General features: G+C 63.1%; 66 protein-coding genes, 1 tRNA gene and 1 pseudogene. 39 read left to right on the forward strand and 29 right to left on the reverse strand.

The genetic code is table 11. The features are described from left to right. Positions 1 to 118 (forward strand): annotated as a pseudogene (locus tag AC5XE7_RS16935) (IS5/IS1182 family transposase); the annotation flags it as partial. A 179-nt stretch (positions 119 to 297) separates the two neighbouring features. On the opposite strand, the gene AC5XE7_RS16940 reads toward AC5XE7_RS16935, so the two are convergent. Then, entirely contained in the window at positions 298 to 720 is a 423-nt protein-coding gene (locus AC5XE7_RS16940) for a hypothetical protein (RefSeq protein WP_495366937.1), read from the reverse strand. Positions 721 to 1105: 385 nt separating this feature from the next. Continuing rightward, positions 1106 to 2221 carry a hypothetical protein gene (locus tag AC5XE7_RS16945; protein ID WP_495366938.1) on the reverse strand — a complete coding sequence of 372 codons (1116 nt, stop codon included), beginning with the start codon at positions 2219 to 2221 and terminating at the stop codon, positions 1106 to 1108. 322 nt (positions 2222 to 2543) lie between these two features. Here AC5XE7_RS16945 and galE point away from each other — a divergent pair, with 322 nt between their 5' ends. Both galE and AC5XE7_RS16955 read left to right on the forward strand, forming a co-directional pair. Continuing rightward, positions 2544 to 3539 (forward strand): UDP-glucose 4-epimerase GalE, encoded by a 996-nt coding sequence (gene galE / locus AC5XE7_RS16950; protein ID WP_495366939.1) that lies wholly within the window; start codon positions 2544 to 2546, stop codon positions 3537 to 3539. Positions 3540 to 3673: 134 nt separating this feature from the next. Further along, entirely contained in the window at positions 3674 to 5581 is a 1908-nt protein-coding gene (locus tag AC5XE7_RS16955) for a GumC family protein (RefSeq protein WP_495366940.1), read from the forward strand. Between the two features lie 116 nt (positions 5582 to 5697). On the opposite strand, the gene AC5XE7_RS16960 is transcribed toward AC5XE7_RS16955, so the two are convergent. Continuing rightward, a complete protein-coding gene (locus tag AC5XE7_RS16960) occupies positions 5698 to 6525 on the reverse strand; it encodes an FkbM family methyltransferase (protein ID WP_495366941.1) in 828 nt (275 codons plus the stop codon). A gap of 105 nt (positions 6526 to 6630) precedes the next feature. Further along, a complete protein-coding gene (locus AC5XE7_RS16965; protein WP_495366992.1) occupies positions 6631 to 7944 on the reverse strand; it encodes an oligosaccharide flippase family protein in 1314 nt (437 codons plus the stop codon). 358 nt (positions 7945 to 8302) lie between these two features. Here AC5XE7_RS16965 and AC5XE7_RS16970 point away from each other — a divergent pair, with 358 nt between their 5' ends. Both AC5XE7_RS16970 and AC5XE7_RS16975 read left to right on the forward strand, forming a co-directional pair. Beyond that, complete coding sequence (locus AC5XE7_RS16970; protein WP_495366942.1) at positions 8303 to 9790, forward strand: glucosamine inositolphosphorylceramide transferase family protein; 1488 nt, start codon at positions 8303 to 8305, stop codon at positions 9788 to 9790. 2 nt (positions 9791 to 9792) lie between these two features. Next, entirely contained in the window at positions 9793 to 10908 is a 1116-nt protein-coding gene (locus AC5XE7_RS16975) for a glycosyltransferase family 4 protein (protein ID WP_495366943.1), read from the forward strand. A 29-nt stretch (positions 10909 to 10937) separates the two neighbouring features. Here the strand turns inward: AC5XE7_RS16975 and asnB are convergent, their stop codons facing one another. From asnB to AC5XE7_RS17005, 6 genes are all read right to left on the reverse strand, one after another. Further along, positions 10938 to 12818, reverse strand: a complete 1881-nt coding sequence (gene asnB, locus AC5XE7_RS16980; protein ID WP_495366944.1) for an asparagine synthase (glutamine-hydrolyzing) — start codon at positions 12816 to 12818, stop codon at positions 10938 to 10940. An 11-nt stretch (positions 12819 to 12829) separates the two neighbouring features. Beyond that, positions 12830 to 14086 (reverse strand): glycosyltransferase family 4 protein, encoded by a 1257-nt coding sequence (locus AC5XE7_RS16985; RefSeq protein WP_495366945.1) that lies wholly within the window; start codon positions 14084 to 14086, stop codon positions 12830 to 12832. Beyond that, complete coding sequence (locus AC5XE7_RS16990; protein WP_495366946.1) at positions 14067 to 15380, reverse strand: nucleotide sugar dehydrogenase; 1314 nt, start codon at positions 15378 to 15380, stop codon at positions 14067 to 14069. The genes AC5XE7_RS16985 and AC5XE7_RS16990 overlap by 20 nt, the downstream gene beginning before the upstream one ends. Before the next feature lie 90 nt (positions 15381 to 15470). Further along, positions 15471 to 17435 (reverse strand): heparinase II/III family protein, encoded by a 1965-nt coding sequence (locus AC5XE7_RS16995; RefSeq protein WP_495366947.1) that lies wholly within the window; start codon positions 17433 to 17435, stop codon positions 15471 to 15473. A gap of 66 nt (positions 17436 to 17501) precedes the next feature. After that, positions 17502 to 18731 carry a glycosyltransferase gene (locus AC5XE7_RS17000; RefSeq protein ID WP_495366948.1) on the reverse strand — a complete coding sequence of 410 codons (1230 nt, stop codon included), beginning with the start codon at positions 18729 to 18731 and terminating at the stop codon, positions 17502 to 17504. Positions 18732 to 18816: 85 nt separating this feature from the next. Then, positions 18817 to 20169, reverse strand: coding sequence for a GNAT family N-acetyltransferase (locus AC5XE7_RS17005; RefSeq protein WP_495366949.1), 1353 nt, complete (start codon positions 20167 to 20169; stop codon positions 18817 to 18819). 148 nt (positions 20170 to 20317) lie between these two features. On the opposite strand from AC5XE7_RS17005, the gene AC5XE7_RS17010 reads away from it, so the two are divergent. After that, the gene (locus AC5XE7_RS17010) at positions 20318 to 21181 is read left to right on the forward strand and encodes an outer membrane protein (protein WP_495366950.1); all 864 of its coding nucleotides are present in this window, start codon (positions 20318 to 20320) and stop codon (positions 21179 to 21181) included. A 97-nt stretch (positions 21182 to 21278) separates the two neighbouring features. Here AC5XE7_RS17010 and AC5XE7_RS17015 read toward each other — a convergent pair whose 3' ends face one another. Then, on the reverse strand, positions 21279 to 21935 hold the full coding sequence (locus AC5XE7_RS17015) for a FadR/GntR family transcriptional regulator (RefSeq protein ID WP_495917893.1): 657 nt from the start codon (positions 21933 to 21935) through the stop codon (positions 21279 to 21281). A gap of 101 nt (positions 21936 to 22036) precedes the next feature. Between AC5XE7_RS17015 and AC5XE7_RS17020 the strand changes: the two genes are divergently transcribed. The 9 genes from AC5XE7_RS17020 to AC5XE7_RS17060 all read left to right on the forward strand — a co-directional run bounded on the left by AC5XE7_RS17020 (position 22037) and on the right by AC5XE7_RS17060 (position 30752). Beyond that, positions 22037 to 22789: a gamma-glutamyl-gamma-aminobutyrate hydrolase family protein gene (locus tag AC5XE7_RS17020; RefSeq protein ID WP_495366952.1), complete on the forward strand. Its 753-nt coding sequence runs from the start codon at positions 22037 to 22039 to the stop codon at positions 22787 to 22789. Positions 22790 to 22822: 33 nt separating this feature from the next. Beyond that, complete coding sequence (locus tag AC5XE7_RS17025) at positions 22823 to 23665, forward strand: ABC transporter substrate-binding protein (RefSeq protein ID WP_495366953.1); 843 nt, start codon at positions 22823 to 22825, stop codon at positions 23663 to 23665. A gap of 106 nt (positions 23666 to 23771) precedes the next feature. After that, complete coding sequence (locus AC5XE7_RS17030) at positions 23772 to 24842, forward strand: amino acid ABC transporter permease (protein WP_495366954.1); 1071 nt, start codon at positions 23772 to 23774, stop codon at positions 24840 to 24842. Between the two features lie 2 nt (positions 24843 to 24844). After that, positions 24845 to 25588: an amino acid ABC transporter ATP-binding protein gene (locus AC5XE7_RS17035; RefSeq protein ID WP_495366955.1), complete on the forward strand. Its 744-nt coding sequence runs from the start codon at positions 24845 to 24847 to the stop codon at positions 25586 to 25588. 99 nt (positions 25589 to 25687) lie between these two features. Beyond that, the gene (locus tag AC5XE7_RS17040; protein WP_495366956.1) at positions 25688 to 26347 is read left to right on the forward strand and encodes a phosphoribosylanthranilate isomerase; all 660 of its coding nucleotides are present in this window, start codon (positions 25688 to 25690) and stop codon (positions 26345 to 26347) included. A 30-nt stretch (positions 26348 to 26377) separates the two neighbouring features. After that, on the forward strand, positions 26378 to 27598 hold the full coding sequence (trpB, locus tag AC5XE7_RS17045) for a tryptophan synthase subunit beta (protein ID WP_239800488.1): 1221 nt from the start codon (positions 26378 to 26380) through the stop codon (positions 27596 to 27598). Position 27599: 1 nt separating this feature from the next. Then, positions 27600 to 28442, forward strand: a complete 843-nt coding sequence (gene trpA, locus AC5XE7_RS17050) for a tryptophan synthase subunit alpha (protein ID WP_495366957.1) — start codon at positions 27600 to 27602, stop codon at positions 28440 to 28442. Between the two features lie 45 nt (positions 28443 to 28487). Next, a complete protein-coding gene (gene accD, locus AC5XE7_RS17055) occupies positions 28488 to 29411 on the forward strand; it encodes an acetyl-CoA carboxylase, carboxyltransferase subunit beta (RefSeq protein WP_495366958.1) in 924 nt (307 codons plus the stop codon). Positions 29412 to 29420: 9 nt separating this feature from the next. Further along, positions 29421 to 30752, forward strand: coding sequence for a bifunctional folylpolyglutamate synthase/dihydrofolate synthase (locus AC5XE7_RS17060; protein ID WP_495366959.1), 1332 nt, complete (start codon positions 29421 to 29423; stop codon positions 30750 to 30752). A gap of 94 nt (positions 30753 to 30846) precedes the next feature. Here the strand turns inward: AC5XE7_RS17060 and trxA are convergent, their stop codons facing one another. The 8 genes from trxA to AC5XE7_RS17100 form a co-directional block, all read right to left on the reverse strand. Then, positions 30847 to 31170 (reverse strand): thioredoxin, encoded by a 324-nt coding sequence (trxA, locus tag AC5XE7_RS17065; RefSeq protein WP_183827196.1) that lies wholly within the window; start codon positions 31168 to 31170, stop codon positions 30847 to 30849. A gap of 106 nt (positions 31171 to 31276) precedes the next feature. After that, positions 31277 to 34795 (reverse strand): double-strand break repair helicase AddA, encoded by a 3519-nt coding sequence (gene addA / locus AC5XE7_RS17070; RefSeq protein ID WP_495366960.1) that lies wholly within the window; start codon positions 34793 to 34795, stop codon positions 31277 to 31279. Beyond that, a complete protein-coding gene (gene addB, locus AC5XE7_RS17075) occupies positions 34792 to 37917 on the reverse strand; it encodes a double-strand break repair protein AddB (protein ID WP_495366961.1) in 3126 nt (1041 codons plus the stop codon). The genes addA and addB overlap by 4 nt, the downstream gene beginning before the upstream one ends. Beyond that, positions 37914 to 38618 carry a nucleotidyltransferase family protein gene (locus tag AC5XE7_RS17080; RefSeq protein WP_495366962.1) on the reverse strand — a complete coding sequence of 235 codons (705 nt, stop codon included), beginning with the start codon at positions 38616 to 38618 and terminating at the stop codon, positions 37914 to 37916. The genes addB and AC5XE7_RS17080 overlap by 4 nt, the downstream gene beginning before the upstream one ends. Before the next feature lie 17 nt (positions 38619 to 38635). After that, a complete protein-coding gene (gene tsaE / locus AC5XE7_RS17085) occupies positions 38636 to 40147 on the reverse strand; it encodes a tRNA (adenosine(37)-N6)-threonylcarbamoyltransferase complex ATPase subunit type 1 TsaE (RefSeq protein WP_495366963.1) in 1512 nt (503 codons plus the stop codon). A gap of 8 nt (positions 40148 to 40155) precedes the next feature. Continuing rightward, entirely contained in the window at positions 40156 to 42708 is a 2553-nt protein-coding gene (locus AC5XE7_RS17090) for a sensor histidine kinase (RefSeq protein WP_495366964.1), read from the reverse strand. Positions 42709 to 42908: 200 nt separating this feature from the next. Then, positions 42909 to 44309 (reverse strand): adenosylhomocysteinase, encoded by a 1401-nt coding sequence (ahcY, locus tag AC5XE7_RS17095; RefSeq protein WP_495366965.1) that lies wholly within the window; start codon positions 44307 to 44309, stop codon positions 42909 to 42911. Positions 44310 to 44558: 249 nt separating this feature from the next. Continuing rightward, on the reverse strand, positions 44559 to 45020 hold the full coding sequence (locus AC5XE7_RS17100) for a MerR family transcriptional regulator (RefSeq protein ID WP_495366966.1): 462 nt from the start codon (positions 45018 to 45020) through the stop codon (positions 44559 to 44561). A 388-nt stretch (positions 45021 to 45408) separates the two neighbouring features. Between AC5XE7_RS17100 and AC5XE7_RS17105 the strand changes: the two genes are divergently transcribed. The 3 genes from AC5XE7_RS17105 (at position 45409) to AC5XE7_RS17115 (ending at position 51234) form a co-directional block, all read left to right on the forward strand. Further along, positions 45409 to 49158, forward strand: a complete 3750-nt coding sequence (locus AC5XE7_RS17105; RefSeq protein WP_495366967.1) for a peptidoglycan-binding protein — start codon at positions 45409 to 45411, stop codon at positions 49156 to 49158. A 352-nt stretch (positions 49159 to 49510) separates the two neighbouring features. Further along, the gene (locus AC5XE7_RS17110; protein ID WP_183827208.1) at positions 49511 to 50434 is read left to right on the forward strand and encodes a sulfite exporter TauE/SafE family protein; all 924 of its coding nucleotides are present in this window, start codon (positions 49511 to 49513) and stop codon (positions 50432 to 50434) included. Next, positions 50434 to 51234 carry a TIGR02186 family protein gene (locus AC5XE7_RS17115; protein ID WP_495366968.1) on the forward strand — a complete coding sequence of 267 codons (801 nt, stop codon included), beginning with the start codon at positions 50434 to 50436 and terminating at the stop codon, positions 51232 to 51234. Before AC5XE7_RS17110 ends, AC5XE7_RS17115 begins: the two co-directional genes overlap by 1 nt. Before the next feature lie 68 nt (positions 51235 to 51302). Here the strand turns inward: AC5XE7_RS17115 and pdeM are convergent, their stop codons facing one another. Further along, positions 51303 to 52016 (reverse strand): ligase-associated DNA damage response endonuclease PdeM, encoded by a 714-nt coding sequence (gene pdeM / locus AC5XE7_RS17120; protein WP_495366969.1) that lies wholly within the window; start codon positions 52014 to 52016, stop codon positions 51303 to 51305. Continuing rightward, complete coding sequence (locus AC5XE7_RS17125; protein ID WP_495366993.1) at positions 52013 to 54658, reverse strand: ligase-associated DNA damage response DEXH box helicase; 2646 nt, start codon at positions 54656 to 54658, stop codon at positions 52013 to 52015. Before AC5XE7_RS17125 ends, pdeM begins: the two co-directional genes overlap by 4 nt. A 132-nt stretch (positions 54659 to 54790) precedes the next feature. Between AC5XE7_RS17125 and AC5XE7_RS17130 the strand changes: the two genes are divergently transcribed. Next, complete coding sequence (locus AC5XE7_RS17130; RefSeq protein WP_495366970.1) at positions 54791 to 55801, forward strand: ligase-associated DNA damage response exonuclease; 1011 nt, start codon at positions 54791 to 54793, stop codon at positions 55799 to 55801. Positions 55802 to 55806: 5 nt separating this feature from the next. Next, positions 55807 to 57411 (forward strand): cisplatin damage response ATP-dependent DNA ligase, encoded by a 1605-nt coding sequence (locus AC5XE7_RS17135; RefSeq protein WP_495366971.1) that lies wholly within the window; start codon positions 55807 to 55809, stop codon positions 57409 to 57411. 122 nt (positions 57412 to 57533) lie between these two features. Here the strand turns inward: AC5XE7_RS17135 and AC5XE7_RS17140 are convergent, their stop codons facing one another. Beyond that, positions 57534 to 58499 (reverse strand): hypothetical protein, encoded by a 966-nt coding sequence (locus tag AC5XE7_RS17140; RefSeq protein WP_495366972.1) that lies wholly within the window; start codon positions 58497 to 58499, stop codon positions 57534 to 57536. A 316-nt stretch (positions 58500 to 58815) separates the two neighbouring features. On the opposite strand from AC5XE7_RS17140, the gene AC5XE7_RS17145 reads away from it, so the two are divergent. Further along, positions 58816 to 58891, forward strand: a tRNA-Thr gene (locus AC5XE7_RS17145). 175 nt (positions 58892 to 59066) lie between these two features. After that, positions 59067 to 59255, forward strand: a complete 189-nt coding sequence (locus AC5XE7_RS17150; protein ID WP_495366973.1) for a hypothetical protein — start codon at positions 59067 to 59069, stop codon at positions 59253 to 59255. A gap of 48 nt (positions 59256 to 59303) precedes the next feature. Here the strand turns inward: AC5XE7_RS17150 and AC5XE7_RS17155 are convergent, their stop codons facing one another. Further along, the gene (locus AC5XE7_RS17155; RefSeq protein ID WP_495366974.1) at positions 59304 to 59741 is read right to left on the reverse strand and encodes an Lrp/AsnC family transcriptional regulator; all 438 of its coding nucleotides are present in this window, start codon (positions 59739 to 59741) and stop codon (positions 59304 to 59306) included. Between the two features lie 129 nt (positions 59742 to 59870). Between AC5XE7_RS17155 and rocF the strand changes: the two genes are divergently transcribed. Next, entirely contained in the window at positions 59871 to 60788 is a 918-nt protein-coding gene (rocF, locus tag AC5XE7_RS17160; RefSeq protein ID WP_495366975.1) for an arginase, read from the forward strand. Then, positions 60789 to 61847: an ornithine cyclodeaminase gene (gene ocd, locus AC5XE7_RS17165; protein ID WP_495366976.1), complete on the forward strand. Its 1059-nt coding sequence runs from the start codon at positions 60789 to 60791 to the stop codon at positions 61845 to 61847. It abuts the gene before it with no gap. Between the two features lie 104 nt (positions 61848 to 61951). Here ocd and AC5XE7_RS17170 read toward each other — a convergent pair whose 3' ends face one another. After that, entirely contained in the window at positions 61952 to 63361 is a 1410-nt protein-coding gene (locus tag AC5XE7_RS17170; protein ID WP_495366977.1) for an aminotransferase-like domain-containing protein, read from the reverse strand. 106 nt (positions 63362 to 63467) lie between these two features. Between AC5XE7_RS17170 and AC5XE7_RS17175 the strand changes: the two genes are divergently transcribed. After that, positions 63468 to 64331: a DMT family transporter gene (locus tag AC5XE7_RS17175; RefSeq protein WP_495366978.1), complete on the forward strand. Its 864-nt coding sequence runs from the start codon at positions 63468 to 63470 to the stop codon at positions 64329 to 64331. Between the two features lie 74 nt (positions 64332 to 64405). On the opposite strand, the gene AC5XE7_RS17180 is transcribed toward AC5XE7_RS17175, so the two are convergent. Both AC5XE7_RS17180 and AC5XE7_RS17185 read right to left on the reverse strand, forming a co-directional pair. Further along, the gene (locus AC5XE7_RS17180; RefSeq protein WP_239801140.1) at positions 64406 to 64768 is read right to left on the reverse strand and encodes a pseudoazurin; all 363 of its coding nucleotides are present in this window, start codon (positions 64766 to 64768) and stop codon (positions 64406 to 64408) included. A 184-nt stretch (positions 64769 to 64952) separates the two neighbouring features. Then, the gene (locus AC5XE7_RS17185; RefSeq protein WP_495366979.1) at positions 64953 to 65423 is read right to left on the reverse strand and encodes a DUF302 domain-containing protein; all 471 of its coding nucleotides are present in this window, start codon (positions 65421 to 65423) and stop codon (positions 64953 to 64955) included. A 119-nt stretch (positions 65424 to 65542) separates the two neighbouring features. Here AC5XE7_RS17185 and AC5XE7_RS17190 point away from each other — a divergent pair, with 119 nt between their 5' ends. Further along, positions 65543 to 66481, forward strand: coding sequence for an MBL fold metallo-hydrolase (locus tag AC5XE7_RS17190; protein WP_495366980.1), 939 nt, complete (start codon positions 65543 to 65545; stop codon positions 66479 to 66481). A gap of 38 nt (positions 66482 to 66519) precedes the next feature. Here AC5XE7_RS17190 and AC5XE7_RS17195 read toward each other — a convergent pair whose 3' ends face one another. From AC5XE7_RS17195 to AC5XE7_RS17205, 3 genes are all read right to left on the reverse strand, one after another. Further along, positions 66520 to 67614, reverse strand: a complete 1095-nt coding sequence (locus tag AC5XE7_RS17195; protein ID WP_495366981.1) for a YeeE/YedE family protein — start codon at positions 67612 to 67614, stop codon at positions 66520 to 66522. 101 nt (positions 67615 to 67715) lie between these two features. Continuing rightward, positions 67716 to 68069 carry an ArsR/SmtB family transcription factor gene (locus AC5XE7_RS17200; protein ID WP_183827240.1) on the reverse strand — a complete coding sequence of 118 codons (354 nt, stop codon included), beginning with the start codon at positions 68067 to 68069 and terminating at the stop codon, positions 67716 to 67718. Between the two features lie 69 nt (positions 68070 to 68138). Next, on the reverse strand, positions 68139 to 68513 hold the full coding sequence (locus tag AC5XE7_RS17205) for a transcriptional regulator (RefSeq protein WP_495366982.1): 375 nt from the start codon (positions 68511 to 68513) through the stop codon (positions 68139 to 68141). Between the two features lie 107 nt (positions 68514 to 68620). On the opposite strand from AC5XE7_RS17205, the gene AC5XE7_RS17210 reads away from it, so the two are divergent. The 13 genes from AC5XE7_RS17210 (at position 68621) to AC5XE7_RS17270 (ending at position 80722) form a co-directional block, all read left to right on the forward strand. Beyond that, positions 68621 to 69355, forward strand: coding sequence for a cytochrome c biogenesis CcdA family protein (locus tag AC5XE7_RS17210; protein ID WP_495366983.1), 735 nt, complete (start codon positions 68621 to 68623; stop codon positions 69353 to 69355). A gap of 27 nt (positions 69356 to 69382) precedes the next feature. Next, positions 69383 to 69979, forward strand: a complete 597-nt coding sequence (locus AC5XE7_RS17215) for a thioredoxin family protein (RefSeq protein WP_495366984.1) — start codon at positions 69383 to 69385, stop codon at positions 69977 to 69979. Between the two features lie 111 nt (positions 69980 to 70090). Beyond that, positions 70091 to 70552 (forward strand): sulfur oxidation c-type cytochrome SoxX, encoded by a 462-nt coding sequence (soxX, locus tag AC5XE7_RS17220; protein WP_280199451.1) that lies wholly within the window; start codon positions 70091 to 70093, stop codon positions 70550 to 70552. A 17-nt stretch (positions 70553 to 70569) separates the two neighbouring features. After that, complete coding sequence (soxY, locus tag AC5XE7_RS17225) at positions 70570 to 71025, forward strand: thiosulfate oxidation carrier protein SoxY (protein ID WP_280199452.1); 456 nt, start codon at positions 70570 to 70572, stop codon at positions 71023 to 71025. Between the two features lie 43 nt (positions 71026 to 71068). Then, positions 71069 to 71398 carry a thiosulfate oxidation carrier complex protein SoxZ gene (soxZ, locus tag AC5XE7_RS17230; RefSeq protein ID WP_183827257.1) on the forward strand — a complete coding sequence of 110 codons (330 nt, stop codon included), beginning with the start codon at positions 71069 to 71071 and terminating at the stop codon, positions 71396 to 71398. A 47-nt stretch (positions 71399 to 71445) separates the two neighbouring features. Beyond that, positions 71446 to 72306: a sulfur oxidation c-type cytochrome SoxA gene (soxA, locus tag AC5XE7_RS17235; protein WP_495366985.1), complete on the forward strand. Its 861-nt coding sequence runs from the start codon at positions 71446 to 71448 to the stop codon at positions 72304 to 72306. Positions 72307 to 72495: 189 nt separating this feature from the next. Continuing rightward, a complete protein-coding gene (gene soxB, locus AC5XE7_RS17240; protein WP_495366986.1) occupies positions 72496 to 74196 on the forward strand; it encodes a thiosulfohydrolase SoxB in 1701 nt (566 codons plus the stop codon). A gap of 102 nt (positions 74197 to 74298) precedes the next feature. Next, positions 74299 to 75570 carry a sulfite dehydrogenase gene (gene soxC, locus AC5XE7_RS17245; protein ID WP_495366987.1) on the forward strand — a complete coding sequence of 424 codons (1272 nt, stop codon included), beginning with the start codon at positions 74299 to 74301 and terminating at the stop codon, positions 75568 to 75570. Continuing rightward, positions 75554 to 76246 carry a c-type cytochrome gene (locus AC5XE7_RS17250; protein WP_495366988.1) on the forward strand — a complete coding sequence of 231 codons (693 nt, stop codon included), beginning with the start codon at positions 75554 to 75556 and terminating at the stop codon, positions 76244 to 76246. Before soxC ends, AC5XE7_RS17250 begins: the two co-directional genes overlap by 17 nt. A 1136-nt stretch (positions 76247 to 77382) precedes the next feature. After that, positions 77383 to 78255, forward strand: coding sequence for a substrate-binding periplasmic protein (locus AC5XE7_RS17255; protein WP_495366989.1), 873 nt, complete (start codon positions 77383 to 77385; stop codon positions 78253 to 78255). A 161-nt stretch (positions 78256 to 78416) separates the two neighbouring features. After that, a complete protein-coding gene (locus AC5XE7_RS17260; protein WP_183827272.1) occupies positions 78417 to 79070 on the forward strand; it encodes an amino acid ABC transporter permease in 654 nt (217 codons plus the stop codon). Further along, the gene (locus AC5XE7_RS17265) at positions 79067 to 79810 is read left to right on the forward strand and encodes an amino acid ABC transporter ATP-binding protein (protein WP_495366990.1); all 744 of its coding nucleotides are present in this window, start codon (positions 79067 to 79069) and stop codon (positions 79808 to 79810) included. Before AC5XE7_RS17260 ends, AC5XE7_RS17265 begins: the two co-directional genes overlap by 4 nt. A 66-nt stretch (positions 79811 to 79876) precedes the next feature. Continuing rightward, positions 79877 to 80722 carry a fumarylacetoacetate hydrolase family protein gene (locus AC5XE7_RS17270; RefSeq protein WP_495366991.1) on the forward strand — a complete coding sequence of 282 codons (846 nt, stop codon included), beginning with the start codon at positions 79877 to 79879 and terminating at the stop codon, positions 80720 to 80722. Positions 80723 to 80856 lie beyond the last annotated feature (134 nt).

Consider the following 80856-nt stretch of genomic DNA (forward strand, 5'->3'; position numbering starts at 1 on the left):
CGAGAACCTGTTCGCCAAGCTCAAGGACTGGCGCCGCATCGCCACACGCTACGACCGATGCGCTCACACCTTCTTCTCAGCGATATGCATCGCCGCAGCCGTCATCTTCTGGATCTGACCAATGAGTCCTGAGCCTAGAGGGCTATAGCGAAACCGTAGTTATCATCTTCGCCTCTGCGCGCCAGTTTTCCATAGAAACAAGCATTTGCGCGATACCAGTTACGTCCTGTGTGCCTCACGCTGGGCTATCATAGCACTATGTTAGCTGGTCGAACCGTGGGCGGCGAATCCCCCGTCCTAAGCATTGCGTCCCGTGCCCGACGCCCAAAGCATGGCCTTGAACGCAGACGGCTCCTTGGTGGGAGGATCACCAAGATCCGCGCGAATCTCCCAGACCAACAGAGACCAAAGCTTGTCATGACGCTCTTTGGAAAAGTGCTGACTGTTGGACGTTGCAGTTTCGGCAGTGAAAGCGTGAAGTGCCTTCAGGACGCCATTGCTCCCAATCAAGTGAAGATTGTTCACCGCCGTGGCGAATCGCATCTTGGCTTCGGTTGGGGCGGTTTCGCCCACTATGCCACTGGCTGCGGCGAAGAACTCCTCATAGTAGGTGAGCTTCTTGCCTCGCCAGATCGCTTTTCGTTCCTGATGCTTGGTAAGATAGATGGCACCGCCGGACGCGACGATAGCTGCCAAGGCTGAGATGATTGCGGGCCACATACGTTGTAATTCTAAAGGGTTTTTGGCTGTGTGGCGAGTGTCACGAACCACCTCGCCCCGAGCGGCAAGGTGCTGGACTGGAGGAACCCGCTGTGATTTCGGCGAGTTCCGGTCGATCTTTGGTCTGTATTTTATAGGGTTATAGCGTAGATGTAGTTGTCATCTTCACCCGGTTGGGTGCGCCATTTGTTTACAGTAGAATCAAATATTTCGACGGGCATGTTTTGCGCGCATAGTCTCTATGTTGCGCTGAAGCGCCACCGCGAGCCGTCTCGTTTTGTCCAAAGCACTTTGCGTTTATGCAGAAACAGGCGATATGCTTTAAGTTCTTATTCTTAATGTATGCCGCATTCCCAAGGCTGGCTCCTACTTCGGGCGGCAGGCTTCAGGTGAAGCGGCCGCCGATCAGGCGGCTCCATTCTTCGCCGGCCAGTCCGTTCAGAAACGCCTCGCCGTGTGCCATGGCGTTCAGCAGGGCGGGGTCGCGCGAATGGGCAATGGTGGCGGTTGCTGGCAGAAAGGCCGTGCGCCGCGTCAGCATTGCGGCCAGCAGTTCCGGCTGAGTGCGCCCGCGCAGCGCCGCGACGCCACGATTTGCTGCATGTTCGACCAGGCAGTCGATCACCGCGCCGGCCTGCCCGGAGCGGGACATGATCTGGAAGACACGCCCGATGCCGCCTTTCAGGACATGATATGCGAAAGCGCCGACGCTTGCGCCGCTCGCGGTGGTGACGCTGGCCATGACGAACTGGCCCCAGTCCGGCTTGTCGGCGGCATCCGAAAGAATCCTATCCAGAGCGACGGCCGGCCAGTGTGGTTTCAGTGCAAAGTGGGCTGTGATAGGCTCCACCAGTTCCGCAAATTCGGCCCGGTTGATTTCCTGGGTACGCAGCGCGACCGGAGCCATGCCGGTAAGGGCGGTGGCTGTCCAGCGTGCCTCTCCCGCCTTGAGCCTTTTGCGCCAGAAATTGTCTGTTGCGAATGCCAGCGGATTGAAAAGCCGGGCGGGAGAGAAGCGCTGGCCGATCATGCTCATCGCAAATGAGCAGGGGCGGATGATGCGTATCCAGTCGAGGCTGTACTGGGGCAGGGTTATGCCGCGCAACCTTGTCCACATCTGGGTGGATATGTGATTGGCCGTTTCGCTGAACGAGAGGTCCTGCGGCCCGTCCATGAATGCCTTCATGAGGCGGGCGCCTGCCATGGGATCGCGGTTTCCTTCCGCGACCATGAACGAGCTGCATATGGCGGCGCGCAGTTTCCGGTCGTTCCATGCCATCGGCAACACATGCACGCCGATGAACCCCGAAACTTCACCCGCATCCGTGACGTGGACGAGCGAGGTGATGTCATCACCGCAACCGGGCGCGCTCAGGTAGAAACTGCGCATGTAGTCGAGGAGCGAGGCCGGCGCCGGACTGTTCTTGTGGCGCAGAACCTGCTGCAGCATGTTTGCCACGACGGGAAGATCCTGCTCAGTCAATGCACGGATAGTGCTCAATGCCGATCTCCCAAAGCGCCGCGCAACGCAAATTTCCGTTGCGCACGCACCTGTTCCTGCAAGTTCACCCACGTCCTGCGGGGGGCGGAAACTGGCCGGTGTCCTGACATTGATCCCCCAGTCTGCTTTTTCCTGTATTGCCGGCAGCAGGGCTACCAGCAACGGGTAAACGGCTTGTAGCATCTATCGTTAAACAGAGGCTTATCGCTGTTTCCGTCTGTCCGCGGTAAGGACGATTGCAAGGTTTGGGAGCGCGGCCTTTCCAGCATCCGCCGGAACCGATATGAGATGCCACTACAGACAAGAGGATGAGAGCGCTCGCATGACGGTTTTGGTGACGGGTGGTGCTGGCTACATCGGCAGCCATATGGTGTGGGAACTGCTGGATTCCGGCGAAAAGGTCGTCGTCATCGACAATCTGTCGAAGGGTTTCGACTGGGCGGTGGCGCCCGAGGCGCTGCTGGTACAGGGCGATGTCGCCGATTCCGCGCTGGTTGGCGGCCTCATTCGCGAGCACGGCGTGGATTCCGTCATTCACTTCGCCGGATCGATCGTGGTTCCGGAATCCGTGGCGGATCCGCTTGCTTATTACCAGAACAACACCTGCAAGACGCGCACCCTCATCGAAACCGCTGTGCAGGCGGGCGTCGGCAATTTCATCTTTTCCTCGACCGCCGCCGTCTATGGCGATGCTGGCATCGAGCCGGTCAGAGAAGAGGCACGTCTCAACCCTGAATCGCCTTATGGCCGCTCCAAGCTGATGAGCGAATGGATGTTGCGTGACGCGGCCGCTGCGCATGATCTGCGGTTTACGGCGCTGCGCTATTTCAACGTTGCCGGTGCCGACCCGCAGGGGCGCACGGGCCAGTCCACGCCGGGCGCCACGCATCTGATCAAGATTGCCTGCGAAACGGCACTTGGCAAACGCCCCTTCATGCAGGTTTACGGTACGGATTACCCGACAGCCGACGGAACCTGTGTGCGGGACTATATTCATGTCAGCGATCTTGCGCGGGCGCACCGGCTTGCCCTGCAACGGTTGCGGGCGGGCGGAGACAGCATGATCGCCAATTGCGGCTATGGTCACGGCTACTCGGTTCTGGAAGTCATCCAGGCGGTCAGGCGCGCCTTTGGCGGCGATTTCGAATTGCGCAATGGCGATCGCCGTCCCGGCGACGCGGCCTCCGTTGTCGCCAACGCGGATCTGGCGCGCAGCGAACTTGGCTGGGCGCCGCAACATGACGACCTCGGGCAGATCGTTTCCGATGCGCTCTCCTGGGAACGCCGGCTTCAGACCATGAATTCGGTGCGCGGCTGACGATATCGTTCCTGAAAAGGATGACGGGGCATCCGGTGCCTGAAACGCTGACTTAACGTGATTTTAAGTCTGTTTGCGCATAGGTTGTTTACCATCCGGCAAATTGCCGTCATCGCTTTTCGGGGCTCGTGCGCATGGCATCTCTTTCGGGCAACAGACCCGGCAGACAGATCGATTCCACCGTCGATCTCTACGATCTGGGCAGGACGCTCCTGCGCCGGCGCTGGACGATACTCTTTTGCGTGGTGGCTGTGACCGGTCTGGCCTTCGCTGCACTGAGCACGATAGCGCCCCGCTATTCCGCCACGGCGCGCATTCTCATCGATCCGCGCGAGCAGCGCGTGGTGCAGAACGAAATCGTCCAGCAGGGGCTGGGCGGCGATATGGCGCTTGTCGACAGCCAGATCGAGGTGATCACCTCCGAGACCGTGCTTGGCCGCGTCGTGGAAAGCATGAATCTCGCTGACGATCCCCAGTTCGGAGGGCAGCCCGGTGGAGGGCGCACGGCTGCCGACATCGCGATGGAAGGGCTTGCCCGGGCCACCGAGGTGACGCGCCGCGACAACACCTATGTGATCGAGATCAGTGTCACCACCCGGGAGCCGGCCAAGTCCGCGCGCCTCGCCAATGCGATTGCGGCTGCCTATGTAGCCGACCAGATTTCGTCGGCCGCCAATTCCGCACGCGATATCAGCGCTGCCATCCGCAGCCGGCTTGCCGAGCTGCAGAAGCAGCTGAACGATGCCGAGGAAGGGATCGAAACCTTCAAGCGTGAACACAATATTTCGCTCACCGAAGGCCAGACGCTGGGCGATCGCCGGCTGACCGATCTTTCCGCCCGGCAGTCGGAGGCGCTGGCACGCGTCAATGAAGCCAATTCCCGCCTTCAGGTGCTTGAAGAGAGCCTGCGCACCCGTGGGTATGTGGGCGCGACGGTTTCCGATGCCGGCAGTGCCATGGGCGCGTTGCGTACCCGTCTGGCGGATGCAAGGCAGCGGCTTGCCGATCTTCAGAATGTTCTGGGCCCCCGTCATCCACGCGTCACCGCCGCCATCCAGGAGGTGACGCAGGCCGAAACCGCCATTCGCGAAGAAAGCGGCAGGCTGGTGGCAAGCGCGCGTGACGATCAGCGGATTGCAGTCGATGCGCTGAACAAGATCAACGCAGAACTTCAGAGCGCCACCACTGCATCGTTCTCGACCAATCAGGATCTGATCAGGCTGCGCGAGCTTGAACGCGAGGCGCAGTCGATCAGGCTCGTCTACGAATCCTTTCTCGTACGCGCGCAGGAAACAGCGCAGCAGGAAGGCATTGCCGCGCGCACCGCCCGCGTGATCGCGGAAGCGGCAGTGCCAGCCGCTCCCTCGTTCCCACCCCGCATGCCGCTTCTGATCGCCGCCGTCTTGATGGGGCTGTTCACCGGCATACTGATGGCGATCCTGCTCGACTTTTTCGCGGGTCTTCTGGGACGGCGCGCAAACAGCGCAGCGCTGATGCCGAGACCCGGCGCGGAAGTTCAGCTCAACGGCCTCGTTCTGGTGACGACGCTGCATGATCCGGTCACGGCCCGTCAGGGTGCGCTGGACCTTGCGCAGGGAGCCGCATCGCGTGGCCGGCGCACGATCTTCATCGATCTGGCCGAAGACGCACCCAGAACGGTTCCCGGGCTGGCCGACATCGCACTCGGAGAAATCTCCGCTTTCGGTGCGGTAGAAGCCGATCAGGACAGTGGGCTCCATGTCCTCAACATCGGGCGCTCGCGCGCCGTCGAACGTCTTTCCCGTCGTGAGGTTTCCAACGTTATCGAAGCCGTCACAGCCGAATATGACGACGTCGTGGTCAATATCGGTGAACTCGAAACCGAGCACGGCCTGCCTGCCCGAACCGTTGCCGAACTGACCCGCAACGCGGCTCTTGTGGTCAATCCCGGACGCGTCGATGCACGCGAACAGCGCATGGTCGAGGCATTGTCAAATGATGGTGCCGTAACTGTCTCACTGGTGGCACGCGGTGAAGCCAGCCGCTTCGACAAGGTGGCCTGAGCCGGACTTCCGGCTTGATGGTTGCTTAGATATGTGATGCCACGGGGTTCATGCCGTGGCGATCTCGTTCATCCCTGCGAGCAAGCGGACGCTGCTCGCAGCAATGTGCAGATCGTTCACTCGTCGTCGAGCGCGGCATGGGTGTCATACCATCCCGGAAGGCCGATGTTCCCCAGCTTGCCAGCATGCCACAGGAATTTGTGCAGACCGGGAACCCGCATCAGGGGTGACCCGCTGCCAAACAACCGGTACTTCCTGAAAATGGTTCGATAGTCGTCCAGAATTCCTTCGTAGCTGACCCAGCTTTGCCTGACATCGTCGCCAAAGGGACCGGACGAGTCTGCGGGGAACGTGTATGAAAACTGCTCGCCGTTTTTCCGGGCGAACACACCTTGCCTGCCGGGGATGTATTCCTGCTGGACGGCCTTGAAACGGCTGTAGCCCAATGTCCGCAGCCGATCGCATTCTGCGATAACCTCGCCAAGATCTTCCTTCGAGGATTCGATGGAAATGTATTTCGGCCTGTCAGGAAAACTGGCCAGAACCTCCAGCACGTACTGATCCGCACCCTCGATGTCGATCTTCATGTAAAAAGGCATCCCGAATTCGCGAATGACTTCCTCAACATCGATACGTCGCGCGGTAATCTTTTTTGACGTGGCTCCGGCTTTCTCGTTGCGTTCGACCCAGTCCTTGTCGATTGTGCCCCAGACCGAGCGTTCGTTGACAAAGAATGTCAGCGTATCGCCTGCCGAAGCAGGAGCCACAGCGCCTTCCATGATGGTAAGCGTTCCGGTTTCGGTCTGCGCGGAAAAGCGGTTGCGGCATGCCTGAGCCAGTTCCGGGTTTGCTTCGAACGAGACCACCCGGAAGCCTTTTTCCAGATAAAATGCCGTATCTTCGCCCTTGTGCAGCCCGAAATCGAACACCAGATCGCGTTTCAAAAGCTGATCTCCCCGCAAATCAAATTGTTGGCCCATGTTATGAGCACCTATAGGCTCCGGGCTTTACGAATTTCATAAGCATGGCCACTTTTGCCATTCGCTGTTTCAGGATTCTTTGCTCCGCAGCCTTCTGATCGAGAATGCGGCGAACGCAACATAGGCAATGAACGACATCAGCCACGCTATAACGCGGGCGATGACGATGCCTTTCGCGCCCTGATCCTGCAAAAGCCATGTGCCGATGATGAAGGTCGCCGCCCAACCGGCGGTGATGGTGAGACCCGTCCACATATGGCCGGATGAGACGGGAACCTGTCCGAGCGGCAGGGCGCAGGCGATCATTGCCGAGGCGAAGACCACGATCATGAAAACGGGCCAGTCGCGCGCGGGATCGAGCTTGAACACCAGCAGGAACCAGTCGCCGAACAGTATCATCACCGACACGAAGCCTATGGCGATGACAAGGTTGGTGCTGATGCTCATCGCCAGTATGTTGAGGACGCGCCGGCGATTGCCCTCGCCGAAGCCGGTGGACAGCATCGGGATCAGCACCTGCACCACGATCTGCGGGGCAAACAGCAGCAGCGTCTCCAGTTGCATGGCGATGAAATAGAGGCCGACCTGCTCCAGCCCGTCCGGCTTGTTGACCACGATGGTGGTGCAGATCCAGTTCACCGGCTCATACAGGATGCTCGCCAGCAACGCCGGTATGGCGTAGCGCGTGATCATCCGCCATTGCGAGAGCGCCCCCCGGAAGGCGAGCGGGACGCCATGGGCTTTCAGCGCCCGCATCATCGCCGGCATGGTGATGAAGCAGCCGGCGAGATAGGCGCAGCCAAGCGCGATGAATGCGCCGGTCAGGCCATGCAGATAGAGGCCGGCCGGCACCGCCGCTATCATCAGCGCGCCCATGATGATGTTGAGGCGGGCGATCGCTCGGAATTCCTGAAGACCGCTCAGTATGGCCGTCTGGACGCTGTTCAGCGCGCTGACCACGATGATGGGAGCGATGACCCTCAGGTAGAAGCCGAGCTGCGGCTGCCTGAGCAGGCGGTTGGCGATATCGTCTGCGAGGCAGAAGATGACCAGGCCCAGAAGCGCGCTGGTCGCGGCGACCAGAATGAGGGCCATGCCGGCCAGCCGCCCGGCCGTTTCCGGATCGGTCGTGGCATAGGCGGCGACATTGCGGGTCGCCATCAGGCTGACGCCGGTGGCTGCCAGCATGCTCGCCGAAACCAGCGTACCGTAGGTGACGCCGAATTTGCCGACCGCTTCGATGCCGAACCAGTGCGAGATCAGAATGGTCGTGATCATCGGGGTCAGCCGCACGGCCACCGTGCCGAGTACGGACCAGACAAAGCCGAAGCTGAATCTGCGCAGATCGGCCGACTGGCTGATCAGTGTCCGTATTGGGCGCATCAAGATATCTTCCCCGTTTCAGGTCCCCGTGCCAGCTTTCTATCAGCAATTTATGAGGCAGCCGTTATCGGCTGCTTTATTGTCGGCAAAGACGGGTCGGGCCAGAGCGGGCTCATATCTGCCGCAGGCTCGCTACATGCGGGCAGCTTGCCCGTGCTGAGCAGATAAAGGTGGGTTGCGCCGCTCCTGAGCATTAAGCCGGCCTTAGCATTTGAAGCCCATTACTATCGACCGGGGTTGGGAGCATTGGAACAGTCCGGACATTGGCCGGTTCGATGCTTAACAAAAAGGTATTGGAGCATGTTTTTGCGTGTCCAGGAGGGCGTGCGGGGCTCTGAGGGGCGATGATAGTCTTGCTATGAGCACGATTGATGTCTTGGTGCCCGCACAGGCGGTATGTCGTATACATCTGGTGATCGCAGAACGGCTTCGCGAAAAGGGTCACGATGTGACGCTTGTCGGCGTGGACGCGCCAGGCGTGCCGGGCGTGCTCGAGAACATATTGTTTCTGGAGCGCAGGATGCTTTGCATCCGTTCGCACAAGCTGATGGAGCGCATCCGCGATGTGCAGCTTCATCCGGCGCGACCCGAAGCAGGCCTGCGCATCAACCTTTCGGGAAGCGGTGAACAATTCACATCCCCGGTGCTCACGCCTAAATTTGCCGGCTGCAATTCGATCGCTCAGGCGGCCAGGCTCCTGATGATGGGGCGCCTTCCGGACGTGGACATCGTGCTCGACGAGGGCCGGTCTGTCGCCCACGCCGCCCCGATGGTCGATAGCCGCCTTTCTGTCTTCCGCGGAATCAACGACGTGCTTGCGCGGGTGGCAACGCTGATGGTCGATACGGCGCATCGCTATGTTTCCGGCGAACGGCTGGGCTTCGTGCCGCCAGGCGCTCAGGCTGAACCGTCTCCGACGAGTGCCGATATTGTCGGCTCCTACATCCTGTCGATGATGCCGAGGCAGGCGCGTGGCGCGTTCATGCGGATTGGTTTCCACCTGCATCGCTGGAACGTCAGCTACAGGTTCCACAAGGGCAGGCGGGTCGCCGACACCGGTCTTCTGGCCGGAGAGCCATGGATAACCCTGCCCGACGATGGCAAGCGCTTCTATGCCGACCCGTTCCTCTTCGAATGGCAGGGACGCTATTTCATCTTCGTGGAAGACTGCCCCCATGGCAGTGACAAGGCAGTGTTGTCGGTGGCCGAGATATTCGAGGATGGCACGGCGACCGTTCCCAGATGCGTCATCGACGAGCCCTATCACCTTTCCTATCCGCAGGTGTTCTCCCATGACGGCGAGATCTGGATGTTGCCGGAGAGCGGATCCGGAAACAATCTGGTTCTCTACCGGGCCGAGCATTTTCCGGACCGGTGGGTGCGGCACTCCGTGTTGCTGCCCGACTGCGAGATTTTCGACGCCACCTTGCTGAAGCACGGCGGGCGGCTGTGGCTGTTCGCAAGCCAGCGCGACGGCTATGGCAGCGCCTCCGATACGATGGCGGTGTTCCATTCCATCTCCCTGCACGGCCCCTGGATTCCCCATGTCGCAAATCCGGTCAGGATAGATCGCGCCGCAGCCCGGCCCGGAGGACATTTCGTGCAGGTGGGCGACCGGATCGTTCTGCCGCTGCAGGACGGAACGCATGATTACGGCGGGGCGCTTGGTCTGGCCGATCTCGTGGAACTCGACGAAAGCAAGGTGCGCCTGACGCCGCCGGTGCCGGTTCTGTCTTCTGGCAAAAACCCCTATCCGCGGGTTCATACCCTCAACAGCACCGCTCATCTTGAGGCCATCGACTGCATTTCGCCGATGATGCGCAACAGGCTGCGCAGGGCAGGGTGAGCATGCCCGCTGCGATCCGCGTCCTGTGCATCGTGCCGCGCGGCCTGAAGGGGCGCGGCGGCATCGAAACGCTGTTCTCGCATGTCGACGAGGAACTGCGTGCGCATCCTGAACTGGGCCTCGTAATGGAGTTTCTGGCATCACGCGGTGACGCATCCGGCGCGGGCTGGGTGCTGCACTTCCCTTTCGCTTTCCTGCGCTATGTGTGGATGGTAGCGACCCGACGCTACGACATCGTCCACCTCAATGCCGCGACCAATGCTTCGGCGTGGCGCAAATGGATGATGCAGGGCGTAGCACGCCTCTTCGGCGTGGCGACCGTGGTGCATTTCCATGGCTCGGCCTTTCCGAAGCCGGGTGAAAAACAGCCAGGCTGGGTACCGGTTCTGAGGCAGGTTTTCGAGCGTGCGTCGGCCATCATCGTGCTTGGAAACTACTGGCGCGAATTCGTCGCCCGCTTCTATGGCATGCCCGCCTCACGCTTCGATGTGGTCGCCAACGGCGTCGCCGATTTCGCACCGGATGCGCCGCTGCCGCGCAAGGCGGGTGAGCCCGTGCGGCTGCTGTTCGCCGGCAATCTGACCGATGCGAAAGGGGCCGGCGCACTGCTGCAGGCGTTGTCGCTTTTGCCGGCCGACCTGCCCGGCTGGCATATGACCTTTGCGGGCACCGGCGATGTGCAGGGCTTTCGTGATGAGGCTTCAAAGCTTGGCCTGTCGGAGCAGGCTAAATTCAGCGGCTGGATTGCGCGCGATGCGATCCTGCCGCTCTACAGGCAGGCCGACATCGTCGTGCTGCCCTCCCGCAACGAGGTGCTGCCCGTCTGCCTTCTGGAAGGCGCATGCGCGGGCGCAGCACTCGTTGCGACACCGGTGGGCTCCGTGCCGGACGTGCTGCATGAAGGCGAAAACGGCCTGCTGATCCGACCGGACGATCCGGCAAACATCGCCGAAGCGCTGGCACTGCTGATTTCCGATACCGGGCGCAGGGAAACGTTCCGGAAAGCGTCGCGCGCGATCTATAAGGATCGTTTCGGCCTCGAATCGATGGTTGCCGCGCTGAAGGGCGTCTATTCCAAAGCTCTCGAAGGTCGCAAATGGCGATCTTCGGGTGATTAACCCATCTGTTCCGGTTCCGAATCGATCTCTCAGGCGAGCGTCGGGCGGAAGATGCGGAAGAACTGTTCGAGATTGGCGAGCGCCCACAGAACCTTTTCATGGTTCTGCACGCCGCCGGTGTGCTCGGCCATCAGCCGGTCGATTTCGCGCGCTTCGCAGACCTGCCGCACGGTTGAATCGCCGGACTGCAGAAGGTCGCGCATCTGGTCTGCCATGCCGGTGCGGAACCATTGTTCAACCGGCACGCGGAAGCCAACCTTCTTGCGAGTGACGATGGCCTCGGGCAGCATCCGGGATGCCAGCACGCGCAGCACGCGCTTGCCCTTCGGAGCGCCGGTCAGGAACGCATCGGGGAAACGGGCGACGAGTTCGGCCAGCTTCACATCCATGAACGGCATGCGACCTTCTATGGAGCCGGCCATCATCATACGGTCGCCACGTTCCAGCAGATTGTCGGGCAGCCATGAGGTCTGGTCGAAATGCAGCATCCGCTTCAGGAGGCTGGCAGCGCCGGCAGCATCGAAGGGCAGGGAATCGGGCTGGCGCGAAGCCGGTGCTCCCCGGTAGAGCGCTTCCGCCAGATCGGCGTCGCCGCCGCCGAACCATGCCACCATGCGCGCCTGATAATCGCGAATGCCGGCCACGCCCGCCACGGTCTTCACGCGCCTGAGCGAATAGGGCAGGGCGCGCGCGCCGGGGGCGATAATCGCATCATGCAGGAAGCCCGGCATCAGCCGCTGGTATAGGGCCACCCATGGCTCGGCGCGATGCTTCGGATAGCCGCCCAAAAGCTCGTCGGCGCCTTCGCCCGTCAGCACCATCTTGACGCTGTGGCTGGCCATTCTGGACAAAAGCAGCACCGGCAGGTCGGAAGGCTCGGCGACGGGCGCACCGCGCCGTAGCACCGCTTCCTCCCACACGGAGGTGAAGTCGTTCAGGCCGACGGAAAGTTCGTGATGATCGGTGCCGAAGGCTTTGGCGACCTGCGCGGCATAGGGCAGTTCGGAAGAGCCCGGCACATCGAAGCCAACCGAGAAGGTGGAGACCGGCTTGCTCACATGCCGGCTCATCAACGCCACGATCATTGAGGAATCGAGCCCGCCCGACAGATAGGCGCCGAACGGGGCGTCCGAGCGCAGACGCAGTTGCACCGCCTCGTCGAGCTGTGCGGAGAACAGGCGCAGCGCCTCGTCGAAATCGGTGACGTCCGGCGAGGTTCGCGAAAACGGCGTGGTGAAATAGCGCGTCGTGGAGACGGTGTCGCCATCCAGCACCATGAAGGTGCCGGGTTGCACCTTGACAATGCCTTTGAAGAAGGTGGCCGGCCCCGGCACATAGCGATAGCTCAGATATTCGCGCAGCGAATCCCGGTCGAGCCGGTCATCGATGCCCGGAAACCTGCGCAGCGGCTCGATTTCCGAAGCGAAGGCATACACGCCTTCGGCCCGGGCGACGAACAGCGGCTTCTTGCCGAACGGATCGCGGGCCGCGATCAGTCGGCCGCTGTGGCTGTCCCACAGCAGGAAGGCGAACATGCCGTTGAAGCGGGAAAAGCATTCCTCGCCCCAGGCACGCCACGCCTCGATCAGCACTTCCGTGTCGCCCTGCGTGGCGAAGCGATGGCCACGCTCCACGAGTTCCGCGCGCAGCTCGATATAGTTGTAGATCTCGCCATTGTAGACGATCGTGTAGCGACCATCATGGGAGTGCATCGGCTGCGCGCTGCCTTCGATGTCGACAATCGACAGGCGGCGGTGGCCGAGCCCGACCTGCCAGTCGCCATCGGGGCTGCGGGCGGTAAAAGTACCGCGTCCGTCAGGTCCGCGGTGGGCCAGAAGGTCGGTGGCCGTGTTCAGTTCGGCATCGAGCGACAGGCGCGATCTGGCATGAAATCCGAAGATGCCGCACATGGCGCGCGCCTCTACTGTTTGCCGTGGGTTGCCGCGGAACCGTTCACGGCATCCCCGGCGGCAACAGTCTTCCTGCCCGTGAACAAGGCCTCATAGGCCGCCAGCAGCTTGGGAGCTTCGTAATTCCAGGCGAGCTCCTTGCGGACCCGTTCGCGTCCGAACGCGCCCATGGCAGCGCGGCGTTCAGGATCGTCGAGAAGGTCGGCGATCTTGTCACCGAAGTCTGCCGGATCGGTGCAGGTGGCGTAGAGCGAGGCTTCCTGCGCCGAGAACCGCCCCTCGCGCAGATCGTACTGCACGATCGGCTTTCCGAGCGCCATGTATTCCATGATCTTGTTCATGGTCGACTTGTCGTTCATCGCCGTAGGCCGGTCGGGGTTGACGCAGACATCGGAGGTCGAGAGCGCGGAGAACAGTATTTCGTCCGGGCAGCGTCCGGTGAAAGTGACGTAGTCGCCCAGCCCCATCGCCACGCTTTCGGCCCTGATCGCCTCCAGCTCCGGGCCGCCGCCGCAGATGACGAACTGGATGTCGTCGCGCTTGCGCAAATTGACCAGATGGCTGACCGATTCCAGCAGGAGGTCGAGCCCTTCCTGCTTGCCGATGACGCCGACATAACCGACGACGAAGCGGCGGCCGTTGCGCCATTTCGCATCCGGCTCCACCTCGCGCACGCGGTCGAGATTGGGACCGGAGCGCACGATATGCACCTTGTCCGGGTCCATGCCGCCCCGGGTGATGGCGATCTCGCGATAGCTCTCATTGGTGGCAAGCGAGCGGTTGGCGGTGCGGAACGACAGCTTCTCCAGCCACACCATCAGCTTCCAGCCGAAATCGCGGCGGCCGAACTTGGCTTCATAAAGCTCGGGGTTGATGTCGTGGTGATCGAACAGGAATTTCTTGCCGAAAAGCCGGTAGAAGCCGCCGATCAGGAAGATGGTGTCGGGCGGATTGCAGGCGTGGATGACATCGAAGCCGCGCTGCCACAGCACCTTGAGCGACAGCAGGAACTCCCAGAACAGGGCGGCACTGTATTCCACGGCATAGCCCAGCACGCCCTCGGCATCGAGCGGCAGGGAATGGCGGTAGATGTGGACGCCGTCGATCACCTCGTGGGAGGCGGTCGAGCCCTTGCCCTTCGGGCAGATGACCGAGACCTGATAGCCGGCTTTGACAAGCGTGGTTGCCTCCGACCAGACCCGCCGGTCGAAGGGAACAGGCAGGTTCTCGACGATGATGAGGACGCGCCTACCAGTTGATGCCGTCATAAGTCCCCGCAATCGCGTCGGTGTTCGGCAGCCGCGCCATGTCGAGCAGCACCTGGCCGGGCCGCATCTTGTTCACCACCGCCTCATATTCGGGCGAACGGCTGGTGGCGACCAGAATGTCGGCATGCTTAACCACGTCGTCAACCGACGGCACCATGAGCTGGGTGACATGCGGGATGGCATTCATCAGATAGGCCTTGTTGGCGCCGACCAGCTTCGCCAGCGAGACGTTCTGGTCGAAGATGCGGATGTCGCAGCCCTTGCCGAGCAGGCGCTCGATCAGCTCCAGATAGGGGCTTTCGCGCAGGTCGTCGGTGCCGGCCTTGAAGGAGAAGCCGAGGAAGCCGATGTTGCGCTTGCCGTGGCCGAGCACCCATTGCAGCGCGCGTTCGATCTGCTGCTTGTTGGACGGCATCAGCGATTTCAGCAGCGGCGCCTCCACGTCATGCTGAATGGCATAGGCGTTGATGGCGCGCACGTCCTTGGGCAGGCAGGAGCCGCCGAAGGCGAAGCCGGGCAGCAGATAGGCATTGGAGATGTTGAGCTTGGTGTCAGCGAAGAACACCTTCATCAGCTCATGACTGTCGACGCCGGCCGCCTTGCAGATATTGCCGATCTCGTTGCCGAAGGCGACCTTCAGCGCATGCCATGTGTTGTCGGTGTACTTCACCAGTTCCGCCAGCCGTGGCTCGGTGATGATCGTCTGTCCGGGCAGGCCGGCATAGAGGTCCAGCAGGCGCTGGCGGGTCTGTTCGTCGTCGGTGCCGATCACGGTCTTGGCGGGGGTGTTGAAGTCGGCGACCGCCGAGCCTTCACGCATGAATTCGGGATTGGAGGCGACGCCGAAACCGACGCCCAGCTTCTTGCCGGAAGCTTCTTCCAGTGCCGGCACGACGATGTCGGCCAGCGTGCCCGGCAGCACGGTCGAGCGGATCACCACCGAATGATAGCTGTCCTTTGTGGCAAGCACCGCGCCGATCTGGCGGGCGACGGCTTCCACCGCTGAAAGGTCGAGTGAGCCGTTTGGCCGCGAAGGCGTGCCGACGCACAAAAGCGACAGGTCGCTGCCCATGACCGCTTCTTCCGTCGAGGTGGTCGCCTTCAGGCTGCCTGCGGCGACCTTGGCCGCTACCAGTTCGCCAATGTCCTTCTCGATGATCGGGCTCTGGCCCGCATTGACGAGCGTGACCTTGGACTCGCTGACGTCGCAGCCGATGACCTCATGGCCGCGTTCGGCCAGGCAGGCAGCGCAGACTGTTCCGACATATCCCAGTCCGAAAATAGAAACTTTCATTTATGCTCGACCATTTGCCCTGTTTCCGCAAACGTGGCGGAATTACCTGTCCTGCCCATTGGCAACCCATGTACCTGTCACAGGTAAAGGTCACGTTACGGGTGACAGGATTATCGAACAGCGCCACCGCAGCGCCGACGCCGGCGCGCGCACAACAACGGTTGCGGCCTCCTGCAGGATGCCGAAGCCGGGAGAATGAAAACCGCGCCCCGAGACCGCGTCGGCGCGGATGATTTCGATGGCCGCACCTTCCGGCGCGGCGAGCGTGAGTTCATGCCGTCCATTGCGGCTTGCCTGCACCTCACCCTGCGCGGCCGACACGTCGAGGCCCGGCGCGAGCAGGAATGCAATCTCAACCTCTCCGGCAGGTTCGGTTCCGCTCAGGCTGTCGGTGATGTCGAAGCCGGTGACCGTCTCCGTGATCTCGCGGCGATGGATGACCCCGAAGCGCTTTTCATACCCGTCATGGGAGGCCGAGATGGCGAGCGGCAAACTGTCCGCCTCTTTGTCGAGCGTGGCCCGCGCCCGGCGCGGCATCCAGTTGAAGGGGCCGGATGGCTCGCTCTGGCTGACCCCGCCCAGAGTGAGGGTGTTGTGCACCGGCGTCACGCGAAAGCGGCGGCGGTTCTCGCCTTCGGAGTGGTAGAGATAGGTTCCCGCATCGACCAGCATCGGCCGGCCGTCGAGCGACAGCCAGACCGAAAGCGCATCGGCATGGCCATGCGCGGCAAGCGCACCGAACCCCAGCGGGCCATGATCGAAGGTGAAATGCACGCGCCGGCCGGCGATCTCGCCGCGCCGGATGGTGTAGCCGCCTTGCGCGAAGATCGTCGTGCCGTCCGCGGGGACGGGGCCGGGTGGCGGCGCTGCGAAGAGGATGTCGCGCCAGTGCGGATCGCGGATATGCGGTGCAACATCGGGACGTTCGAGGAAGCCGGCGATTGAGGCCGCAATGGAGGCGGCATAGCGCGGCTCGTCGCTGCCATGTGCCATCAGAACGCGGCTCTGGTCGTCGTCGCCGATCAGCGGCACGATGCCGTCATCGTCGAGGAAGGCGCAAAGCGCCTGCGCGGCCTTCGCCAGTCGCTCGCGCACGGCGGGCGAGGCGGCGTCCGCGCCGATGGCAGCGAAGCCGACCAGCAGCATTTCCAGCGTGAAGGCCGAATAGGCGGGCGACTGTTCCTTCCCGATGCCATCCTCATGAAAAAGTGCGAGCGCCCTGTCTTCGAGACGCGCCCGGCCCTGCGCCAGCCATGCCTGCGCCTTCGCATGACCGGGCAGCAGGCGCGCAGCCAGGGCAAGCCCCATCGCCTCGGCGACGAGATGGTTGTTGGCAGAGGAAAACAGCGAGGGAAAACGCGCCAGCCATGTGCCATGCGCGGCCACGAAAGCGGCGAGCTTCTCGCCTGTCGCACTGTCGATCCACGGATCGAGGGCGCTGACGATCACGCTCAATGAAACAAGTCTGTAGCCAGCTTCTATTCCCGAATACCAGTTCACGCCCCGGCCGGGCGGATTGACCTCCATCCATGAAAGCACAGACCGTATGACGGCACCGGCAAGAGCGGCGTCCTGCGCGCGGCGGGCATGGATGGCGGGTGCCGCCAGAAAATGCAGACGGTTTGCCTCGGCGACATATTTGACGTCGCGTTTGTCCCCCTCAAAGCGGAAATCGATGTCGAAGGCCGACACTTCCGCGCCCGGCCAGCCTGTGCCGCTGACCGGATCCAGCGTCCAGATGGACGGGGCGATGCCGCCGCCGGCGTCGAGGACTGATCCCGGCCAGTCGCGGTTGAGCAGCCTCAGCTTGCCGGAGCCGAACGTGTCGGCGGCATGCGCCAGCTGCGCCGAAATCATTGCCGGCAAATCGTTTTCGAACAGCGGGGCGAACATCGGCAGCACCTGCGGCCGCGCGCCCGGCATGGCGAACTGCACCCAGCCGCCATTCTCGCGCCGGGCGGCACGCCGTGCAATCTGCTCGCGAATCCGATGGCCGATCTCGCCGCGTTCCATGACGGCGAGGCGACGTGCGTACCAGCTTAGCCGTCCCAACATGAAAGTGCCTTAGCAGGGTGCGGTTGCGTTAGAATTAATGTGCCACGGCCCCGCTGGGGAGATGGGTCAGTTGCGGATCTTCTTCCGTCTCGCCAGCAACCCGGCGTAGATCTCTTCCACGGTGTCCGCCAGATGCGCATATTCGCGGTTGGCCTTGATCCATGGGGGGCCTTTAGCTCCCATTGCCTCGGCCTTTTGCGGGTCGTCGAAAAGCCGCGCTACGGCCTGCGCCATGGCCTCACCTGAAAAGGCGGTGATGTACCCGGCGCCGCTGCAATTGATGACTTCGCTCTGGTCATAGTGAACGGTCGCCACCACCGGCCTGCCCATGGCCAGATACTCGACCAGCTTGGTCGGGGTCGCGACCTGCTGGGCGGCGTCCATCTCAAAAGGCGACAGGCACACATCCACCCGCTTGACCCAGCCAAGCGCTTCGGCAAGCGGCAGGCGTCCGGTGAAGATCACCCGTTCGGATATGCCAAGCTTTTCCAGCTGTTCCATGAAATTGTCGCGCTCGAAATCGGGCACTGCGCCGATGATGACCAGCACTGCGTCGTAGCCTTCGGCCACAAGTGCAGCCAGCGCCTGAAAGGTCAGGTCGGTGGTGATGCTGAAAACATCCGCGCACATATAGGCCATGCTTTTCCTGCCCGTCAGGCGCGGATCGTCTGTCGGGACAATGGATTGCGCATTGTAACGCCCGGTGGAGACGCCCATCGGGATCGGCGTCATCTTCTGCATGGGTATGCCGCGAAAACCGACGCGCTCGCGCATGCGTTTCGACTGCACGATGACGTGGTCGGTGAGCGGCAGCCCGACATGGTAAAACAGAACGCTGCCCAGGGTGGCGTAAAGCATCCGCAGCAGCCGCGAGGGCCAGCTCATCGGAACGAGATTTTCCACGGCGATGCGCAGGCGCGCTTCCAGCACCGGATAGCTCATCCAGAACAGGCAGGGCGTGCCTGAGATTTTCGCGGCGAGAGCGTAGGTGATCACCCACAGTGGCTGGTCGCGGACCTGTACGAGGTCATAGCGGCCGCGCGCGACCTTCCACGCCAGTTTCAGCCGCAGCCAGTTCTCAGCCAGCATGTACCGCACGGAGCCGAGGCGCTTCGCCTTGGCGCGGTGAGCCAGATAGAAGCGTTCGTTTCCACGCTGTTCAACCCGGGCCGGGCCGTCCTGATAGGGGCGCAGGCTCCAGTCTATCTCAAGCCCGCGACCGACCAGATGGTTGGAAAACAGCTCCACCAGATCGACACGGAAGGGCGGATAGTCGTCCGGTGCGACGAACAGCATGCGCACTCCGGCCAGAGGGGCGTCGGAGGCAGGGGATGGTTCAGGGACAGTCGCGGAAGATGGGGACCGGCGCGTCATTGCTTGCTCATCTGGACAGGCGGCGAGAAACGTAGTCCTTCACGGTTTTCAGGCTCTGCCATAATTGTCTGTTGCGCCGGATGCGGTCTTTGACGGCCTCGCCGAGGCGCATCGTTGAAACCGCTACTGATCCAAGGGGAGTGAAAACAGCATAGGCATCGTCGAGTTCGTGAATGATATCGCACCAGTGTGTCTTGTAGTCTTCATAGCCGATGCCGAGATCGTAGACAGTCATGCCACGTTCGCAACTGTGCTCGATATGACGGAAGGTGAGTACGTTGCCGGGGCTGTGTTGTGCAAGCTCATCGAGCGCGAATGCCGTAAAATAGCTGTTCATATGGCCGCGACAGATGCCCGATCCGGTAACGGCCCGCGTTTTCCCGTCGACTGAAAGCGAGGCAATCTCCAGGAGAGGCTCATCCGTGCCGATGGAGCGATCTATGAGATCGTGAAAGAAGGCGGTAACGCCCGGTTCTGCGAAACTGTTGGGTTTGCCCTGCTCGGCAAGACGGAGCGCTTTTTGCTCGAAGAAGAAATCGAGAGCTGCATGTTCCTCTGCGGGGTCCAGCAGCATCTGATAGCGGACCTCGCCGGTTGCGCTCATCTTGCGCTCCTTGGCCTTCACTCTTTTCCGGCGATTGCGCCCGTCACGGCTGTGAAGAAGGGCGTCGAAATCGCGGGACAGCGCGAACGCATAGCCTTCGGTCGCGCATGGGATTGAGGACAGTGCGCCGAGAGGCTGGGCGATATCGTCGAAACAACGCGGCATCTGCCCAAGCAGCGCACAGTCCGCGTTACCGAGTGCCTTTCCAAGTATCCGCTCGATGACGGGACGGGACAGGCTGCGCATTCTCGCCGCGCCCTCCCGGCTCCACAGTCCGAAATTGTAGCTCGTATGCTTGCCGCCAATCCATCTTGCGATGCGCAGCGGTCCGGTCTTCGATATGGCGAGCGGCAGGATGAAGGCCGGTTCTCCATCGAGCCGTCCAAGCAGGATGGACGCCCTGGCATTTTCATGCGGCAGGACATGGCGCACATAGGCATCGACCCAGTCGTAACGCTGAAAGACCGTGCCGCAGCCGGTTGCCTCCATCTGCCTCCATTCCGGCTCGATCAGCGACGGCATGTCAAACGCCTGCACCTCAAAATGGGGCGACCCGGAACTCTGCCGGGTCGTTTTCACCGGTGCGGACGCCCGCATTTCCTGCGGTGGTGTCATCTCCTGTGCTCCGTAAGTGCGCTGTACGGCCGAGATACGATGCATCCTGTGAAACCCGCCCCGACTATGCTGCTCCCGCCCCACCCCTAACCTATACGTTTTAAGGAATGGTCTAGGAATACGGGGGTCAGCGTTTCTCAACTCTGACTTGTCCTGCCTCCGGCTGCATTTGTGGTGCGTCGTGGTTAACCGACAGGGTTAAGTTCGTTTTAACATTTTTAAATCATTATCCATGTCGCGATCAGATGGCAGCCGTTGCGCCGTCGTTCTGGTGATCTAGGGGTGATGTATGTCTGATCTTTCCATAAAAGCGGCACTTGCCGTGATTGCAACTTTCGCCGTCGCGCCGGTCTTTGCCGCCGACTATGTTCAGCCGCCGGTTGTCATAGAAGAGCCTGTGGTCGTGGAGCAGCCGGTGGAGTTCGGCGGCTGGTACATTCGCGGTGATGTGGATTATCACAAGTCGAAAATGCGCGGCTCGGAGTACATCACCTATGGTGCGCCGTGCGGCCCCGGTTGTGGCGGAGCGGGCGGCACCAAGAGCTTCGACAAAACGGAACTCAAGAGCACATTCTCGATCGGCGCCGGTGTCGGCTATCAGCTCAACCGGTATTTCCGCACGGATCTTACGATCGATTACTGGTCGAAGTCCAAGTTCAAGGGCAGCACGTCCGATGATGGCAACTATGGTTGCGGCAGCCCCACCATTCCCTGCCAGTCCGTCGACCGTGCAAAAATGTCCGCGCTCGTGCTGCTTGCCAATGCCTATGTCGATCTGGGCACCTGGAACGGGCTGACGCCTTATGTCGGCGCAGGTATCGGCGGCGCCCACATCAAGTGGGGCGATCTGGAGAATGACGCCAATGTCGGCTACGCCGTTCACAAGGGCAGCAAGAACTGGCGCTTTGCTTATGCGCTGATGGCCGGTGCATCCTACTGCCTGACCGAAAACACCATGATCGATGCCGGCTATCGCTTCAGCCGCATCAATGGCGGGCGCATGTTCGAATATAATGGCGCCGGTCCGGGCTTCGACAAGGGCTTCAACACCCATGAGGTGCGCGCCGGACTGCGCTACAATTTCGGCGGCGCCAGCCAGTGTGCCCAGCCGGAAACCACAGTCTATGTGCCGGAGCCGATCTACACCAAGTAGGCTGGCCAAAGCTTTTCAGATCAGGAGGCCGGGCGGCAGTGCTGCCCGGCCTTTTTCAATTCGGCGTCGGGTGTTGCCGGCCCCTGGGCGGCCGATCTCAGATCACCACCGTGACCCATGCAAACGTCTGTTCCGCATGTTCGGCCATGGCGTCGCGCGCGGCCGCCGGCTGACGATTGCGGATCGCTTTGACGATCCTGTCATGATTGTAGGGAGTGAGGTTCTTGGCGGCCGCCGGCTTGGCTGCCGACAGGATGAAATTCGTCACCTCGACCTGAATTTCCGTTTCCTGCTTGAGAAGCCGCGACGATCCCGACACTTCGGCGATGACCATGTGAAAGCGGGCATCGGCGAAACGCATGTCCGGAAATTTGGGCAGCAGATCGTCATATTCCCGTGCCGCCTGCTCGATGCGGACGAAATCTTCCTCCGTACCGCGCTCGGCGGCCAGATAACAGGCCTCGCCGGAAATGGCGCGTCGCCAGTCGGTCAGATCGCGCAATTCCTCTCGCGTCAGCCGCAGGCGGCGCGCGGCATCGGCCAGACGCTCGCCCACGTCCTCAGCGATGAAATTGCCGCCATTGCGGCCGCGTACCGTGGTGAGCAATCCCATGTCGCGCATGGCGCCGAGCGCGATGCGGGCCGTCATCGGGGCGACGCCCAGCATTCTGGCCAGCTCGTTTTCGGGCGGAAGCTGCTCGCCGGGGCTGAGTTCGCCCATGGTGATGGCTTCGCGCAGGCGGCGGAACACCATGTCCGGCGCGCTGTTTCCTTCAGCGGAAAGGGGCTTCAGAAATTTCATTTGACCATTAAACTATAGATGTTAAATGTTATTTGATTAACAGTTGGAATGCAATGCCCCAAACTACCTCTGAACACAAGCCGGCGGGTCCCCGCATTCTCGTCTCCGGCTCCCTCGCCTCTCCTTATGCGAGCGATTATCTGGCCTGCACCCTGCGGGAGTTTTCGGATTCCGCCTTTGCCGGGCTGAAGGCCGCCGGCGCCTCGGTTTCCTTCGTCGAGGCGTCCGCGCCGCAGCTCACCCCGCGCGAGGCGCTCGAAGACGTCGACGGAGTGCTGATGCTTGGCGGCGCCGATGCCGATCCGCAGACATACGGACAGCAGGTCGTGGCCGACAGCGTCTACGGCATCCATCGCGCGGCCGATGACTACGAGATCGGGCTTCTGCAGCTTGCGCGGGAGAAGGATCTTCCCATTCTGGGCATCTGCCGTGGCATGCAGCTTCTCAACATCGCTGCCGGTGGCGATATGGTTCAGGAGATCGGTGGCGGCACCATGCACTATCTCAATGCCGACAATTCGGTGATGACCGCGCATCCCACCGAAATACTGCCGGATACCCGCCTTGAAGAGGTTTACGGGGCCGGCGAAATCATCGTCCGCTCCGGCCATCATCAGGCCGTGTCGAAGGTTGGCGAGGGGCTTCGCGTCGCGTCAAGGGCGGCGGACGGCATTGTCGAGGCACTGGAGGGCACCGGCGACGCGTGGGTGGTGGGTGTTCAGTGGCATCCTGAAGACCCCAAAGCCTCGCATGAAGATTTCGAGCGGCTTGTGGGCGCGTTTCTCGCTCATTGCTGCCGCGCATAACAACATAAGACAACGATCAGGGAGATCACTTCTATGAAGTCATTTGCATTGCTGGCCGCGGCCGGCGCGTTTGCCGTTTTTGCCGGTGCTGCCGCTCAGGCGGCCGAATATGGCAAGTGCGAGCCGCAGGGCGAGCGCGGCAGCATCAAGCTGGAAACCATTGCCGCCGATACGCTGACCGTGGCGACGGTGCTGCCCAATCCCGGCTGGTACAACGGCGTGTCGCCCGAAAAGATCGAGGATGGCTTCGAATATTGCATGAGCGCCGAGATCGCCCACCGTGCCGGCCTCGACAAGGTGCGCCTCGTCAATATGGCCTGGGATCAGTACATCTCCGGCACCGCTTCCAACTATGACATCGGCATTGCCGGCACGACCATCACCGAAGCCCGCAAGCAGGTCTTCGATTTCAGCCAGCCTTATTTCTCGTCCAATCTCGGCGTTGCCGTGAAGAAGGGCGCCGACGTGACGGCTGAGAACATCCGCACCAAGCGCATCGGCGTTCTGCAGGGCAATATGGGTTCGGACTGGGTCATCGGCACGCTGAAGCCCGAGCAGCAGCCGGGGCTCTACCAGTCGCAGCCCGACATGGTCACGGCGCTGATCGCCGGTCAGGTGGATGCCATCATCTCCGATACGACGCTGGTTCTCTCCGCCACCAACGGAACCAATGGCATGATCGAAGTCATCGGCCAGTTCGAGCTCGATCAGGGTTATGGCATCGTGCTGCCGAAGGGCTCGGCCAATGCCGCCACGATCGATCAGGCGGTCGCGACCTTCCGGGAAGACGGCACGCTGGCCGGTCTGTCCGCCAAATATCTGACGCCCCTGTTCGGCGTCGATCCGGCGACCATCCCCGTCTGGAAGCAGGACTGACTTTATCCCTTCCGCCCATCGGTGCGGATCTGATTCCCAACAGCGCTGCCCGGATCGTCATGCGGTTCCGGGCAGCCGGTTTATCAACTGACAGATTGGAGTTGGCATGACCTCGCTGAGCCCTGCACCGCGCAGTCGCGGTCTGGCGGTTTTCGCCACGCTGCTGGCCATAGCCTTGCTCGTTGCCGTTGCTGCGGTGGGAGAAAGTGTTCGCGCAGGCATAACCACCAGCCCGGAGCTTTCCACGTTCAGTCTCTGGGTGATGGCAGCGGGATTGGCGCTCGGCGCCGTGACCCTGTGGGCCGCCGTGAGCGCGCTGCGTCATTCTTTCCGCAGTGCCCGTGAAGAAGCCGCCGGTGAGGTGCTCGCCTCCCGCGCCAGCGCTGCGCAGTCGCGCCAGCAGAGCTTCGTCACCTTCGGGCTGGCCTTCGCGATCGTGATCGCCTTTGCCCTGATCCAGCTCGTGCTGATCAACGACGGCAATATCCAGCGCACCTTCCTGCGCGGCGACCTGATGGCCTCCAGCGCGCTCGACATTGCGCGTGCCTTCATCGTCAACATCCGGCTGGCCTTCATCTCGGGCGTCATCGTTCTGGTGTTCGGGCTGGTTCTGGCCATTGCCCGCATGATCCCGGGCAAAGCCGGCGCGCCGGTCAGGTTTCTGGCCGTCGCCTATATCGACCTGATGCGGGCGGTACCGGCCATCATCGTTCTCTATCTGATAGGTTTCGGCCTGCCGCTGACCAATCTGCCGCTGCTGAGCGGGCTCAATGCCGAATGGTTCGCGATCATGGCGCTGTCGCTGACCTACAGCGCCTATGTGGCCGAGGTTTACCGCTCCGGCATCGCCTCCATCCACCCCTCGCAATGGGCGGCCAGCCGCTCGCTCGGCTTCTCTTATCTGCAGACGCTGCGCTTCTTCATTCTGCCGCAGGCCATGCGTCTGGTCATCCCGCCGATGCTGAGCACCTTCATCGCCCTGCAGAAGGACACTTCGCTGGTCAACGTCATCGGCACGCTCGATGCCTTCAACCAGGCGAAGTTCTACGCGTCGAGCACGTTCAACCTGTCGTCGGTGACAGTGGTGGCGATCCTGTTCGTCATCATCACCATTCCGCAGACCCGCTTTGTCGACTGGATGCTTGAGCGTGGCGCCAGCCGCCGCAAGGGAGCTTGACCATGGCTTTCATCGAACTTTCGGGCATCGAGAAGAGCTATTTTGGCCATCAGGTGCTCAAGGGCATCGACCTCGATGTGGAAAAGCATCAGGTGGTGACGCTGATCGGTGCATCGGGCTCCGGCAAGTCGACGCTGCTGCGCTGCATCAACGCACTGGAGACGATCGACCGCGGCACCGTTTCCGTGGACGGCGATGTCGTCTCGGGGCCGGGCGTCGATCTCGACCGCCTGCGCCGCAAGGTCGGCATGGTGTTCCAGTCGTTCAACCTGTTCCCGCACATGACGGTCGAGGAAAACATCGCCGTCGGGCCGATCCGCCTTCTGGGCGAGGATCGCGGGGCGGGGCTGAAGCGGGCGCGCGAATTGCTCGAACGGGTCAACCTTGCGCACCGCGCCAGCTACTACCCCGACCAGTTGTCCGGCGGCCAGCAGCAGCGCGTCGCCATCGTGCGCGCCATCGCCATGCGGCCGGAAGCGCTGCTTCTGGATGAGATCACCTCCGCGCTCGATCCAGAACTGGTGGCAGAGGTGCTCAACATCGTGCGCGATCTGGCCCGCGATGGCATGACCATGATCCTTGCCACGCATGAAATGCAGTTCGCCCGCGAGGTCTCCGACGTCGTGGTGTTCCTTGAACAGGGCAGACTTCTGGAAAAGGGGCCGCCCGCGCAGATCTTCGGCGAGCCGAAGGAAGAACGCACGCGCGCCTTCCTGAAGCAGATCATCGAGGCGGGACGCCTCTGACCGGTTGGGGCCGCGCACAGTGCGGCCCCTGCCTCGTCAACAGCCGGTAGCCGGTGGCTTTGTCTCGACTCGGGCCCCGTTTCATGCCAAGTCCCCGCCATGGCACTGGACATCAAGATTTGCGGGCTGAAGACGGAGGCGGCGCTGGCATCGGCCATCGACGGCAGCGCCAGCCATGTCGGCTTTATTTTTTTCCCGAAAAGCCCCCGCAACGTGACTCCGCAGGAAGCCGGCAGGTTACGCGCACTGGCGCGCGGCAGGGCGAAGACCGTCGCGGTCACCGTTGATGCCGATGACGCTTTTCTGGACGCCATTGTCGATGCGATGCAACCCGACATGCTCCAGCTTCACGGCTCGGAGAAGCCGGAACGTGTGGCGCAGGTCAAGGCGCGCTATGCGCTGCCGGTGATGAAGGCCTTCGCCATTCATGATGCGTCGGATCTGGCGCGGATCGGGCCTTATCGCGGCATCGCCGACCGCTTCCTGTTCGATGCAAAGCCGCCGCCGGGCTCCGAGCTTCCGGGCGGAAACGGCGTACGCTTCGACTGGACCATCCTTGCCGGGCTTGACGCTGGTGTCGATTACATGCTTTCCGGCGGGCTCGACGCTGCCAATATCGCAGAGGCCCTGCGGCTTGCTAATCCGCCCGGCATCGACATATCGTCAGGCGTCGAAAGTGAGCCCGGCGTCAAGGACACGGCGCTCATCGAAGCTTTTTTCAAGGCGGTTGCAGCCGCGCGCGACGACCGTGCAGCCTGAACCGCAGCCTTTTGCCCGAGGAGATCGGCGATGAACAAGCCGGCCACGCCAAATTCATTCCGCACCGGCCCTGACGAGCAGGGCATGTTCGGCATTTTCGGGGGCCGTTTCGTGGCCGAAACCCTTATGCCGCTGATCCTCGATCTGGAGGCGGAGTGGAACAAGGCCAGGACCGATCCCGAATTCAGGGCCGAGCTTCAGGCGCTTTCCACTTTCTATGCCGGGCGTCCGTCGAAGCTTTATTTTGCAGAGGGGCTGACCCGGCATCTGGGTGGCGCGAAAATCTATCTCAAGCGTGAGGACCTGAACCACACGGGTTCCCACAAGATCAACAACTGTCTTGGCCAGATCCTGCTCGCCCGTCGCATGGGCAAGACCCGCATCATCGCCGAGACGGGTGCCGGCCAGCATGGCGTCGCTTCCGCCACCGTGGCGGCGCGCTTCAACCTGCCATGCGTCGTCTATATGGGCGCCACCGACGTCGCCCGCCAAAGCCCCAACGTGTTCCGCATGAAGCTTCTGGGCGCGGAGGTGCGGCCGGTGGAATCCGGCCACGGCACGCTCAAGGATGCGATGAACGAAGCCCTTCGCGACTGGGTCACCAATGTCGAGGACACCTATTACCTGATCGGCACCGCGGCCGGGCCGCACCCCTATCCGGAACTGGTGCGCGACTTCCAGTCGGTGATCGGCACGGAAGCGCGCGCGCAGGTGCTGGAACAGGAAGGACGCCTTCCCGATGTGATCATCGCCGCCGTCGGCGGTGGCTCCAACGCCATAGGCCTGTTCCATCCTTTCCTCGATGACAAGGACGTTCGCATTATCGGCATCGAAGCCGGCGGTCGCGGCCTCGACGGCGTCGAGCATTGCGCGTCGATGAATGCGGGGCGCCCCGGCGTGCTGCACGGCAACCGCACCTATCTGATCCAGAACGAGGACGGCCAGATCATCGACGGTCACTCCGTATCCGCCGGTCTCGACTATCCGGGCGTCGGCCCCGAGCACAGCTGGCTGCGCGACACCGGCCGGGTCGAATATGTGCCGATCCTCGATGACGAGGCGCTGGAGGCGTTCCAGCTCTGCACCCGCACCGAAGGCATTATCCCGGCGCTGGAATCGGCCCATGCCATTGCCCACGCCGTCAAGATCGCGCCGTCGATGGACAAGGACCAGATCGTCATCGTCAACCTGTCCGGACGTGGCGACAAGGACGTGCATACCGTGGCCTCGATGATGGGCATGGAGATCTGAGATGACCGATACCCGCATCGACCGCCGCATGGCGAAACTGAAGTTAGAGGGCCGGCCGGCGCTCGTCACCTATTTCATGGGCGGCGACCCCGACTATGACACCTCTCTGTCGATCATGAAGGCACTGGCGCGCTCAGGTGCCGACATCATCGAACTGGGCATGCCGTTTTCCGATCCGATGGCCGATGGTCCCGCCATTCAGGCAGCTGGTCTGCGTTCTCTGAAGGGCGGGCAGACGCTGGCGCGCACCCTGCAGATGGCCGCTGATTTCCGCAAGGATGACAATGAGACGCCGATCGTTCTGATGGGCTACTACAACCCCATCTACATCTACGGCGTTGACCGCTTCCTGGCCGATTCGAAGGCTTCCGGCATCGATGGTTTGATCGTGGTCGATCTGCCGCCGGAAATGGACGAGGAACTGTGCGTTCCCGCGTTGAAGGCGGGCGTCAACTTCATCCGCCTCGCTACGCCGACGACCGATGACAAGCGCCTGCCCAAGGTTCTGCAAAACACCTCCGGTTTCGTCTACTACGTGTCGATGACCGGTATCACCGGTTCGGCGTTGGCCGATACCGGCAAGGTTTCCGAGGCGGTGAAGCGTATCAAGCAGCATACCGATCTGCCGGTGTGCGTCGGCTTCGGCGTCAAGACGGCCGGGCAGGCCCGCACCATCGGCGCCTCGGCTGACGGCGTCGTGGTCGGTACGGCCATCGTCAATGCGGTGGCCAATGTTCTGGGCGCCGATGGCAAGCGCACCGCCGATCCGGCCGAGGCGGTTGCAACGCTGGTTTCCGGTCTTGCACAGGGCGTGCGTCAGGCCCGCCTTGCTGCTGCCGAATAGTTGCCCTAACCCAAACAGAATCAAGTCGCGGTCAGGAGCCGAACGATGAACTGGATCACCAACTACGTCCGCCCGAAGATCAATTCGATGCTCGGACGGCGCGAGATGCCCGAAAACCTCTGGATCAAGGATCCGGAGTCGGGCGAGATGGTCTTCCACAAGGATCTGGAAGAGAACCAGTTCGTGATCCCGGCCTCCGGCTATCACATGAAGATCGCCGCGAAGGAACGGCTGAAGTTCTTCTTCGATGGCGGCAGCTATGAGGTCCTGGAAAACCCCAAGGTCGTTCAGGATCCGCTGAAGTTCCGTGACGAGAAGCGCTATGTCGACCGCCTGAAGGACGCCAAGGCCAAGACCGGCATGGACGATGCCATCCTGAGCGCGACCGGCCAGATCGACGGCCTTCCGGTCGTCGCGTCAGTTCAGGATTTCGCCTTCATGGGCGGTTCGCTCGGGCTTGCCGCCGGTGAGGCCATCATTCACGCTTTCGACACGGCACGCCAGAGCCGCAAGCCGATGGTGCTTTTCGCTGCCTCGGGCGGTGCGCGCATGCAGGAAGGCATCCTGTCGCTGATGCAGCTTGCCCGCACCACCGTCGCCGTCGACCGCCTCAAGGAAGCCGGTCTGCCCTATATCGTGGTGCTGACCAACCCGACCACGGGCGGCGTCACTGCTTCCTATGCCATGCTGGGCGACGTGCACATTGCCGAGCCCGGCGCTCTGATCGGCTTTGCCGGACCGCGCGTCATCGAGCAGACGATCCGCGAAAAGCTGCCTGAAGGCTTCCAGCGTGCCGAATATCTGATGGAGCACGGCATGGTGGACATGGTGGTGTCGCGTCTGGAGATGAAGAGGACGGTCGCCAACCTGCTCAAGCTGCTGCTCAGGAAGCCGGAAACGCAACAGGAGCAGATTGCGGACATGCTACCGCCCGTTCCGGTTGCCCCGGAAGCGCGGCCGCAAGCCTGATCGCGCGGCATGAACACGCTTTCCGCCGAGCGCGAGATCGAACATCTGATGACGCTGCATCCGAAAGGTTTCGACCTTTCGCTGGATCGGGTGTCACGGCTGCTCGACAAACTGGGCAATCCGCAGGATCACATGCCGCCAGCGATCCATATCGCCGGCACCAATGGCAAGGGTTCCTGCGCCGCATTCACCCGCGCCATTCTCGAAGCGCAGGGCCTGCTGGTTCACACCCACACCTCGCCGCACCTCGTCAACTGGCACGAACGCTATCGTATCGCCGCCGACGGCGGGAGCCGGCTGGTCGATGACGCAACGCTGGCCGAGGCAATAGCGCGCGTGGCGAAGGCCAATGACGGACAGCAGATCACCGTGTTTGAGATTCTGTCGGCGGTCGGGTTCCTGCTGTTTTCCGAGCATCCTGCCGACGTGGTGGTCATGGAGGTCGGCCTTGGCGGGCGTTTCGACGCCACCAACGTCATTGCACGGCCTGCCGCTTCGGTGATCATGCCGGTTTCCATGGATCATGAAGCCTATCTCGGCGACCGGGTCGAACTGATCGCTGTCGAAAAGGCCGGTATCATCAAGCAGGGCTGCCCGGTGGTGATCGGCTCCCAGCCGCATGAGGCCGCCCTTGAGGTGCTTGCCGACACCGCCGCGCGTCTCGGCTGTCCGACGCATGTCTACGGTCAGGACTTTTTTGCCTTCGCGGAACATGGCCGCATGGTCTATCAGGATCAGGATGGCCTGATGGACCTTTCCCTGCCGCGCATGACCGGCCGCCACCAGCTCGCCAACGCATCGGCTGCCATTGCGGCGGTCAAGGCCGCCGGTTTCGATCCGCGCGAAAACGCCATCGACCGCGCCATGACGACGGCCTCGTGGCCGGGCCGGATGCAGAAGCTGCCGCATGGCAAGCTGATGGAACTGGCGCCTGCCGGAGCCGAAATCTGGGTGGATGGCGGTCACAATCCCGGCGCCGGCATCGTCATTTCAGAAGCTCTGGCGGAGCTTGAGCAGAAGGACCCGCGGCCGCTGTTCATGATCGCCGGCATGATCAACACCAAGGATCAGAGCGGTTATTTCCACGCGTTCAACGGTCTGGTGAAGCATGTCTACACCGTGCCGGTGGATTTCAGCGATGCCAGCGTGGGCAATGACGAGCTGGCCGTGCGCGCCAGTGCGGCAGGCCTGTCGGCCGAGCCGGTCAGCTCGGTGGCGAATGCGCTGATGCTGCTGCGTGACAACTGGCAGGAGACAGATGTGCCGCCGCGCGTCCTCATCGGCGGTTCGCTGTATCTGGTCGGTGCCGTTCTGGCTGAAAACGGAACCCCGCCGACCTGAACCATCCTTTTCGGGCCGGTGCTGATCGGCCATCCAGCCTGCCATAAAAAAGCCCGGCACAATGGCCGGGCTTTTGTCTGGTATACGCTTCGGATCAGGCGACGGCGCCGTTGATCCACTGCGACAGGGCGGTCTTCGGCGCAGCGCCAACCTTGGTGTCGGCAACCTGGCCATCCTTGAAGATCATCAGGGTCGGGATGGAGCGCACGCCGAACTGGGCGGCAAGCTCCGGGTTCTCGTCAATGTTCAGCTTCGCGATCTTGACCTTGCCGCCAAGCTCGTTGGAAATCTCTTCCAGCGAGGGGCCGATCATCTTGCACGGGCCACACCATTCAGCCCAGAAATCCACCACGACGGGTTCCTTGGCGTCGAGCACGTCCGACTGGAAGTTGCCGTTGTCGACCTTGACGGTTGCCATGCGAAAGTCCTTTCGGTTGTTCAGCTCAACACTATGTGGCGGTGGAACCAGCCAAATTCAAGCCGATCCAGAATTCAGGCAAGTTCAAATTCAGGCAGGTCTTGTGTCACGCCAGAGTGAGTCGGGCAAGAGCGGCATCCATGGCGTCCCCCGGCAGTTCGATGAGGCGTGGCGCTTCGGTAAACAGCAGCGCGGCGGCGATTTCCCGCTCCGGATAGAGCGGCTTCAGCAGTTCCCGATAGAGGCCGAGCTGCAAAACATAAGCCTCCGGCACCTGTGCCAGCGTGGCCGGCGGCGGGCGGTTGGTCTTGTAATCGACGATCAGCACCCGCTCGTCCGTCACCGCCAGCCGGTCGATCTTGCCCGATACGGAGCGCTGCCTGCCCTTCACCTTCAGGCTGCCCATGAGAGCGATCTCGGCGCGGGAGCTTTCGGAGAAGATGGGAGCAAAGCGTGCATTGACGAGCACACCGAGCACCGCGCCAAGCACGCGCTCGCGCTCGGATTGCGGCCAGTCGGCGCCCGCGCGCGCCAGATAGCGCCGGCCTGCGTCCTCCCGCTCGTCGTCAGCAATGCCGGGCAGCATCTGCAACAGCTTGTGGGTGGCAAGGCCACGCGCGATGGCCAGCGAAGGCTCATTACCCGCTTCCAGCACCGGTGAGCGCGGATCGGGAAGCGGCTCGATCCCGTCCTCTCCGATCAGCGCCGAAGCACCTGATGGCGAAAGCGGGCGCGGCAATTCCTCATCGTCGTCCAGCCTGTCAAACAGTGTGGCGGGCAGGGGCGTGAAGCTGGTTCCTGCGGTTTCAGTGCCGGCTTGTGCGGAAGACCGTGGCGGCAGGCCGGTGGCGTGGAAGCGATGCACGGGGTCGCCGGTGACGGGATGCGCCAGTTCGCGCGTTTCCGGCGCTGTTGCCAGCGCGCGGGACACGATCCGGTGCCAGGTTCCGTCTCCCGGCTCGCGCTTGCCGTGATAGCCGGCAACGATCAGCCGGTCCTCGGCGCGCGTCATGGCGACGTAGAGCAGGCGGCGATATTCGTCGTCGGCCAGTTGCTTCGCCTTCTCCGCAGCGCCACGCGAGACGGCGTTGGCAACTTCCGCATCGGAGCGCCACAGATAGCCGCGGCCGCGCCAGTGCCGGCCGGAGCTTTCGAACGGCATCAGGCGCGGCAGATGCTGGTCGCTGAAGGCGCGCGCGCCGCCGTCGATGAGGAAAACCACCGGCGCTTCGAGGCCCTTGGAAGCATGCACCGTCATGATGCGCACCTCGTCGCGGCTCTGGTCCATTTCCCGCTTCACTTCGGGCCCCGCATTCTCCAGCGTGGAGAGGAAGGAATCGAGACCGGGCAGGCCGGTGCGCTCTTCCGCGAGGCAGAAGTTCAGGAACTCGTCCAGTATGTCGCCGGCTTCGGGGCCGAGGCGGGCGATCATGTTGCGGCGTACCCCGTCGCGCGCCAGAATGCCGGCATAGAACTCGAAGACCGGCTTGAAGGCGGCCTCGCTCGCCCAGCGATCAAGAGTTTCGGCGATTGTGGCAAGCAACTTGTCCGTCTCTGCCAGACGGCGCAGCGACTGGATCAGCGAGACGCTGCGCTCCCGCCCCGCCGCGAGATCGAACAGGCGCTGCTCGGGCAGGTCGAAGATCGGCGAGCGCAGCACGGCGGCGAGCGACAGGTCGTCCTGCGGCTGGACGAGGAAGCGGCCGAGTGCTGCCAGATCCTTCACGGCGATGTGGCCGGGCAGGCTGAGGCGATCCGCGCCGGCCACCGGCACGCCCTTTTCCTTCAGGCTCTTCGACAGGGCGTGGATGAAGCGGTCGCGTTTGCGCACCAGCACCAGCACGTCGCCGGCGCGCAGGGGGCGGCCCTTGCCTTCAAGGATTTCGCCCTTGTCCAGCCAGCCCTTGATGGTGGCGGCGACATGTTCGGCCACGCGCACGGCGGGCGCGCTGGCGTGGTTGACCGGCAGCGTCCAGTCGTCCGGCTCCTCGACCTGATCGGCACCCAGCGTCGGCCACACCTCCACATAACCCGGTGCATCGTTGCGGATCGCCTTGTGGTCGAGCGGTTCGGGATCGTGGCTGATGCCGCGCCGCACCTCGTCGTCGGCGAAAACACGGTCCACCGCGCGCAGCACGTCCTCGCTGGAGCGGAAGGAAAAGGTGAGTTTGAGATCGGCGAATTCGCGCCCCGCATCCCGCACGCGGCCTGCGAATTCGACCTTGCTTTCGGCGAAAGAATCCGGTGCTGCGCCCTGAAAGGAGTAGATCGATTGCTTTTCGTCACCCACGGCGAATACGGTGCGCAAGGTGTTGTCGCGGGCGCTCTCTCCGGAGAAGAATTCCTCGGCCAGCTTCTTCACCACGTCCCATTGTTCGGGACTAGTGTCCTGTGCCTCATCGAGCAAAATGTGGTCGATGCCCTGATCGAGCTTGTACTGCACCCATGCACCGGCTTCCGGGCGCTTCAGCAAGTTGACGGTGCGGGTGATCAGGTCATTGAAGTCGAGCAGGCCGCGCGCCCGCTTCAGCTCCTCGTAGCGGCGGATCAGCCAGTCGGCGATCGTGAGCGCGGAGGTGGTGCCCTTCACCATGCGGTAGAGCGCCAGCCGGTCGCAGGCGGAAATGATCGCTTCGGTGGCGGCCAGATAGCGTTCCGCCAGATCGGGCATCGCGCCGAGCAGCGCCTTTGAAAACAGCCAGTCCGGCTTGTAGGCATCGCCCTTGCCGCTGAGGAAGGATTTCTGCAAACCCGCAAGGCGCAGCATCGGGTCGGGCTCGGCGAAGGCGATCAGCGCATCATCCACAAGGGAACCGCGTGCGCGGTTGGCTCCCAGTTGCAGCGAAAGTTCGTCGAGTGTCGCCATATAGGCAGGCTCGAAACCGGGCAGAGGCCAGACTGATGCGGCAATAGCGGCCTCATTGTCATCGGCGCTGAAGCCGAATTCCGCGAACAGCGGCGCGAAGCCGGCCGCAGTACCGCCGATCCTGCCGAGAAATTCGCGCAGCGCCTCGCGCTTGCCCACGATCTCGGAAAGCAGGGAGTCGAGCCCGGTCTCGCCGCCGCGCGCAAGCACGGTGGCGAAGGCTTCCGTGAGGTCCGTGGCCGCACCGCCGACCGCGCCGGCGATCATGTCCCGCCGCGCGGCGGCGACCAGCGCCTGCTCCATCTGGGTGTCGACCATCTGGAAATGGGCGACGATGTTCGCCTCCAGCGGAAACTGGTGCAGCACTGCCTCGCAGAAGGCGTGGATGGTCTGGATCTTCAGCCCGCCCGGCGTCTCCAGCGCCTCGGCAAACAGGCGGCGCGCCCGTTGCAGGGTTGTCGCATCCGGATGCCGCCCGTCCATGGCCTCGATGCGTTTCGCAAGCTCGGTCTCGTCGAGCGCTGTCCATTCCGACAGCGTGGAAAAGACACGGTTCGACATGTTGGCCGCCGCCGCGCGCGTATAGGTCAGGCACAGGATCTTCGACGGCTCCGTGCCGCGCAGCAGAAGCCGGATGACGCGCTGGGCCAGCACATGCGTCTTTCCCGAGCCGGCATTGGCCGACACCCATGCCGAATTGGCGGGGTCGGAAGCGCGCGCCTGTGCGAGCGCGGTATCGGTGGGGATCGGATATTTCATTCCTCTCCCCCTTCGCCCGCCCCGTCGCCGCCGGCAGACCATTCCAGCACGCGCGCCAGATGATCGTAATCGCCATCCGTCTCGCCCTCGCGGAAGGGCAGCGCGCGCGACAGATAGCCGGTGGCCGGGTTGGCGTAATAATAGAGCAGCTTTTCCAGCCGCGCCCACGCATCCTCGCCAAGCTCGGTGCCGGAGCGGATCGCCTTGCCGTGCCTGAGGATGGACTCCTGTTCCACCTCGCCACTGGCGCGCAGGCGGATGAAGGCAAGGTCCGCCGGTTCACGGCTGCCCAGATCGCGGAACGAACCGCGCCTGAGCAGCGCGGCTTCCAGCGCGAGCTGTGGAGCGAGCAGCGTGTGCGCCTGCACCTTGGAAGGCGATGAGCCGGTCTTGTAGTCGAGAATGTCGGCCATGTTGCCGGTGAGCAGGTCGACCCGGTCGGCATAGCCGGACAGCGTCACGCCGGTGGCTCCGATGGCCGTTTTTTCAGCGCGCGCCTCGGCATGGCGTGACTGCACGTCGAAGCGACTCCGCTCCCACGCGATGATGTTGGCGGCCAGCGTCTCGAAACGCGGCCACCACACAGCCTCGACATCTTCCGGCAGTTCAGCATCGGCGAAACAATCGCGGCCCGCCTGCAAAAGCTTTTCCAGCGCGTCCGGGGCAGAGGGATCGGCCTGCATGGAGAAGCGATGCAATATGTCATGAAACAGCGTGCCGCGCTCGGCAGCGCCCGGATCGCGGATCACCGGATCGAGCGCGTAGAGGCCGAGAAGACGGCGGGCATAGATAGCATAGGGATCGCGCCGCAGCGTCTCGATTTCCGTCACGGAAAAATGCTTCGGGCGCATAGCGACGGGCGGTGTGGGGCAGGGGCGCGGTGCGAAGTCGATGCGCGGCGCTTCGTCCAGCCTGCGTGCCCATGAAAGCAGCTGCTCGCCGCGCCGGCGCATGACGGCGGCATGGTCCCTGCCGGTGAAGGTGAGCAGGCGTTGCAGCCAGCGCGAGGGCACGGCCGGCGCATCGCCGGAGCGCAGCGCGCGCGCCAGCACCACCTTCTGCGTGCCCATCGCCATCTGGAAATCATGGGCTGCAAGGCCTATGCGCCGCTCCGGCGGTTCGAGATCGAGCCCGCCCTTCATCAGCCGCGACATGAAGCGGTCGTTCTCCGGCTTGCGCGGCCACACCCCTTCGTTGAGCCCGCCGACGACAAGTGTGTCGACATGCTGGAGCCGCGCCTCCAGCGCGCCCCAGATGGCGATGGCCCGATCAGTGCCCTGTCGCGGCTTCACAGTCTCGGGCGCGAGCAGGGCGTCGAGCACATCCGGCCATTCGTCGGCACCGAAGCCGAAGGGCGATTGAGCGGCCACCAGATCGCGCAGCACCTGCGCCAGCTTGTGGCCCGCATCCCCGGCATAGAGGGCTGTGACGCTGCCGTCGGCCTGACGGCCCAGCGCTTCCAGCGCCTGTGTGCTTGCCTGCGCGAAATCGGGAACGCCGAGGTCGGTGCGGTCGCGCAGTTCGAGCAGGGGTGTGAGCGCCTCAACGAGCTTGCGGGCAACGCCAATCGCTTCCTCGATGCGCCGCGCCGGAAAGCGCGCGAACCAGAACGGCTCGCGACCGCCCTCGGCGGGGTCGGCCAGCCGACGCTTGAACAGGTCGGGCAGGGCGGCGATGTCGGGACGTCCGGTGCCGCCGCGCAGCGCGGCCAGCTCGATCAGCTCGGCTGCATGGCGCACCGGCGTGCGCTCCATTCCAAGCGACAGCAGCGGGTGCTTCACCAGCGCCAGCAAAGGCAGCGGATCGCCGGGGCGGAACGCGGCTTGCGCTGCAAGGCGCAGCAGCGCGGCAGGTGGCGTATTGGCGAGCGGCGTGCCGCCGGAATCGTCAGCCGTGATGCCAAAGCGCAGCAGTTCGGCCGAGACGCGGCGGGCAAGCGCCCGGTCGCCCGTCACCAACGCCGCACGTTTGCCGGGTGCGCTCACGGCATGGCGCAGCGCCACCGCGATGGCAGTTGCCTCGTCGCGCTCGTTCGGCGCTTCCAGCACGGTCACGTCTTCAAGGGCGCCCGTCATGTCGGCATCGCCGAAGCGTGCCCGCATCTGCGGCCACAATTCGGTCGTATCGGCGGGGCGCAGGGCTTCACTGACGATTGCGTTGCGCAGGTCAAGCGCGGAGGAAGGCGTTCCGAGCGGTGCGATCTCGTCGCGGGCGACACCGATCTTGTTTGCCAGTTTGATCAGGCCGTATTGCGGATGGCCGAGCAGCGCGGGGCGCGCGTCCGGCGCCGAGATGGCGGCGAGTGAGGGCGCATCGAGGGTTGCATCGAGCCCCGGCAGAACCACCGCGCCGTTCGGCAGGTGAGCGATTGTCTTCAGCAGTTCAGCCGTGGCGGGGATCGATCCGGTCGAACCGGCGGCGATCACGGGACCTTGGGGTGGTTTGCGCTGAAGGCGTTCCGTCTCGAAGCGGATCAGCGCGCTGCGATGTGCCGCCGGATTGGAGCGATCGCGCTCGGCGAGGATCACCGGCCAGTGCTGGCTGGCGATGCCGAGGAAATCCAGCGTCACCTGCCACCAGCCGGCGAGATTGCCGGTGACGAGACCGGCGAGCTTTGCCCAGTCGGAGCCCTCCGTTTCCACCTCGTCCATCAGTTCGGCCAGATCGCGCGCCAGCCAGATTGCGTCGGCGGCGGAGGCCGGCACCATGATCTCCTCCGCGAAGCGGGCCGCGACCTCGGCCGGCAGCCGCTGTTTCCACGCCCGCACCAGAACTGCCAAAAGCAGCAGGCGTTCGGTCGAGGCGATGGGCGGGGCAAGGTCGAGTGCCGCGGAATTTTCGGGCGCATCCGTTTCGAACAGCGCCTCGTCCTCGTCGAATTCGCCAAGCGGCCGCACGGTCGGCAGGATGGCGGCGCGGCCGCCCATCAGTTCCATGAACTCGGTGCGCAGCGCACGCGCGGCGCGCCGCGTCGGCACATAGATGGTGACGTCGGCCAGCGCCAGCGGATCGCCGTCGAAGCGGAAACCCGGAACCAGTTCGCCCGACAGCAGCGCCGAGGCCAGTGTCGGCAGGAACGGCGCTCCGGATGGGATCGAAAGAACGCGCGGCGCGCTGCTCATGCCACCCCGGCCGGAACTTGCCGCAGCGCTTCCTCTGCCGGGGCGATGGCATCCGGCGTGCCGACAGTGATCCAGTGGCCGTTCATGGCCAGGCCGAACAGGCGGCCTGCGGCAATGGCGCGGTCGAAATAGAGGTTGAGCGAATGCGGTTCGGCACTCGCGCCGGCGAAGATGCGCGGATGAACGATGCCCGCACCGCCATAGATCAGCCCCTCGGGGTGATTGCGCCCGCGCGCCAGCCGGCCGTCGTCGGCAAGCAGGAAATCGGTGGAATCGCTGTGGCCGGTGGAATCCGCCGGATTGGCGAGCATGAGCAATATGTCCATGCGCGCATCGTCCCACGTCGCGGCCAGACGCTCAAGCTCCGGCGTGCCGCGCTCGATCCAGAAAGTGTCGGCATTGAGAATGTAGAACGGATCCGGCCCCAGTTCCGGCAGCGCCCGGACGATGCCGCCGGCGCTGTCGAGCAGCCTGTCGCTCTCGTCGGAAATGATGATGCGGGGTTTTGTGTATCCGGCGACATGGGCGGCGATCATGGCACCCAGATGATGGACATTGACTACGGCCTTTTCCACGCCTGCCCCGGCCAGCGCGTCCAGCCCGCGATCGAGCAGGGTGCGGCCGGCGATCTCCACCAGCGGCTTCGGCAGCGTGTCGGTGATCGGGCGCATGCGCGTGCCGAGCCCGGCGGCGAGCACCATTGCTGTCTTCGGGCCTTTCAAAGCTCCCGCTCCTCAAGAAAACCCTGTTCCTCGTAGAAGGCGTGCATCGGGGCAAGCGCCGGGTGGGCGAGCGCGCGGCGCAGATAGTCGCGAATGCGCGGAAGGTGCTTCAGATAGCCGGGTTTGCCGTCACGACGATGCAGGCGCACGAAGATGCCGAGGATTTTCGAGTTCCGCTGCGCTGCCATCAGCGCATAGGCTTCCAGAAAGGCAGCCTCGTCGAAAGGCCCGGCCGCGCGGCGGCGGGCAAGATAGGCATTCACCGTCGCCTGTTCGACGTCGCGCGGCACGGTGGCGCGGGCATCCATGGCGAGGGAAGCGAGATCATAGGCTGTAGGGCCTACAAGCGCATCCTGAAAATCGATGATGCCCAGCCGGTCGTGGCCGCTGCGCTCCGCTCGCCAGATCAGGTTTGGCGAATGATAATCGCGCTGCATCAGCGTGGGCTCGAAACCTTCGATGCGGTCCAGCGCGGCGTTCCATTGCTGCCGGTAGCGGGCGCGCAGCGCATCGTCCGCCGGCTTGCCGCTCACCGCCGGAACGTACCAGTCGACCAGAAGATCGGCCTCGATCAGCATCGCGTCGCGGTCGAAGGGCGGCACTTCGTAGACAATGCCGGGCGCGATTTCGATATGGGCGGACCATGGACGGCCATGCATGTCGGCCAGCAGTTCGGCGGCGACGACATAGCGCTCCTCGATCGGATTGCGCGCGTCATCCAGCACGCCCGTGCTGCCCAGATGCTCGATGAGCAGGAAGCCGTTGTCGAGATCCTGCGCGTGGATTTCCGGGGCGCAGATGCCGGCTTCACGCAGGACCTTGTCGATGGCGACGAAGGCGGAAACGGTCTTGGAGGTATGGGCGATCTCGGCATAGGGCTTGCCGTCGCGCACCGGCGGACCCATCACCAGCGGCGGCGAGTTCATCAGAATGCGATCCGCTTCGCCTGCAAGGCGCACCGTCTCGTAGGAGCGTGCCGAGGCATCGCCGGTGAGATGGCGGCGCTGGGCGCTGCCCCAGCCGGCGCCTGTCAGGAAGGCGCGCATGGCGAGCGAGCGCCCGATGCGCGCCATCCCCTCGCCAGTTCCGGAGATGCGGGCGCGGCGGCCTTCCCCCTCGTGGATGAGCTCGACCGTCAACGCGCTCTGCGGCAGGCGGCTGCCGGCGCGTTCGGGCCACTCCACCAGAGCCACGCCATTGGCAAAGGCGTCCTCGAAACCGAGCTCGTCCAGCTCGTCCTCATGGCCGAGCCGATAGAGATCGAAATGGTGGATGGGAAAGCGCGTCTCGTAACTCTGCACCAGCGTGAAGGTGGGGCTCGGCACTTCGAGGGTGGGATCGTCGGCAAGGGTGCGGATCAGTGCCCGCGCCAGCGTGGATTTTCCGGCGCCGAGATCGCCATGCAGGGCCAGAACGTCGCCCGGCCACACGGCCATGGCGAGGTCCTCGCCGAGCCGTTGTGTCGCCGCCTCATCGCCAAGCGCCACCTCGATAGGGGAGGCTTCCATGTCGGGAGCTACTCCGCCGCGTTGCGCATATCTGCCGGCGTAGCCGGGAAAATGCACACGACCGTGGTTCCCTGTCCGGAGCCTGTCTCGATGCGCACTTCGCCGCCATGCAGTTCGACAAAGCTTTTGACGATGGAAAGGCCAAGGCCTGCGCCGCGCCTGCGGCCGCCATTGACGCGCGATTCGAAGCGGTGGAACACGAGATCCAGCACGTCGGGCGGCATGCCCGGCCCGTCATCATGCACGGAGAATTCGACGCCGTCCGGCAATTGCCGGCAGGTCAGGCGCACAGTGCTGCCCTCGGGCGCATAGTTGGCGGCATTGGTGAGCAGATTGTAGAGGATCTGCCGCACCCGCACCTCGTCGCCCTTGAGCGTCTGCGGCGCGGCGGCGGCATCGACCGAGAGCCTGATAGCGTGTTCCTGCAGCCGTTCGGAAACCAGTTCTGCGGCGGCCGTAATGGCGTTGTTGACGTCGACCTCGGTGATGTCGAGCTGCATGATGCCGGCGTCGACGGTGGCAAGGTCGAGGATATCGTTGACGATGGTGAGCAGCACCGACGACGACGAGCCGATATGCTCCAGATATTCGCGCTGGCGCGGCGACAACGGCCCGGTGGCCGGCAGCGACAAAAGTTCGGTGAAGCCGATGATGTTGGTGAGCGGCGAGCGGAGCTCATAGGAAACGTGCTGCACGAACTCGTTCTTGATCTGGTCGGACTTCAGCAGGGCTTCGTTCTTTTCCTTCAGCGCCCGTTCGACATTGACGCTGTCGGTCACGTCCACGAAGGTGGTCATCACCTGTCCGTTGGGCAGATGGATAACGGCGTAGCGCAACACGCTGCCCGCGTTCAGTTCCACCAGACCATGCCAGTTGGTGCGCTCTTCGTCGAAGCCGGTGATGGCTGCAACGAAACCGCCCCATGGGCTGTCCTTCGCCCGACTGTCGCAAACCGCGCGGACCGAAGCGACATGGACATTCGGCGCGACGAGGGTTTGCTCAAGTCCCCACAGCGCGGCAAAAGCCGGGTTGGAAAGGCGCAGGCGCCCGTCAGGGCCGAACACGGCAACGCCTTCGGCCAGATTGTCGAGCGTCTCGCCCTGCACGCGCACCGCGGTCTGGTAACGGCTTTCGAGGTCGATCTTCTCGGTCAGATTCTCGAACAGCCAGGTCACGCCGCCCTTGGGCTGCGGGTTGGCGACGACGCGAATGGTCTTGCCGTCCGGCAGGTGCCACCAGTGCTCCTGCGTTTCGACCGCCCGATAGGCGCCGAGCAGGTTTTCTTTCCAGCGCCGCCATTCGGGCTGCTCGGCGATCTTGCCTTCGCTGCGCAGCCGGTCGAGCAGCAGCGCATTGTCGGGCGCACTGTTGAGGAACGGAATATCGAGCGACCACAGCTTCTGGAAAGCCTGATTGAAGAAGCGCAGTTTCTGTTCGGCGTCGAAGATCGCGACAGCGGTGTTGAGATGATCGAGCGTGTCGGAATGGTTGCGCACGGTGCGCTCGAATTCCTCGCGCATCGTTTCCACCGCGCTCACGTCGCAGGCAATGCCCGCAGAGCCCTTTGCGCCGCTGTAGTCCGTCACCGCGAACTGGCGCCGGTCGCCCTGAATGACGGTAGACATGGTTTGCGCGAAAACCGGATGCGTGCGGTGCTGATCGGCAATCGCCGCGCGGGCGCCGTCGCCCAGCAATTCGCGGCCTTCACGGATCGCATCTTCATCCGCCGATGCCTCAACGGCGGCGGCATAAGCGCGGTTGATCCATTTCAGCCGGCCGTTTTCATCACGCAGCCATACCGGCATTTCGAGTGCATTGAGCAGGCTGATGAGCGTTTCGTGGTCGCCGACAAGCCGCTCGTTTTCCAGCTTCAGCCGTGCATGGGCGCGCTGGATGTCCGAAAGGGAGAGGAACCGCACCAGCGTGTGCGATGGCCCCTTGCGGCCCTGAATTTCGAGGGTCGCGCCCCCATGGGTTTCAGCGACGACGTCGAAAGGCGTGCCTTTTTCGCGCAGGCTCGCGATGCCGCGTTCGAGCGCTGCGGCGGAACGCGGCGCCAGCCAGCGTCCGAAAGCCAGAAAAGGCGCGCGGTCCTCTGGGGCGCCGGCCTCCAGCGGAAGCGAGCCGACCAGTTCGGGCTTCTGGTTGTCGCCGGACCACACGATGACGCGCTGGTCGCGCAGATTGAGGATGGCGTCCGAGCGCTGCAGGGCTGCGTTGACATCGGCGATGCGGGCGCGAAGCTTCGCGTTCTCCGCTGCGGTGCGCTGGCGCTCGCGGATCAGCACGATCGCGGAAATAAGTGCAGCGCCCATCACGCCGACCGACAGCGCAAGCTGGATCACGTCGGACGTGCCTATGGGCATGGCCGCGCGCGTCGCGGTCTGTGCGCCGGCGCTCAGTGACGTCAGGGGAAGGACAAGCGCCGAGGAGGCAAGGAGACGGCAGGGCATGAACCCGGCGCGCAGCCGCCAACGAAATGACGGGCGTTTCCCGTCGCGGAAATCGTCGTGGCCGCCGGCAACGGCCTTTCCCGCATGAAGCGGGTTTTCCCCCGGCATGTCGTGGTCCTCTCCGCCGCCCTTTGTAAAGGACGCCCAGCCGGCAAACCCCGGCTCCGAACCCATGTCCGGCTGAAGCGTCGCGAATCACCCCACAATACCGCCTCGCCGAATCTGCGTGAAGCAGCCCGGGCGCAAAAATAAAACCGGGCGGAAAGTCAACCGCCCGGTTCTATATCTGGTGGTAATTTCAGTTATGGTTAATAGCGGTAGTGTTCCGGCTTGAACGGACCCTGCGGCGTGACGCCGATATAGGAAGCCTGTTCTTCGGAAAGCGTGGTCAGCTTCGCGCCGAGCTTGTCGAGATGCAGGCGCGCGACCTTCTCATCGAGATGCTTGGGCAGCACATAGACTTCGTTCTTGTACTCACCGCCCTTGGTGTAAAGCTCGATCTGGGCCAGCACCTGATTGGTGAAGGAAGCGGACATGACGAAGCTCGGATGGCCGGTGGCGTTGCCGAGATTGAGCAGGCGGCCTTCGGACAGCAGGATCATGCGCTTGCCGTCCGGGAAGGTGATCATGTCCACCTGCGGCTTCACGTTGGTCCACTGCAGATTGCGCAGGGCGGCGACCTGAATCTCGTTGTCGAAGTGGCCGATATTGCCGACAATGACCATGTCCTTCATCGCGCGCATGTGGTCGAGGCGGATGACGTCCTTGTTGCCGGTGGTGGTGATGATGATGTCGGCGTTGGGGGCTGCGTCTTCCAGCGTCACCACCTCGTAGCCGTCCATGGCTGCCTGCAGCGCGCAGATCGGGTCGACTTCGGTGACCTTGACGCGTGCGCCGGCGCCGGAAAGCGAAGCCGCTGAACCCTTGCCCACGTCACCATAACCGCAGACCACGGCAACCTTGCCGGCCATCATCACGTCGGTGCCGCGGCGAATGCCGTCGACCAGCGATTCCTTGCAGCCATACTTGTTGTCGAACTTGGACTTGGTGACCGAGTCGTTGACGTTGATGGCGGGGAAGGGCAGCAGGCCCTTCTTCTGGAGCTGGTAAAGGCGGTTGACGCCGGTGGTGGTTTCTTCCGAAACGCCGCGGATCGCCTCGCGCTGCTTCGTGAAGAAGCCGGGCGTCGCCGCCATGCGCTTTTTGATCTGGGCGAAGAGGATTTCCTCTTCCTCGCTGCCGGGGTTGATCAGCACGTCCTCGCCGGCTTCGGCGCGCGCGCCGAGCAGTATGTACATGGTGGCATCGCCGCCATCGTCGAGGATCATGTTGGAGGGCTGGCCGTCATCCCACTGGAAGATGCGGTCGGTGTACTGCCAGTAGTCCTCCAGCGTCTCGCCCTTGATCGCAAACACGGGAACGCCGGAGGCGGCGATCGCGGCGGCGGCATGGTCCTGCGTGGAGAAGATGTTGCAGGAAGCCCAGCGCACCTGTGCGCCAAGCGCGGTCAGTGTCTCGATCAGCACTGCGGTCTGGATGGTCATGTGCAGCGAGCCGGTGATGCGCGCGCCCTTCAGCGGCTGGCTCGGGCCAAATTCCTCGCGGCAGGCCATCAGGCCGGGCATTTCCGTTTCCGCGATCTCGATCTCCTTGCGGCCCCAGTCGGCAAGCGAGATGTCGGCGACCACATAGTCCTTGTTAGCTGTCATGATGGCACTCCGGTGGGAATCTGTTGGCGGGCCGCCCTGCCACGGACATGGCGAATGGCGCAAAGCTGCTGGGCTGACTAGCAGATCACGACAGATACGACAACGGATATAAGGAAATCTTTATCTGTAGATGTGTCCGGGCCGCTTCTGGTGCGCGGCCAATAGCTGAAGACGGCGGCATCCGCCGTCCTTGCAACAGCCTTCCCGAAAATCGCGAAGGCTGACAGGTTTTCGCGGCAGAGCGCCGGTTCAGGCAGCGCTGCTTTGCTGGGATGTTGCGTGTTCGGTGAGCCTGCGCCGTGCATCGTCCATTGCGGCACCGAGATCTGCGATGGCCTCATCGAGCAGGGCGCGCTGCTTCTGGAGCCGTGCCAGCTGCTTTTCCGACTTTTCCAGCGTCACTTTCAACTGCCGGGCATTGGAGCCCGTCGGATCGTAAAGATCCATCATCTGCTTCACGTCGCGCAGGGAGAAACCGACCTTGCGGCCGAGCAGGATGAGCTTCAGCCGTGCCTTGTCGCGATGCGTGTAAAGCCGGGTGGTGCCGTCACGCTGCGGGTTGATGAGCCCCTTGTCCTCGTAAAAACGCAGCGTGCGCAGCGTTATTCCGAAATGCTTGGCCATCTCGCCAATGCGGGTCAGTTCTTCGCAATCATGGATTTCACCAGTTGCGGTGGTCGCCTGTTCGGCAATCAGATCGTTCGTCTTCATTCGGGAGTCCCGGATCATGTTTGTTTGCCTGACGTCAAAGGCCCGGCTTGAGTCCGCCCCAGCTTGAGTCGGTCTGTCAGCCCTGTCTATTACGTTTACGTAAACTGTGATTAGCGGGAATTGCCTCCGGGTTCAAGTATTGAGCGCTCATACCGGCAAAGCTGCGTTTTTCAGCCGCAAACAGATGACTTGTTAACCACAGTTAACCGCTTGTTTACCACGTTCGGCGAATTGTGCGTTTGTCGGTCCTCCGTGCTTATCCAGTAGCGAAGTTTTCACGGTTTCGGGCAAGCGCCGGGTCATAACGCCCGTGCCAGCTTTCCGTTCCGACCGAATTTGAAGGGGACGCCGGTGAAGACCGGCCGCTTTGAGGAAACGGGGCGTCGCGATGAGCAACAGAAGGTCCTATCTCGACACGCTGAACGCGGGCCGGCCGCGCAAGCCGCACTCGGCCCTCGACCAGATCAACGAGTCGCTGGCCGCGCTCGAAGAGCGCCTGAAGCGCAGCCGTGCCGATGTGCAGCCCCGCTCCGAGAACCTTCGCCAGGACGGATTTCCGCGCAGCTTTTCCGCCGCAGCGGACCGCGATGCCGGGCGCGAAGACCTGCACTGGGCTGCTTCCGCACCCGGTTCGTCCAGATATGCGCAGAAGACGGCGCCGGCCCAGGGCCGTAATTATCAGGCCATCGCTCATGACATCGATCGCGTGCGCGGTCAGGAAGACGGCCTTGCCATGGCCGGCCGCATCGCCGGTGAATTGCAGGGATTGCGGGAAGAATTGCGCCAGCAGATGACGGTTGGCCTCCAGCGTGAATTCGAGGTGCTGCGCCGCGACATCGATCGTTCTGTCCGCTCGGGCGAAGGGGCGGGGAGCTCCCTGCGCTTCGGTCGCGAGCTGGAGCGCCTTTCCGGCGCTGTGCAGGAACTGGCCCATAAAAGCGACGATCGCAGCGTCAGCATGCTGCGTCTGGAACTGGAACAACTCAGGGGACAGGTCGAGACGCTGGCACGCGAGGACAGCGTGCAGGCGGTCGATCGTCGCTGGGAAGAATTCGACCGCCGCTGGACGGCTTTCGAGGATCGTTTCGGGGCCGGCCTTGACAATCGCATGGCCGAAGAAGGCTTTTCCATCCTGAATCAGCGGCTGGAGGACATTGCCCGCGCGGTCGACACGCTGCCGCAGTCGCTTTCGCTGCGCTCGCTGGAAGAAAAGCTGCGCACGCTTTCGGCCGCCGTGGACCAGCTTGCCGCACACCGTCCTTCCGGCGAAGAGACGCTTGGCCTGATCGACGAGCGGCTGGACGAGATTTCGCGGGCGATCGTGGCTTCGACCGTGGCGGCAAAGACCAGCGGTTTCGATCCGGCCTCCCTTGAGCGGATCGAGAGCAGGATTGCCGCACTGGCTGAACAGATCGAAGAGGTGGCGCATGACCGCCCCTCGGCTGAAATCATGGAGCGGCTTGGCCTGTTGTCGCGCCGCGTCGACGAACTCGCTGCCGGCAACAGCCTGCCCGTCGATATGCTGGAGCGCTTTGCAGACCAGATGGCGGTGATCGCCGAACGCGTCGGGCAGAGGCCCGAAATGCCTGACCTCAGCCATCTGCTGGAAGGGCTGGAGCAGCGCCTCGACCTGTTCGCCATTTCCGTGGAGCGGCGTCAGAGCGACGCCGTCGAGCAGGGCAACATCATCTTGCGCGATCTGGAACGCCGGCTGGACGAGTTCGCCGAACGGCTCGACCGGCGCGATGCCGTGCCGGCCTTCGACGGCGGCGAGGTCATCGAAGCCATCGATGCCCGTTTCGATGCACTGGCACGTGAGCTGGAAAGCCGCGAGCCGGCGGGTCAGGATGCCATACGCGGCCTTGAGGCGCGTCTTGCCGACATTTCCCAGCGGCTTGACGGCTCTTCCGAGCGCTTCAGCAGCCTTGATCAGGATCTGATCCGCAGCCTTGAAGCGCAGGTCGCTGGCCTGTCCGCCCATCTGTCGCAGCCCGGCACGCCGCTGCCGGATCTGGAGGACATCAGCCCGCGTCTCAGCCAGATCGAAGAGTCGCTGGCCGGCACCCGCGAAACCATTCTGGAAGCGGCGCGCGAAGCCGCCGAGCGGGCCGTGCAGTCGATGGCCGGAGCGGATGCCGAAAAGGCAGCCGTTGCCGGTCTGGCGCAGGATCTGAAGACGCTTGAATCGCTGACGCGCCGTTCTGATGACCGCAATGCGCGGACGTTCGAGGCCATTCACGATACGCTTCTGAAGATCGTGGAGCGGCTCGGATCTCTGGAAAATTTCAGCTCTGCCGCGGAAGTCGTGCGCCTCGAAGCTGAAAAGATTCCGGTTCGTCAGGTGCCGAGCCTCGACATGGATACGCTGGCTGGTGAAGGCGAGACGCTGCTCGCCGACGCCATGGATGGCGAAGTGCAGGTGCGCACGCCTGCGCAGGCTGCTTCCGAAGCCGCCCGGGCGGCACTTGGGGATGTGGCCGGTGAAGAGGTTGCGCGCAAGACGTCTCTGCTTGGAAACATCACCCGCGCCTTCCGCAAGGATGCGGCAGTGGTGCGCCCCGAAGTGGCCGAACCGGCTGCTGCAACCGCCGAACCGGGGCTGGACGAGCCGCTGGAGCCTTCGCTGCTCAACCGTCCGCTGGAACCCGGTTCCGGTGCCCCGGACCTTAACGCCATTCTGAAGCGTGTACGTGACGAGCGCGGTCAGTCGGCTGAGCGTCCGGGCACGGATGCCGCCAAGTCCGACTTCATAGCTGCTGCCCGTCGTGCGGCGCAGGCGGCCGCCGCCGAAGCCGAAACGCTGAAGCGCCAGTCGACCCTCGGCGGTCCCGCCAGGGGGCTGCGCATCGGCGAGCTGTTCAGGGCCCGCCGCAAGCCGATCCTGATGGCTGTCGGCGCGGTCATGCTGGCGCTGGCCGGCCTCCAGTTCGGCAAGGCTTTCATCGGCAAGCAGGAAGAAGCGCCGCGCGCCGCCGCTGCACCCGCCGCCATCGAGCAGATCCTGCCGGCGGAGCAGCCCGCCCCGCCGGTGCAGGCTTCGCGTGTGGTCGAGCCCGAGCGCGTGGCGCAGGACCCCGTTGCACCAATCATCGAAGAATCCGTAGTGCAGGAGCCGGTGCAGACGGCCGACAACCCGGTTTCCTTGCCGGTTGCGGCGGAGCCGGCTGCGCCGGTGGCTGAAGCCCGGCAGGAAGCCTCTGCCCCGCAAACCGCAGTTCCGGAAGCCACGAACGATGCGACGGACGATCTCGCAACCGGCGCGGTTCCCCCGGTTGCGTCGAGCCTGATCGATGTGCCGGCTGATGTGGGCACGCCCGCCCTTCGTGAAGCGGCTGCTGGTGGCGATGCCAAAGCGCTGTTCGAGGTCGGCGCCCATTACGCTGAAGCGCGTGGTGTGAAGGAAGACACTGCCGCTGCCGCAAACTGGTACGAAAAGGCTGCAGAGATGGGTCTCGCGCCGGCCCAGTACCGCATCGGCAATTTCTACGAGAAGGGCATTGGCGTCGCCCGCGATACCGCAGCGGCGCGTGAATGGTATGAAAAGGCTGCCGCTCAGGGCAATGCCAGCGCCATGCACAATCTCGCGGTGCTTCTGGCCATGGGCACCGACGCTCCCGCCGACAACGAGGGTGCCGCCCGCTGGTTCAAGGCTGCCGCGGATCTCGGCGTCAAGGACAGCCAGTTCAATCTGGGCATTCTTGCCGCCAAGGGCGTGGGCATGCCGCAGAATCTGGAAGAGTCCTACAAGTGGTTCACGCTCGTGGCCCGCACCGGCGACAAGGATGCGGCCGCCAAGCGCGACGAAATCGCCAAGGCACTGCGTCCCGAGCAGCTTGAAAAGGCCCGCCAGACGGCGGAGCTGTGGCAGGCCCGCGAAATGGACCCGGCGGCCAATGACGTGGACGTTCCCGACGCGTGGCTGGGCGAGCCGGTCACGACGTCTTCGGTCGACATGAAGAAGGCCGTGCAGAACATCCAGCGCATCCTCAACAAGAACGGCTATCAGGCCGGTGCGATCGACGGCGTGATGGGCGGCAAGACGAAAGAAGCCATTGCCTCCTTCCAGGCCGACAATGGCCTGCCGGCGACCGGCGATATCGACGACAAGCTGGTCGAGGCGCTGCTGGCACGCAAATAGCAACCGCGTCGCCGCAGGCGCGCAACTAGCAACCGCGTCGCCGCCGGCGCGCAAACTAAAAAGTGCCGTCGCAGAACGCAATTAAACAAAGCTCCGCCGCAGACGCGTAGCTGCAAAAAAGCGCCGTCGCAGGCGCGTAATGGTCAGCGGGCCGCTGCCATCGTGCAAATAGGCGTGGACAGCGTCGTTTGTGCGATGCCTTGCCTTACAAATGCCTGCTAACCGATTGAGATGTTTTCTTCCCAAGGCCGCAGCGGGTAAAAAAAATCCGCCTGCGGTCCTTGCGCAAGAAGAGGTTAGCTTTTTGGCGCTATGATGCGGGCCGGAAGCGACAGTTGTTTGGAACAAGCGGGTGGGCATCTATCTCCCGATTGCGGAAATTTCCGTCAATGTCTTCGTACTGCTGGCCATGGGCGCGGCGGTCGGCTTCCTGTCGGGCCTGTTCGGGGTCGGCGGCGGCTTCCTCATCACGCCGCTGCTGATATTCTATAATATTCCTCCGGCAATCGCGGTTGCGACCGGCGCCAATCAGGTGATCGGCTCGTCCTTCTCCGGCGCCATGTCGCACATGAAGAGGGGGACGCTCGACTTCAAGCTGGGCTTTATGCTGCTTGCGGGCGGCATCGTGGGGTCGACCGCGGGCGTCTATGTGTTCTCGCTGTTGCGCAGCCTCGGCCAGCTCGATCTCTTCATCTCCATTTTGTATGTCGTGCTGCTGGGCTCCGTCGGCGGGCTGATGCTGGTGGAAAGCCTCAACACCCTGCGTGTGTCCCGTGGCGGAACGCCTAAGCCGCTGAAGAAATCCGGCCAGCACAACTGGATTCACCGGCTACCGCTGAAAATGCGGTTTCGCACCTCGAAGCTGTTCGTCAGCGTCATTCCGGTGCTCGCGATCGGCGCCATCATCGGCTTCCTGTCCTCGATCATGGGTGTCGGCGGCGGCTTCATCATGGTGCCGGCCCTGATCTATCTGCTGCGCGTGCCCACCAATGTTGTGGTCGGCACATCGCTGTTCCAGATCATCTTCACCTCCGCCTACACGACGCTGGTGCATGCCTCGACCAACTTCACCGTCGATATCGTGCTGGCCATGCTGCTGATGATCGGGGGTGTCGCGGGCGCGCAATATGGGGTCAAGGCCGGTCAGAAACTGCGCGGCGAACAGCTCCGGGCGCTGCTGGCGCTGCTGGTGCTGGCGGTTGCGGCGCGCCTTGCCGTCGACCTCTTCATCCGCCCCAACAATCTCTATTCGCTGTCGATACCGGGGATGGGCTGATGTCTGCGCGCGCCTCTCTCCTGTTGCGCCTTCTTGTGCCTGTGGTGGCGTGGCTGGCTTTTATCGCGCCGGCTGCCGCGCAGCTGGCCAATCCCGAAGGCATCCAGATCGGGCTTTCCACCGAGCACGTCGAGATCACGGCCGGCTTCTCCGGCGCCGACCTCACCATTTTCGGGTCTCTGGAAAATCCCGACCCTGAAGTGGCCCGGCAGGGGCGCTATGATGTGATCGTGGTTCTGGAAGGCCCTGCAAGGCGCATTGTCGTGCGCCGCAAGGACCGGGTGATGGGCATCTGGATCAATCTCCGCTCCGAGGAATTCGAGAACGTGCCGTTCTCATACTCGGTCGCAACCACGCGTCCTTTCCAGGACATCACCGAGCCGGTCAGCTATCGCCAGCTTTCCCTTGGCGCCGGCAATATCTATCTGCAGCCGGCCGATATGACCGGCAACCCCGTGACCATTGCGGAGTTCACGAAGGCGCTTCGTGAGCGCAAGGTGGCAGCCGGCCTCTACAGCGAGAATGTCGGCGGCGTTCGTTTTCTGTCGCAGAACCTGTTCCGCGCCACCGTGCGGCTGGCGCCGGATGCACCCGTCGGCACCCACAAGGCGCGTGCCTTTCTGTTCAAGAACGGCGTGTTCGTGAAGGAAAGCTCGGCCCAGCTGGAAATCCGCAAGGCCGGCTTCGAGCAGGCCGTGTTCCGGCTCGCCCACAATCACGGCCTGTTCTACGGAGCGTTGTCGGTGGCTCTGGCCATGGGCGTGGGCTGGCTTGGCAGCATCGTCTTCCGCAAGGATTAAAAGCTTATCGCCTGAAAACGGGAGCCGGTTTCGGGCGATATGCGAAAAAACCAGAATTCAAGGCGCGGTCAGCCCGGCCGCAGCAGGGAGCCGGCGATGGGGAACACCCTGTCGCGGCCCATCATGTAGGCCATCAGGCTGTCGCGGCGGAACAGCCCCGCATAGGCGGGATCCAGAACATTGAGCGAGCCGGTGAAGGCACCGAAGGCCGGCATCACCATGCGCTTTCCGTCGCCGGCGAAGCAGCGCCGGCGCACCGAGCGGCCACGCTGCACGATGCGTGCGCAGGGATGGAGGTGGCCTGCGATCTCTCCCTCGACCGGTGTCTGCGATGGCTCGTGCCGGAACAGAAGGGTGCCGATGGCAAGCTCCCGCACGGTGTCGCCGGGCAATCCGGCGGGCGCGTCCGGGTCGTGGTTGCCGGTGATCCAGAACCAGTCGCGCCCCGACATGATCGCCTCCAGCCTGTCGCGAAAGGCGATGTGTAAACGCATGGCCCCGCCGCCGTCGTGAAAGGAGTCACCCAGGCTGATGACGATGCGTGGCCGGTAAAGCTCCAGCGCTTCCTCCAGCCGCGCCAGCGTGGCGATGGTATCGTAAGGCGGCAGCAGCGCGCCGCGCCGGGCAAAGGAGGACCCCTTTTCCAGATGCAGGTCGGAGACCGCAAGCAGGCGCAGCTCCGGAAAGTAAAGCACGCCACGCGCGTCGCATATCGCGCGCTCGCCGGCGGTGCTGGCCAGTACGCTTTGCGCTGTCGATCCGGCATGGAAGGCCGTGGTCATTTCGTCCTCATGCTGCGGCGTCCATAGTCGGCCGTCCCGACGCCTTTCCGTTCTGCGCGCCCGGGCCTTGGTGCGCTGCCGTGAATCGCCACCGCCGGTCCGTTGCGCGCCGGCGCGTCGTCCGTTGCCGTTCCCATCGCGTCTCCGATCAGTTCGGAGGCTTCCAGAAGCAGGCTGTCATTGGCCTCGCCATTGACGCTTTCCCGGCCGATCTCCAGCATGACCGGAACCGCCAGCGGCGAAATCTGCTGAAGCGGCTTATGCACGATTCGCCCGCGGATGCGCGAGAGCATGTCGGCAAGCCTGCTGACATCGAGCAGCCCGGCGCCCGCATCGGCCCGCGTCGCCTGCAACAGGACGTGATCGGGCTCATGGCTGCGCAGCACGTCGTAGATCAGGTCGGCCGAAACCGTCACCTGCCTGCCGGTTTTTTCCTGCCCGGGATAGCGCTTCTCGATCAGGCCGGAGATCACCGCGCAGTTGCGGAAGGTGCGCTTGAGCATCCAGCTGTCGTTGAGCCAGGCGTCGAGGTCGTCGCCCAGCATGTCCTCGTCGAACAGCCCGGCAAGCGAGGGCTTCTTCGCCCGGAACAGCGCGCCCATGTCGTCCAGCGCCCAGATCGCCAGCGAATAGTCGGTGGCGACGAAGCCGAGCGGGCGCGCGCCTGCGCGCTCCAGCCGGCGTGTCAGCAGCATGCCGAGCGTCTGGTGCGCCAGCCGCCCCTCGAACGGGTAGCACACCATGTAATGCCGGCCGGCGCGCGGAAAGGTCTCGACCAGAAGGTCGCCGCGCTTCGGCAGCATGGACTTTTCCTTTTGCAGCCGCAGCCAGTCCGACACCTGCTCGGGCAGGGTGGACCATCTGGCCGAATCGTCCAGCATGGCGCGGACCTGATCGGCCAGATAGGTGGAAAGCGGGAACTTGCCGCCGGCATAGCTCGGCACGATGATGTTGGCGCCTGAGCCGGCCGAGACCACGCATTCGTTTTCGCGAATGCCCTCGAAGCGCAGGATCTTGCCGGCGAACAGGAAGTTGTCGCCGGGGCGCAGCGTTTCGGCAAAATATTCCTCGACCTTGCCCAGCACCCGCCCGCCATGGCCGGCGAGGCCGCGGCCGGAGCGCACATAGCGCACGTTCAGTTCCGGCATCTCGACGATGGTGCCTATGTTGAGCCGGTATTGCTGGGCGACACGCGGATGCGTAATGCGCCACAGTCCCTCCTTGGTGCGGCGGATGCGGGCGTAGCGCTCATAGCTGCGCAGCGCATAGCCGCCCGTGGCGACGAAATCGACGACCTGATCGAAGGTTACGCGCGGAAGCTTCGCATAGGGCGTTGCGGAGCGGACTTCCTCGTAGAGAATATTGGCATCGAAGGCGGCCGCGCAGGCCGTCCCCAGAACATGCTGCGCCAGCACGTCGAGCGTGCCGGCCAGCAGCGGCGGCGTATCCTGCGCGCCGAGATAGTTGGCATCGAGGGCGGCCTTGCATTCCAGCACCTCGAAGCGGTTGGCCGGAATGAGGATCGCCTTCGACGGCTCGTCCATGCGGTGGTTAGCACGGCCGATGCGCTGGGCAAGCCGGCTGGCGCCCTTGGGCGCGCCGACATGGATGACCAGGTCGACATCACCCCAGTCGATGCCGAGGTCGAGCGTCGAGGTGGCGACGATGGCGCGCAGCGCATTGTCCGCCATCGCCTTTTCCACGCGACGCCGCTGGCCGACATCGAGCGAGCCGTGATGCAGCGCGATGGGCAGCGCATCCTCATTGGCCCGCCACAGTTCCTGAAACAGCATCTCGGCCTGGCTGCGGGTGTTGACGAACAAAAGCGTCGTCTTGTGCCGCCGGAGTTCCTCGTAGATTTCGGGAATGGCATAGCGCGCCGAATGGCCCGCCCACGGCACCCGCTCCTGCGATTCGAGAATGGAGATATCGGGTTTTGCCCCGCCGGCAACCGTGACGAGACCGGCCATCTCTCCGGGCGGGTTCTGCGACACCAGCCAGCGGCGCAATTCGTCCGGCTCCGCCACCGTTGCGGAAAGCCCGATGGTCTGGAGCCCCGGCACGATGGCGCGCAACCGGGCAAGTCCCAGCGACAGGAGATGGCCGCGCTTGGAGGTCACCAGCGAATGCAATTCGTCGAAGATCACATAACGCAGATCCTCGAAAAACCGCTTCGCGTCCGGGCCGGCGATCAGCAGGGCAAGCTGCTCGGGCGTCGTCAGCAGAATGTCGGGTGGAACCAGCTTCTGGCGCTGGCGCTTGTGGGTGGGCGTGTCGCCGGTGCGTGTCTCGATCGCGATCGGCAGCCCGATTTCGGCGACCGGCTTGCCCAGATTTCGCTCGATGTCCACCGCCAGCGCCTTCAGCGGCGAGATGTAGAGCGTGTGAATGCCCCGATGCGCTTCCCCCGGCTTGCGCTTCGGCCGTACCGCCAGTTCGGTCAGCGAAGGCAGGAAGCCGGCCAGCGTCTTGCCGGCGCCCGTGGGGGCGATCAGCAGGGTGGACTGGCCTGCCTGCGCGCGTGAAAGCAGTTCGAGCTGATGGGCGCGCGGCGACCAGCCCTTGCCTGCGAACCATTTCAGGAACGGCTCGGGCAGGCGGGCGACGGCCGTTTCCTGCAAGGGTTCTGGCTTCGCTGTCACGCCACACAGGTAGCGCGGGCAGGGCGCATCGCCAAGCAAAAAGAACAAAACAGGATCATTTGCTTGTGCCGGCGGCCAGTCGCAGGCACAGTGCGACCTTTCCATGCCGTCAAAACGACCTATCTGAGAGCCATGCGTCCCAGCGATCTGCTCCAGCCCCGCCCCGAAGGGCTCTATTGCCCTCCTGGCGATTTCTTCATCGACCCGGTGCGTCCGGTCGGCCGCGCGCTGATCACCCATGGCCATTCCGATCATGCGCGTTCGGGCCATGCGAAAGTTCTGGCCACGCGCCAGACCCTCGACATCATGGCGCTGCGCTATGGCGAGAATTTCGCCGGCGCCCGGCAGGCGGCGGCGCTGGGCGAAACCATCGATGTCGGCGGCGTGTCCGTCACCTTTTATCCGGCAGGCCATGTGCTGGGCTCGGCCCAGATCGCGGTGGAAAAGGACGGCCTGCGCATCGTCGCTTCCGGCGACTACAAGCGCGTGCCGGACAAGACCTGCGCGCCGTTCGAACTCGTGCCCTGCGATGTGTTCATCACCGAGGCCACTTTCGCGCTGCCGGTTTTCCGTCATCCCCCGGCGCAGGAGGAAATCGGCAGGCTGCTGAAATCGGTGGCGCAGTTTCCCGAGCGTGCTCATCTGGTTGGCGCCTATGCGCTCGGCAAGGCGCAGCGCGTGATGAAGGAGTTGCGGCAGGCCGGCTACGACCGGCCGATCCACATCCATGGCGCGCTGGCGAAGCTCAGCGCCTATTATCAGGCCGAGGGCATCGATCTCGGTCCTCTGGAACCGGCGACGGTGGAGGCTGGCCGCAAGGGCGACTTCGCCGGGGCCGTGGTCATCGGCCCGCCCTCGGCTTTCGCCGATCGCTGGGCGCGGCGTTTTCCCGACCCCATGTCCTGCTTCGCGTCCGGCTGGATGCGCATCCGCCAGCGCGCGAAGCAGCGCGGCGTGGAACTGCCGCTCATCATCTCCGACCATTGCGACTGGGACGAGCTGTGCGACACCATCACCGGCACGGGGGCCGGAGAGGTGTGGGTCACGCATGGCCGCGAGGAAGCGCTGGTGCGCTGGTGCGAATTGCAGGGCATCAGCGCCCGCCCGCTGCATCTGGTCGGCTACGAGGACGAGGGGGACTGACCGGCATGAACCGCTTTGCCGAACTTCTCGACCGGCTGGTGCTGACGCCGTCGCGCAACGGCAAGCTCAAATTGCTGACCGATTATTTCCGCGAGACGGAAGATCCGGATCGCGGACTGGCGCTGGCCGCGATCACCGGCGACCTGTCCATCGCGGCGATAAAGCCCGCCATGCTGCGCGCCCTCGTGGCCGAGCGCATGGACCCGGTCCTGTTCGGCTATTCCTACGACTATGTCGGCGATTTGGCCGAGACGGTTTCGCTGGTGTGGTCTGCCCGGAACGATGCGGATGCTGCATCCGCCACGCGCATGACGCTGGCCGAAGTTGTGGCAAAGCTGCAAGGAGCCAGCCGCTCCGACGGGCCGCGTGTTCTGGCCGATCTTCTCGACAGGTCCGACATAGCCGCGCGCTTCGCCATCATCAAGCTCGTCACCGGCGGCCTGCGCATCGGCGTGTCGGCCCGTCTCGCCAAACAGGCTCTCGCAGATATTGGTCCTGTCGATGTGGCCGAGATCGAGGAACTGTGGCATGGGCTTGAGCCGCCCTATACGGACCTGTTCGCATGGCTGGAAGGGCGCGCGCCGAAGCCCGAGCGGGCGGCTTTCGCGCTGTTCCGGCCGGTCATGCTGGCCAATCCGGTCGGCGACGGCGATCTCGAAAAGCTCGATCCGGCGGATTATGCGGCAGAATGGAAATGGGACGGCATTCGCGTGCAGGTGTCGTCGGAGGGCGGCGTGCGGCGGCTCTATTCGCGCACCGGCGACGATGTCTCGCGCGCCTTTCCCGATCTGTCCGATGCGCTCGATTTCGAGGCCGTCATCGACGGGGAGCTTCTGGTCGGCCAGCCGGCCGCCACCGGCACCTTCTCGGACCTTCAGCAGCGGCTGAACCGCAAGACGGTCTCGTCAAAGATCATGCAGAACTATCCGGCCTTCGTGCGCTGCTATGATCTTCTGCAACTGGGCGGCGAGGATCTGCGCGCCCTGCCGTTTCGCGAGCGCCGCGCCCGGCTGGAGGATTTTGTGGCGACGCTTGACCCAGCCCGATTCGACCTCTCGCCTCTGGTCGCCTTCGGGGGCTGGGAACAGCTCGAAGGGCTTCGCACCGCACCGCCGCACCCGATCATCGAAGGCGTGATGCTGAAGCGCTGGGACGCGCCCTATCTGGCTGGCCGGCCGAAGGGCCCGTGGTTCAAGTGGAAGCGCGATCCGCACACGGTCGACGCCGTGCTGATGTATGCGCAGCGCGGCCACGGCAAGCGATCCTCCTTCTATTCCGACTACACGTTCGGCGTCTGGGCAGGGCCGGAAGGCGAGGAGGAACTGGTGCCGGTGGGCAAGGCCTATTTCGGCTTCACCGATGAGGAACTGCGCCGCATCGACAAATATGTGCGCGACAACACGGTCGAGCGCTTCGGCCCGGTGCGCGCCGTGCGCGCCGACCGGCAGAGCGGGCTGGTGCTGGAAGTGGCGTTCGAGGGGCTGAACCGTTCCAGCCGCCACAAGTCGGGTGTGGCGATGCGGTTTCCGCGTGTCTCGCGCCTGCGCTGGGACAAGCCGGCAGCGGAAGCCGACCGCATCGAAACGCTCAGACGCCTGCTGGACGGATAGGGCATTTCGCAGTCAGGTCGACTCACCGGAGGGCGCACAAATGCAGCGAAGCAAGCAGATGACGCGGCCGCCCGGACCTGATCCGGCTGTCGCTCAAGTTTCAGTCTCGAAGCCGGCTGCGGCTACTCCGCTACCGAAACGCGGATTTCGTAGATATCGACCGACCGGCCCTGGTTTTCCACGTCGGAGGTGATGGCGATGGTGCCGGCAGCCCCCGCGCGCTTGTCCGGGAACTGCACGTCGAACAGATATTCTCCGCGGTCGCCCTTCACGTCGTAGCGCTTGCGTCCACAATCACCGAGTTCGCCGAAATTGCAGTCGATGGAAACCTGCGTTGCCGTGCCGCCTTCGCCGCGCGCGACGATGACGAAGACAGCGCGCGTACCGGCGACCTCGTCCAGTATGCCCTGTCCGACATCGAAGGATACGGCGGAGCCAGAACTGCCCGAGCGCACCCGCAGGTAGGTGCCGCTGTCATCTTCCATGACATCGGCTTTGGCGTCAGAGGGGGTGGACACCGTTGTCGGGTCGAGCGGCGTGAAGACGGTGATCCATTCGCCCGAGAAGCCGTTCTCGCCCGTGCGCAGTGGCGCCGTGGCCCCGCCGGAGGGGCTGAAATCCTCGTCCTCGACCGTTGCCGGCGGCACCGGCACTTCGCCGCGCTGCTCGGGCGTCCGCAGAGCGCCTGATTGCAGCAGCCACCATGCGCCAAGGGCGACGACGGCAAGCACGGTCAGTGCGGCGAACAGGGCAGGCAGTCCGCGCCTGCGCGGCCGCCGCCGGCGCGGCGCGATGTCGGGCTCCGGCTCCATGGTGCGCGGCAAGGGCGCATCGGGCATGATGTCGGGCACGACCGGCAATATGTGCGCATCGGAGGCGGAGCCGCCGTGATGGCCCGGCGCCTCTACGCCGGGGACGGCGTCTGCTCCGGCCGGATTTCCGGCAGCCGCGGGTGCGGGCAGGAACTCCGCTTCGATCTCGGCGATTCTGGCCGTCATCGCCTTGCGGCGGTTGATGGCCGATTCCACCGTCACATTCGGATTGGCCTTCAGGGCCCGGTCGAGCGCGGAAAAGGCCGACCGATACACCTTTTCTCGAAAGGCCCGGTCTGTGGAATCGCCTTTTTCCAGGGCATTCCGAATCGCTTTTTCGATCGGGTCCAAGCCGGAATCCTCTGTACGCTGCTTTACACTATGCTGATGGTTACCCGCAGAATGCCGATCAATCAACGTCGCAGGCCTACGTAATCAGCTATGAACAGGCTGATGAGGGCGGGTTTGTGAAACCGGAACCGGGCTGCGGGGCAATTATCATCGACAATCGTCTCCGAAATTGCATTGGCATCTTGAATTTGCGCAGGCTTGCAGCTATCACGCCCGCATTCTCGGAGGCTGGTCCTCCCGGGCCGCTTTAGCTCAGTTGGTAGAGCACATCATTCGTAATGATGGGGTCGCGTGTTCGAGTCACGCAAGCGGCACCACTACTCTCTATCAGATTCGCATCATACGGCAGGTCGCAGCCAGTCAGGCTGCTTGCGCCGCGTGATGTTGCGGCTGGCTTGCGATGGTTCAGGAACTGCCGGCTCCCGAGATGGTGGAGACGCTGCCGGGCACTGCAATATAACTGTCATGAAAGTCGGGTAGCTGGGTCGAACCATGACCACGCCATTAGTCCCCTCAACGATCAGAATCATCTCGCCGCGGGAGGAAACTCCGGTTTTCGGCGAGGTCCTGTTTGAGAGTGATGGTGGTGACAGGGTGACGATCCGGCTGGACCTTGAGGCCTGCGGTGCGCTGCGGCAGGTGATTTACGATCTGGAGCGGAAGCTGGCAGAAGCTTCCTGAACGGGAAGTTCGTCCGCTTAACGATCCGCCCGTGTTCCGTACCTTCTTCTAAAGCCTTGCCTTGACGCTGCGCGGCGTGGCCAGCAGCAGGCTGGTCTCCGAATTGGTTATTCCGGCAATCAGCCTGATGCGACGCAGCACCTGATCGAAGGCGATCAGGTCAGAGGTGCCGAGTTCCACCACCAGATCCCATTTGCCGTTGGTGGTGTGGATGGCGCTCACTTCCGAAAAGCCGTTCAGCATCTTGATGACGGCATCGGCGCTGTGCCCGCCGATCTCGATCATCATGATGCCGCGCACCGGCAGGTCGATGGCATCGGAACGCAGGATGACGGTGAAGCCGATGATCTCGCCGCTTTTCTTCAGCCGCTCCAGCCGTGCGCGCACCGTGGCGCGGGTGAGCCCGAGCTCCGTCGCCAGATCGGAAAGGCTGCGCCGCCCGTCATGGCGCAATATGGTGATAAGCCGTTGGTCGATTGCGTCCATTTGCTGCTCATTTCGATCAATCAGTCTGACCATATAGGTAAGTTACACGCGCGAATTAGGCAATCTGGCTGCTTCCAAGTGCCGGGAGAATGGAGTTTCCTTGCCCTGCAAAGAGCTTGAGGAACGGCCATGAACTGCAAACTGATTTCCGTACCGGTCGAACAGGGACAACCCGTTCCCGGATGTGCGCTGGGCCCCGAGGCGCTGAAGGGTGCCGGTCTGGCAGCCGCGCTTGGCGAGCTTGGCCATCACGTGACCGATCTTGGCGCCGTGCCCACGCCCGCACCGCACCCCGTGCCGGCCCATGCCAACAATCTGAAACATCTGCCCGAAATCAGCGCCTGGATCGAGGCGACCGCCAACATGGCTTATGAGGCCAGCGCCGACGGCTTCCCGATCTTCATTGGCGGCGACCACAGCATTTCGGCCGGCTCGGTGTCGGGCATCGCCCGCCGCGCCGCCGAAGAGGGCCGTCCGCTTTTCGTCCTTTGGATGGATGCCCATTCCGATTTCCACACGCTGGACACTACCACCAGCGGCAATCTGCATGGCGTGCCGCTGGCCTATCTGTGCGGCCTGCCGGGCTTTGAAGGCTACTTCCCGCCGCTTGCGGCGCCGCTGGCGCAGGAGCGGGTCTGCATTCTGGGACTGCGCAGCGTCGACAAGGCTGAGCGTGAGGCATTGGCCAATTCGCCGGTGCGCGCCTATGACATGAGCACCATCGACCGCAAGGGCATCGCGCCGCTACTTGAAGCCTTCCTCGATGAAGTGCGCGCGGCAAATGGCCTGCTGCATGTCTCCTTCGACGTGGATTTCCTCGATCCGCCGCTGGCGCCGGGTGTTGGCACGCCGGTTCAGGGCGGCGCCACCTTCCGCGAGGCCCATCTGGCGATGGAGATGCTGCATGAGAGCGGACTGGTCGCCAGCCTTGATGTGGTCGAACTCAATCCCACGCTCGACGAGCGTGGCCGCACGGCAGGGCTCGCCATCGAACTGGTGAGCAGCCTGCTCGGCAAGACGATAACGGGCAAGAGGAGGGCAGCCTGAATGGACAAGCAACTGAACGTGGTGCCGTTCGTCAGCGTCGACCGCATGATGCGGCTGGTGCATTCGGTGGGCATCGAACGATTTCTGACCGAACTCGCCGGCTATATCGAGGAAGACTTCCGCCGCTGGCAGAGCTTTGACAAGACGCCGCGCATCGCGTCGCACAGCGTGGATGGCGTCATCGAACTGATGCCCACAAGCGATGGCAAGCTCTATGGCTTCAAATATGTCAACGGCCATCCCAAGAACACGCGCGACGGCCTCCAGACCGTGACGGCGTTCGGGCTGCTGGCGGATGTGGCGACCGGCTATCCGGTGCTTTTGTCGGAAATGACGATGCTGACCGCGCTGCGCACCGCCGCCATGTCGGCACTCGCCGGCAAATATCTGGTGCCGAAGGGCGGCAGGACCATGGCCCTGATCGGCAATGGCGCGCAGTCCGAGTTTCAGGCGCTCGCCTTCAAGGCGCTGCTTGGCGTGGACAAGCTTCGCCTCTACGACATCGACCCGGCTGCATCGCGCAAATGCGCCGGCAATCTGGCGCGGCACGGCTTTGCTTCGATCGAGATCTTCGGTGCGGCAGCCGAGGCTGTCGAGGGCGCCTCGATCATCACCACCGCTACTGCCGACAAGCAATATGCGACGATCCTCACCGACAACATGGTCGGCCCCGGCGTCCACATCAACGCGGTGGGCGGCGATTGCCCCGGCAAGACCGAGATCCATGGCGACATCCTGCGGCGCTCCGACATTTTCGTGGAGTTTCCGCCGCAGACCCGCATCGAGGGCGAGATCCAGCAGCTTGGTCCGGATCATCCCGTCATCGAATTGTGGGATGTGATCGCCGGTCATGTTCAGGGCCGCCGCGACGAGCGCCAGATCACCCTGTTCGATTCGGTAGGCTTTGCCATCGAGGATTTCTCCGCGCTGCGCTACGTCTATGATCTGACGGTGGATGGCGATGCGCTGGAAGCGCTCGACCTGATCGCCGATCCGGACGATCCGCGCGATCTGTTCGGCATGCTGATGCGTTCGCCGGCAGCTCCTGCCGCGCACTGAATTCAGATCGCCGTGCGTCCATTCGGACGCACAAAGGACGATCTGAATTATTGATAGAGCATCGGTATAGCCGAAAACCGGATTCCACTTTTCGGTCCGATGCTCTAGCCGCGCATGGCGGCTTCGAGGCTGCGGTAAATCCGCTCGTCGCCCGACTGGGCGACGTTGAAGCGCATGAAGCCATGGGCGGTCTGCGACAGGCTGAAGGCGTTTCCGGGCGCCAGCACGATGCCCTCGGCCAGCGCCTGCCGGGCGACATTGCCCGCATCCACGCCTTCCGGCAGGTGACACCACAGGAACATGCCGGCCTGCGGCATCAGCCACGGCCTGATGCCGATCGCTTCCAGCCGTCCGGCCGTTTCGGCCATCGAGCGCGCGAGTTTCACACGCAACGCTTCCAGATGCTTGCGGTAGCTGCCGTCGATCAGAAGGTTCAGCACCAGCGCCTCGGCGAAATGGCTGCCGCCGAAGCTGGTGGCGATCTTGAGATCGACCAACCCTTCCAGCCAGTCCGGTCTTGCCGCCACATAGCCGCAGCGCACCGAGGCAGACAGGGTTTTCGAAAAACTTCCTGTGGCGATGACCCGCTCCAGCCCGTCGAAAGCGGCGAGCCGGGGTGCGGGAGAGACCTCGAAATCGGCGAAGATATCGTCCTCGACGATGATAAGCTCATGCTGGTCGGCCAGCTTGAGCAGGCGGTGGGCCGTCACCGGCGAAAGGGTGGCGCCGGTCGGATTGTGAATGCCGCTGTTGGTCAGGTAGAGCCGTGGCCGGTGTTCTTCCAGCACAGCCGCGAATTTCGCGATGTCTGGGCCATCCGGCCCGTAGGGCACGCTCACCACCTTGGCCCGATGGGCGCGCAGCAGGGCATGGAAATTGAAATAGCAGGGGTCGTCGACCACCACCGCATTGCCCGGTTCGAGCAGGTAGCGGCAGATAAGGTCGAGGGTCTGCGTGCCGGATTCGCTCAGCATCACCTGTTCGGGCGAAGCGTGTATGCCATGCGCGCCCATGCGCCGCGCCAGCAATTCGCGCAGGGGCCGCAGGCCAAGCGGCGTGCCGTAGTCGGCAAGCGTTGCATCGGCCCCGCGCGATGCCGTCCGCAGGCCGCGCCGGATCGCCTCATGCGGCATCCATGAGGCCGGCAGCCAGCCGCAGCCCGGCTTCAGTACGGTGTCACCCGCATCCAGCGACTGGCGCGAGATCCACAGGGGATCGACCTCCCGGTCGAGCCTCGGGCCGATCTCGGCCAGCGAAAGCGGCGCCATGGGCGCGCTCACATAATAGCCAGAGCCCGGCCGCGCGCGGATGAGCCCTTCAGCCGCCAGCCGTTCATAAGCCTCCACCACCGTCGATTTCGACACGCGCATGGTGGTGGCGAGCGCACGGATCGAGGGCAGGCGGGCACCCGGCGTCAGGCCGCGCGATGCGATGCGCCGGCGGATCGAGGCCATCACTGTGCCGATCAGTGTCTTGCCCTGAGCGGCAACTTGCCGGGAGGAAGCGGTTCCCATTCGTACTGCCCTTCAGACCAATACAGTTTGGTAAAACCGTACTGCACTGTATCTGGAAAAACCATGCCCTCCCGGCCGATAGCAACGGAAACGGCAGGTGATGGACATGGACAAGACGACGACCGGATGGCTGAGCGGATTTCTGGGGGTTCTGATCTTTTCGGGATCCCTGCCGGCCACGCGCGTGGCCGTTGCCGATTTCGATCCTCTCTTCCTGACGGCCGCGCGCGGCACCATAGCCGGCCTGATCGCGCTGGCGCTGCTGGTGGCGCTGCGCGAGCGCCGGCCGGATCGCGACGACCTTGTGTCGCTCGTCATCGTCTCGCTCGGTGTTGTGGTCGGCTTTCCGCTGCTGACGGCGATCGCCCTGCAGCATATGACCTCGGCCCATTCCATCGTGTTCATCGGCCTGTTGCCGCTGGCCACCGCCATCTTCGGCGTGCTGCGCGGCGGTGAACGTCCGCGCCCTGCCTTCTGGGCGTTCTCTTGTCTGGGCAGCGCACTGGTCGTGGGCTTCGCCATCTCGCAGGGCGTGTCGGCGGCACCGCTTGGCGATGCGCTGATGCTCGCCGCGGTCATCGTGTGCGGGCTGGGCTATGCGGAAGGCGGCAGGCTGTCGCGCAAGCTTGGCGGCTGGCAGGTCATCTCATGGGCGCTGGTGCTGTCGCTTCCTGTCATGGCGCTCGTTGCCCTGATCACCAGTCCGGCTACGCTCGCCGGCATCGGCGGCCCGGCATGGATCGGGCTTGCCTATGTGTCGCTGTTCTCGATGCTGATCGGGTTCGTCTTCTGGTATCGCGGCCTGGCGCTGGGCGGCATCGCGGCGGTCGGCCAGCTTCAGCTCCTGCAGCCCTTCTTCGGGCTGGCGCTGGCGGCGCTGCTGCTGCACGAAGAGGTCAATGCGGCCATGATTGTCGTGACCGTCGCCATTGTCGCCTGCGTCGCAGGCGCAAGAAAGTTCGCCAGATAGTTTCGGAACAGACGACTGTTCCGCAGAGTGGTGTGGCCCGCACGCACAGCGTGATGCGGGCCACATGAAAAGCCTCAGGAGCCGGCTTCGATCTCGGCGAAAATCCGCTCGGCCGTCTTCTTGGCCTTGCCGGGATATTTCAGCCCCTTCACTGCATCGAGGTTCGTCGGCTGCCCGACGACGACAGCGCCGATCATGCCCATGCCGAAGTGCGGCGTGCACTGATACATGTAGACACCTTCCGGTCCCACCGTGACGGTGATCTGCTCGTTGGTCTTGCCTTTCCAGGTTTCGGCGCCCTCGGGCAGGCCATCCTTCATGCTGGCCGAATTGTGGCTCTTGTCGGTGGGGATGAAGGTGATGGTGTCGCCCGGCGCGGCCCTGACCACGAGCGGCTCGAACATCATCGCCGTGCCATCCGAGGCCTTGTTCAGCATCTTTACCTCATGGTCCGCCGCAAGGGCGGAAACAGGCAGCGCAAGACTGATGGCCACAGCAGCGGCAAAAAACGTCTTCAAGATAGTACCTCCAGTAAAAACAAGGACATGGAGCGCGCCGGGACTGCACTTCCGCGTCCATGCGTTCCAATATTCGGTTTCGGGGTCAAGCGGCGAAAAAGCCTCAGAGACCATTTGCCGCCTGATCGACGATTTCGGTGAGGAGCGTGTTGACTTCATCCCGGCCGGGACCTGTCGGCAATTCGCGGAAGCCGATGACGACCTCGCCGGGTTTCGTTTCCGCCTCATAGGCGAAAACGATATAGGGGCAGAAGGCGATGTTGGCGATGTCGGCTTCCATGGCGTTGCGCGACACCACGGCGGAGCAGAACTGCAGGAACTCCGCATTGCGATAAAGCTTCCTGCCACCCACGTCTGCGGCGGTGCGTTCCAGCATGTCGCCGATATGGCCGTGATAGTCCACGACATAGCCGCGATTGACGATGGCGTCTTCGAGATCGGCGATCACCTGCGTGAAAGCCGTATCCGTCGTGACAGTGTGGACACCGTCCTGCGCCCGCGCGTCAGGGCTCATAACGGCACCGGCCAATCCCAGCGCAAGCAGGGCTGCGCCGACACCTTTTGGCATAAGCATATAATTCCTCCTCGGGTCCCAACCCCGAATTGCATGAGGCTGCAATCCGCCATGCAAGGCTAGCCTGCTTCTCCATAATATGCAAAAAATAAAATGTTTGCATAGAAGGAGATTGGCATATGCCCACCATGTCGTCCCGCAGAAGCGGACCGGACCGCAGGCACTTTCTTGGCGGAGCGGCTGCCTTGCTTGGTGGCACTGTTGCTTTTCCCTTTGCAAGTGCCTTCGCGCAAACTCTTTCCACCGGCAGCGCCGAGCTGACCGTCGTCAGCGACGGCATGATGACCTTGCCGCTCGGCCTCATTTTTCCCGATGCGCCGCAGGAAGAGCTGGTGAAGCTGCTGGAGGAATACGGGCAGCCGACCGATGCGATGCGGCCCGATTGCAACGTCACGCTTGTGCGCACGGGGGATCGGCTCGCCATCTTCGATGTGGGCGCGGGGCCGAACTTCATGTCCAGCACGGGAAAGCTGCTGGATTCGCTGGAGGCGGCAGGCGTTGCTCCCGGCGACGTGACCGATGTCGTGATCACCCACGCCCATCCCGACCATATATGGGGTCTGACCGACGACTTCGACGAACTGGTGTTCGCGGATGCGGATTATCATATCGGGGCCAGGGAATGGGAGTTCTGGTCCTCGTCCGATGCCATGACGCAGATGCCGGAGGACCGGCAGACCTTCGTGGTCGGCGCGCAGAACCGTTTTGCGGCGCTCGACGGTCGCGTGAAATTCATCGGAGACGGGGATGAGGTTTTGCCGGGCATCGAGGCGGTGGAGACGCCCGGTCATACGCCGGGGCATCTGTCGTTCATGGTCCATGGGCCGGAGCCGGTGCTGATCGTCGGCGATGCCATCGGCAACGACACGGTCGCCTTCGCACATCCCGAGTGGCCGACCGCCAGCGATCAGGACCCCGCATTGGGTGCGAAGAGCCGGGCAGCGCTGCTGGACAGGCTGGCGGGCGACAAGGCGAGAGCCATCGGCTTCCACTTTCCGCATCCGGGTGCGGGCATTGTCGAGCGGCGCGGAGGGGCTTTCGTCTACGTGGCCGCCTGACGCCCGAAAACGGTAGCTTCGGGCGGCGTGCCCTAGCCCTATTCGGCAGGCTGGCGATCCATGGCGCGGAATGCGCCGAGCGGCGAGCCTTCGATCAGATAGGCGAGCCCGAGCTTCGCGCCGAGAAAGATGGAGGCCAGCACCAGCGGCGCCGATATGGCGAGGGCCGAAACGCCGGTAACGCCCTGACCGATGGTGCAGCCCATGGCGAAGACGCCGCCAAAGCCCATCAGCGCACCGCCGGCAATGTGGCGGCCAAGCTCGCGGGCGTCGTCGCAGGCTTCCCAGCGCACGTCGCGCTTCCACGCGGCGCAGGCCGCAGCGCCGCCGATCACGCCCAGCACAAGGCCGACGCCGTAATCCGGCACGACGCCGGTGAAGGTAATGGCCTGGAGGATGGTGTCTGCGACCGGCACCACGAAGGATCCGGCCTCGATCTGCACCACCTCGAAGGAGTGTTCGCTCGCATAGGTCGTGGCCCACCAGCCGAAGGTGATGATCAGGCCGATGGTGAGGCCGGTCAGGATCGAGCCCGTGTGGCTGCGATAACGGCGTTCGCTGAATATCCAGCAGAGCATGGCGAGGCCGGCGACGAGCGCGATGGTGAGGGTCAGGTCATGTCCCGACCACCATGAGGCCAGCGCACCGATCGACTGGCCGCCCATTTCCGACAGGTCGATGGCGTGATTGTCCGAAAGCGCGACGCGCGCCTGCGCGACCAGACCTTTCTGCGCCGACATCGCCGCGAGACCCAGAACGATCAGCACGATCAGGGAGCGCAGGCTGCCGCCGCCCAGCCGCACGAGCGCGCCGAAGCTGCATGTGCCCACCAGCGCCATGCCGATGCCGAAGGCCAGCCCGCCTGCTATGGCGCCCACCCAGGCGAAACTGGAATGGATGTAGAAGCTCGATTGCGTATCGACCATGCCGAGCGCCTGCAGCGACTGGGTGGCGATCATGGCGGTGGCGGCGGCCAGCATCCATGTGCGAACGCCGCGGCTGTCGTCGGCGTACCACATGCGCTCCAGCGCAGACATGGTACAGAAATGATTGGCGCGGGCCACGAAGCCGAGCAGAATGCCGGCCCCGAGCCCGGCAAAGGCAAGGAACCATGGATGGGTGGCGATATTCATGTTTCCCTCCCTCTGGCTGAAGACCGGATACGCGTCGGCGGCGGTCCGGTCTCTGGCTGGTATCCGTGCCGCCGCGCTCTCCCGTTAGCGGCTGGTCGGGGTCAGTCGCCTTTCGGGCGCCTCACCGGAGCACAGAAAAGATTGTACAGCGTTTCGATGACCGAGGACACTTCCTTGCTGGCGATCGAATAGTAGATCACCCGGCCTTCGCGGCGGGTGTTTACCAGCCGGTCGAAGCGCAGGCGCGCAAGCTGCTGCGAAACGGCGGCCTGCGGCAGGCGCATGGCCTCCTCCAGTTCGGACACCGACTTTTCGCCTTCCGCCAGCAGGCACAGGATCAGAAGCCGGCCTTCATGGGCAAGGGCCTTCAGCAACTCGCTGGCTTCACGCGCCTGCGCCAGCAGCTCGTTGAAATCTTCCGGCGTCTGGGCGTCCTGGATTTTCGGCAAGCTCATAACGTCACTGACCATCCGCAGTTGAGGCCGCGCATTTGTGCGCCGCACATTTGCATATCTTGAGGTCTGTTACTTTATCGGCTGGTCTTTCGGCAACAGGGCAAGAAGTTCGCCGACACGATACCAGAAAAACTCATCGCCCACATAGCCCCGGATACGCCCGATTTCCTTGCCGTTGTCCATCAGGACAAAGGTCGGAGTGAAACGCTCCTTTTGCACATGCCTGAGATCTTCCGGCCACGGGCGGGTGATGTCGACGCGCCGGAGCGGCGCGCGGCGGCCTTCCTCGGTCTTTGGCCAGGCCGGGGCGATCTCGGCATCGAAGCGCGCGCACCATGCGCAGCCCGGCTGCTCCATCATCAGCAATTCGGCCGCGGATGCAGGCGAAAATCCGAGGAAAAACAAGACAGGCGCGAATTTCAGCAACGCCCTGAAACTGATCATAGGTGTCCTCGCACAACGTCGGCCCTTGTTTAATATAGAAATATAGCATTGTATGAATTCAATAGGCCAGACTGACGCAAGGCCGAATCTGCGATCCGGGAGGGAAAATGCTGGATGTAAGCGTGGGCGCCGCATTGCTGGCGGGGCTGTTGTCATTTGTGTCCCCCTGCGTCCTGCCGATCGTTCCGCCTTATCTGGCCTGGCTGGCCGGTGTGAGCTTCGATGAACTGCGCGACGAGGCGCCGGGTGCTGAGCAGCGCAGGCGGGTGATCATTGCCGCTTTCGCCTTCGTGCTCGGCTTTGCCACGGTATTCATCGCGCTCGGTGCAACCGCAAGCGTCATCGGCAAGACCATCGCCCAGTATTTCGATACGCTGGCGATCGTCGCGGGCATTCTGATCATCATCATGGGGCTGCATTTTCTGGGCGTGTTCCGCATCGGCATGCTCTATCGCGAGGCGCGCGTACAGGTGGACCGCAAGCCGGCCGGGCCGCTGGGCGCCTATGTGATCGGACTGGCCTTCGCCTTTGGCTGGACGCCCTGCGTCGGGCCGGTTCTGGCCGCCATTCTGTTCATTGCCGGCAGCGAGGGCACCGCACTGCGGGGTGCGGCCCTGCTCGGCGCCTATTCGCTGGGCATCGGCATCCCCTTCCTGCTCGCCGCCATCTTCGCCAGCCGTTTCCTTGGCTGGGCCGCGCGTTTCAAAAAGCACATGCGCAAGGTCGAGATGGCAATGGGCGGCCTGCTGGTGATCACCGGCATATTGTTCATCACCGGCCAGATGTCGGCGATTTCGTACTGGCTTCTGGAAACCTTTCCGGCATTCCAGACCATCGGTTAGCCAGACCATCGGTTAGGAGGAGAAAACATGCACAAGCTTCTGGCCCGCGCCGTCACCCTGCTGATGGCGCTTGCTTTTTCACAGGCGCTGCATGCGGCGGAAGTGGGCGATGATGGCCTGCACAAGGAGGCGTGGTTCACCATCACCTTCCGCGACATTGCCGACGACATCGCGCAGGCGAAGGCCGAGGGCAAGCGGCTGGCTCTCACCTTCGAGCAGCGCGGCTGCATCTATTGCGCGCAGATGCACGAGAAGATTCTCTCCGACCCTGAAGTGCGCGATTACATTTCGGCGAATTTCATGGTCGTGCAGTACAACATGTTCGGCGACGAGGAGGTCACCGATCTGGATGGCGAGACGCTGACGGAAAAAACCGCCGCGCGCCGGTGGGGCTACGTATTCACGCCGACCATCGTGTTTCTTCCGGAGGAAGCACCGGAAGGCAAGACGGTGGCGGAAGCCGCTGTGGCCACCATGCCCGGCGCCTTCGGGAAATGGACCTTTCTCAACATGTTCCGCTGGGTGAGGGAGAAGGGCTACGAGCGCGACGAGCACTTCCAGCAATATCATGCGCGCATCATAAACGAGCTGCGCGCCGAAGGCCGGCTTGGGGATGAAGAGTGATATATTCACAAATTCATATTTTTTGATTGATTGGCCGGTAAGGCCGGATTATCGTTACGTCAGGAGGAGCGGTTCGCCCTTTGCGGATCGCGGGTTGGAGGAGAAGGCCGAATGAGGCGGACGCTCACCGCTATCGCTGCTGTTGCCGTTTGCGCCGTTGCCGGAATGGCGCGGGCTGGCGAGATCGCGCCGGCCGATGTGGCTTTCGAGGACATGGCGGTCGCCACATCGCTGACCGGTGCGCCGGGTAACCCGGAAGAGGGCGCCAAGGCGCTCGCCAATCGCGGTCTCGGCAATTGCCTCGCCTGCCATGCCGTATCTGCTTTGACGAAGGAGCAGTTCCACGGCGATGTTGCGCCGGCGCTCGATGGGGTGGCGGATCGCTGGTCGCCGGAAGAGCTGCGCGCCATCGTCGTCGATGCCAAGCAGGTGTTTTCGGATGAAACGATGATGCCGGGCTTTTATAGCCTGAATCTGGGCAAGGATGTCCGCAAGGATCTTGTCGGAAAAACGATACTGACCGCGCAGCAGGTCGAGGATGTGGTCGCCTATCTGGCGACGCTCAAGGAATGAACAGGAAGGAGACAAGCATGGCTCTCAGCAGGCGTCATGTACTCGCACTGGCCGCAGGCGCGGCCGTCGTGCCCGCATTTCAGTTTCTGCCCGGGCGGGCGCTTGCTGCGCCTGAAGAGGTCGGCAAGCTGATTGCGGACTTTGCCGGCGGCAAGGAGCCGCAGAGCGGCAAGATCACGCTCACCGCGCCGGAGATTGCCGAGAATGGCAACACGGTGCCGATCTCGGTCGAGGTCGAGAGCGCGATGGAAGGCGACGACATGGTCGATCAGGTGCTGATCCTGGCTGACGGCAATCCGAGCGCCGATGTGGCGACCTTCGCCTTCACCGCGATGAGCGGCAAGGCGGCCGCAACCACCCGTATGCGTCTGGCCAAGACCCAGAACGTCATCGCGGTGGCGAAGATGGCCGACGGGTCGGTCTACATGGACAGGAAGGAAGTGAAGGTGACGATCGGCGGCTGCGGCGGCTGATCGGTGCTTTCATCCCCTCTGGTTCTGATTTGAAGGAAAAGAAATGTCTGCAGCTCCCAAGCCCCGCGTGAAGATTCCGAAGAAGGCCAAGGCCGGCGAGATCGTCGTGCTCAAGACTCTGATCAGCCATGAAATGGAATCGGGTCAGCGCAAGGATAAGGATGGCAATGTCATCCCGCGCAAGATCATCAACAAATTTACCTGCGAGTTCAACGGTCAGCCGGTGTTCTCGTGCGACATCGATCCGGCCATTTCGGCCAATCCCTATTTCGAGTTCAGCGCGAAGGTCAACGAAAGCGGCACCTTCAAGCTGACATGGGTCGATGACGACGGATCGGTCTACACCGACGAGCAGACAATCGAAGTGGCCTGAGCCAGATGCGCGGCTGATATGCCGCGCGCCAGCGGGGGAGGACGAGGGTGAGCACACGTTCCATTGCGGCATTGTCCGCTCTTTGTGCAGGTGTTGCGGCATTGGTGGTTGGGGCTGCCTGGGCCGATCCGGTTGATGAGGAGCTGGAGATCGACGGCGTGGAAATGATCACCCGCGCCCCCGCTCCGGAGGGGCATCCCTTCGATGAGGTGCTGTCGGGCTGGCTGTTCCGCGAGGCGGAGACGCGCGAGACGGAAGCCGATTCCTTTGCCAATCCGGGCATGCTCACCGTCGAGCGCGGCGCCGATGTCTGGGACACGGTCGAGGGTGCGGCGGGCAAGTCCTGTTCCTCCTGCCACGATGAAGCGGCGGAGAGCATGAAGGGCGTGGGCGCGCGTTTCCCGAAATGGGATGCGGCCTCCGGCAAACCCGTCAATCTGGAACTGCAGATCAACAAGTGCAGGGTCGAAAACATGGAGGCGGAGCCCTACAAGTTCGACCATCCCGACCAGATTGCGCTCGCCGCCTATATCAAACACCAGTCGCTGGGCATGCCGGTGAAGATCGATCTGGCCGAGGGCCAGATGCAGAGCTGGTGGGATAAGGGCAAGGAGAACTACTACACCCGCATGGGGCAGCTCAATTTTGCCTGTGCATCGTGCCACGAGGCCTCGATGGGCAAATATATCCGTGCCGACCACCTCAGCCAGGGGCAGGCCAACGGCTTCCCGACCTACCGCTTCCGCGACGGCAAGGTGATCTCGCTGCATGACCGCCTGCGCGGCTGCATCAAGGACACGCGCGCCGAAATGCCGGATGCCTTCTCCGACGATCTGATGGCGCTGGAGGTCTACGTGACGTGGCGCGGAACCGGCCTGTCGGTCGAGACGCCCGCCGTCCGGCAGTAAGCACGACGTCAGCGATGACACGCAGCCCGGCCGGGCGTTCCGGCCGGCTGAAGCAATTCCGGCAGAAATACGCAGCGGTTTGGCGTTCGGAATTGCATCAAAACAAAGGGTTGGAGCATTTCGGCGCTTCGGAGAAACGCGGAATTGCCCCAGAACACTTTCCGGGCTCAACGCCCTGAAGAGGCAAGCATGACCTATACCCGTCGGGATTTCTTTCAGTTCGCAGCCAATGCCGGCATGGCGCTCGGCGCTGCCGGCTATCTGTCGAATCCCACCCGCGCGCTTGCCCAGCAGAAGCTGACGCAGGATGACCTGCTGAGTTTCGATACAAAGGGGCAGGTGACGCTGCTGCATTTCACCGACGTTCATGCCCAGCTGATGCCGATCTATTTCCGCCCGCCGGATACCAATATCGGGGTGGGCGACTATGCGGGCATCCCACCGCATCTGGTCGGAGAGGCTTTCCTGAAGGAGTTCGGCATTGATGCCGGCAGTCCGCTTGCCTATGCGCACACCTTCCTCGACTATGTCGATCTTGCCCGTGCTTACGGCCGGCTCGGTGGCCTCGACCGCACCGCCACGCTGGTCAAGGCGATCCGCGCCGAGCGTGGTGACGACAAGGTTCTGTTCCTCGATGGCGGTGACACGTGGCAGGGGTCTTACACCTCGCTGAAGACCAACGGTCAGGATATGGTCGACTGCATGAAGCTCCTGAAGCCGGATGCCATGACCGGCCACTGGGAGTTCACCTTCGGCGAAGACCGTTTTCTCGAAATCATCGAAAGCATGGGCTACCCGTTCCTCGCCTCCAACATCTTCGATGCGGAGTGGGACGAGCCGGCCTTCGACAACACCGCCATGTTCGAGCGGGGCGGCGTGCAGGTGGCGGTGATCGGTCAGGCAATGCCCTACACGCCGATCGCCAATCCGCGCTGGATGTTCCCCAAATGGTCGTTCGGCATCCGCCCGGATGTGCTTCAGGCCAATGTCGACGCCGCCCGCGAAGCCGGTGCCGAGATCGTCGTGCTGATCTCGCACAATGGCTTCGACGTCGATCGCAAGCTGTGCAGCGTGGTCAAGGGTATCGATGTCATCCTCACCGGCCATACCCATGATGCCGTGCCGGTTGCCTTGCAGGTGGAGGACACGCTCGTCATGTCGTCCGGTTCGCACGGCAAGTATCTCGGCCGCATCGATCTGGAAGTGTCCGATGGCAAGGTGACCGGCTACAGCTCGAAGCTGATTCCGGTGTTCTCAGACGTGATCGCTCCTGACGCCGAAATGGCGGCAAAGATTGCGGAATTTCGTGATCCTTACAAGGACGAGCTTGGCCGCGTCATCGGCAAGACCGACTCGCTGCTCTATCGCCGGGGCAACTTCAACGGCACGTGGGACGATCTCATCTGCAGGGGTATCATGGAAGAGCGGGACACGCAGATCGCGCTGTCGCCGGGCTTCCGCTGGGGCACGACCCTGCTGCCGGGTCAGGACATCACCATCGACGATCTCTATACCGAGACCTCGATGAGCTATCCGGCCGTCTATCGCAACGAGATGACCGGCGCGCAGCTCAAGGAGGTGCTGGAGGATGTCTGCGACAACCTCTTCAACCCCGACCCCTTCCTGCAGCAGGGCGGCGACATGGTGCGCGTCGGCGGCATGACATACACCTGCACGGTGGGCGGGAAGATCGGCAACCGCATTTCCGACATGAAGCTCGCCGCCACCGGCGAGGCGATCGAGCCGGATGCGACCTATGTCGTCGGGGGCTGGGCCTCCGTCAACGAAGGCACCGAAGGTCCCGCCATCTACGACCTCATGGAAAGCTACATTTCCGGCAAGGGCACGGTGTCCGTTGCGGATGAGCGGACCGTAAAAGTCATCCAGTAAGCGCAATCCGCAGCGAGCCGGCTTTACGCCGGCTTTCTTGCTGTTCTATACATAGAAAAATTCATATGTTAGAATTGATGAAAGAATTGTCTGGAGGACATCATGGCTGAACGGCAGCAGGTGCTGTCGCCATCGCGGCGCGGCTTCCTCACTGGCGGACTGATGGGTGCTGCCGTTCTGGCGGGCACGGGTCTTGCCCGTGCTTCGGAAGGCGAGGAGGTCATCACCGAGATCCAGGACTGGAACCGCTATCCCGGCGATGGCGTCGATGCGCGCCCTTACGGTCAGCCCTCCCAGTTCGAGGCGCATGTGGTGCGCAAGAACGTGCCGTGGCTGACCTCCGATTCCATCTCGTCGATCAATTTCACGCCGCTGCATGAACTGGATGGCATCATCACGCCGAACGGCCTGTGCTTCGAGCGTCACCATGCCGGCATTGCCGAGATCGAGCCCGGATCGCACCGGCTGATGATCAACGGTCTGGTGGATCGGCAGCTGGTTTTCACCATGGCGGATCTGAAGCGCTTCCCGCGTGAAAACCGGATCTTCTTCCTCGAATGCGCAGCCAATTCCGGCATGGAATGGCGCGGCGCACAGCTCAACGGCTGCCAGTTCACCCATGGCATGATCCATTGCGTCGCCTATACCGGCGTGCGCCTCAAATATCTGCTTGAGGAAGCCGGCGTGAAGACGGCAGGCAAGTGGCTTCTGGCCGAGGGCGCCGACGCGTCGGCCATGACCCGCTCGATCCCGATGGAGAAGGCGCTGGACGACTGCATGGTCGCCTTCGCCATGAATGGCGAGGCATTGCGTCCCGAGCAGGGCTATCCGATCCGTCTCGTGGTGCCCGGCTGGGAAGGCAATATGTGGATCAAGTGGCTGCGCCGCCTCGAAGTGGGCGATGAGCCGTGGGAGCAGCGCGAGGAAACCTCGAAATACACGGACCTGCTCGCCAACGGCAAGGCGCGTCGTCACACATGGGTGATGGACGTGAAGTCGGTGATCACCAATCCGAGCCCGCAGGCCCCGATCACGCACGGCAAGGGCGCCATGGTGCTTTCCGGGCTGGCCTGGTCGGGCAATGGTGCGATCAGCCGGGTGGACGTGTCCATCGATGGCGGCCGCAACTGGCACGCGGCGCGCATCGACGGGCCGAGCCTGCCCATGGCCTTGCATCGCTTCTACTATGAGTTCGACTGGGACGGTTCGGAGCTGTTCCTGCAGTCGCGCGCCATCGATGACAAGGGCTTCATCCAGCCCACCAAGGAGCAGCTGCGCTCGGTGCGCGGCCCGAATTCCATCTATCACAACAACGGCATCCAGACCTGGCATGTCGACGGCGAGGGAGTGGTCGAGAATGTCGAGATTTCCTGAGCTTGTTCTGGCCGTCGCGCTGCTGGTGGCTCCCGCATCGATTTCCCTGGCCGCGCAGGACGCGCCGGCAGCCGGAAAATTCGGCATTGGCCGCGAGGCCACGCCGGAAGAAGTGGCTGCATGGGATATCGACGTGCGCCCCGATGGTCTGGGCCTTCCGGAAGGACGCGGCACCGCAGCCGAAGGCATGGCGATCTATGACGAGAACTGCGCTTCCTGTCATGGCGATTTCGGTGAGGCGGTGGATCGCTGGCCGGTTCTGGCCGGCGGGCAGGGCACGCTGGAGAACGAACGGCCCGAAAAGACCATCGGCTCTTACTGGCCCCATCTGTCGACCGTCTATGATTACGTGCGTCGCGCCATGCCGTTCGGCAATGCGCGGTCTCTTTCCGATGACGATGTCTACGCGCTGACGGCTTACCTCCTCTATCTCAACGATATCGTCGATGATGAGGACTTCGAGCTGTCGAAGGAAAACTTCACGTCGATCAAATTGCCCAATGCGGATAATTTCATCGAAGACGATCGCGAGAGCGAGCCGCATTATGCCGACAAGTCGGATCCCTGCATGAGCGATTGCAAGCCGGGCAAGGCGGAGGTCAGAATGCATGCGGCGGTGCTGGATGTGACGCCGGAAAATGCCGATGACAGCGCCCCGCAAGGCGGCATCGACTGAGCAGCTGATGCCGCAGGAATGCGGCTGAAAGAGGCGGGAATTCCGGCCCGGAGAGAAGGACCGCCATTTCGGTTCTCCAGTCTTCGTGCTGCCAATATGGGCAGCTTGCTTCGACGGCGCTGCCGGCTTTTGCCGGCGGCGCCGTTTCTTTTGGGCAAAGGAAATCTGCTCTTGCCTGAAACTGTGCTGCCATCATTTGGCACAGGTGCGGCAAGGCAGTCGCTCTGACATCGCACGGGAACGAAGCTTTTCCTTCCGCCCCAAGAGCGGTGAAGGCATCGGGCTCCTCGTCTTCCCGTCGCTGCTCATTGCGCCATGATCTTTCCTTTTTCCATGCGTCGCCTTCAGGCCTGAAATCATGTCCGGAACGGGAATGAAGTCCGTACATGTCCATTCCATCCGGAAGATTTTCGATCCCTGTCCTATAATATGGAATGGAGAAAATCTGCCTTCATCGCGTTTGCCCACCAGGCCGTCCTCGATGGTGTGTATTTCGTGGAAAATTCGGCCGGGATGACGTTTATGGCCGAATCCTGCGAATAACCCACTTAACTTAACGTTAAACTTAACTCACCTAGATTGCCGGGATAAGAAGCGGACGCGCTGTGAACAGGTGCTAAAAGCCGCCTGCATCGCATATCGGCGAAAGGGGAGTTATGTCGGCAGACCTTGCGAGCACCGTTGATCGTCGGCGCCAGTACAATGCTGGTGGAACGATGTCGCTGAACCGAGTGATCACGCCCTCGCAACTGTTTGGCCATGGCAACCCGGAAGTCGATGAGGCGGTGATCGCCATCATCCGCCCGGGCGTCTCGCCTGTCGTCGTGCGCTGATCGAAATGGCGTGTTCCATTTCCCGGCGGTCACAAGGCAGGTCCCGATCTCGCTCGATTGCGCCGACACCAACATCGGGATCACGGAAAAGCTCGTCAATTCTCTCGCGTGAAGAAGGGCGGTTCCCGGCGCCAGAGCGTTCCGCACCGGATGGCGGACGAGGCATTGAATGAAAGATTTCCCGTCAGGCTCTCCGGAGCGTGGTGGGGGAGTGCAGTGTGAAGTAATGGCGTGGGTTGGGTATGGAGGACCCGCGCCGGCAAGTGTCAGTCCTTCCTACAAAAACGACAATGGAGACTTGAGATGATCAATGGGATGACGCGCCGCGGGTTCATGCGTGCGGGCGCAACTTTCGGTCTGGCTGCGGCTTCTGCCGGTGCGGGCCTCACCGCCGGCACCAGCCTTGCCTTTGCGCAGGACGCCGATCTGCTGGCAGACATCAAAAAGCGCGGTTTCATCCGCGTCGGCACCTTCAGCATTCCGCCGGAAACCTGGATCGACATCAGCACCGGCGAATGGAAAGGCATCGCGGCAGACTTCACCAAGGCCGTGGCGGAAGAGATCGGCGTTGAGGTCGATCCGGTCGTGCTGGTTCACTCGGCGCTGGCCCCGGCCCTCGATTCCGGCCGTATCGACGTGATTTCCGGTCTCTACCGCACCGCTGAGCGCGAAAAGGTGATGGCATATGCCTCCGCACCTTACTGGTACGGCATCGACGTGCTGCTCACCCGCTCGGAAGGCGGCGTGGCCACGGTTGAAGACCTCAAGGACAAGGTGATCGGCACCGTGCGCGGCTCCGCGCAGGAAATCGAGGCTGCCGAGCTGCAGAAGCGCTACGGCATTTCCGATATCCGCAAGTACGATGCCGCCGATCCGATGCTGATGGATCTCAAGGCCGGTCGTCTCGATGCGGCGGTCTGGTGGGGCTACACATTCGACTACGCTGCCCAGCAGAACCCGGATTATGACTTCAAGGTCGTCGAGTATCTGGCGCCGGAATATCTCAACAGCGAGACGCTGCCCGGCAACTACTACGTCTTCTCCAAGAACGGAACCGCGGGCCTGATCCAGGCGTTCGATGCCGCCACGGAGAAGCTCAAGGCCGCCGGCGTCGACAAGCAGATCATGGAAAAATACGGCCTCAGCAATCCGTCCTACCTGACCGGCAAGTTCTGAGCGGTTCAGGCAGAAGTGCCCGCAATTCGGCATTCCGAATTGCTTTCATCAAAGAGCAGGCGCATTTCGCTCTTCCCGTAGAGGCGCAAATGCCCCGCATCTCATGAACAAGGTTCCCGGCGCGCAGGCGTCGGGGCTCCTGTCTCCCGGATTGGAAATCGATGAGCGATTATCTCCAGCTTGTGCAAACCTATTTTCCCTACGTGGCCAAGGGCGCGTCGATCACGATCCAGCTGACGATCGTGGCGCTGCTGGGCAGCGTGGCGCTGGGTCTTCTCACGACCTTCGCCAAGCTCGCCAATCTGCGTCTGCTGCGCATCGTTGCCAGCATCTACATCGAGCTGATCCGTGCCACGCCGGCGCTGCTGCAGCTCTTCATCATCTATTTCGGCCTGACCTCGTTCGGCCTGCGGCTGGATCCGTTCACTGCGGCGTCCATCACCCTGTCGCTGGTCGGCGGCGCCTATGCGGCGGAAATCTTTCGCGCCGGCATCGAGGCGGTGGATACCGGGCAGTTCGAGGCCGCCCGCAGCCTTGGCATGTCCACCCCGCTGGCGATGCGCCGCATCATCCTGCCGCAGGCGGCGGTGATCGTGCTGCCGCCCTTCACCAACTTCGTCATTTCCATGATCAAGGACACGTCGCTGGCGCTGACCATTTCGGTTCCGGAGATCATGTACCGATCCTACGATGCATCCAGCCAGTCGTACCGCAGCATGGCCATCTATTCGATGGCGGCCGTTCTCTATCTGGCGATCTGCCTTCCCCTGTCCGGGTTTGCGAAGGCTCTTGAAAAGCGCAGGGCTTCCCGATGAGCAAGACCATACTCGAACTGCAGGGGCTTGAGATGGCCTTCGGCCAGCTCAGCGTTCTGCGCGGCGTGGACCTGAAGGTCGAAGAGGGCGAGAGCATTGCCATCATCGGGCCGAGCGGCTCGGGCAAGAGCACGCTGCTGCGCTGCCTGAACCGGCTGGAAACCCCGACCGGCGGCAATGTGCTCTTCGAGGGAAACCGCATCGATGCGCGCACCGACATCAACCAGCTGCGCACGCGCATGGGCATGGTGTTCCAGCAGTTCAATCTGTTTCCGCATATGACGGCTCTTGCCAATGTGATGGAAGCGCCGGTTCATGTGCGCAGGATCAAGCGCGATCAGGCCGAGGCTGAAGCGCGCCGGCTTCTGGAAAAGGTGGGCATGCTGGAGAAGGCGGGTTCCTTCCCAAAGCAGCTTTCCGGCGGGCAGAAGCAGCGTGTGGCCATTGCGCGCTGCCTTGCCATGCAGCCGCGGCTTCTGCTGCTTGATGAGATTACCTCAGCGCTCGATCCCGAGCTGGTCGGCGAGGTTCTCGATGTGGTGCGCGATCTGGCGCGTCAGGGCATGACCATGCTACTCGTTACCCATGAAATGCGCTTTGCCCGCGAATTCGCGGACAGGGTCGTGTTCATGGATGGTGGGGTCGTGGTCGAGGTCGGACCACCGGAGGAGATTTTCACCCGGCCGAAGAGCGAGCGGCTCAGGAAGTTCCTGACGGCTGTTCTGGAACAGACCACCTGACCAGCGACGCTCCGGCGTCATGGGTTGACAAGAAGCCCGGAACGGGCGCTGTGGAGAGGATATTTCATGAAATTGTTGCGCTATGGAGAGCCGGGCGCTGAAAAGCCCGGCCTGCTCGATGCTGAGGGCGGGATCCGTGACCTGTCGGCACATGTGACCGATATCGGGGGCGCTGCGCTCGACCCCGCCGCGCTGGCAGAGCTGGCGAAGCTGGACCCGCAGACCCTGCCTGCGGTCGCGGGATCGCCGCGTATCGGACCTTGCGTTGCCAATGTCGGCAAGTTCATCTGCATCGGCCTCAACTATGCCGACCATGCCGCAGAAGCGGGCCTGGCCGTGCCGTCCGAGCCGGTGGTTTTCATGAAGGCCTCGTCCGCCATTGTCGGTCCCGATGACGATGTGCTGATCCCGCGCGGTTCCGAAAAGACCGACTGGGAAGTCGAGCTTGGCATCGTCATCGGCCGCAAGGCGAAATACGTCTCCGAAGCCGAGGCGCTGGATTATGTGGCGGGCTATTGCGTCGCGCACGACGTGTCCGAGCGCGCTTTCCAGAACGAGCGTCAGGGTCAGTGGACCAAGGGCAAGAGCTGCGACACCTTCGGGCCGATCGGACCGTGGATGGTGACGAAGGATGAGATCGCCGATCCGCAGCAGCTTGGCATGTGGCTGAAGGTGAACGGCGAGACGATGCAGAACGGCTCGACCAGAACCATGGTCTATCAGGTGGCCTATCTGGTTTCGTATCTGAGCCAGTTCATGAGCCTGATGCCGGGCGACATCATTTCGACAGGCACGCCACCGGGCGTCGGCATGGGCATGAAGCCGCAGCGTTTTCTCAGGGCCGGCGATGTTGTGGAACTCGGCATCGAAGGGCTGGGCACGCAGAAGCAGAATGTGAAGGCGGACGCCTAGGCTCAGGACCTATTAATTTGGTTTGATCTGTGATTCACGGTCTTTGCTGAAGGAGGCCGTGATGGGTGATTTGTTTCTGCTGAGCGAGTGCCAGATGGCGCGCATATCGCCGTACTTCCCGTTGTGGCACGGGG

Source organism: Aquamicrobium sp. YD-1-mutant5 (genome assembly GCF_059509755.1).

Bases quoted from the DNA above. Each gene is read 5' to 3' on its own strand.
- AC5XE7_RS16940 (WP_495366937.1), bottom strand. From the start codon at position 720: ATGTGGCCCGCAATCATCTCAGCCTTGGCAGCTATCGTCGCGTCCGGC.
- galE (WP_495366939.1), top strand. From the start codon at position 2,544: ATGACGGTTTTGGTGACGGGTGGTGCTGGCTACATCGGCAGCCATATG.
- AC5XE7_RS16955 (WP_495366940.1), top strand. From the start codon at position 3,674: ATGGCATCTCTTTCGGGCAACAGACCCGGCAGACAGATCGATTCCACC.
- AC5XE7_RS16965 (WP_495366992.1), bottom strand. From the start codon at position 7,944: ATGCGCCCAATACGGACACTGATCAGCCAGTCGGCCGATCTGCGCAGA.
- AC5XE7_RS16970 (WP_495366942.1), top strand. From the start codon at position 8,303: ATGAGCACGATTGATGTCTTGGTGCCCGCACAGGCGGTATGTCGTATA.
- AC5XE7_RS16975 (WP_495366943.1), top strand. From the start codon at position 9,793: ATGCCCGCTGCGATCCGCGTCCTGTGCATCGTGCCGCGCGGCCTGAAG.
- asnB (WP_495366944.1), bottom strand. From the start codon at position 12,818: ATGTGCGGCATCTTCGGATTTCATGCCAGATCGCGCCTGTCGCTCGAT.
- AC5XE7_RS16985 (WP_495366945.1), bottom strand. From the start codon at position 14,086: ATGACGGCATCAACTGGTAGGCGCGTCCTCATCATCGTCGAGAACCTG.
- AC5XE7_RS16990 (WP_495366946.1), bottom strand. From the start codon at position 15,380: ATGAAAGTTTCTATTTTCGGACTGGGATATGTCGGAACAGTCTGCGCT.
- AC5XE7_RS16995 (WP_495366947.1), bottom strand. From the start codon at position 17,435: ATGTTGGGACGGCTAAGCTGGTACGCACGTCGCCTCGCCGTCATGGAA.
- AC5XE7_RS17000 (WP_495366948.1), bottom strand. From the start codon at position 18,731: ATGCTGTTCGTCGCACCGGACGACTATCCGCCCTTCCGTGTCGATCTG.
- AC5XE7_RS17010 (WP_495366950.1), top strand. From the start codon at position 20,318: ATGTCTGATCTTTCCATAAAAGCGGCACTTGCCGTGATTGCAACTTTC.
- AC5XE7_RS17015 (WP_495917893.1), bottom strand. From the start codon at position 21,935: ATGGTGTTCCGCCGCCTGCGCGAAGCCATCACCATGGGCGAACTCAGC.
- AC5XE7_RS17020 (WP_495366952.1), top strand. From the start codon at position 22,037: ATGCCCCAAACTACCTCTGAACACAAGCCGGCGGGTCCCCGCATTCTC.
- AC5XE7_RS17025 (WP_495366953.1), top strand. From the start codon at position 22,823: ATGAAGTCATTTGCATTGCTGGCCGCGGCCGGCGCGTTTGCCGTTTTT.
- AC5XE7_RS17030 (WP_495366954.1), top strand. From the start codon at position 23,772: ATGACCTCGCTGAGCCCTGCACCGCGCAGTCGCGGTCTGGCGGTTTTC.
- AC5XE7_RS17035 (WP_495366955.1), top strand. From the start codon at position 24,845: ATGGCTTTCATCGAACTTTCGGGCATCGAGAAGAGCTATTTTGGCCAT.
- AC5XE7_RS17040 (WP_495366956.1), top strand. From the start codon at position 25,688: ATGGCACTGGACATCAAGATTTGCGGGCTGAAGACGGAGGCGGCGCTG.
- trpB (WP_239800488.1), top strand. From the start codon at position 26,378: ATGAACAAGCCGGCCACGCCAAATTCATTCCGCACCGGCCCTGACGAG.
- trpA (WP_495366957.1), top strand. From the start codon at position 27,600: ATGACCGATACCCGCATCGACCGCCGCATGGCGAAACTGAAGTTAGAG.
- accD (WP_495366958.1), top strand. From the start codon at position 28,488: ATGAACTGGATCACCAACTACGTCCGCCCGAAGATCAATTCGATGCTC.
- AC5XE7_RS17060 (WP_495366959.1), top strand. From the start codon at position 29,421: ATGAACACGCTTTCCGCCGAGCGCGAGATCGAACATCTGATGACGCTG.
- trxA (WP_183827196.1), bottom strand. From the start codon at position 31,170: ATGGCAACCGTCAAGGTCGACAACGGCAACTTCCAGTCGGACGTGCTC.
- addA (WP_495366960.1), bottom strand. From the start codon at position 34,795: ATGAAATATCCGATCCCCACCGATACCGCGCTCGCACAGGCGCGCGCT.
- addB (WP_495366961.1), bottom strand. From the start codon at position 37,917: ATGAGCAGCGCGCCGCGCGTTCTTTCGATCCCATCCGGAGCGCCGTTC.
- AC5XE7_RS17080 (WP_495366962.1), bottom strand. From the start codon at position 38,618: ATGGTGCTCGCCGCCGGGCTCGGCACGCGCATGCGCCCGATCACCGAC.
- tsaE (WP_495366963.1), bottom strand. From the start codon at position 40,147: ATGGAAGCCTCCCCTATCGAGGTGGCGCTTGGCGATGAGGCGGCGACA.
- AC5XE7_RS17090 (WP_495366964.1), bottom strand. From the start codon at position 42,708: ATGCCGGGGGAAAACCCGCTTCATGCGGGAAAGGCCGTTGCCGGCGGC.
- ahcY (WP_495366965.1), bottom strand. From the start codon at position 44,309: ATGACAGCTAACAAGGACTATGTGGTCGCCGACATCTCGCTTGCCGAC.
- AC5XE7_RS17100 (WP_495366966.1), bottom strand. From the start codon at position 45,020: ATGAAGACGAACGATCTGATTGCCGAACAGGCGACCACCGCAACTGGT.
- AC5XE7_RS17105 (WP_495366967.1), top strand. From the start codon at position 45,409: ATGAGCAACAGAAGGTCCTATCTCGACACGCTGAACGCGGGCCGGCCG.
- AC5XE7_RS17115 (WP_495366968.1), top strand. From the start codon at position 50,434: ATGTCTGCGCGCGCCTCTCTCCTGTTGCGCCTTCTTGTGCCTGTGGTG.
- pdeM (WP_495366969.1), bottom strand. From the start codon at position 52,016: ATGACCACGGCCTTCCATGCCGGATCGACAGCGCAAAGCGTACTGGCC.
- AC5XE7_RS17130 (WP_495366970.1), top strand. From the start codon at position 54,791: ATGCGTCCCAGCGATCTGCTCCAGCCCCGCCCCGAAGGGCTCTATTGC.
- AC5XE7_RS17135 (WP_495366971.1), top strand. From the start codon at position 55,807: ATGAACCGCTTTGCCGAACTTCTCGACCGGCTGGTGCTGACGCCGTCG.
- AC5XE7_RS17150 (WP_495366973.1), top strand. From the start codon at position 59,067: ATGACCACGCCATTAGTCCCCTCAACGATCAGAATCATCTCGCCGCGG.
- AC5XE7_RS17155 (WP_495366974.1), bottom strand. From the start codon at position 59,741: ATGGACGCAATCGACCAACGGCTTATCACCATATTGCGCCATGACGGG.
- rocF (WP_495366975.1), top strand. From the start codon at position 59,871: ATGAACTGCAAACTGATTTCCGTACCGGTCGAACAGGGACAACCCGTT.
- ocd (WP_495366976.1), top strand. From the start codon at position 60,789: ATGGACAAGCAACTGAACGTGGTGCCGTTCGTCAGCGTCGACCGCATG.
- AC5XE7_RS17170 (WP_495366977.1), bottom strand. From the start codon at position 63,361: ATGGGAACCGCTTCCTCCCGGCAAGTTGCCGCTCAGGGCAAGACACTG.
- AC5XE7_RS17175 (WP_495366978.1), top strand. From the start codon at position 63,468: ATGGACAAGACGACGACCGGATGGCTGAGCGGATTTCTGGGGGTTCTG.
- AC5XE7_RS17180 (WP_239801140.1), bottom strand. From the start codon at position 64,768: ATGCTGAACAAGGCCTCGGATGGCACGGCGATGATGTTCGAGCCGCTC.
- AC5XE7_RS17185 (WP_495366979.1), bottom strand. From the start codon at position 65,423: ATGCTTATGCCAAAAGGTGTCGGCGCAGCCCTGCTTGCGCTGGGATTG.
- AC5XE7_RS17190 (WP_495366980.1), top strand. From the start codon at position 65,543: ATGCCCACCATGTCGTCCCGCAGAAGCGGACCGGACCGCAGGCACTTT.
- AC5XE7_RS17195 (WP_495366981.1), bottom strand. From the start codon at position 67,614: ATGAATATCGCCACCCATCCATGGTTCCTTGCCTTTGCCGGGCTCGGG.
- AC5XE7_RS17200 (WP_183827240.1), bottom strand. From the start codon at position 68,069: ATGAGCTTGCCGAAAATCCAGGACGCCCAGACGCCGGAAGATTTCAAC.
- AC5XE7_RS17205 (WP_495366982.1), bottom strand. From the start codon at position 68,513: ATGATCAGTTTCAGGGCGTTGCTGAAATTCGCGCCTGTCTTGTTTTTC.
- AC5XE7_RS17210 (WP_495366983.1), top strand. From the start codon at position 68,621: ATGCTGGATGTAAGCGTGGGCGCCGCATTGCTGGCGGGGCTGTTGTCA.
- AC5XE7_RS17215 (WP_495366984.1), top strand. From the start codon at position 69,383: ATGCACAAGCTTCTGGCCCGCGCCGTCACCCTGCTGATGGCGCTTGCT.
- soxX (WP_280199451.1), top strand. From the start codon at position 70,091: ATGAGGCGGACGCTCACCGCTATCGCTGCTGTTGCCGTTTGCGCCGTT.
- soxY (WP_280199452.1), top strand. From the start codon at position 70,570: ATGGCTCTCAGCAGGCGTCATGTACTCGCACTGGCCGCAGGCGCGGCC.
- soxZ (WP_183827257.1), top strand. From the start codon at position 71,069: ATGTCTGCAGCTCCCAAGCCCCGCGTGAAGATTCCGAAGAAGGCCAAG.
- soxB (WP_495366986.1), top strand. From the start codon at position 72,496: ATGACCTATACCCGTCGGGATTTCTTTCAGTTCGCAGCCAATGCCGGC.
- soxC (WP_495366987.1), top strand. From the start codon at position 74,299: ATGGCTGAACGGCAGCAGGTGCTGTCGCCATCGCGGCGCGGCTTCCTC.
- AC5XE7_RS17250 (WP_495366988.1), top strand. From the start codon at position 75,554: ATGTCGAGATTTCCTGAGCTTGTTCTGGCCGTCGCGCTGCTGGTGGCT.
- AC5XE7_RS17255 (WP_495366989.1), top strand. From the start codon at position 77,383: ATGATCAATGGGATGACGCGCCGCGGGTTCATGCGTGCGGGCGCAACT.
- AC5XE7_RS17260 (WP_183827272.1), top strand. From the start codon at position 78,417: ATGAGCGATTATCTCCAGCTTGTGCAAACCTATTTTCCCTACGTGGCC.
- AC5XE7_RS17265 (WP_495366990.1), top strand. From the start codon at position 79,067: ATGAGCAAGACCATACTCGAACTGCAGGGGCTTGAGATGGCCTTCGGC.
- AC5XE7_RS17270 (WP_495366991.1), top strand. From the start codon at position 79,877: ATGAAATTGTTGCGCTATGGAGAGCCGGGCGCTGAAAAGCCCGGCCTG.